Origin of the sequence: Saccharospirillum alexandrii, assembly GCF_043641555.1 — a bacterium.
In the GTDB taxonomy this organism is placed as follows: domain Bacteria; phylum Pseudomonadota; class Gammaproteobacteria; order Pseudomonadales; family Natronospirillaceae; genus Saccharospirillum; species Saccharospirillum alexandrii_A.
On sequence record NZ_JBHZRJ010000002.1, the window covers coordinates 230,687 to 344,874 of the forward strand.

The window sequence follows — 114,188 nt, forward strand, 5'->3', positions numbered from 1 at the left end:
TTTCAGAACCGACTTTTCGGACGCTCCGATGAGTTCCGCAAAGCCTATCGTGAGGCCTTGCTGGGCGTAACAGCGGCCGACGTGAAACGCGTTGCCGAGACGTACTTTGATGAGGGTAATGCCTCAAAAGCCGTGGTTACCGATCGCAAGCATGCGGATGAGCTGGCCGGAAAAGGTTTTGAAGTAGAATCGCTGAGTTAGGCGACGGCGAAACAGTGACGTCTTTAGGAAACAGAGCCGCCGTAAGGCGGCTTTTTCGTTTATACAATCACAGTGCCAGATGGCCCAGGGTCAAATCCAGATCCAGCCAGACCGGAGCATGATCTGAAGGCTTTTCCAGACCCCGGGTCTCGTAATCGATGCCAGCGCCTGTAATTAGTGGTACCAGCGGCTGGGAGACCATAATGTGGTCGATGCGCAGGCCGCGTTTGGGGTCATCTTCAAAGCCTCGTGAGCGGTAATCGAACCAGCTGAAGCGGTCGTTGGTGTCTGGATACAGGTGGCGGTAGCTGTCAGTCAGGCCCCAGGTGCGCAGCTTCTCGAACCACGCCCTTTCCTCCGGCTGGAAAGCCGATTTGCCTTCGCGCAGCCAGCGCTGGGCGTTTTTCTCACCAATGCCGATGTCTTCATCCACCGGTGCGATGTTGAAATCGCCCAGGATGACCAGCAGGTCGTCGGGCTTGGCTTCGGTTTCCAGCCATTGCGTCAGATCGGCATAAAACTTCCGTTTGGCGGGCCATTTGGTCTCGTGGCCGACGTTTTCGCCCTGAGGGAAATAACCGTTGATAACCGTCAGATGCCGGCCCTCTGTGAGTGGGTGATGGGTGATGATCAGGCGTTTCTGATCGTCTTCGGAATCGCCGGCAAACCCCCGTTGAACCGTTTGAGGCGGTTCTGCCGTCAGGGTGGCAACGCCATAGTGGCCTTTCTGGCCATGGGTCACCGACCCGAAGCCGGAAGCCGCTTCGACCGCCGGGTGCGGGTACATATCGTCGTGTACCTTGATCTCCTGCAGACAGAGGATATCCGGCTTTTGCCGGTCGCGCAGTGCTTCCAGTTGATGAAGTCTGGCACGTATGCCATTGATATTGAACGAAATGATGCGCATGGCTGCCCTGTTCCCGATGAGTTCCCGAATTCATGAAATCGCCCGTTTTACCTATAACGACGATCAATCGCACGCTATTATTCCCCCTCAACCGCTGTATTGAAACCCCGGATCAGGATGCCCCCATGGCTCAGCTCTATTTTTACTATTCAGCAATGAATGCTGGAAAATCCACCTCCTTGCTGCAATCGGAATACAACTACCGGGAACGTGGCATGACAACGCGTCTGCTGACGGCGCAAATTGATCAGCGCTATGGGGCAGGGCGCATCAGTTCGCGCATCGGCCTGGAAAAAGCCGCCGACACCTTTACCGAAACGACCGATCTGAAAGCCTGGTTTGCCGCATTTGAGGGTCATACCGATTGCATTCTGGTTGATGAGGCCCAGTTTCTGACCACCGAGCAGGTTAACCAGCTCTCCGATCTGGTGGATGAAGCCGGGGTGCCCGTGCTGTGTTACGGCATTCGTTCCGACTTTCTGGGCAACCTGTTCCCGGGTTCAGCCCGTTTGCTGGCACTGGCGGATAAACTGAATGAACTGAAAACGGTTTGCCACTGCGGGCGAAAAGCCATCATGGTGGCCAGGCTGGATGAACACGGCCAGGCAATCAGCGAGGGGGATCAGGTTGAGATTGGCGGAAACGACCGGTACGTGTCGATGTGCCGAAAACACTATAAAGAGGCCGTTAAACCTGCCTGGTCAGGTTCCATTTCATCTACACGGTAGTCAATTAAACCTGTGGAGCCCGCAGTATTAGAGGCTCTTCGGGAATCAAATCAAATTCCTGGTCATTAATAGCCTGTACTTCGACGTCGACCCGAACCTCGGTCTGCACAAACAGAGACTCGAATTGTTCGTGCCTGAGCCGGGGGTTCATCCAGTCCTCCAGCTCATCCGGTCGCAGAACCAGTGGGAACGACTTGGCGTGAACATCCAGAAACGCCGGGTGCGGGGGCAGGGTGATCACACCCACCGACACCTTGGGGTTACCTTCAGCGTCCAGCCAGTGTTTGCACAGGGCACCAAGCAGCATCAATTCCCCGGGCCTATGGATCCAGTGGCGTTGTTTGGATTGGGGCCTGGGCAGATGTTGTCGCTCTTCAGCCGACAAGTCGGAATAAAGCCGGCCACCGGAGTAGCGCGGTTGCCACTCATAGAATCCATCGGTAATAACGACCGCCCGGTAACTTTTAGGCGCCATCTGGTGCAGAGGGGATTTCAGAATCTGCCCAGAACGGCAGTTGAAGGTGTTCCAGCGCGTATCCGGCAACAAGGTATCGGGGTCCAGCTTCAGCCACCAGGTGGCCGCCATCAGCCGCGGCCCTTGCTTCGTTGGCACCAGGGCCAGCACGTCATCGGTTGGCCGGCATTCGCGTTTGTTGAGAACCGAGCGGATTTCCGCCTCCGAATAACCTGCCAGCCCCAGTAACGGGTCGAGCAGGGGGAAATCGGAGACGTTATTGATGGCGCCGCACATCGTGTCACCTCAGTCGTTGCAGGGGTGTCTGGTCTATTAGCGTCCCGGTGTCCGGTTAACCAGGGTTTGCAACACATCATAGCCCACCACTTCGGGAACATAACGGTACAGAGTGCCGTGTTCGGTTGGGTTGAGCATCAGAACGGTGTCGGCCAGGTTGGGCTTTTTGGGTTTGGGGGGGCGCACCCGGCCTTTCTGAATGGGGGCTCTAACCGGTGGTTTGACTTCGGACAGGAGCGCAAAGTCGAAGACCGAGCCATCGTTAAGCGTAATCCAGCAGTAGTAATTGGGGCGAGCGCCTGAATCTGCTGATTTATAGGCTTCGATGATCGCATTGGCCGCCACATTGCTAACCAGATGTTTGCCGCGACGCACCAGGTTGCCCAGGGTGACTTCATGTTCAAAGCCCGCTTCGGTCAGGGCGCTACTGGCGGCCAGGCAAATCTCGGGCGCGTTGCGCAACGGGTCTTTTGAAGTAAAGGTCAGGGCATTTCTGGCCGCGACACCCAACATCATGCAACGTTTCAGCTCGGCCGTCTGCAGCGGTTCTCCGTCGTATGACAACGCCTTGTGGGGGAGGTTGTTGTCAGTAGACTTTTGCTCTGCGTTCAGAATCAGCTCGCGGTAATTGATGGTCTTGTTCAAGCGGTCGTTCAAACAGTCACTCCTGGTTGGTCGGTCATCCCGGTGCGGGCTGGCGAGTATAGCAGTCCGGGCCGGGTTACCCTAAGCGTGTGTCATGGCAGGAAGACTTCGTTTTCTGGCAACAGAGCGTCAAACATGGACCGCTGACGGTTGAAATTGGTGCATCGACATGCACATGGGTAGTACCAGCCATACATGAGTGGGAGCACATTTTGGACATCAAAACGTTTGAAGATCTGATCGACTGGAGTCGTGAGTTACACCAGCACCTGAGCCGTTGCATGACAGACAGTGCCCGGTCTCAGCCTGACGATAGAGCCAGGGCCTTACTCGAATATCTGGCCGATCACGAAAAAGCGCTGGAACAGATGGTGGGTCGTTTTGAGCAGGAAACGGATCAAAAGGCATTGAAAACCCATGTTTATGATTATCTGTCGAATGGACCGGTCAAGTCGCACAGAACCTGCACCGTGCCGTATGCCGAGCTCGACTATGAAGCCATCTGTCGCGAGGTTTTCGATTATCACACGCAACTGATCAATCTGTATCACAGCCTGATTGGCAAGGCCGAAACGGCCACCTCGCGCGAGTTGATGATGTCGCTTCTCGAACTGGAAGAGCACGAAGCCATGCGGCTGGCCAAACAATTGGATACCGGCCGCGCACTTTAAAGCAAAAGCAGCATTCGTTCGTTATCAGGAGAATCCCGGGTTGCTGAAGCCAGATCAAAGGCGGTAAGACCGGGATGAAACCAGGGAAGGTAGTTGGGCTGGGTTATCCTAAGTAACTATTTCCTGTAATCTTTATTACAGGAAATAGTGATCAATTGAATATAACGCCCTTAAATAAGCTTTTTTACACCGACTATCCGTTAACCCCATTTTAATGCCACGTCTGTATCACGACGCGTAACATCGTCACCTGATCATTCACTAATGACCCAATGCGGCAAACCGATACTATTAAGGTACTCAGCTGCGGACGCACCTTGCAGCATGGCGAGGCTAGCAACGAGACCGCTTTGAATGCAACTGGGCGCAGCCACAGTGACGGATCTCGGGGCTTGTTCGATTGGCCAGCCAGTCTTGGGATCCAGTAAGTGGCTATAGCGTTTGCCATTTCGCAGCAGATACCGACGGCTATCGCCCGATGTTGCTAATCCTCCGCGCCACAATTCGAGCAATAGCGGCTGTTGGTCATCTTCATGTGGCGATTCCACGCCTACGCGCCAGGGTTGCTCCGGCGCTCGTGGTCCATTACAGGCCAGATCACCTCCCAGATTGATGAGCATACCAGACTGACGCCAGCGCGCCGGGATGGCTTTCATACACAAACCCAGGGCCCGGTCTGCGGCGTATTCCTTACCAATACCACCGAAATCCAGCTCCATGCCCTCAGGCAGCGTCAACGAACCGCCCGCGACTTCACCCGACGAATCCACTGTTCCGCTGAGCCAAGTGACTCTCTGCCAGCCGATTAGGGGCAAGAGCGCTTTAATGGCGTCATCGTCAGGCAGACGATCGCTGCCATCAAAGGTCCACACGCGTCGCAATAGCCCAGAGGTCACATCAAACCGGCCGCCTGAAAGCCGCCACGCCTGGTCGGCAAAGTTCAATAAACGGGCTGTTTCGGCATCGACCCGCTGAGCCTGCCCCGGCCGGCTGTGCAATGCCGCGAACAGGTTGTCCGGGCGGTAACGGCTGTATCGCTGTTCGATGCGCCAAACTTCAGCCGCAGCCAACCGGGCTAGGCGCCCTGCCAGCTCAGCCTGCTCAAATGGCAACGCCAGCAGGATCTCGCAGGAGCTGGCCATGGCATCAAAGTGCCCTGTCCATAGGTCGCCCTGCCATCTGACGCTTACCTGCCGCGAGATCATTAGAACGACACGCCAACCGTCAACATCAATGCTGTCATATCCGGCAAATCAGCCGCATCGGCAGGCGTGACATCGGACTCAACGTCGCGAGGCATTTGCCGATAGGCTGCCAGTCGGGTGTAGACCTCCCGATCGTCCGTAAAGCGATAGCCGTAGCGCAGGCCCAGTGTCCAGGCATCGAAATCACCCAGACGGTAGTCCGCGGTCAGGGCTTGCGGGTCTTCTGCCAACTGCGCCGTGGTGACGTACGGCTGGTAGGCGTCAACGGCGGACTGACGATACCAGCGTACCTGAGGCTCCAGATACTGGTTGGCAAAGCGCCATCGGTATTTCAGATCCAGGGTGTGCGAATCCAAGCCCCAATCGTCAAACAAATAGCGATAGCTGCCTTCGATGATGTCATCATTCGGCGCCTGGTACTTGGTCTGCCAGAATACGGCTTGCTTCAACCGGCTATCCGGTCGGGCTTCGTACCGGTAGCCTTGTACAGTGCCGCCAGCCTGGTCGTACACACTGACCAGTTTATAAGGATCGGTCTGGTAGCCATCACTTAAGCTCAGGCTGTAGTTGAACTGCATCAGGGTGCGTCGATCGATGATCTGGGTGACGCCAAGCACCAGATCAAGGATTTGCTTGTCGGCCGTAGACCCATCTCGACTGTTGGCAAAATCAGACGAAAAGGTAGGACTCCCCCACTCTGCGACTTCACTCAGCCCCACAGGCACACCACCTTCCGGGTTGACTGTGTCCAGTGACAGGTTGGAAGCGACGGTTAAGGTTGTGTTTTTCTGGTTAAAAAAGCGCGAAATGCTGGCATTAACCCCTCTGGATTGATAATCGTGCTCAGCTGAATACTGAAGCCCTCCTGAATAACTCCAGTCCCGCCCCAGCGGAGCAGACCATTGTGCGGCAACGGTTGTGCGCTCATCATGAAACGTATCATCGAGCGGCAGCTCGCCGCCGGCTACCGTATAACGCCCTTTACCGGATGGACGGGTAAAGGTCTGCGGCTGGTCATCGGTCATGGCACCGTTAGGTGACGCGCCGGTCAGCGAATCAAATGTCAGTTTGAGGTTCAGGCTGGTCTCGGTATCGAAGTTGCGTGTTGCACCGACCACAGCTTCGGTCGCCTGCACCCGATTATCGCTTTCAACATACTGCAACAGGGCAGCATCGAAGTCCCATTTCTCCAGTTCACCGGCTGCCGCCTGATTGGGTAGGCCATACAGGACGGCGCAACCGATGGCGGCCAGCATACTGGCCAGTTCAGCACCTTGCGCGGGGCGGGTGTTGGTGTGAGTCATTGATCGTCGCTCCTAGTTGCAACCACAGCCGCCGCCGCCAAAACCGCGACCTCCGCTGCTGCCTTCTTTACTGAAATACACGTGATCATCGAGTGATGCTTCGATTGGATCACTGACCAGCTGCATATCGGTCTGCGCCAACAGATCCCGCTCCCAGGGCTTAACCCCCAGACTCGAACAGCCGGCGAGCAGCAATATCAGCGTTAACATAATCAATGGCTTCATGGTGGTACTCCCCTACTCTGCCAATAGTTGTTGAATGCTGGCTTCATAGTCATCGGCCCGGCTTGCATGGAACCCAGTGTGGGTAGCCCGGATGCGCCCCTGACGATCAAGCAGATAACTGGAAGGCATGCCGATCAGGCCAAAGGCTTCCGGGAGACGAGCATCCGGGTCGCGCGCCAGGGTAAAATTAGCCGGCACTGTTTTTAGAAAGGATTCAGCTGCGGCGGCGTCCTGATCCAGGTTAATACCCAGCACTACCAGGCCATCGTCCTGATAACGTTGCTGAATCGTGTTCATCCACGGAAAGGACTCGCGGCAAGGGCCGCACCAGGAAGCCCAAAAATCAACCAATACCACCTGCCCCTGCAATTCGGCGAGACTAAGCTCACCACCGCCTATTTCAGTCAGATTGAAGTCACGCATTGGCGCTAATTCAGATTTATTGACCGGTGTAATATCAGCCGCCTGGGCCGACATCAGTGGGAGCAGGATCAGTGCCAGAGAAATGGCAGCTCGCCGCACAATAGAAGACGACGGGATTTGAACAGAGCGAAACATCATGGCTTACCTCGTCATGGGTTAGGCAGTCAGGATGAAGCCAATTGCTTAAGGCTTTCTTAAGAGCCGCTTAAGATTTGCTTAAGGTTGCGCAGTGATGATGGGGGAATCACCCAGTTGGAGATTCCGTTCATGACCTCAGCCTCTATTCGATGGGCAATCGTGCTGCTGATCACGTTAATGTCGTTTGCCATTGCCGAAGAGTTTCTCTCACCGGACCAGGCCTTCTCGCCTTCGATTACTCAAAGCGATGACCATCCCGGGCGCTTTGAAGCCCAGTGGGACATCGCCGATGGCTATTATTTGTATCAGTCGCGAATCGCGCTTTCGGTTAACGGAAAGGCGCTTACACCCACCTATATCACCCTCCCGGAGCTGAAGCAGGATCCCTACTTCGGGGAGGTGGATGTCTTTCATGAGCAGGCCGTTATGCAGGCGAACTTGCCGAACAACAACGCTCAGCCTCTCGAGTTGAGCGTGCAATACCAGGGGTGTGCTGAAGAGGGGTTGTGCTACACGCCACAAACCCGAACGTTCACAGTCATCGGTGGTAAGGCTCAACCGTCACAGGTTAACGTGATGACTGAGATGCCGGCAGTGACGGTCACAGGTGAACAGAATTCCGGCGCCCTTGCTACCTGGATGGCCTCGGCCAGTACACTCTGGATCATTGGAACCTTTTTTGTACTCGGTTTGGGCCTCACCTTTACGCCCTGTGTTTTACCCATGATCCCGATTCTGGCTGGCATCATTGCCGGTCAGGGCGAGCAAATCACCACCCGCAAAGGTCTGAGCTTGTCACTGGCCTATGTGCTCGGAATGGCCACCACCTACACACTGGCTGGTGTGTTGGTCGGGTTTTTCGGTGCTCGGCTCAATCTGCAAAGTGCGCTGCAGAATCCTGTCGCACTGAGTATCTTCGCCGGCGTATTCGTCATGCTGTCCCTGGCCATGTTTGGCTTTTATGAACTTCAGGTGCCGGCTTTTCTGCGCAATCGTCTCAGCCGGGTCAGTCAAACTGATTCGGCAGCATCCGGCGGTGCTGGCCGATATGCCAGTACAGCCTTAATGGGACTGGTATCTGCCCTGGTTGTCTCGCCCTGTGTCTCGGCACCACTGGCCGGTGCTCTCATCTATATCAGTACAACCGGCAACGCCTGGCTCGGCGGCGGTGCTCTGTTTGCGCTTAGCCTTGGCATGGGTGCTCCCCTGTTATTGGTTGGTGCGGGTGGTGGGCGGCTGTTACCAAAAGCAGGAATGTGGATGGTGGCCGTTAAGAACTTTTTCGGAGTGGTGCTGCTGGCCATTGCCATCAGCCTGGTGGCACGCTTTGTTCCCGGCCATCTCAGTCTGGCGCTGTGGGGCCTGCTGGCGCTGGTTTACGCCGCTCATGTCGGTTTAGGGGGCTCGGTGCAGACCGGTTGGCAGAAAACCCGGCGCGGGCTTGCGGCGGCTCTGGGCATCTATTCAACCAGCTTGTTGTTGGGCGCGATGGCCGGTCATACTGACCCGTTGCAACCTCTGGCGGGCATGAATTATACGGCTGGACAGACGGGCGACCGTGTCGAATCGGAAACTTTGTTTCAGCGCACGGCCAGTGTCGACACGCTAACCGCTCAACTGCTCACTGCGCAATCCAGAGGCCAGGTCGCGGTGTTGGATCTCTATGCTGACTGGTGCACCAGTTGCCAGGAAATGGAAGACAAGGTGTTTAGCCAGACCAGTGCCCAGCGTTACGCCGGCGACATCCGCTTTCTCCAGTTGGATATAACCCGCAACAATGCCGAACAAATTGAATTTCTGCAGCAACACGGACTCTTTGGCCCGCCCGCCCTGCTCTTTTTTGATAAAGCCGGGAATGAGCAGACCCAGCTGCGTACACTGGGCGAAATCGACCTTGAACAATGGCAGGTGCAATTGCAAACTCTGCAGAATGCAGGCACTCGCCCACTCTGAGTGATGATTTCATGCGGTTACTACTGATTGAAGACGATGCATCACTGCGGGAAGGCATTCGCACGGCACTCAAGTCTGAAGGGTACACCCTCGACTGCCTGTCAGACGGTCTTCAGGCAGTTCACGCCCTACAGCATGAGGTGTTCGATCTGGTGCTGCTTGATCTTGGCTTGCCCGGCCTGGACGGTTTGTCGGTCCTGAAGGCATTGCGTGCGGGAGGGAAAGCGACACCTGTGTTGATACTGACTGCTCGTGATGCCGTCACTGATCGTATCACAGGGTTGGACAGTGGCGCCGACGATTACCTGATAAAGCCGTTTGAGATAACCGAACTCAAAGCCCGCATTCGAGCCCTGCTTCGCCGCAGTGCTGGCCGGGCTAATAGCCAGCTGGACCTGGGCATTCTGCGGCTGGATTTAAACAGCCAGGCGGTGTTTTATCAGGATGCACCAGTCAGTCTGACACGACGCGAGTTCGCCCTGCTTCATGAGTTGGCCCATCAGCCAGGGCATGTCTTCACACGGGATCACCTTCAACAGCTTCTGTATGGGTGGGATGAAGACGTTGAGAGCAATGCGTTGGAGGTGCACATCCATCATTTACGCAAAAAGCTGTTCCCGGGGCTGATTCGTACATTACGCGGCGTGGGGTACGCACTTGATAAGGACGCGAGGCCATGAAACTGAGGTCCATCCGCACGCGAACCCTGGGTGCCGCACTCATTTTATTTCTCGGCGCCAGTGCGTTGATGGCCTGGACCAGCTTTAACGATGCCGCTCACGAAGTGGAAGAGCTGTACGACGCTCACCTGGCTCAGCAGGCTCGTATTTTGAGCAAGCTGATTACGGGCCTTAACGATACGCCGTTGAGTCAGGTCGAAAAGCTTCGTCTGCTCAGCACGCTGGAAGAATTGAATACGCTCGAGGAAAACCGCGGTGGTCACCCCTATGAGAGTAAAGTGGTCTTTCAGGTCTGGCAGGATGGCAACCTGATTTTAAGATCCTTTAATGCGCCGGCAGAACAACTGACCAACATCACCTCAGGCTACGCTGATGAACTGGCCAGTGGTGACCAGTGGCGAATCTTTGTGCTGCCAGGATTGAATGGCCAGAACCGGATCCTGTTTGCCGAGCGTCAGGATGTGCGGGGTGAACTGGTAACCAAAATCGCTCTGCGCAGCCTATTGCCAGAGCTGCTGGGGGCGCCTCTGCTGGCTTTGCTGCTATGGCTCGCCATAGGTTATGGGTTAAAGCCGCTGGAAAAACTGGCGGAGGACGTTCGTAACCGGGATCCTCGTTCATTGAACCCTCTGCCTGAAGCCAACTTGCCAGCTGAACTGGCGACCATTCAGCAATCGATCAATTTCCTCCTGGCACAAATAAAGGACATGCGTGAACGGGAGCAACATTTCATTGCGGATGCCGCTCACGAGCTGCGCACCCCCATGTCAATCCTGAGCTTGCACACCCAAAATGCACTGGCCAGCATCGATGAAACGGATCGCCAGGCATCTCTGGTGGCATTGAAAGCTGGCATCGAACGCACGACCCGGGTCGTTTCCCAGCTCTTGACGCTGGCTCGCCTCGAACCGGATAGCCCATCCGCTAAGACAGAGATCGACCCCCTGGCCGTTAGCCGACAGGTACTTGCCGGGCTGGCGCCACTTGCCTGGCACCAGAGCACCGAACTGCTTTTGCGAAACGAAGAAAGTACCGGATGGTCCCTGACTCTCGAGCCCGGCAGTCTGGATATTTTGCTGCAGAATCTGGTTGGTAACGCTCTGCAACATGCCGGGAGAGGAGGCAAAGTCGAAGTGCTTTGGCAACTGGGGACAGGAGGTCTGGAGTTAACGATTCAGGATAATGGACCCGGCGTGAGCGATGCTGACAAACACTTGCTGTTTCAACGCTTCTACCGGGGTGGCGGGGAACATTCAGGCGCTGGGCTGGGTTTGGCCATTGTTGCCCGCATTGTTGAGCGACACCAGGGAAAGTTGACACTGTCTGACACAGAAAATGGCGGATTGACCGTCACAGTCTTCTGGCCGGAGTTTCCAGACAAGGGCGTGTCAGTGATGTCGCTAGGGTGAGCCGGGCACGGTCTTACGACCCGTTGTCTATGGCGTTCTAAAAGAAGGCCATAAGCGGGTTATCCATGTTTTTTGGAACCCAGTTTCAAACCAATGGCCTGAATGGCATCGCCCTCCATTTGGCGAATGGTCAGACGCAAGCTTCCCAATCGAATCCTGTCCCCCTCAACAGCGTGTTTGCCAAGCCGCAACTGCAGAAGCTCGGCTACTGTCATCGACTGTTCTGTTGGCTCAGCTTCAATACCATAGGACTTCACCAGATCATCGACCAGTGCTTCAGGCCGGATCACGAATTCGCCGTAGAAATTCTGAGCCGTCAACATGCCTTGTTGTTTTTGACCGCTGAATTGTTTCGCCACGTCATCGACGTCTTCCGTGTGCAGCAGCATCCAGACCCGGTCTCCCACCGTGAACCGAATGGCACCGTCAACATCCATCGGGCGTTTGTCTCGAATCAGGGCAACACATTGAGGGTTGGCGCTGTCGTTTTGGTTGGCGTTAAAAAATGGCGACAAGACCGGTGCATTGGGCTGTACGACGAATTCATCGACTTCCAGGGACAGGTCGGCTTCGTTAAGCAAGGCGTGGCGGTTAACCGGGGCCGGTGGTGCGGGAATCAGGACATTCAGCAAACGCGCAACAAGAGGTACTGTCGTTCCCTGTATTAACAGGGATACCAGCACTACGGCAAAGGCAATGTCGAACAGTAACTGGGAGTTTTCCAGGCCAGACATCACCGGATAAACCGCCAGAATAATCGGCACGGCGCCGCGCAAGCCCACCCAGCTGATGTACCAGCGCTCCTGCCAGCGAAACCGGAACGGCAGCAGGCAGAGAACGACGGCCAGTGGCCTGGCGAACAGGATTAAAAAAGCAGCAATGGAAACAGCGGCCAGCGCGTTGTCGAGCATGTTGGCCGGGCTAACCAGCAGCCCAAGAATCAGGAACATCCCCGCCTGAGACAGCCAGGCAAGCCCGTCCATAATTTGTGAAACCGACTCCGGTGGCTTGGTTTTGGCATTACCGACGACCAATCCAAGGAGATATACGGCCAAAAAGCCGCTGCCGCCGAGGCGGTTGACGCCAGCGAAAACGACAAGACCAAAGGATACAATCAGGATTGCGTAAAGGCCCTCGGCCAGATGCAATCGTTTCAGCAAGGCGACCAGTAACCACCCGCCGAGCACGCCAATGGCACCACCCAGCAGGAATTGAAGCAGAACCAGTTGCAGCAGGGAGCCGACCGTAAACTGCGCGGAACCGGTCAGCAACTCAATCATGATCACCACCAGCAGAATGGCCATCGGGTCGTTGGCACCCGATTCGATCTCAAGCGTCCCCCCTACCCGTTCATTCAGCCGAATGCCGCTGTTGCGCAGCAGATTGAATACCGCAGCCGCATCGGTAGAACCGACAATGGCACCCAGCAAGAGGCCATAGCGCATATCAACCCCGAGCAACCAGGTGGCAAACAGCCCTACCCCGGTGGCCGTCAGGATTACCCCGGCCGTGGCCAGCGTAACCGAGGGCCAGAGTGCCGCCCGGAAGGTACTTCGCTTGGTGCGCATGCCGCCATCCAGCAAGATGACCGATAACGCCAGGTTGCCGACCAGAAAAGCCAGATCGAAGTTATCAAAGGGAATGCCGCCCAGGCCGTCTTCACCGGCGAGCATTCCGACACCCAGAAACAACAGCAGGAACGGCAACCCGAGCCGCACCGTCAGTGAGCTGGCAATGATGCCAATCAGCAGCAGCAAACCTGCTACTAACAAAAATGTATTGGTGTCGACCATCGTAGCCGTCGTTTCCTTGGCGTGTTAGTGAGGAGGCGGGCGCGAACCCTTTCTATAGCCGGGAATCGGCCGATTGTGCCTGTCGCTGGTTTAATCAGAGCTCATTATCAGGGATGCGTCCAGCCCCGACAGCATTCTGTGTAATCGGTTTGGCGGTTAAATAAGCCGTCGCTGGTTTGCCCAAATGAATTTGATTCCAGACCAGATCTTCAATAAAGCGTTCCTTCAGCATCTGAGCCTTGTGCCGGTCCGGGTCTCGCTGGTACCACTGGAAGGCAATTCGGCAAGCCGTCGCCAGGCTCCGGTCATTGCGTGCTGCGGTCAGGTACTGGTCTGCGTTGGCGATTAGATCAAGTTCGGTCCAACTGGCCAGCGTCTGCTCCAGGTCGGTCTTCAGGGTCTTCTGGGCATGGGCTTCAAGATCAGCGACCATGGCTGGCAATGCGTCTACCAGGGCGTCGCTTAACGTGGCAAAGCGCCCTGCCCGCGCCAGTTGTTTTAACCAGTGATGGGCCTGAGTAGTGAGCGTCAGGTTAACTGGAGATTGCGCCAGGCGTTTTTCTCGCCGGCGACGACGACGCGCAGACAACGTTTTTCGCAACCGGTCCCAGTCTGGGCGGTCGAGGTTTTGCTCAAGCAGGGTTTGCAATGCATCGCAGTCCGGGTGCGTCGGCGACTGAACATAGCGACACTGATGCAGGCGCTCGGTCAGATGGGCCAACCCCTGCTGATGAACGGGGTGTGCCTCGTCCAGCAACCAGCCAGGCTGGGAAAGCTGATATTCAAGCCAGTCGAGCGTATCGAACCAGTCGTCAGGCGTGATGTGAAAGCGTGGACGGGCCATATTGTCTACACGGTAGATTCTATTGCGTCAGTATCGCGACTTTCACCTGAGGGTACAACCCCCTGGTCTGCCGGCCTTGATTCAGATCAACCCCAGCTCCAATGCTTTCAATACAGCCCGGGTACGATCCCGGACATTCAACTTGGCGAGGATATTGGACACGTGATTCTTGATAGTGCCTTCGGATTTGAAGATGGCCCGTGAAATCTCCTTGTTGCTGTAGCCACCGGCCATCAGCCGGACAATTTCAATTTCCCGCTGCGTCAGCGGTTCCTGAATCGGATCTCGTTCTACCTTGCTTTGGGTTTGCAACTCGGTAAAGCCTTTGAGCACCCGTTCGGTGACAGCGGGCTGAATCAGCGTTTCACCACGATGCACGGCATCGATCGCCTCGACCAGGCTTTCCAGTGAGACATCCTTAAGCAGAAACCCGCGGGCGCCTGCCCGAATGGCACTGAGCACCAGTTCATGGTCATCGAAGGTGGTGAGGATGATGACCGGTATGGCACTGCCCTGCGCGGTCAGCGTTTTGAGCGTTTCAATGCCGTCCAGACGCGGCATTCGAATATCCATCAGAATCACATCGGGGGTGAGTGTGTTAAGGGCTTCCAGTGCTTCCACGCCGTCGCTGGCCTCGCCAAGAATCTCGATATGTCCGGCCAGCTGCAGCAGTGATTTGATGCCTTCACGCACCAGGGTCTGGTCATCAACCAGCATTACGTTAACTGACTCGCTCATAGCGACTCCATAACAGGGATGGTGATATTAAGTTTGAAGCCGGCACCGGAGGCGACATCCAACTTGCCCTTGAGCGCTTCAATGCGTTCGCGCATACCTCTGAGCCCGGCGCCTTCGCGCCAGTCGAGCTGGCAGCCGCCGTTGTCGGTAATGGTGAGCACAACGTCATTGACGCCATGTTGCAGGTCGATGTTCATCTCGCTGGCATTGCCGTGTTTCAGGGTATTGGTTACCGCTTCCTGGATACAGCGAAACAGGGCCTCCGCTACTTCGATGTCGGCAACACTGATGTTGTCGTCCAGGCGCAGGTTGATCTGCAACCGGGGAATCTGGGAGATCAGTGCTTCGAGCGCCTCTTTAAGGCGAATGCTGGAGTCGCCGCGCATTTCATGCACGGTATTGCGCACATCGGTCAGTAACAGGCGCGACAGCTGGTGGGTTTCCTCAATGCGGGTGCGAGTTTCCCCTTCTGTGGTATGCGTGAGGTACTGCAGCTTGAGAATCAGGGCGGTCAGATGGTGGCCGAGGCCATCGTGCAGATCCCGGGCGATGCGGATGCGCTCGGTCTGTTTGGCCGACTCTTCCAGCAAGGCCTGGGTAGCCAGTAACTCCCGGTTCAGAATGGTGATCTGATCGCGTGCTTCCTGCTCCTGAATCACCCGTTGGCTCATCAGCAGGGCGAATACGTGGAAGGCAGCGCCCAGCGCTGTCCAGATAATGGCATCGGGCTCACCCCAGATAAAGGCCAGATCGATCAACACCAGTACCAGTACCGTCAGGTAGGAGAACGTTCTGGACATCAGAAACGGCAGTTGCGCCGCCAGGGAAACGCTTAAAATGGCGATAACCCCGGATTCAGCAACAAAGCGAATGCCCAGCACCGCCAGGAACTGCACGGCAAAGGATAGCTGCCGGATACGGGTGTCCATGCGCTGGTATTGCTGCTCTCGGGTGGTGTAGAAGAAGCCAACGATAAAAAGCAGTAACAGGGCCACTATAACAAACAGCCGAATCTGCCCAGCCTCGGTATTGGCCGGCGCGTTGCTCAGCGTCAGATAGCAGACAATCGCCCAGGCGATATAGCCCATAACACCTTCCAGCGATTGCGTCAGCCGGTGCACCGGTAAGCCATGTCGGGATGTGAATCGATTCATGGGGCTAGTGTATCCTGTGTGCCGCGCAGCGCCCACATCCGAAGGTCACCTTGTCAGCTCCGGTGCGAGACGCGCATACTTTGATGATTGAAACCAAATTCTGGTCAGTTAACCGCGATGCCTGAGGAGAACCTCTGTTGAACGCCCCCTACCCGGCCCCCACACCGGTGTTTGATAACCTGTCTGAAATGGGCAATCCGTTTCGGGACCGGGTGGAGACCGGCGATGTTTTAGATAAAGCAGCCCGAATTGACGCTGCGCTGTTGCAAGCCGACTTGCAGCGATCGACCGAATTTCTGTACAGCTATCGTGGTAGCCCGGATACCTTTGCCAGCTACCGCCGGGAAATTGAGCGCTTTGTTCAATGGTGCTGGCTGATTCAGGGGCTGAGGCTGGCGGAGGTGCGGCGTCAGCACATCGAGCAGTTCATTGAGTTTTGCCAGAACCCGCCCCGCCACTGGATCGGCACCAAAAGCGTCGCGCGGTTCATCAATGCGGGCGGCGAGCGCGCCGTCAACCCGCAGTGGCGTCCTTTCGTGGCGAAGGTATCAAAGCGCGATCACAAACTGGGGGTTTCTGCAGACCCGAAAGCCTATGTTCTGAGTCAGGGGGCGCTTCAGGCAATTTTCTCGGTCTTGAGCACCTACTTTAATTATCTGATTCAGGAAGAACATGTTGAACTCAATCCTGTGGCCCAGATTCGCCAAAAGGGCAAGTTTCTGCGTAAACGCCAGGGGTCGCAGGCGATCCGCCGCCTGTCAGAGGCCCAGTGGCATGAAGTGCTGAATGCGATGGACCAGGCCATGCCGGAAGACCCGCCCCGCTTCGAGCGCGCACTGTTCATCATGAGCTGCCTGTTCGGTATGTATTTGCGCATATCGGAACTGGCCGAATCGGACCGCTGGCAGCCCAGCATGGGCGATTTCCGGCAGGACAGCCAGGGCAACTGGTGGTTTACCACCGTTGGTAAAGGCAACAAAGAGCGTGATATTTCGGTTTCCGACGCCATGCTGGATGCTTTGCGCCGGTTTCGGGGCTTTCTGGGAATGACGCCGTTGCCGTTACCGGGCGAATCGAGCCCGCTGATCCCGAAAATTCGCGGCAAGGGTGGTATCAGCAGCACCCGGCAGATCCGCTTTATTGTTCAGGACAGTTTCGACCGAGCGATCGAACGACTCAGATCCCAGGGCGAGCCCGAAGAAGCCGATGCGCTGCAGGCGGCCACCGTGCACTGGCTGCGGCACACCGGCATCTCAGAAGACGTAAAAATGCGTCCCAGGGAACATGTGCGAGATGACGCAGGCCATGGCTCCAGCGCCATCACAGATCGCTACATCGATGTCGAACGCCAGGCACGCCACAACTCAGCCCGGGGCAAGAAAATCAGCCCGGTTTAATCGTCTTCACTGTCTCTGCCGATGATTCTGGCCGGAGAACGCATGGTGACGAATTCTTCTGCGGCGGTTGGGTGAATCCCAATGGTGTGGTCGAAGTCATCCTTGGTAGCACCGGCGGTCATCGCTACCGCCAACCCCTGAATGATTTCACCGGCACTCTCGCCCACCATGTGAGCCCCTATCACCTTACGCGAGTCGCAATCGACCAGCAGCTTCATCAGCGTGCGTTCCGGGTTACCGGAGAGGGTGTTTTTCATGGCCTTGAAGTTGGCCTGGTAGACTTCGACACGCTCGTAGCGCTTTGCCGCCTGGGCTTCTGTCATGCCCACCGTACCAATCGGGGGCTGGCAAAAAACAGCGGTGGGTATGAGATCGTAGTCGACGGGTCGTGGCGTGGATTCGCCAAAGAGGTAATCTGCGACGTACATCCCTTCTGCCAGGGCCACTGGCGTCAGCTGGATACGGCCAATGACGTCACCCAGCGCGAAAATGTGCGGCACATTGGTCTGATAATGGTCGTTCACCTCCAGGTGTCCTTTAGGGGCGGCCTCAACTCCGGCCTTCTCGATGTCCATGCCGTCTAACAAGGGGCGGCGTCCGATGGCGCTGACGACCAGGTCGGTTTCACGGACGCTGCCGTCTGACATAGTGACTCTGAACCGGCCTGATTCCAGCGCTTCTACCTTGGCGATGTCGCGATTGTAGAGCAACTGAATGCCCGCCTGCTCCAATTCGCTGGAGACGAACTCGCGAATGTCGTCATCAAACCCGCGCAAGACCGGCTCGCCGCGATACAACAAGTGGGTTTTGGCACCGAGTCCATTGAAGATGCCGGCAAACTCGACCGCAATATAGCCCCCGCCGATGACGATCACGTCTTTGGGGAAGGTCTCCAGATAGAAGACTTCATTGGAACTGATAATGTGCTCGGCACCTTCGACATCCGGCATAACCGGCCAGCTGCCGGTTGCGATCAAAATATGAGCAGCGCTAATCTGGCGGTCATCGACCGCTACTCTGTGGTCATCGATAAAGCGACCATGGCCGTGGATGATGTCTACCCCGGCACGGCTTAACAAGCCATCATAAACCCCATTTAACCGTTTAATTTCATTGGTTTTATTATCTCTCAGGCGAGCCCATTCAAACTCAGGCTTTTTATCTACCGTGTAGCCAAAACCAGCGGAATCTTTAAATGCCTGAGAGAATTCAGAGGCATAGACAAAGAGTTTCTTCGGCACACAGCCGACGTTAACGCAGGTACCACCCAGGTAACGGGATTCGATGATGGCGACTCTCGCCCCTTTTGTGGCTGCCATGCGAGCCGCCCGCACACCGCCGGAGCCGGCGCCAATAACAACGAGGTCGTAATCGTAAGATGGATTGGTCATAGTCATTCCCGGTTAAAACGTGAAAAACCCCGGCTAAACCGGGGTTTTTAGAGTTATGAGCTGCAAGCGGCGAGCTGCAAGTTCCTAACTTAAAGCTCGCGGCTCGCAGCTAACAGCTCTAAAGCCTTCAGGCCGCTTGTTCTACGTAATTGGGGTTGGCTCTGAACAGTACAACCTCAGTGAGGTCGTTACCCATTTTGATGTCGGCGAAGCGCTCGTAGCCGAGGCTTTCATAGAATGTCAGGTAGCGGGTGTTGCCAGTATCGAGAAATACGCCGATAGACTGGGCATCGTCACTGACCTGTTGATGCACGGCTTCCATCAGCAGGCGCCCGAGGCCCTGCTTCTGAAATTCGGGGTGGATACCGATAAGGCTGACGGTGCGATGCGCCTTGTTGGGCAAGCTGCTTTGAACGTCGTTGAAATACTGGATATACCGGCGGGTTCCTTCAAACCCGGCGGTCAGGGTCATTTTCAGGCGCCACAGGAACTGACGGGATATGTCCATCTTCAGTTCAACGTCACTGACGAAGGCCACGCCAAGTACCCGTCGATCCTGCTTGTGAACCACGCCCAATACCGTTTCGCCCCGCTCGAAATGGAGGCGAATCAGCTCCCGTATGGTCGCTCGGATTCGTTGCTTGTAACCTGGGCGACTGCTGTCTAGCAGGTACTTGAAGGTGGGTTCGTCTTTGTAGGAATGGTATAACAGCGACCGAGCCTGGCGACTGCAGCGTTCATCCAGTGCCATGAGTTCAACGTCGTTTAGATCAATAGTCGCCATACGGAATCCATACCCTCTGAGTTATTATGCTTTTATTGTTGACCATTGTAATGGTTATCGTCAGGTATCTTGCCAGTATTTAGTCGACGATGAAATGATCCAGATCAGCGACTGAAGCTGGCCTGTACCGAGACCTGCCCTGCACGGTCAGTCGCCTCAAGTGTCAGTTGCGGTGTGCCAATGCCCCTGGCTTCCAGGGCGCCCAGCCAGCGCATCAGGTTGGTAAAGCGCACGCTGTCGACCCGAACCCGAATCTGTTCACCGTCCGGTTCAAAGCTCTGGATGACCACGCCGAAACGGTTCGCCTGGTTGCGCACCTCGGCATTCAGAGACCCCCCTGCTGCTGGCCCCTGAGCGCTGCTTCCCGCAGAGGCCATGGCCAGCGGTGCTCGCTCGACCAGTTGCCGGAAGGTCTCTTCAGCGGCTCTAAGGTCTGACCGGGTTGACTCGCGCCAGTTAAGGGTTGGACCGATGATCCCGAACCAGAGCACCAGTAAGGCGCCGGTGACCAGCAACACCGACAAGGCGCGGCGATCACGCGTGGGCAAGCCTTGCCAGCGCAGGGCCAGGGGTTCGAACAGTGTGGTTGCCTGAAGTGTCATGATTGTACCTCCCGGGTGGCCCGGTAGCGGCCACGAACGGCATCCCGATCCTGACTGGCTGAATATTCGACCCGATAACCGGCTTGCTCGAGGCGACGTTTCAACTGTTCAAATTCGCCAAAGGCGTCGGATTCAGCGTCGCCATTACGGATGACGGTAAACAGCATTTCCCGCCGACTGGCCTGATACCGAAAATCTTCCAGTAACAGACCGGAATCGAGTGTACCGAGGGCATCCATGGCGGCAAGTACCGAACCGCCGCTGGCGTCATCGGGCTGCTGCAAGGCTTGAATCCGGTTGTCCAGCTCACGCACCATCAGTGGTTGCTGGATGCGTTTGTTCTGCCCGAATACCTGTTTAAACACGGTTTCACTGGCGGTCCAGGTCGAAGCGGCCTCGGCTTTGTCCTGCCAGCCCTGGCTGATGGTCAGCCCGGTCCAGACGGCCAGGGCAAAACCGGCAGCAAGGGCCGTTGGTACCCAGTACGCAGTGTGACTGCTGGATTTACGCAGTGCGAATGGCCCAGTCATCAGGTTTCCCTGATAGCGGCTATCGGCAACGGTTTCATCCCACTCCGGCAAGTCGGTTTCTGGCTTAACCTGCCAGTTGACGTCATCGCCCGCGGCTTCGAGCTCTGTTTTCAAGGTGCGCCCTAGGTCGTCGGCACTGCGGCTGGTCAGGGTAATTTGCAAGGCAGTCTCGTCCAGCCCCTGGCTGCGCTTCCACAATTCGAACCACTGCGAGAACCCATTCGGGTGGATCTGGTGCAATTCCCAACCGGCGCGGCAAAGCACCCTGCCAGAGGTAACGTCGATGCTGACATCCTGGGTTTCCGGCTTGCTGACCTGGCAATAGCCGGCATCGAAGGCCTGTACCAGCGTGAAGCCGCCTTCTGCCAGCGTCTCTTGCAGCTCGCGCAGACGCTGGGTTTCAATCACCACTACCGGCAGGCTGCCCTGGTTGGGTCTGGCCAGTGGAACGATGTGCAAGCTGTCGATGTCCTGAGCCAGCTGTTCTTCGGCGGCGAAGCGCAACACGGCCTCGGGAATTCGCCGCGCGCCTCCAGGCACCGATACCTGCAGCGCGGTAAAGCCCTGATGCGGCAGATACACCCGGGTAGTGACCGCATCGAGGTTCAGATTCTGACGCTCCAGTTGCACGTCGTCCCAACGGCCTTCATGAACCTCGGTAGAATCAGACCAGCGCCAGCGCAGGCGGGTGGGGTCTTGCCAGAAAATCGAAATCTGCACGTTCATGAATACTCCTGCGCAATCATAGGGGGTCGTCCTTGGTGGTATCGCCCGGTGTCCGGTTCGCTTCAGTGCTGGCCTGGGATCGGAGCACAACACGCGCGGTGTCGTCGTCACGCAATAGTTGGCTGCTCTGGGTCAGGGTTCGGCCATCGAGCGTAACTTCAGCAAATAAGGTGAACCAGTCGGACGCCACGGTCAGTTGGTCGTTTAACAGGGGGACTGGCTGTTCGTCTTCCTCTACCTGAAACACGGCCTGATTCAACAGATCATCAACCGATTCATAGGGTTCTTCCGTTCGTTCCTGAACAAACGTATCGACATCGCCTTCACTGAGATAAGGGGCAATGGTCATCAGTACCTCGGCCGGCGCCGTGTTAATGTTCAACTCGGTCTGCGGTGGCAAGGCAGCCACAAAAGGCTGCAAAGCAGCCAGTACATCCCGGTCTACAGATTTTAGCAACAGCAGCTCACTGCTGTCCGCCATTGGCTGAAAAGAGGGTGTATAAGGTGGCTCCTGGTCGCTGTAGTTGAATTCGGCACCACTGTCCGAATCGAACCAGTCGCTCAGTTCGTCGGCAATGTTCTCGTCGAGCCCCAGGGTTAACAGCAGCCGCTTCAACCCCGTCTGCGCGCCTTCCGGGTTGGCGGCTCCGGGATGCAGTGAATTCAGGTTAAACCGGCCCTGCAAGTCGTTCATTTCGAGGGAGATCACCCCCTGTTCTACTGGAAACGAGACGGCTGGCTGGTTCCAGAGTTCGCCCAGATGATCGGTTTCATTGTCTTTCCGGTCCAGTGCCAGCCCGACCCGCGCAATGTCTTCCGCACTGTCGATATAAGCCTGAGCCTGGCTCAGAAACAATGACTGATAGGCCCGTTCAATCTGAATTTTTTGTTCATACTGCAGGCGCGCAACGATGATCGCCAGCATGGCGAACACCAGTAACACCTGAATCAGGGCAAATCCGCGCTCAGTCTTCATTGGCGGTCTCCGATACCCGGTAACTCTGGGGCACTCTGACCAGTCGACGGATGGCATCGTCCTGCCCAGTCTGCAGTTCAAACTGTACAGCCAGTAAACGGGGTACGGTATCCGGGTCGAGCAGGCCTTCAGGTGGCCAGGTATCCTGCCAGTTTTGTTCCCCGCCGATCTCAACCAGAAATTGCCATTGTAGCGATTGCACCGGCCGCATCAGCATCTGGTGTTGCCATTCAAGGCGACCGTCGTCATCCAAATGCTGGCGCTGGCTGCGAATCAGGCAATAGTGGCGTTCCCTGGGCTGAGGTTGCTGGTTGTCATCCATATCGGGGCACAACTCACTGCCCTGCTCCGCCAACTGATAGCTGATGCGCTGCAGCGTTGACCGCTCGGTTTCCACGAAACGGCTCAGTGCCCAGCCGTTGCGGGTTAGGTACAGTGCATCCAGATCCAGCAGCATGGCATCCTGGTAATCGCCAAATGGGTCCCGGACCGGACGATCCGGCGACCACTGGTGCAAGTCTGTCACCAGGGTGCGAACCACGCGGGTCAGTTGAGAATAGTATTCGTTCTGGACGACCAGGGTGTCCTGAGTCTGACGTGATGCCTGCACCAGATAAAAGGTGCCAACGGCAAGAATGGCTGAAATGGCCATGGCGATAATCAATTCAATCAGGGTAAAACCGGAATGCTGGTTTGGAGCCGTCACGGGGTCGCTCCCAGCACCGCAATCAGAGCATCTACGGATGCATCACTGTCCGGCGGAAAGGCGCGCAGTTCAACCCGCCGTAAAAAAGGACCCAGCAATTCCATTTCAACCGCGGTTACCGTTACTTCAACGCGCCAGGTTTGATCGTTGAAATTTACCTGCTCGGTTTGAGTACCGGGGTCGGGCAACCCGGTCATGCGTAATTGGCTGAGCACGGTGTCGTTTACCCAGCGTGCCTGGGTTTGTTCCTGAATCTGCCGGGCGGACATCAGGTTCTGGGTATTGGCCAGTGAAACGGCCCCGGCCATTACCGCAAAAATAGCCAGCGCGACCATGACTTCAATCAGTGTAAAACCGCGTTCAGCGTTCATCGCGTAACACCTCTGGCCGGTTAAACCCATCGGCCCGCACCCGAACCTCGTCGTTAATACTGCTGGTCAGGCTCAGCGTCAGATCATAGGCCGGGGTATAGTCTTCAGAAGGCAGCAGAATCACGTGCGGCTCCAGAGCAAACTGCTCGGTTGGTAGCGCCTGATTGAGTTCAACCCACTGGTTTTCGAGCGTCAGGCCTAATTGGATATCCTCTGAAACGCCCCAGACTTTCTCGTCTTCATACAGCGACCAGACAATCTCCGGTTCGCTGAGCATCTCGTCGCCTTCACGCCATTCCAGCTGATAAACACCATCCTGAACAAAGATCAGGCCGCGCTCGCGGTTACTCAGCAAAACCTGATCCTGAATACGTTCCATTCGGTAGGCGTACTGACCCGCAGCTTGTTCCAGTTCCTGAACCGGGTCGTTGCCGGTCACCGCCAGTCTAACCGCGCCCGCCGCTATGCCGATGATGACAATCACCACCATCAGTTCGAGCAGCGAGAAACCCCGGGTTCGCTGGCTGCTGTGTGAGCGACGGATGGGTTTCATTCCGTATCGTTGGACGAAATATCCTGGTTCAGCTCGTCGCCGCCTGGCTGTCCGTCAGCACCGTAGGAAATCACCTCGAAGTTATTGTTGTTGTCATTGATGTAGGCGTACTCACTGCCCCATGGGTCAGTGGGTGCCTGACGCAAGTAAGGGCCGCGCCAGTTACGGGGTTCCGGATTACCGGATGGCTTGGTGACCAGCGCATCGAGCCCCTGGTCGGTCGACGGATAGTGCGAATTGTGCAGGCGGTAGGTTTCAAGTGCGTTCTCGATGGTCTTGATGTCCGTTTTGGCACCGGTGACCCGGGCTTCATCACCCCGACCGGTTACGTTGGGGACGACCAGGCCAAACAGGACGCCAAGAATAACCAGCACCACCATCAGTTCGATCAGCGTAAAGCCCTGTTGGTTAACCGGGCCCTGTTTGTGTGTATTCGGTTTGCGTTTCATCATCGTGTCCTAACCTACAAAGCTGTTCATTTCCATTATGGGCAGTACGATCGCCAGTACAATGATCAGTACAATGCCCCCCATCAACAACACCATCAAGGGTTCGAAGAGACCCAGAATGGTGGCGATGAGTTCCTTGACCTGCTGGTCCTCGGCATCGGCTGTGCGCTGCAACATGCTGTCCAGCTCACCACTGGCTTCGCCACTGGCGATCATGTGCAACATCATTGGCCGAAAGTGTCCGGCGTCGGCCAGGGCCTTGCCCAGACTGCCACCTTCCGACACCCGTAAAGCGGCTTCCTTTACGCGTGCCTGAATTTCAAGATTGGTCACCACCTCGGATGAGATGCGCATGGCCTCAACCAGCGGTACCCCGGACCCGGAAAGAATGGCCACCGTGCTGATAAAACGGGCGGTATTGAAGCCGCGCGAGACCCGGCCAATCAGTGGCAGGCGCAGCAGCACTCTGTGGGTAATCCGGCGCCGGCGCGGAGCCCGGTTCCAGAGCATCAGCGCGATCACCATAGCCACGATGACCAGGCACGACACCAGCCACCAGCTCTGAATCCACTCACTGGCGGCGAGCAACGCCCGCGTCGGCCCGGGCAGCGCTTCACCGGTAGAGGAAAACACCCCAACGATGTCGGGCACCACAGAATTGAGCAGAAACACCACGATGCCAACAGCGACCAGTGTCAGAAAGGCCGGATAGATGGACGACATCTGAACCTGTTTGCGGGTTCGCTGCTGGTCTTCCATGTAGTCGGCCAGTCGCAACATGACCCGGTCGAGGTGACCACTGTGCTCGCCGGCATCGACCGTTGCCCGGTAAAGCGGCGGAAAAGCCCTCGGAAAATCTTCCAGCGCCTTTGCCAGACTGTACCCCTCCATGACCCGGGCGCGAACTCCAAGCATTAGACTGCGCACCCGGGCTCGTTCGGATTGCTCCGCGACAGCCCGGATGCATTCTTCCAATGGCATGCCAGAGGCGACCAGTGTCGACAATTGCCGGGTCAGCAAGGCCAGATCGGCTACGGACACCGACGGGCCACCAAAAAGGCCGGCAGACCGGGACTGACGCCGTTGGGTCATCTCGACATCGACCGGGAACCAGCCTTTGTCGCGCAATTGCTGGCGCACCTGTCGACTGCTGTCTGCTTCAATCACGCCTTTACGGCGTTTGCCCCTGGCATCGAGCGCCGCGTATTCGAAAGCCGCCATACTCAGTAGCTCCGATACACGCGCAGTACTTCCTCAACGGTGGTAAGACCCTTCAGTACCTTGTCTTTTCCGTCTTGCAATATGCTCGGCGACAGCGTCCGGGCGTGGCGCTCCAGATCAATATCACCGGCGCGGTCGTGGACCAGCTGGCGCAAGCCTTCGTCTACCCGAATAAACTCATACAGACCCAACCGGCCGCGATAGCCTGTGCTCTTACAGGCCGAACACCCGGCGGCATGGTAGATGGTCGGCTTGTCAGTGGTCGAAATGCCCAAAAATTCGCATTCCGCTTCATCGGGCTGGTAAGGCGTTTTGCAATCCGGACAGAGGGTACGAACCAGCCGCTGGGAGACCAGGCCAATCAGACTGGAGGCCAGCAAAAAGGGTTCGATGCCCATGTCTTGCAAGCGGGTGACGGCCCCGGTCGCACTGTTGGTGTGCAGGGTCGATAACACCAGGTGACCGGTCAGACTGGCCTGGACTGCAATATCAGCCGTTTCATAGTCGCGAATCTCGCCGATCATCACGACATCCGGGTCCTGACGCAGAATGGCGCGCAAGCCTCGGGCAAAGGTCATATCGACCTTGGTGTTTACCTGGGTTTGGCCAACCCCCGGCAGACTGTATTCAATGGGGTCTTCCACCGTCATGATATTGCGGCTGTGACTGTTCAGCGACTGCAAGGCCGCGTAGAGCGTCGTGGTTTTACCAGAGCCGGTCGGCCCGGTAACAAGGATAATGCCATGCGGGCGCTGAATCAGATCGGTGATGGTTTTCAAATCGCGCGGGTTTAACCCGAGCTGGTTGACGTCCAGACGGCCCGCTTGCTTGTCGAGCAGACGCAACACCACCCGTTCACCGTGGTTGGAGGGAATGGTCGACACCCGCAAGTCCACTTCCCGGCCCGCAACGCGCAGCGCAATGCGCCCATCCTGGGGGACGCGTTTCTCGGCGATGTCGAGGCGCGACATGACTTTTATACGAGAGACCAGTAAGGGCGCCAGTGCCCGCTTGGGCTGCACCACTTCACGCAACACACCATCGACCCGAAACCGGATCGACAGGCGTTTTTCATAGGTTTCGATGTGAATGTCCGACGCCTGCTCGCGAATGGCTTCAGACAGAATGGCGTTGATCAGGCGAATGATGGGGGCATCGTCTTCCTGCTCCATCAGATCTTCAGTTTCCGGCACAGAGTCGGCCAGAGAGCTGAGATCCATGGTGTCACCAAGCCCTTCCACCATCTGCATCGCATCGTCAGAATCGGTGTGGTAGGCACGGTTCAGGTAGTCGGAAAATTCCTGTTCGTTCACCTGCATGTGCGGGAAGACGCCCTGCATCAGGCGCTGAGCCTCCTGCAAGGCATTCAGATTCACATCCGGCCGGTACAGCAGGCGTGGGCCATCTGCGTGGTCGTAATCGATCACCACACCATGGCGTTTGGCGAATGTGAATGGCAGGCGTCGTTCCGTAACGCCCTGGGGTACCGCATTCATTGCTGTGTCCTGTACTGAAGTCCGTTGTGTGCCGGTATCTTCGCAAGCGTCTTGCCTGCCCGATGCGTGAGTCCTGCCTTAACGACGGACGGTAACCATTTGAATTTGCGGAAGAATATCATTCATTCCGGGGGTATCAACCTACCCATCGTTGAATCAATGTGATCAGGTTCTCATAGGTAACCGGTTTGGTCATAAAATCGTCCATTCCGGCGGCCAGACAGGCCCGTTCCTGTTCCGGCGTGTCTTCTCCGGTCAGCGCGATGATCGGCAAATGGGTTCCAGTGCCCATCTCCCGTTGCCGGATGATTCGGGTCGCTTCCAGCCCATCCATGCGCGGCATCAGACAATCCATAATCACCAGATTGTAGGGGGGATCCTGAATGGCCTGTTGCGACGCTTCGAGACCGTTCACGCAGGTATCGACCTGCGCGCCCATACGACCAAGCAACCGCACCACCACTTTCTGGTTAACCATGTTGTCTTCCGCCAGCAACACGCGCACCTGATCACACCGGTACTCTGCCGCCGTGTCGACCCGGGTTGCCTCATGGGATTGCCGCAACATTTGCAACAGCTCATCCCGGGCGGCCGGTTTCTCTATAAACCGGAAGCCAAGGTCCAGATCCGCCAGCAAGCCGCGCTGCAACTGAGACGCATAGAGGAATACAGTGGTCTGTGGTGCTTCGGTTTGCAACCGGCTTTTTAGTAGCTTTACCTGTTCCAGATAACTTTGGGCGCGGGCGTCCTCGACGGGCAGGTTGATCAGGATAAAGTCGGTCGGCTGAATCGAATCGCCTTCGAGCAGTCGCTCCAGCGTCCAGGTGGATACCGTCATTTCCCAGCTGTAAAACTCGGCACTGAGCGCACGCTCGGTGACCGGGCTCAGATCGACCAGCGTAATGGACCGGCCGGCCATGTATTTGGCCGGTCTGAAGGAGCTGGCCTGCTGGGAACTGGCTTGAATGGGCAGTGAGACCACGATCTTTCTCAGATCCTGTTTCGACGATACGGTCAGCTTGGCATTCATCGATTTGAACTGCGCCGCAGCAACCATCAGGGTCAACTGGTCGGAGACGTCTTCGTCTTCGGGCAGGGTGTTCATATTGCGGTTAATGGCGGCGCGCAAGTCCTCGTCACTGACCTCGGTATTGATGAAATAGAAAGACAGCAACAGGTTGTCTTCACCCTGCTCAGTATCCCCGTCCATGGCAATGCGAACCGTAATTTCACCCTCTTCCGCGCTGTCGAGCGTAAAGTCCAGCAGGCGGCGAAAGGCATTCGACAGCCACTGCGGGTCGAGCTCTATGCGTTCGGGTACCGAGGGGTGATACAAATAGGCCAGTTCCAGGCCGTGCTCATGCGCCTTGCTGCCCATATCGGACAGAGCGTGCTCCAGCGTCTTGCGCAGGTTGAATACGATTGACTGAGGCACCCGGGACTGGTCCCGCTGTTCGATAAAGGCCTCGAGATCAGTCACCAGATCCAAAATAGACCGGCCACTGCGACGGGCAATACTAAGCATGCCCTGGTGTTCTGTTGACTGTTCATCATGACTGAGCATGCCCAACACACCCAGCAACCCGCTTAGAGGCGTTTTAACCCGGTGCAGCAACTGATTGACAAAGCGCCGGTTGGTGGTGGCCTGCAATACATTCTCTTCACGGGCTTCTTCGAGCGCTTTGAGGCGCATCTTGAGCTCGTGGTTATGCGTCAGAAAACTCCAGACTAGTTCCGAGACCCGACCCGCCGTACTTACCAGGTAGAAATACACGGCGATAAAGGCGATCCCCACCCAGACATGACCCGACGATTCCGCTCGGATCAGGTAATAAAGACCGATAGGCAGCAATAACACCGCGAGATACACACGAACCGTGCGGCCATACAGGGAGTAGACAAAGGTGCCGCCCGCTGCGACAGACAGGGTGTACAGCAGACCCAGCAAGGCAATCGGATGCTCGGGCCCGTCCAGCCGGTAAACCAGATAGGCCGTCCAGACGGCAGCGTGCAGAAAACCCGAGAGAATAAAGGTATCGCGCCAGCGAGCCGGGCCACGGGCGTACCAGTCAGAGAACTGGGCGATCATGATAAAACGCCAGGCGGCCATAATGACCAGCGCCAGACCAAACACATAGCTGGCATTAGGCGTTGGTCCCACGGCAAGCCATTGCCATTCCAGCAACAGAAACACCACAAAATGCAGGACGGCACTGGGCAGTCCCTGTCGACTCAGGGTTTCATCGATTCGCTTGAGAATGGCGCGATCTTTCTGGGCTTTGTGCTGTGGCGTAAAAAACCAACTCATAGATAGTCATCCGACGCCGCTGCGTCCTGCAAAGACCGCCACTATACCCTCTGTTGGCCCGCCGCCCAACCGTGAGGAGTCCAATTACTGCCTGGAGTCCGTGTCAGGCACCGGGTATACCTATCTGGGGTCGGCATGAACCCATCCATGGGGCCTAGACTTCGGCATCCATGCCTCAGACTTCCCCAGATAGGTACACCCGGCACCTGACACTCAGTTGGTTGCCAACTCTGAAACTTGAAATAAAAAAAACCCGGCAGCGCCGGGTTTCTGAATCACAATCAAACAATGCCTCAGAGCGCTTTTTCGAACTCGGGCAAAGCATCAAACAAGTCGGCAACGAGGCCGTAATCGGCTACCTGGAAGATAGGCGCGTCTTCATCCTTGTTGATGGCGACAATCACCTTACTGTCTTTCATGCCGGCCAGGTGTTGAATCTGACCTGAAATGCCGACAGCGATGTAGAGTTCCGGCGCTACGATCTTACCAGTCTGGCCAACCTGCATGTCGTTCGGCACGAAACCGGCATCCACCGCGGCGCGCGAGGCACCAACGGCCGCGTCGAGTTTGTCGGCCAGGGTGTACAGCAGTTTGAAGTTGTCGCCGTTCTGCATGCCACGACCACCGGAGACCACGATGCGGGCAGCGGTCAGTTCAGGGCGATCCGACTTGGCCAGGTCTTCACCGACAAAGGCGCTGATGCCTTTGTCGTGACCGCCGGTTACCGCTTCAACGGATGCAGAGCCATCCAGTTCGCATGCGTCAAAGGCGGTACCGCGCACGGTGATCACCTTGATGCTGTCGCTCGATTGCACGGTGGCAATGGCGTTACCTGCATAGATGGGACGTTTGAAGGTATCGGCCGATTCCACGCTGAGAATGTCTGAAATCTGCTCAACATCGAGCAGAGCAGCCAGACGCGGCATCATGTTTTTGCCGTTGGTCGTTGCCGGGGCCAGTATGTGGCTGTAAGACTTGCCCAGTTCAGCCACCAGGTCGGCCAGGTTTTCGGCCAACTGGTGGCTGTATGCCGCATCGTCGGCAAATAGAACTTTGTTGACACCAGACAGTTTGGCGGCTTCATCAGCCACGGACTTGGCGCCGGAACCGGCAACCAGAACATCGATATCGCCACCGATTTTAGCGGCAGCCGTGACCACATGGGACGTTACCGGAGCCAGCGATGCATTATCGTGTTCAGCTATGATCAGAATACTCATGACAGCACCTTCGCTTCGTTTTTCAGTTTGTCGACCAACTCGGCCACCGAGCCAACGGTAATGCCACCTTTGCGTTCGGCAGGTGGCTCTACGCTGAGCACTTTAACGCTGTTGCTGAGCGTTACGCCGTAATCCGCTGCGGTTTTCTTGTCGAGCGGTTTGCGCTTGGCTTTCATGATGTCCGGCAACTTGGCATAGCGCGGCTCGTTCAGGCGCAGGTCAGTGGTGATGATAGCTGGCAAATTCAGAGACAGGGTCTGCAAACCGCCATCGATTTCACGGGTTACCTGAGCCTTGTCGCCATCTATCAACAGTTGGCTGGCAAAGGTGCCCTGGGCCATGCCGGTCAATGCTGCCAGCATCTGACCAGTCTGGTTGTTGTCGCTGTCGATAGACTGCTTGCCCAGCAACACCAGGCCCGGTTGCTCTTCATCGACAATCGCCTTGAGCAGCTTGGCCACGCCCAGAGAGCTGGGGGCTTCGTCGGTGGTGATCAGGATGCCGCGGTCAGCACCCAGCGCCATGGCCTTGCGGATTTGCTCTTCGGCTTTGGCTTCACCGATCGACACGACCACGATTTCGGTGGCGGTGCCCTGCTCTTTCAGTCGCACGGCTTCTTCGACGGCAATTTCGCAGAACGGATTCATATCCATTTTCACGTTGGCCAGATCCACATCGCTGTTGTCTGGCTTGACGCGGACTTTGACGTTGTAGTCCACAACACGCTTTACCGGAACCAGAATTTTCATAGTGGTCTCGTGTCCTCATGGTCAGATGACCGTCGAATTGGCGGTCGAAGTTTGGGGTTGGCGGCTCACCATCAGGGCATTGCCCTGGCAACCACGCACGGCGGACATTTAATCCGTTTTAAACGAAAATTTCAAACAGTTGTTTTAATTTTTCCGGTTGAGCAGGTAAACTCGGAGCCAAATCGAGGTGGCGCCGCAGTTCTGTCTTTACCCAGACGGTGACCTGTACGCTCTCTATGGCGCCAAACCCGGTCATTACAATCGTATGCGAGTCACAGGTTGCGCGGCCGAGTACCGGTTTCGCCATCCCGTTTCCGTAAAGCCCAGTTACCGGGCCGTTCGCCCCGGTAATTCGTTCAGGAGGTCCCTATGGAACGCGAATCCATGGAATTTGACGTAGTTGTTGTCGGCGCAGGCCCGGCCGGTCTGTCTGCAGCCATCCGGCTGATGCAAGGTGCGGCCGAGGCTGGTCAGGAATTATCCGTCTGTGTCGTGGAAAAGGGATCCGAAGTGGGAGCCCATATTCTCTCTGGCGCCGTCTTCGAGCCACGTGCCCTGAATGAACTGATTCCCGACTGGAAAGACAAGGATGCCCCGCTGAATACCGCCGTAACCGGCGATGACATCTATATGCTGCGTAATGAAAAAGCCGGCATTAAGGTGCCCAATGCCTTTGTGCCTGCAACCATGCACAACGAGGGCAACTACATCATTAGCCTGGGCAACCTTTGCCGCTGGCTGGCCGAACAGGCCGAAGGCCTGGGCGTTGAGATTTTCCCCGGCTTTGCGGCGGCTGACGTTTTGTACGGTGAGGATGGCTCGGTTCAGGGCATCATCACCGGTGACATGGGTGTGGGCGCTGACGGTTCGGAAAAAGACGGCTACATGCCGGGCATGGAATTGCGCGCCAAAACCACCCTGTTTGCCGAAGGCGCGCGCGGCCATCTGGGCAAAAACCTGATCCGCACCTTCAAGCTGGATGCCGGTAAAGACCCGCAGCACTATGGGCTGGGCATCAAGGAGCTGTGGGACGTCGACCCCTCGGTTCACCAGCCGGGCAAGGTAGTTCACACCGCAGGCTGGCCGCTCGCAGAGCATGGGGCTCATGGTGGTTCCTTCATGTACCACATCGAGAACAACCAGGTGGTACTGGGCCTGATCACCGATCTTGGCTACCAGAACCCTTACCTCAGCCCGTTCGATGAATTCCAGCGCATGAAGCACCATCCGCTGTTTGCCAACACCCTGAAAAACGGCAAACGCGTCTCCTACGGTGCCCGGGCCATTGCCAAAGGTGGCCTGCAAAGCCTGCCCAAAATGCACTTCCCCGGTGGCTTATTGATTGGCTGCGATGCAGGCACGCTGAACTTTGCCAAAATCAAGGGCAGCCACACCGCCATGAAGTCCGGCATGGTGGCTGCGGAGGTCATTCTGGAGCGCGCCAAGGGCGACTGGCAAGCCGGTCAGGACCTGGCGGAATACGCCACGGCGTTTAAACAATCCTGGGCTTACCAGGAACTGCATCAGCAACGCAATTTTGGCCCGGCGCAGCACAAGTTCGGTAATCTGCTCGGCTCGGCCTATGCCTTTATCGACATCAACCTGTTCCGCGGCAAACTGCCCTGGACAATGCAGGACACAACGCCGGATTATGCGCAGACGAAACTGGCCAGTGACTGCCCGCAACCGAGCTACCCCAAGCCGGATGGCGTGCTGAGTTTCGACAAGCTGAGCTCGGTGTTTCTGTCGAACACCAATCACGAGGAAGACCAGCCGGTACACCTGAAACTGGCCGATTCGTCCATCCCGATCGCCAGCAACCTGCCGAAATACGCGGAGCCCGCCCAGCGATACTGCCCAGCCGGTGTATACGAAGTGATTGAGGATGAAGCAGGCGAAAAACGGTTTCAGATTAATGCGCAGAATTGCGTGCATTGCAAAACCTGTGACATCAAAGACCCGGCCCAGAACATCAACTGGGTTACGCCAGAAGGTGCGGGTGGCCCCACCTACCCGAATATGTAAAGTAGGCTCTACCCGGGCACTGACTGACAGTTCAGAGGCTTGGGTAATTGTTCTTCCAACTCAAGTTTCGGAGTTGGCATCCATCTTAGTGCCAGGTTCCAGGTATAGCTATCTGGGGAAGTCTGAGGCATAGATGCCGAAGTCTAGGCCCCATGGACGGGTTCACGCCGGCCCCAGATAGGTATACCTGGTGCCTGGCACGGACGCCTGGCACAAAGTACAACTGAACTCCGAAACTTAACCTCCTAGCCTTCCAATTCAGCCAGTAAGAATCGTGTCCCACCACTGCTTAGCCAAAGCTTACCCTGATCGTCGGGCGCCGCTGTTTCCAGCGCGCTGGTCTGCCATTGGTACATCACATTCTGGTGAATGCGTGCGGGCAGGTTTCGCCGCCACTGCATGATCGGCTCACCGGATGGGTCGTTGATATCAAGCGGATGCGACGAGTCGAGTGGCTGCTGCTCGCCCAGGTTGTTGGTAACGATCCAGGTATCATCAACGCGCTCAGCCGACACGGCGACGAAGGGGGTTGCCTCGACTCTAATGCCGACCTTCTCGACCGGCGTCACTAGAAAGTAGTCGTCCCCTTCCCGTTTTATGATGGATGCAAATAATTTGACCATGGCAGGTCGGCCAATGGGGGAACCCTGGTACGACCACTGACCGGACCGGTGAATCACCATATCCAGATCGCCACAGAAGTCCGGGTTCCACTGGTCTACCGGTGGAAAGCGTTGGTCGCCTATCTGTTGCAGCAGGTCATCCAGTCTCATCAGGGCTCTCCTCGGGCTCCGGCCTGTTCGGCCAGGCGGGTCAAAAAGCGTTTAAAGCCGCGCCGGTCCTGAACCAGTTCCAAATACATGGGGTTGTTTCTCAGTGACACCATGCCATCGGCCAGCAACCAGACCAGGGTATAGAGGTAGCGCAGATCATCGTCGTCCTGATGGGACTCCACCTCCCATTGCTGGCGCGCCAGTTCGGTAAACTGCTCCACATGGTTACGACGCAGGCGCTGCCATTGCTGAAACCGCTCCAGGCAAGAGTCACTGGCGTTTAAATGACTTTCGAGACGAATAAAAAGTCCATAATTATCAATGGATTGCAGTCGATAATTAAGAAACTCTCTCATCAGATGCGCGATGCCCAGTTCCGGCGATTCACGGCACTGTTTGAACAGGGGGCTCAGCCCCAGCTCGTCATTCAACAGCAACGCAGCGTAGACATCGTCCTTGCCACTGAAATAGTGGTAGAAGACAGACCGGCTGATGGCGGCGGTTTGAATTAGGCGGGTGACGGACACCTGCTCTTCACCAACCAGCATAAAAAGGTTCAGCGCAGAGCTTAGAATGGCCACTTCGGTGGGGTGCTGGTCGGATACGCTGGCTATCGGCCTGAACATGGTCTAGCTCGTCAGTCGCGGAAAAGCAGGCTGCGCTGTTCCTAGCTTGAAGGTCAACAGCGCTGTCACCTTACATGGTATGAGTGGGCTTTTCGGAATTGAGTGCACCGGCCAGATAGGTTTCGATCTTATCTTTGGCCAGCTCGTTCTTCTTGCTGAACTGAACCCCAATGCCGGTCGCCCGGTTGCCCTGGGCGCCCCGGGGGGTGACCCAGATGACCTTACCGGCTACCGGTATCTTTTCCGGCTCTTCCATCAGGTTCAGCAACAAAAAGACATCGTCACCCAGGTTGAACTTCTTATTGGTTGCGATGAACAGACCACCGTTTTTCACAAAAGGCATATACGCCGCGTACAGCACTGCCTTGTCTTTCATCGTCAGCGACAAGATGCCATTGCGTGGGCCACCGAGTTTTGGATTCATGCGTTTCCTGTCATTTCCAGCCAGCGAGCAGACAATTGCTCGCTCCAAATCTGTTGATTCAGGTTCGCCTGCTGCTGCAGGCCCTGCTTTAACTGCACAATATAGTCTCTAAACCGAAAAAGCGACACCGCTGGCAGCCCCTGCAACGCCTGGACGAGATCTTCATCACGCTCCGGCACCGGCGCGGACTGCTGGTTCAACCGGCGAATGGCCGTGTCGACCCACAGCATAGCCTGGTTCAGCAGTGTCTCCGGATCCTGTTGCTGAATGAATGATGCCAGTGCTGTGAAGTTACGTTCCTGCAAAAAGCAACTGACTTGCCGGTCCCACTGCTCGATGGCTTCATCGGTGACTAGTGCGGCGGCCAGGGGCGCGCCGTCGGCCATGGCCAGGCGTTGTTCGGGGCGTTCTATGCCGTTATCCGTCAGCCATTGGCGGGCGTCTGAGGGGCCCGGTTGCTCAAGCTTGTACAGCCGGCAACGGGACCGAACAGTCGGCAGCATGCGCGACAGCGAGGTGCTTTCCAGAATCAGATAGGTATTGGGCGTCGGTTCTTCGAGCATTTTCAGCACGGCATTGGCCGCTGCCGTATTCATTTTTTCACTGTGCGTCAGCCTAATAACCTTGTTGCCGCCCTGCTGGGGGGTTTCATGCATAAAATCGGCGATTCCCCGAATCTGGTCCACCTTGATGGTAAGGCTCTTGCCTTCCGGCTCCAGGACCCGACTGTCAGGATGGGCCCCGGCCTTAACCAGCAGGCAAGACTTGCATTGACCGCAGGGCTCTATGCCGGGCTGCTTGCACAACAAACCGCACCGTAGATAGTCGCCCAGTAATGACAATCCATCCCCTACCCGGCCAACCAGCATCAGCGCATGGGGCAGTCGCTGCCCGGCAAAGCTCGCGTTAACCTGGCTAGCAATGTCCCGGGTCCAGACGGGCAGTTCGTTCATGAGTATCGGGCCTCCAGGGCCTGAATCAGTGCAGCGCTGACCGATTCGATGGAACCGGTAGCATCGAGCCTGACAAAGCGTTGCGGGTCTTCCTGGCAGCGGCGTTCATAGCCGGCCCGGCAGCGCTCAAAGAAGGCAATGTCTTCGGTTTCAATACGATCGAGTTCACCTCGCTGCCGGGCGCGGGCCAGCCCCACCTCGGCCGGGCAATCGAGCCACAAGGTCAGGTCAGGCCGGAACCCTTCGAGTACCCGGCGTTCCAGGTCCACGATATGATCCCAGGGGATGCCGCGACCGCCCCCCTGATAGGCATAGCTGGCGTCGGTGAAACGGTCGCTGACCACCCACTGGCCTCGGGACAACGCGGGCAAAATGGCAGCACTGAGGTGCTGACGCCGGGCAGCAAACACCAGCAACAGCTCGGTCCAGACATCGACGGGTTCTTCATGGTGGGCCAGCAAGACCTCACGAATCTGCTCGGCCATGACGGTACCGCCCGGCTCGCGCGTGACCATAGGCTGGCCAAAACGCTCAGTGACCCAGCTGGCGAGTACATCCCGCTGGGTAGACTTACCAGCGCCTTCCAGGCCTTCGATTGAAATGAATTGAGGGTTCACGACCCGCCTCCCTGTTCTTCGGCTGGCGGCGCAGAGCGGTAGTCGTCCCGCCGTTGAAAACGCTGATACTGACGCACCGCCTGGTTATGCTCTTCATAGGTGTCAGAAAACTGGTGGGTGCCATCGCCCCGGGCGACAAAGAACAGCGTTGTGCCTTCGGCCGGGTCAACCGCTGCCTCTAGCGCCCCGCGCCCGGGATTGGCAATTGGCGTGGGCGGCAGACCGCTGCGGGTGTAGGTATTGTAGGGCGTATCCTGACGCAGGTGGCTGCGTGTCAGGTTGCCGCTGAAGTCCTCACCCAGGCCATAAATCACCGTCGGGTCGGTTTGCAGCCGCATGTTTTGGGCCAGTCGCCGGGAGAAGACACCAGCTATCTCTGGCCGTTCAAAGGCGGCACCAGTTTCGCGTTCAATAATGGACGCCAGAATCAGCGCCTCATAGGGGGTGTCTACCTGGGTGGATTCGGCGCGGTTCTCCCAGGCCCGACTAAGCTCCTGTTGCATACGCTGGTGCGCCTGCCTGAGAATGTCCACATCGGCCGTGCCCCGTTCAAACAGGTACGTATCCGGGAAAAACCAGCCTTCGGGATGCTGCTGGTCGATGTCCAGCGCTTCAAGCACCGAGGCAGTATCGGTGTCTGTGAGTGTATGATTCACGGCCTCGTTAGCGGCCAGTGCAACCAGGAACTGCCGGAAGGTCCACCCTTCGATAAACTGCACGCTGTACTGGATTTTCCGCCCTTCGATCATCCGGTTTACCGCGTCGCTGCTGGTATCGTCGGGACTCACCCGGTATTCGCCACGCTGAATCGCGGTTTGCTCCTGATACCTCAGCCAAAGCTCATGTGCCCGGGCGTACTGAATCCAGCCTTTGGCTTCGAAATCATTCAACACCCGTCTGAGTGAAGCACCTGAGGGGACCGTATAGGTTTGCTCGGAGGTCAGCGCCATGGGGGAATCGATACGATCCTTGAGGTAGAACGCGGCGCCAAAACCCGCACCAACCATCAACAGTACCGCGATAACTATCAGTCGTTTAATCAAGATTCAATCCAATCCGGTGTTGTAGGGAGGCCAGTTCAGTCGGGTCTGCCAGGGGTAGCGGAACGTCATTGAAATGCGTAACCCGAACCAGCCCCATCAGGGCGTTGCCAATCAACAGCGCTTCACAACTGGCCAGGTCATCTGGCCTGATGTCTGCGATACCCAGCGCCTGTTGACCACTGTCTAGCCAGCGTCTGCGGATAATGCCATTCACACCCGCTCGTTTCAGCCCCGGCGTTAACCACTGTCCGCCGCGGCAATAAAAGACATTGCTCATGCTGCCTTCAACTACCCAGCCCTGGTCGTCGCACAGCAGCGCTTCATGTGCCTGAAGGCTTCGCGCTGTTTGCCGGGCCAGCACGGAATCCAGACGATTCAGGTGCTTGATGCCCGCCAGAGCGACGTTGACCGATGCCGGAATGGGCGAGGTCACTAACCGGGCTCCTGATTCATACCAGGAGGCCGGACGATACTCGAACAGCTGCAATAGCCGGTCGGTTTGCTGGGTTGCCGGATCGTAATCGTAGCCCCGGCCCGCCGCGTGCCTGCCCAGCGTGATTTTCAGCACCGCTGGCGCTTCAACCGTCTTTAACAGGGTATCGATATCCGACTGCAGGGTTCGCTGATCCTGCCCGGTCCAGGCAAGGTTCAAACGAGCTGCGCCTTCCTGCAGACGCTGCAGATGGTCGCTTGCAAACCGAAGCCCCTGCCGGGTTACCAGGCAGGTTTCAAACAAGCCATCACCAAACGCCAGCATCCGGCTGGGCAATGGGAGTTGGTCGGTCGGTTGGCTGTTTAACAGGCAGGCAAGCATGGGATTCAGGCGCATTGAATGAGCCCGTCAGTGTACCCGATCCCAGGCGAGGCGCCCAGTTCGACCAGGGATAAACAAGCAGCGGAACAAGGTGTGCTGACCGTCACGGCCAACGCACTCTGTTCCGCTTTTGGACCCTTAAACCTTGCTGAAGATCAGGGTGCCATTAGTACCGCCAAAGCCAAATGAATTCGACAAGGCGTGGTTTATTGGCATTTCACGGGCGGTGTGTGGCACGTAGTCCAAATCACAGCCGTCACTCGGCGTCTCCAGGTTGATGGTCGGCGGTGCCACCTGATCGCGGATGGCCAGTACCGAGAAAATCGCCTCAACCGCACCGGCGGCACCTAGGAGGTGACCGATCATCGACTTGGTTGAACTCATGACAATCTTGTCGGCATCAGCGCCATACAGTGTTTTGGCAGCCTGGCTTTCCGCTTTGTCGCCGGCCGGCGTCGAGGTGCCATGCGCATTGATGTAATTCACATCAATGGGGTTCAGCTTCGCATCCTGCACGGCATTGCGCATGGACGCGCAGGCCCCGGCACCGGTTTCAGGTGGTGACGTCATGTGATAGGCATCACCGCTCATGCCAAACCCAGTGAGTTCGGCATAAATGGTCGCGCCCCGGGCCTTAGCGTGCTCATACTCTTCAAGCACCATAACTCCGGCACCATCACCCAGTACAAAGCCATCGCGGTCTTTATCCCAGGGGCGACTCGCCCGGGTTGGATCATCGTTTCGGGTCGACAGCGCGCGGGCAGCACCAAAACCGGCAATACCCAGAGGCGTAGAGGCCATTTCGGCACCGCCGGCTACCATCACATCGGCATCGCCATAGGCAATGGTTCGCCCTGCATAACCGATGTTGTGCGTACCGGTGGTGCAGGCCGTGGTGATGGCAATGTTAGGCCCTTTGAAGCCGTAATCGATCGACAGATAACCGGCGATCATGTTGATGATGGCTGAGGGTACAAAGAACGGCGAAACCCGACGTGGCCCGGACTTATTCAGCGCATCGTGATTGCGTTCAATGGTATCGAGACCGCCGATCCCGGCGCCGATAGCCAGGCCAATGCGATGGGCATTGCTTTCGGTGGCTTCAATGCCCGAATCACGAATGGCTTCGATGGCGGCCGCATAGCCGTACTGAATGAAGCCATCCATTTTCTTGGTGTCTTTGGGGTTGATGTAGGCAGCCGGATCAAACCCCTTCACCATGCAGGCAAAATTCGTAGTGAACTTCTCGGTATCGAACTTTTCGATGGTGGAAGCCCCGCTCTTACCCGCCAAAATTCCGGTCCAGGTAGAGACAACATCGTTACCCAGCGGGCTGAGGCAACCCAGACCGGTCACAACGACTCTTCGACGTGACATAGTGTTCTCCAAATAAAAAGCCGTACTGTCTGACGACAATACGGCTTGAATCCAGAGCGGTATAGCCGGATGGCTACCGCACTTAGCCCAGGTGGGCGTTGATGTAGTCGATCGCGTCCTGAACAGTACCCAGCTTCTCAGACTCTTCGTCCGGAATCTCGGTTTCAAACTCTTCTTCCAGAGCCATCACCAGGTTTACGGTGTCCAGAGAGTCAGCACCCAGGTCGTCTACGAAAGACGCCTGTGCAGTTACGTCTTCTTCTTTCGCGCCCAGCTGTTCACAGACGATTTTCTTTACACGATCTTCAATGTTGCTCATTACGAACACTCCCTACTTGGAATTGCACTTCAAGGTGCGATTTAGTGTATTAAACGTTATTCGTTACCGGCAAGTCAAAACTGGCCGGTCAACCCATGTACATGCCACCGTTCACGTGCAATGTTTCACCCGTGATGTACGACGCCTGGTCACTGACCAGAAACGCTACGGCAGCGGCAATTTCGTTCGGATCACCCATACGACCCAGCGGGATTTGCTTGAGCAGTGTTTCCCGTGTGGCCTCTGGCAGCTCATGAGTCATATCGGTCTGAATAAAACCCGGTGCCACCGAATTCACGGTGATATTACGCGAACCGACCTCTCGCGCCAATGATCGGGTCAACCCTTCGAGCCCGGCTTTGGCCGCGCAATAGTTTGCCTGACCCGCGTTGCCCATGGAAGCGACCACCGACGAAACATTCACAATACGACCAAAACGGGCCCGCGTCATCGATTTGATCACTGCCTTGCTCATACGATAGGCCGAAGACAGGTTGGTGTCGATCACCGAGTCCCACTCTGCTTCTTTCATGCGCAGGAAGAGATTGTCTTTGGTGATACCGGCGTTATTGATGAGCACTTCGGGCGTGGCGTCGGCTGCTTTCAGGTCCGCCATCAGCTGGTCGATAGACTCCGGACTGGTCACGTCAAGCGTGTAGCCTCGTCCTTCGATACCAGCGGCTTGCAGTCGCTCGGAGATGGCCTGGGCACCCGATTCAGACGTTGCGGTTCCGGCAATACGATAGCCCTGACGGCCAAGTGTTTCGGCAATGGCAGCGCCAATGCCTCGGCTGGCGCCCGTAATCAAAACCCACTTGTGATCACTCATGCGTTACTCCCTATGCGTTCCTGAAAAGCTGCCAACGACCCAAGGGCCGACAAGGTCAGCGTTTTCTCAATGCGCTTGTTCAAACCGGATAATACCTTACCGGGACCGCACTCAACGGTCTCACTAACGCCAAGACGGACCAGTTCAGTGACCGATTGCGACCACAATACCGGACGAAACAGTTGTTCAACGAGGTTCTGCTTTAGAGCAGCGGCGTTGCTTTCGGCCGCGGCCGAGACGTTTTGAATGATTGGCAGCTCTGCGTTTTGCCAGTTGAGCGTATCCAGATGACTGGAAAGCTGTGCCGCAGCGTCTTTCATCAATGAGCAATGCGAGGGTACAGAGACCGGCAGCGGCATCGCCCGTTTGGCGCCTGCGGCTTTGAGCGTCTCTATGGCACGCTCTACGGCGGCAACAGAGCCGGCGATAACCACCTGACCCGGGGTGTTGAAATTAACCGCTTCAACGACGTCACCCTGAGCCGCTGCGGCACAGCCATCAATCACGGCCTGATCGTCGAGACCCAGAATGGCCGCCATGCTGCCCTGCCCTGCGGGTACGGCGGCTTGCATCAGCTGACCCCGTTTCTCGACCAGCACAGCAGCGTCCGCCAGCGGTAATACGCCAGCGGCGACCAGCGCGGAATATTCACCCAGGCTATGACCCGCCAGATAGTCAGGCCGGGCGCCACCCTCAGCTTGCCATAAACGCCACAAGGCGATGCTGGCCGTGAGCAGTGCCGGTTGCGTCTTTTCGGTCTTGTTCAATTCTTCGGCGGGCCCTTCACTGACCAGCGCCCAGAGGTCGTAACCCAAAGCGTTGGAGGCTTCTGCGAAAGTTTCCTGAATCAACGGATACTGCTCAGCCAGATCCGACAACATGCCGACCTGCTGGGATCCCTGACCCGGAAAAACGAAGGCGAGTTTTTGGCTCATGCAATACGTTCCTGTTGTTGTGGAGACTCAGCCTGGCGGCCCGACCCAAGGGGTCCGACTCACTGAATATCCCAGTGGCGTGCATTATGGTCGCAACAACCGCTCAGTAAAGGCGAACCCCGTTAAAACATTTATGAATTCCGGGAACAGCTAGAGCGGCATTATTGACGCACGAAATCAGATAAGGGCTGGCAACCCTTATGCCCCGGCGACCGAACGCTCCGGCAATGCATCGAGCTGTGCCTGAATCGTCGGGCACCAGGCACCTTCACTTGCCTCTATGGCCCGGTTTAACGCAGCCTGAAAAGCAGCCCCTGTGGCGTCGCCATGGCTTTTAATCAGAGTCATGTCAGTACCCGCGAGCAGCGCCCCATTGCTGCGCCTTGGATCGAGCTGCCGCATCACCGGCCTCAGCCGATGCCGCAACAAACGCCCCAGTATTTTTCCCGTCACATCCCGGCTTAACGCCTGCCGTATGGCGCCCAAAGTAAGATCCAGCGTACCTTCGGCCGCCTTGATAACCGCATTCCCGGTAAAGCCGTCGGTAATCACCAGATCCAGGTCTCCGCGAAAGACATCGCCAGCCTCAACAAAACCACGGTAGTCAACATCGGGCCAGCGCGCCAGTTGCTCCGCCGCCTGGCGAATGGAGTGCGGCCCCTTATTGGGCTCCACGCCGAGATTGAGCAGTGCCAGCCGAGGTTTTCGGCCCAGTTGCCCCGAGGCAATGGCCACACCTACGGCCGCAAAACCGAGCAATTGTTTCGCCGTGGCCGAAAACGAAGCGCCCAGATCAAGCATCAGCATCGCGTCTTTGGAAGTAGGCACCCAACTGACCAGAACTGGCCGATCCAGAGCCGTGTGAACACGGCCGTGACGATGCAGTAAGGCCATTAAAATGCCGGTGTGTTCCGATGAAACCACCGCATCGAACCGTTGCTGGCTCAACTGAGAAACCGCCTGCTCTATGCTGCTGCCGTAGTCGTTACGCAATAACCGGCCGGGGTTCAAATTGGAGGGCAAAGCACCGGTGCAGGATTCAAAGCGAAGATTCGCTGGCAGGGTTGGCATGGCAGTCTGGCGATTGGAGGTGCCGAATAGAATGCCGCTGTGTTGGGGGTGGTTCTGAAAAAAACGAATAGAGGCAGGAAGCAAATGGGAGGGGCCGAAATCCCCTCCCTCTAGATCAATGGCCAGAACAGCCATTGAGTGTTACTCAACTTCCGCTTCAGCGACGACCTTACGACCTTTGTAAAAGCCATCTGGCGAGACGTGATGACGACGGTGAGTTTCACCGCTGGTAGGATCAACCGACAAAGCGGTTGTCGTCAATGCATCGTGCGAGCGACGCATTCCGCGACGTGAACGGGTCTTCTTGCTTTTCTGAACTGCCATGGCCGGGGCCTCCTAAATAGGACACTTAAAATATCAGTAACGGGCGCTGTGCGCTTGGCCCGGTTGCAGGCCACCCATCACTGTGAAACTGTCAGGATCTCTTCAGAGATTCCAGTACCTTAAACGGATTATCTTTCACCGGCGTTTCTTCAACCCCGGCGTCATCCGGTTTAAATTCAGTCTGTATCTGACACTCGCCTTCGCCATGCATCGCATGCATTGGCAAGCACAGTAACAACTCGTCTTCGACCAGTTCCGCCACCACCAGAGGTTCGTCTGGCAGCAACATCAGCGGGTCGATATCTGCAGGCAACGCTTTTGCCATTTCATCGTTGTACACCACGGCCATCGTAAAGTGACCGTCGAGTGCCACCGATACTGGCTGCAAGCACCGCTGACATTCGAGTACAACCTTCCCAGACACATCGCCTGTGACCATGCGGCGCTGCTCGGCGTCACGATTAAAGTTTAAAGCGGCTTTAAACTCGGCATCCTGACTGAGCACCACATCCGCCAGACGTGACAACCGGGTTGACGGCACAACACCCTCAAGATTCTGGGGGCCCTGATCTGCCAACTTATAGGCATCAACGCGTTCTGGGAGCTCGGATTTCGACATAGGCGCGGTATGATACGGATGAGACTGTTCAAGTCAAAGGCTTTTTGGCTCAAATGGCTGATAAACAGTAGGCTGTGAGGCATTGGCTACCCAATTCACACAAACCACCCCGACCTTTAAGGAGAACAACCATGTTGCCACCGGTATTGCTGGCCTCAACTTCACCGTATCGGGCGGAACGACTAGCCAGCCTGAACGTGCCCTTCGAACAGGCCAAACCTGATATGGACGAGACGCCTCTGCCTGGTGAGTCGCCTTTTGATCTGGCGCTTCGCCTGGCTCGGGGCAAGGCCCGCAGCCTGGTAGATACCCACCCGGGCTATCTGATTATTGGCAGCGATCAAACCGCTGCCGATGACCGGGGCACCCTGCTGGGCAAACCAGGCAACCTGGCCCGCGCGGTCGATCAGCTGAGACGATGTTCAGGCACATCCCTGACGTTTTACAGTGGTGTCGCACTCGCCGGTCACTCCGACGATGCCTGGGTGGTCACCACTGACGTCGTTTTCCGGGATCTGACCCGGGCGGAAATTGACCGTTACCTCGACCGGGAGCGCCCGTTCGATTGTGCGGGCAGCTTCAAGGTTGAAGCACTGGGAATTACCCTGTTCCAGTCAGTCCGAAGCGACGACCCCAACGCCCTGATCGGGTTGCCGCTGATTTCACTGGCCGCCAAGCTTCGCGAGGCAGGGTTTGCCCTGCCCTGACCGTGTTGCTGGCCATTCAGCGCAGCTCTATGGACTCGGTGGCTCCTAGCTTGACCAGGGTTTCAGCGACCGAAACGCCAAGGTTTCGGGCGAACTGCTGCAGCGGTGAAGGTCGCAGTGTGAAATCAACGGTATTGGGGTAACCCAGTTCACGGGCCAGTTCAGAGGTTGATTTCAGTCCGTCAACAAGGCCAAGTTCCAGCGCCTGGGTGCCCGTCCAGACCAGTCCGGAGAACAACTTGTCGTTATCGGTGACCAGTCGGTCACCGCGCCCTTCTTTAACATCGCTGATGAACTGCTGGTGCACGTTATCGAGCAAGGCTTCGAACAAGGCCCGCTCTTCGGGATCGACCGGCTGAAACGGGTCCAGAAAGGTTTTGTGCTCACCAGAGGCGAAAGAGCGGCGTTCGATACCCACCTTTTCAATCAGTTCTTCAAAACCAAAACTTGCGGCTGTCACTCCAATGGAACCCACCAGGCTGGATCCGTTGGCATAGATGTTCTCAGTGGCCGAGGCAATGTAATAGGCTCCGCTGGCACCCGTATCGGCAATAACCGCATGTATCGGTATGTCTTCATGCAATGATCGCAGGCGCTGAATTTCGTCGTATACATAGGCCGACTGTACCGGGCTGCCACCACCACTGTTGATGCGGACAATCACGGCCCGGGTATCCTCATGATCCATGGCATTGCGCAACGACGTTACGATCGCATCTGCATTGGCCGGCTCACTCTGTGAGATCAAACCACGCACATCGACAATGGCCGTGTGCCCACCCGTTTTAGCCGGAACCCCGACACCAATGTCACTGTTGCTGATAAACAACCACAACAGCGCAAACAGGTAAATAAAGGTGAGCAACTTGAACACAATGCCCCAGCGCCGTTGCTTCTTGAGCTCGGCGGTATTGGCCATCACCACCTTTTCGATCAGCTGCCACTCTTTGCGGGAGCCAGCCCAGGAATCATCAGACGATTCCTGCTGCGGAGTTTTTCCAAACATTCAATCAGTTTCCTGTCAGTGACTGGGAGGTCTGTGTTAATTGAGATCGCGCGATTCATTGGCCAGAGCGCTCAGAAGCCGCTCCAGCGCTGGATCAAGTGGTGCCGTCATGGTCAGCAGTTCGCCAGTCACCGGGTGCGGCACGGTCAGTTGCGCAGCATGCAGAAACAGCCGGCCCAGCCCTATATCCCTGGCGACCGCTTCAGCCCGGCCGGACTGGTACTTGGTATCACCCAGGATCGGATGCCCCGCATACTGGGTATGCACTCGAATCTGATGCGTTCGACCCGTCACCGGCTGCGCTTCCACCCAGCTGCACCGCTCAAAGGCCTTCAGCAATCTGAATCGGGTTTGGGACGGCTTTCCATCTGGAGCAACGCTGACCATGCGCTCTCCGCCCTGAGCCTCATTCTTGCGCAAGGGTACATCAACAAAGCGCTGTTCTTCAGGCCAGTGCCCATGCACCAGACACCAATACACCTTTTTTACGTCGGTTTTGTGCCTGAAAACGGCTTGCAGCGCTTTCAGTGCCGAGCGTTTCTTGGCGATCAGCACCACACCCGAGGTATCCCGGTCGAGCCGGTGAACCAGCTCAACAAATTTCAATTCCGGCCGGATGATCCGATACGACTCAATCAATCCCAATGAAATACCCGACCCACCGTGAACGGCCAGGCCATGGGGTTTGTTGAGGGCAACCAGCACATCATCCTCATACAGTATGGCTTTATCAAGCTGGTGGCGCAGCGCCTGGCTCGGAACCGCCGTATTGACCGGCTTTTCGGCAATGCGGACTGGAGGAATGCGCACCGTATCACCGCCCTCAAGGCGATACTCGGGCTTCACCCGCTTGCCATTAACCCGGACCTCACCCTTGCGCAGCACCCGGTAAACCCGGCTCTTGGGCACTGACTTCCAATGACCGATCAAAAAGTTATCGATGCGCTGACCAGCCCGGTCTTCTTCAACTTCGTAGAGTTCGACGTTTGCCACAATGCCCTGCTTTGCCAATACCGGTACCCGGCTTAAATATCGCTACCGTTAATGCCTTATAGCAAGCAACCTGCTGTAACAGTGATAACGGTAATGAGGTGCTTGCTATGGAAAGGCACGTTACTGATGCCATTGTACCAGCAGTCGGTTCACGAAAGGAGGCTTCGCGACGCTACCGGGCGGACCATACCGCCCGCTCCGCATAGTGATTGTTCAACCGGGAGTCTACTGCTACAATGTTACTCGCTGGGATTCTGATCATCCTACCGCCCAGAGACCACACAGGCGGCAAGGGGCAGACCCCCCAACCTGTTGCGCCGACGTTACGTGCAACTCAAGAATCGGTTGGGCAGCAAGTACAGTTTGAAACAGCGTATGACGATGGGGTCATATGGAAGAAAGCACTTCACCACAAACGCGCAAGTGCTTCTAAATAGAGCAGGCATCCCCATAAGACTCTGTCCGTTTCCCCATTGTTAATGGAAAACACCGATCCACTGTGCTGGCGTTGTCGCCGGCACCGACCTGTGTGTTACCGATTTCTATCGGTGTTCGCCCGCCTGTATCCCTGCCCTTGCTGCTCTGTCACCCATGATTTATTACAGAGTATCGTTCCTCAATGAAAAGAATGTTAATCAATGCAACCCAGTCAGAAGAGCTGAGGGTTGCCCTGGTCGATGGCCAGAAACTCTATGACCTGGATATCGAAACCGGCTTTCGCGAGCAAAAGAAAGCCAACATCTACAAAGGCAAAATCACCCGCGTAGAACCCAGCCTTGAAGCAGCTTTTGTCGATTTTGGCGCCGAACGCCACGGTTTTCTCCCTCTGAAAGAAATCGCCCGCGAATACTTTGTCGATGCCAACATGTCCTCTCGTGCGAACATTCGCGAGCTGGTTAAAGAAGGCACCGAAGTCATTGTGCAGGTCGACAAGGAAGAGCGCGGCAATAAGGGCGCTGCTCTGACTACTATGGTCAGCCTGGCCGGTCGTTATCTGGTACTGATGCCCAACAACCCTCGCGCCGGTGGTATCTCGCGTCGCATTGAAGGTGATGAGCGCGCCCAGATTCGTGAAGCACTGCAGGGCGTGACCATTCCCGATGGCATGGGCTGCATTGTCCGTACTGCCGGTATTGGACGCAGTGCCGAAGAATTGCAATGGGACCTCGACTACCTGATCCAACTGTGGGATTCCATCAAACAAGCGTCCGAAGGCCGTTCTGCACCCTTCCTGATCCTTCAGGAAAGCAACGTCATTCTGCGTGCGATCCGCGATTATCTGCGTCAGGACATCGGCGAAGTATTGATCGACAGCAAAGATGCCTACCAGTACGCGCTGGATTTCGTGCAGAAAGTGATGCCGAATTATCAGAGCAAACTGAAGCTCTACGAAGACCCGGTACCGCTGTTCAACCGCTACCAGATTGAAGCGCAGATCGAAAGCGCCTTTCAGCGCGAAGTAAAACTGCCCAGTGGCGGTTCGATCGTTATCGACCCGACCGAAGCTCTGGTCTCGATCGACATCAACTCCAGTCGCTCGACCAAAGGCGTTGATATCGAAGAAACGGCTTTCCACACCAACCTGGAAGCGGCCGAAGAAATTGCCCGTCAGTTGCGTTTGCGTGACATGGGCGGCCTGGTGGTGATCGACTTCATCGATATGAACCAGTCCAAGCATCAGCGCGAAGTGGAAGCGCGCATCAAGGATGCTACCTCCCCCGACCGTGCCCGTGTTCAGGTAGGCCGGCTGTCCCGTTTTGGTCTGCTGGAAATGTCCCGGCAAAGACTGCGCCCTTCACTGGGTGAAACCAGCGGCATTGTGTGCCCCCGTTGTAATGGCCACGGCATCATTCGCGATGTGAAATCACTGTCACTGGCCATACTGCGACTGATCGAAGAAGAATCACTGAAAGAGCGCACCGCTCAGATTCGTGCCATTGTGCCGTTGACCGTGGCCACCTTCCTGTTGAATGAAAAACGGGAAGCCATCTTCGATGTTGAGCGTCGTCAGAAAGTTCATGTTCTGATTGTGCCCAACACGCAAATGGAAACTCCGCACTATGAAGTCGTGCGTCTGCGTGACGATGACGAAACTTTGGTCAATGCCGAGCCCAGCTACGCCCTGAAACTGGAAGAAAAGCCGTCTGAAACCGAAACGGTTCTGGAAGCACAAACCAAGCCCCAGGAAGCCGCTATTTCCAGTCTGCAGGTAACGCCGCGTGCGCCGGTACCACCGTCTGCACCGGAAGCCAGCAGCGAAGCTCCGGCCAAGCCAGCCCGCGCAGCCGCAGAAACGGCGGTGGAAAAGCGTCGTTCTGAGAGTAAAGGTCTGTTTTCCCGCCTGGGTGGCTGGGTAAGCCAGTTGCTGGGGTCTGACGACGAAGCCCAAAAACAGGAAAAGCCCGCGACCGATCGCAAACCGGACAACCGTTCGCGCCAGCGCGATGACAACCGCGGCAACCGTCGCAGCCCTAACCGGAATAACCGCAATCGCAACCGTGATAGCAGCCGGGAGTCGGGCCGTGATAGCGCTCGCGACACCAATCGCGACAGTGGCACCAGTAACCGTGATTCGAACCGTGACGGTGCCTCGCGGGGCAATGGCCGCAATGCGGGCCGTGGATCGCGCGACCGTGATGCGGTTGCAACACCCGACGCCAGCTCAAAAGAAACCAAGCAACCGGTGAAAGACTCCGCGCCATCTGCAGCAGGCAGCGCCGATTCCGCCGAGAGCCAGAATGATCGGCGGCCACGCCAGCCACAAATGAAGCGTCGTGAAGAACGAGACGACAGCACCGGACGCGTGCCTCTGGCCGAAGTCGGCAAGAACCGTCAGGTTCGGGGCATCAGCAAAAACGCCAGCAAGCGGCCCAACCCGGAAAAGCCCGGTGAAATCATCAGCGACATCCAAACCGTCATTGAGATGATCAGCACCAAGTCGGCTGATGATGCGCGTGCCGCAGCTAAGGTAAGAGCCGATGAAGCGGCTGCGTCGACTGAGACGACACCTACCACTGATGCACCGCAGACCGATGCCAAGCCCAGCACAGTCGAGTCAAATGACACGGCACACAGCGAGCCGTCCAAGCTGGAAGAGTCGCCCAACCCCCGGGTTGAGCACGAAGTGATCAACGCAGAAGATAACGCGGCAACCACGCAACCGGTTGATCAGGATGAGCCATCCGAATCTGCCCCTGCAACGTCGCCTTCAGCAGAGTCAGACGTTAAACCAGCCGTTGCCGAAGCCAGGGCTGTTGAAAACGTCGACACACCTGCGGAAAACACTGAGTCTGAAACACACAGCGATACCGTTGAAGCAAAGGCAACCACTGCGGCAACCGCGGAAGAAACGTCAGCCTCTGAGCCTGCTGAAACAACGACTGAAAGCGTGCCAGAAGTGCCTGAGCCCGTTAACCAGGTTGAATCAGACGAAACGCGTGCACCGGCACAAGCGGTTACGGAAGAGCCTCAACAGAGCGCTCCGGTTCAGCCAGCCGAGACCCCGGAAACTGAGCAACCCACCGCTCAGGATGGCGAAGAAGACGTCGCCAAGCCAGCTGGTCGGGCACCGAACGATCCTCGTGAAGTGCGTCGTCGCAAGATGGCTGAACAGCAAGACAAGTAACCCTTGTCTTAGCCATAAAAAAACCGGCCTCGGCCGGTTTTTTTATGGGTGTTTCCTGCAAACGACTCAGGTCCAAAAACGTGGTTCGGGTTCGAGCAGAACCTGGAATCGTTCAAACACGGCATCCTGTACATGGATTTGCCAATCCAGTATGGATGATGCTGCCGCCCGTTTTGGGTTGACCAGCACCAGGGCCTGACGTTCGTAACAGCCCACACCCTCCTCATTGCTTTGTCCGCGCAGCCCACACTGATCGATCAACCATCCAGCCGCCAGTTTCCAGCCTTCTGGTTGCTCATAAACCACCAGATCATCATGACGAACCAACAACGCCTGATACTGCTCGGTAGAAATAACCGGGTTCTTAAAAAAGCTGCCTGCATTCGGAAGGTGGTCGGGGTCTGGCAGGCGTGACTGCCGAATCTCTATGACCGTCTCCATCACATCTTGCGCAGTCAGATCAGGCTTCGCTGCCAATGCCTGCAACGGACCATAGGACAACTGCGGCATAAAGGTTCGATTCAACTCTAGCTCGACCGCCGTAATGATGAATCGATTTTCCAATTGTTTGAACACGCTGTCCCGATAACCAAACTGACAGGCCTCCCGGGTGAAATATCGCCAGCGCTCCTCGAGAATATCGTAGGCCTCAACCCGGTACAGACAGTCCGCCAGTTCAACACCATAAGCGCCAATATTCTGAACCGGCGCTGCACCAACGGTACCCGGAATCAGCGCCAGGTTTTCAATGCCGGAACCGCCCTGTGACACCAGATCTACGACGGTCTGATGCCAGGACTCCCCTGCCCCAAGACGCCAGCGCTGGCGTTCAGATTCAGTCTCAACCTGGGTCTTACCGCGAATGGCGACCTTGATCGTCAGTCCACTGACTTGCTCGTTCAGTACCAGGTTGCTTCCGCCACCCAGGGCTCGAATGGCCATGCCCCGGGCGCTTGCCCAGCGCACCAGCGCCGGTAAATCCCGGGGGTCGGTGAGTTCGGCGCACCAGGCAGCCGTTGACGGAACGCCAAGGGTATTGGCGGCGGAGAGGTCTACCTGAGGCAGTGGATCGATCGTCATCGTGTGGCAGTCTGCAGGTGCGTCAACAAGCCCTGGCTGGCTTGTTCACACAGATCCAGCACCGTTGCAAAACCCTCGTCGCCACCAAAATAGGGGTCGGGAACTTCCCGCAGTTCGGTAACCGCCGCAAAATCCAAAAATAATGCCACGGTTGCCCGGCTGGACTTGGGGGCGATTGCGTTCAGGTTGCTTAGATTGTCGGAATCCATCGCCAGAATGTAATCAAACCGATGAAAGTCTTCAGGGGTGACTTGTCGGGCTCTTAGATGATCCAGCTTGTAGCCTCGCTCGCGCGCCGCAGCCTGACTTCTCGGATCGGGTGCTTTGCCAAGGTGATAGGCCGCCGTGCCAGCTGAATCGACCTCGACTTCTGCCGCCATTGGCGAGTCAGCCAGCCGGGCTTCAAACACCGCCTGGGCCGTAGGAGAGCGGCAAATATTACCCAGACAAACGAATAAGACCGATGTCGATGTTGGCTGAGTGTCTGTCATGGGGTCTCCTTGCTAAACAGGGCGCGCACCGCTTCCAGGTCTTCCCGGGTGTCGACACCGGCTGGAACCGGTTGCGCAGCCGGCGCCGCAACAATACAGGCGCCATGCTCCATAAAACGCAGTTGCTCGAGTTTTTCCAGTTGCTCCAGCGGACTTTCTGGCCAGCCAATGAAGGCATCCAGCGCGCTTTTGCGATAGGCGTATAAACCAATGTGTCGTTTCCAGACGCCTTGCGGCGACGACTGGGTGTTGTCCCGATCAAACGGAATTCCGGCCCGACTGAAGTACATGACTTCACCGTCTTGCCGTTGCACCAGTTTTACCGCATTGGGATTGGTGACCATTGCCAGACTGGTGACCGGCTCATAGAGCGTAGCAACCTGGGCCCGGGGGTTCTTCTCCAGCAATTGGGCGACTTGCAAGACGTTATCAACGGGCATCAGCGGTTCATCGCCCTGCACATTGACGATGATATCATCGGGGTTCAACCTCAGTTGCTCAGCCGCCTCCTGCAACCGGTCAGTTCCTGAAGGATGATCGGCCCGGGTCATAACAACGCTGAACCCGGCCTGCGAGACGACATGCCGTATTTTCTCGTCATCGGTGGCGACCACGACCTGGTCGGCGCCACAGGCCTGCACCGCCATTGCCACTCGAACCACCATGGGCTGCCCGCCAATATCGAGCAGGGGTTTACCTGGTAATCGGCTGGAGCTGTAGCGGGCCGGTATCATGATTATGGTTGCCATCTTTAGGCGCTCCTGAGGGCAGATTCTATGGAGTCCAGCAAGTCAGCCGGTAATTCGGGTTCTAGCCTGACAACGTAACAATGGTCTGGCCAGGGTCTGGCCAGTTTAACAGCGTCTTTTTCCGTCAACACCAGGGGTAGCCGAGCATCAGCCAACCAGTCTGGCGGGACGGGTCTATGATCGCCGGGCGAATGAGTGGCCTGCAGACGAAACCCCTGCTCTGCCAATTGCTGATAAAAGCTTTGCGGGTAACCGATGCCGGCACAGGCACGGATTTCGGTGTTTTTGGCGAGTGAATGGCCCTGTGCGTTGACGGGCCATTGGGGATTGAGTGTCAGTACCGCATCAACGTCAAGGCCTGCTGGCCGCTGCCCCTTGGCTACCCGCCATTGAACCGTGGGTATTCGATCAGCCGGTTCGCGCAACGGCCCGGCTGGCAGCATTTGGCCGTTACCGAGGCCTCGAACACCATCGATCATGATCAGTTCAAGTTCGCGCCCCATCCGGTAATGCTGCAAACCATCGTCACTGATCACTGCATCCAGCGGGTACTGTTTCACCAGGTATCGCACCGCCCGGTCGCGGTCGGGGTCTACCACCACGGGGCAGCCCAATTGCTGTGCCAGGGCTTTGGGTTCATCACCACACTGGCGGGCATCGGTGTCAGTGGTTACGAGAAGCGGATAATGATGGCTGTGTCCGCCATAACCGCGCGACACGATACCACAACGCACCCCACGCTCCTGAAGTGAGGACACCAGAGCCTGAATGGCTGGCGACTTACCGGTGCCGCCAACCGTCAGGTTACCCACGACCAACACGGGCACTCCGTAACGGCCCTTATGGCGCTGACGAAACCGGCGCCGGGCAATCAACCCGGCCAGCCAGCTTAGAGGCAATAGCAGCCGGGCTACCAGCGTGAGTGGTTTAACGTACCAGAAGTTCATTCGCTACTTGCCGGCGCCATCGGTCAGGGGCTTTCCGGTACCTGGGTCGCGTAGCTGACCCGATAGAACCCCATTTGACCTACCGCATCCAGCACGTAGACCATCGCCTGGTGCGGTGCCTGGGCATCGCCGGTAATGATGACGGTGGTATCCCGGCTGCTGCCTGCCATTTCGGCCAGCGCCTGCTTGAGGGATTCGGTATCAGAGCGCAGCAAGGGCGTGTTATTCACCGCGTACTGGCCCTGGGCATCGACCTGAATTTCGATCGGTCGTTCATCACCGAGCACGGCCTCACTGCTGCTCTCAGGCAGATCGATCTGCAACTGAGTTTCACGAGTAAAGGTGGTCGATACCATAAAAAAAATCAGCAGGAGGAAAACGACATCAATCAGCGGCGTTAGATTGACCTGCGCTTCTTCCTGGCGGCTGCGTCTGAATCGCATGGGCGGCTCCCGTCAGCTCGACTTGGCATCGGAATGAATGGCATCAACCAGTTTGGCGCTGTCCTGTTCCATGATAACCAGCAGATCATCCACCCGGCGAGTCAGCGCACGGTGAAAAATAACCGCTGGTATGGCAACACTCAACCCGGCGGCGGTGGTAATCAGTGCCTGGGATATACCGCCGGCCAGCACGCCTGTGTTGCCACTGCCCTGAACCATGATGGCGGTAAATACTTCGATCATGCCCAATACCGTGCCCAGCAAACCCAACAGAGGTGCGATCGCGGCAATGGTGCCCAGGGTGCTCAGAAACTTTTCCATTTCGTGGGCAACATGATTGCCCGCTTCCTGAATGGCATCCTTCATGGCTTCACGGCCATGCTTGGACGCCGTCAATCCGGACGAAAGGATATAGCCAAAGAGGCTGCCGCTTTTCAGTTCCTTGATCTTAGCCGAATCCAGTTCGTGGTTCTTGATCCACATCCAGACTTTCGGCAACTGATCTTTGGGCATTACCTTGGCCAGGCGCAACGCCCAATAACGTTCGACCGTAATGGCAATGGCGACGATGGAACACAACACAATGGGGACCATCAACCACCCACCGGCTTTAATAATTTCAAACACTTAGCGTACCTCCATAGACTCGGGCGTAATCTACCATACTGTTTCCGTCAGAACATGGCTTTAAAACAGGTTGTGAAATAATTCTCATTTGAGCCAGCGTTTCCGAAAGGCCGAGCGGTAGTCGTTCAATTGCATGCGCCCGTCTCTGACGATCAGCCTGAAGGTCCCCAGGTCCGCCGTATTGTGCAGCGTTCGGTCGTGGCGTCGGGTATAAGCCACCAGATCGGCATTGGGCCAGCGTGGCAGGTGCCTGTCTCCTGAACTGACCAGCAGCAAAGCCTCAGGGCTGGCATCCAGAAAAGCAGAGGCACTGCTGGTGCGACTGCCATGATGACCAACAACAATGGCCGCGGCCGGAAACAACTCCGGGCGCGTCTGCAGTAACCAGTATTCTACCATTCGACTGGCGTCACCCGTGATCAGCACAGCCCCGGCAGGCGTCGGAATCCAGATTACGCAGGAGGTGTCGTTGCTACTGGTCTGCAGAGCAAGCGGGACCGGAATCATTTCAAACGGCAAGGCGTTGTGCCGGGCACCCGTACGATGGCAATTGCGCCAGCCAGGTCGGCCGCTCAACTGAGCCAATCGATCCGGATTACCGGACACCCGGCTGGCCCCGGGCCATTCCTGCACGGCCCAATGGGCACCCCCGGCATGGTCGGCATCGGCGTGACTGACCAGGAGCCCGGCGGGCTGAATGGACTCACGCCGATACCAGGGTGCCAGACGCTGCCTGGCAACGCTGCTGCCATCCTGCCACTGACCAGCCAGGTCATAAAGCCAGGTTTGGTCCGGCCACTGCAACACCATGGCCTGACCGTGGCCAACATCCAGCAGCGTCATTTGAAAGGTGTCGATTTCAGATCTGGAGGAAGCCATGGCCATGGCGACCACCGCCAGCAACGGCATGGCAATCCAGCGCACCGGTCGTTCCACGCTCTGGCTCAACAACCACCAGGACAACACGGTGACCAGGCCGATTTGCCACCAGGTCCAGGCCGGAGCCGACTGATACCAGGGTGACACCCGCTCAAGCACTGCCAGGGCAATGGCAACCACCCACTCATAACCACTGACCCAGGCGATGTCTGGCAACAACAGTATGAAAAGTGACCACGGCAGCAGGAGCAATGTCACCAGCGGTATCATCAGGGCATTGATGAGCAGCGACAAGGGATGCCAGACAAACCCCATCGCTGCGGTAATGGGGATCATGAGCAGCGTCAGTGTGGCTTGCAGCTTGAGTGCCAGCCAGACGGTTGAATGATCGTGTTGCGACCAGCGCTCGGCCAGACGGACGATGATCGCCACCAATAAAAAACTCAACCAGGCACCGGTACTGAGCCAGGCCTGGGGTCGAAACAGCGTAATGACGACTGCTGCACACGCCAACACATCGAGTGCATTGAAGCGTCGCCCAACACTCAGGGCGATCAGTGGAATAGCCAGCATGACCCAGGCCCGCAACGCGGGAAATCCAAATCCGGTCAGGCCGACAAAGGCACCGCACAGCAATGCCACCCAAGCCAGTTGCAGGTAAAAGCTCCGGTTCAGCGGTATGCCGGGCAGGAGCAACAAAGCGCGACCAAGCAGCACCCCCCAGGCGGCAACCATGCCCACATGCATACCACTGACGACCATCAGATGTTTCAACTGAGTCTGCTCGAACAGGTCGCCCAGATGAGCGGGTAAACTGGAAGACCACCCCAGACTGAGCGCAGACCAGATGGCCCGTGCATCTGCGCTCTGAAACTGCGGTGACGCCCGGTCGTGCAGTCGCACAGGTACACCCGGCTGTCGCGTTACGGTGTGGATCTCCAGCAAGCTGCCCAGGGCATCGATGCGTTCACTGAAATAGTAGCGCGTCGCATTAAACTGACCGGGTATCAGCGCGCCGACGGGTTTTCTGAGACGGAAATCGCCCCGAACGCAGTCACCCGCGTGCAGGATTCGCCCGGCATCGGCGGTGAACCGCAACTGACGCAACGCCAGTTCGGCAGGCTGATCGGTCACCGTGGCGACGGCGGATTGATAATCGTCGAATACCCGAGCCGGTTGAGACAGGCAAACGGCCAGTTCCGCAGTCTTGTGTTGCCACTGAGGGGGTAATAGAAAGCGCGCTTCATATTCCAGCCGCAACAACAAGGTGGCCGTAAAAACCAACAGCAGTAAAGCCAGGGAGGGCCGAAACCAGAGAGTGACCGACATGACCAGCGCGACCAATCCGCTGGCCCAGCCAACACCGGTGTAAAACCACAGTAAGGGCAGGCCTATACTCAGCACTGCCAGGCTGGTCATACCCTTGACCATATAGAGCTGGCTCCTTTAAACAGGCATACTGTCCGTCTACCTCAAGTGTTAATCGTTTATGCCCCGGCGTACCCTGCAAAAATGGCTGCCCCACCCAGATCACATTCGACAGTTGCCCGCCCTGCACCGGTTCGGGCACTGGTTGCATGAACCCGGGATCTGGCACCTCAACCGGCGCAGTGTCGCCCGGGCCTTCGCTATTGGTCTGTTCGTGGCGCTGTTGCCGATACCCGGCCAAATGCCACTGGCCGCCCTGGCTGCGATATTCTTTACCGCGAATTTGCCGATTGCACTGGCGTTGGTGTGGCTGAGTAATCCGTTCACCATGCCAGTGATATTTTATGGCACCTACTGGCTGGGCGCACAGTTATCCGGCCGATCTGTGATCGCGTTCGAAACAATTCAGCAAAACGGTTGGGGGTCGACCCTGCTGTTGGACCTCTACTGGCCAACTTTTCTGGGCGGGGTTCTGTGCGGGCTGGTACTGGCGCCACTCGGGTATTTTCTGATCAGCGGTCTCTACCACTGGCGAATGCGCTTGAACCGCCGTCGCCGCAACCGGTTACGGCAACAGCGACGGGGTGAATGACGGGTCGTTAGGCGGTCAACAACTCCAGGCGGCCGCGTTTCAGTACGTACTGTTTCGGCATTTGCCGGGCCCAATCCTGATTGTGGGTCACCACAATAAAACTGGAATCCATATCCCGGTTCAATTCCATGATCAACTCATGAACCTGCTCTGAGGTCGTGTCATCCAGGTTACCCGTAGGTTCGTCCATTAACACCACAGGCGGGTGATTGATCAGGGCACGGGCGATCGCTACGCGCTGGCGTTCACCACCTGACAGTTCAGCCGGGCGATGCCGCGCCCTGTCTTTCAGGCCAACCCGTTCCAGTAATTGCAACGCCCTCGGTTCACTCTCCGACGCCTTCATGCCCCCTATCACCTGTGGCAACAGGATATTCTCCAGCGCGGTAAACTCGGGCAACAGATGATGAAACTGAAAAACGAAGCCCATGTGCTGGTTGCGCAGCAGGGCCCGTCGGCGATCGCTCAGACTGGACATGGCCTGGTCGGCCATGTACACCTCACCGACACTCGGAGAATCGAGCCCGGCCAGCAAATTAAGCAAGGTCGTCTTCCCGGAACCGCTACTGCCAACGATACTGACCAGCTCTCCGGGGTCGATGGTGAAGTTGATGTCGTGCAACACCTCGACCTGCTCGGGGCCCATTTTAAAAAAACGACCGACGGATTCGCACCGCAACACATCACGATTCATATCGCAGGGCCTCCGCCGGTGAGATTCGAGACGCCCGCCAGGCTGGGTACAGCGTTGCCAGTACGCTGATTACGAAAGTCGCCCCCGCAATCAACCGTACGTCAGACCACTTCAATTCAGACGGTATATAGCTGATAAAATAAACCTCGGCATTGAGGAACTGGATGTTCAGCACTTGCTCGAACCAGGCAATGATGTCGGCCACAGACCAGGCACCCACGACCCCCAGAATAACCCCCAGGGAGATACCGATCAGCCCGATGGCCGTGCCCTGAACAATGAATATTCCCATGATCTGACCGGTGCGCGCCCCCAGCGTTCTGAGAATGGCAATTTCACCCTGTTTGTCCGTCACCATCATGACCAGGCTCGACACAATGTTAAACACGGCAACGGCTACGATCATGAACAGCAATAAACCGACCATGCGTTTTTCCATCTGAATCGCCTGGAACAGATTGCCCTGGGTTCGGCTCCAGTCACTGACCAGATAGCGGCCAGCAAGCTCACGCCCGGCCTCGACTCCGATCCGCCGGGCATCGAACAGGTCGTCCACTTTCAAGTGAACGCCATCGACGGCATCGCCATAGCGCAGTATCCGTCCCAGATCCGTCATGTGAACCACCGCCAGGTTAGCGTCCAGCTCCGCGCCTACGGAAAAAGTACCGACCACTTCAAAGCGTTTAAACCGGGGAGTGACACCAGCCAGGTTGACCGTTACTTCAGGCACCATCATGGTAACCCGGTCGCCAACGCCGACGCCGAGTGTGCGCGCCATAATGTCACCCAGCACGATGCCAAAGCCGCCTTCGACCAGCGGGTCAAGCGAGCCGGATACCATGTGATTAGGGAGAATGGACACGTCTGCCAGGGTAGACGGATCAACGCCATTGATCAGTGCGCCCTTGGTTTGGGAGCGCCCTACCAGCATGCCCTGACTTTCTGTATAAGGGCTGGCACCCAGTACTTGCGGATGTTCTGTGACCGTGTTCACGACGGATTGCCAGTCGGTCATTTCACCCGGTTGCGACAGGGTCGCGTGGGGTACCATGCCGAGAATGCGATTGCGCAATTCACGATCGAAGCCATTCATCACCGACAGCACGATGATCAATACCATAACCCCCAGGGTCAGGCCGATCATCGAGACGCCGGAAATGAAGGAAATAAAGTGGTTTCTGCGGCGGGCACGCAAATAACGCAAACCGACCAAAAGCGGGATATGATTCAGCATGGCGGGCATTAAACCACCCTGCCCTGAGCGTGCCAAGATCATTTTGGGTACACTCGGGCTGCAGACAGGTGCTTTTCGTCTTCGTTACACTCATTAACACAATGAGCGGCGGGCAACCTGCCACAAAACACCGCCTTCTCAAAGGAGCGCATTATGGACACTGATCGCCGGGAATTTTTTCGCGTCGCCGATACCGCCTACGTTACCGCTACGGCCTTTGATCCGGAGCGACCCGCCATTGCTGATTACTTTCCTCAACTGCATCAGGTCGCGGTGCTGAAAGAATTTGAGAACGTGGATGCCCAGTTCAGTGAGTTTCTGGAACGCATCAAAGACCCGGCCACGCGCAAATTGATGGACTTGTTCAACACCAAACTGACACTGATGACCCGCTATCTGCACATTCAGACCACTCAGACTGAACACCTCCAGGCACAGCCGATCGACATCAGCGAAGGCGGCTGCCAGTGCTGGCTTGAGGGTGCCCACCCGGTCGGGGAGGACCTCGCCCTGGCGTTAATATTCTCCCCCAGTTATTTATCGCTGTTCTGCCATGCCCGGGTGGCGGAGGCCATTACCGACGGCTCCGGTACACGGGTGCACCTCGAGTTCCAGGCGTTGAGCGAAACTCAGCGCCAGTCATTAACCCGACACTTATTCAAAGTTCAGGCCCAGAGCCGCGGCTCATGAGAGCCGCTTGCTGTAACGGAACGTTATTGGTTGCGTTACAGGCAAGCAAAACCCGCCAACTGCCTGTATACTGCCTGCCCTTTTTATTTCAGGCGTGACGAATAATCTATGAGCCAACGCTACCTGCCCGCTGAATGGAATCCGCAGGATGCCATTCTCATCACCTGGCCCCATCCCGACAGTGACTGGGCTGACGCTCTGTCTGATGCAGAAGACGTCTATCTGGACCTGCTGAGTTCACTCAGCCACACTCAGGATGTCGTGATTCAGGTACATGCCAGCATTGATACAGACCGGCTCAAGGTCATGTTCGAACGCGACGGCATCAACCAGGCCCGGTGCCATCTGGTATTGGTTGACGGCGATGACACCTGGGCCCGCGACCACGGCCCCATTACCGTGCTCGAAAACGAACAGCCACTGCTGCTGGATTTCACCTTCAACGGCTGGGGCGGAAAATTCGATGCCCGTAACGACAACGCCCTGAACCAGTCCATGGCCGACAAGGGTCTCTTTGCGGCGCCCATGCAGCCTGTCGACTGGGTACTGGAAGGTGGCAGCATCGAATCGGACGGCCAGGGCACCCTGCTTAGCACCACGGCCTGCCTGATGAACCCGAATCGAAACGGTGACCAGCCGCGATCGGCGGTAGAGACGAAGCTGAAAACCTGGTTTGGGGTACAGCAGATACTCTGGCTGGAAAACGGCGCGCTCGCCGGAGACGACACCGACGCTCACATCGACACCCTGGCCCGCTTTGCGCCTGAAGATACTCTGGTGTTTCAGGGGTGCCAGGATGAAACCGATGCGCATTTTGAGGCACTCAGTGCCATGAAACACGAACTGGCGGCGTTCACCAATGCGGACGGCAAGCCGTACCGGCTCATTGAACTGCCCTGGCCCGATGCTCAATTCAATCAGGATGGCCAGCGTCTGCCAGCAACCTACGCCAACTTTCTGGTTGCCAATCAGCTCTTGCTGGTACCCACCTACGGCGTTCCTCAGGATGGTGCGGCACTGGAACGCCTGGCTGATGCCTTCCCCGGGCACCGGGTTGTGGGTTTGCCCTGCCGGGCATTGATCGAACAGTTCGGCAGCCTGCACTGCATTACCATGCAGCTGCCCAAAGGCACTTTGTCGCAATCGTTGCTCGATTCACAGGATCTGTGAGCCGCGCCACCCACTAACGCGGCGCGGGGGGCTCCACTTCCCAGCGATAATCCGGCAGTGACTGACGAACCAGGCTGCCGTATCGCTTGTCGATCAGGCGGCGGTCCATAAACCAGAGCGTGCCACTGTCAGATTCGTTGCGAATCAATCGGCCACAGGCCTGAACCAGCCGGATAATGGCAGTCGGCAAGCTGACCTGGGCAAAGGGGTTCGAACCCCGCTGTTCCAGCCACAAAGACAGGGTTGAAAGAATCGGATCATCGGGTGTCGCAAACGGCAGTTTGGCAATCATCAGGTGCGTCAGGTAGTTCCCCGGCAAGTCCACTCCTTCGGCCAGACTGGCCAGCCCGAACAACGTAGAGCCCTGCCCGCTTTCAAGCCGCTCCCGGTGATGATTGATCAGAGCGTTTTTGGGTAATGCATCCTGCAACGTCACGCGTTCCTGCCAGTCGGCGCTGAGCCCCCGATACACCTCATTCATTTGCTGACGCGACGAAAACAACACCAGATTCCCGGTCGACGTTGGCAGGTATTCCTGCACCGCTTCAATCATCGCTGTGGTGTGCGCCTCGCGCAGGCCACCATCGCAGGCAATCGCCGGTACGCGCGCTATCACCCGCGACTGGTAATCAAAGGGGCTCGACACTTGTAAATACCCGGTGTGGTCTGGCAAGCCGGCCTGGAGGGCGAAGCGATTAAAATCACCCGCGATGGTCAACGTAGCTGAGGTCACAATGGCCCCGAAACACCGGTTCCAGATATGCTGTCGCAGTATTGACTGGGCGGAGACCGGACTGGCGTTCAACACCAGATCCTGATAATCCGGCAAGTCGATGTTGTCGAACCAGCGCGCCGTCGGCGGTGCCTCTGCCTTGTCTTCCTGAAGCCAGGAAACCACCAGATCACGCGCCGGCTCGGCACGCCCCATCCATCGACCCAGCAGCGGCAGGGTTTGTTCCAGTCGCCCCTTCTCATCCACATCCTGAGAGGCAGACAGGCGTTTGCGAACCGACTCGTCCAGGCGTAACAAAGCCGTGCACAGTTGCTTCAGCGGCTGCTCCAGCGGGGCCAGTAACGCCTGCGTCTGGGCCAGCCAGTCCGGATCATGAACCGTCAGGGTCGACAGATGCCCGTCGAGCCGCTGACGAACCGGCGCCAGCGCCCCCCAGGCATCGGTCAGGCACAGGTGGGCATCACCGATGGCGGCTTCCACCTGATCCAGCAGCGTCTCTTCCGTGTCACCGTAGGCCAGCTCCAGCCTGACCTTGGGCAGTTGCTTGCGCCAACCCTCGATTTGATTCAGCGTCTGTTTGAACGGCAGCTGACTGGCAAAGTGGGAAAGCCCCTTGTCCGGCAGGTGATGCCCTTCATCGAACACATAGATGGTCTGGGCCGGTGCCGGCAGAATCACACCCCCTCCCAGTGCCAGATCAGCCATCACCAGATCATGATTGGCAATGATAACGTCGGCGTCTTCCAGTTCCTTGCGGGTTTCATAGAAGGGGCAGTTCTGAAAATGCGGACAACGCCGGTTCAGGCACTCCCGGTGCGTGGAGGTCACCGGACGCCAGAGCTCATCGTCGAGGCGGTCGGGCCACTGGTCCCGGTCACCACTCCACTGCCCTCGCCCAAACTGGTCCAGCATGTCGGTATAAACCTGTAAGGCGGCCTCATCCTCTGCCATCGTCTCCTCAAACAGTGACAAAGCAGTCACCGCGCCTTCCTGCATCTGAATGCTTTGCTCCAGGCGTTGCAAACAGAGGTAGCGCCCGCGGCCCTTGGCCAGAACGGCATTAAAGCTCAAACCGCTGGAAGCCAGGATGTCGGGAATGTCTTTTTGAACCACCTGCTCCTGCAGGGCCACAGTGGCCGTGGCGATAACCAGCCGTTTATCGAAATGCTGTGCGATCGGGATGGCGCTGAGTGCATAGCCAATGGTTTTACCGGTACCGGTACCTGCCTCAACCACCGCTATGGGTGCTGCGCCCTGGCGCTCGCCATCAGCCGACAGCTCAACCTCCGACAAGGTGCGGGCAATGTGCGCCAGCATGTGCTTCTGACCGCTGCGTGCTTTGAGGTCACGGGCGGTGAGGTACTCGCTGTAGGCGGTCTGAATGGTGTTTTTCAGTTCAGGGGAGAGCATGGGCAGGTTTAGCTTCTCGCGGTCAACGGCTACAATGGCAGCCCAATTCAATAGGGACACTGTTATGCAACAGCGTGCTGTATCTGTTCAAGATCTGGCCGTCGGTAACGACCAGCCGTTTACTCTGTTTGGTGGCATCAACGTCATTGAAAGTCGCGACCTGGCGATGACCATGGCCGAACACTATGTCAGGATCACTGAAGATCTGGGCATTCCCTACGTGTTCAAGGCCAGCTTCGACAAAGCCAATCGCAGTTCAATTGCAGGGTTTCGGGGCCCGGGCCTGGACGAAGGGTTGAAGATACTGCAGGAGATCAAACAAACTTTCAACGTGCCGGTGATCACCGACGTCCACGAACCCTACCAGTGCCAGCCGGCTGCCGACGTGGCCGATGTTATTCAACTGCCTGCGTTTCTGTCCCGCCAGACTGATTTGGTCGTGGCGATGGCCAAAACCGGTGCCGTCATCAACATCAAGAAAGCCCAGTTTCTGGCCCCTCACGAAATGGCTCACATTCTGCGCAAGTGCGTAGAAGCGGGCAACGATCAACTGATACTCTGTGAGCGCGGCACCTCGTTTGGGTACAACAACCTGGTGGTCGATATGCTCGGTTTTGGCATCATGAAACAAACCGGTTACCCGGTCATTTTTGACGTCACCCACGCTCTGCAGAAACCCGGTGGCCGCTCCGACTCAGCCGACGGTCGCCGATCGCAGGTAACGGACCTGGCCCGGGCTGGCATGTCACAGAAAATTGCGGGGCTGTTTCTGGAATCTCACCCCGACCCGGACCAGGCCAAGTGCGACGGTCCCAGTGCCCTGCCGCTGGAACAATTAAAGCCTTTTCTGGCGCAAATGAAAGCGCTGGATGACTTCATCAAAGCTCAGCCCGACCTGGTGACCGGCTAACTTACCGATACGGTAGTCGGCTTTCAGCGATCTGAAGGGTCGCGCCGACGTTCAAAATGAGCGTCGGCCGCCAGGGTGTAGGCCTGCTGATAAAGCCCCTGGGCATTAAGCACCAGGTCCGCCACACATCGTGCTACTCCCTGCCCGCCCTTAACGGTCAATACCACATTGGCCCTCTCCAACACGAGGCTGTAAGCGTCTGCCGGCGCCAGGCTGCATCCGCACCAGGCCATCACCTCCAGATCCACCAGATCATCCCCGACAAAGGCGATCTCATTGGGCGCCAATCCCAATTCCCCAGCCAGCGCCTGCAAGCGCTGCAGTTTATCGTGACACCCGACAAAGGCATGTTTAACGCCAAGGTCGTTCAAACGGGCACGAAGCGCGGGACTGTCTTTGGCCGATACGACAGCGACGTCAATGCCAACATCGGGAAGCACCTTTAACGCCACCCCATCCCGGACGTGAAAAACCTTTTGGGATTCGCCATCGGGGCCATAGTACAAACGCCCGTCGGTTAGCACGCCGTCAACATCGAAGGCGACCAGGCGAGTGTTCTTTAGCAAGGCGGTATGTTCTTCATTCATGGACAGGTCCCCGGTTACCCAAACAGATCAAAACTCGGACCGGTGCCCCGGGTGGTCGCCGGGGAATCATCGAGCCAGTATGCGGGCTTGGAAAAGGTTTGCTCTATTTGCCGGGCCAACTTGGGCGTCAGTGCTTTTTTCCCTGTGCACAGCCGCTCGGCCTGTACCGGTTCGATGCCCAGGCAATAGGCAAAGTCTTCGGCTGTAATCGCATTTTCATCGAGTAGCTGGGTCAGTTTCTGATGCTGTGAATTCATCTCAGGCTCCCGCCATTAAAAAAGGCCGCTCAGGCGGCCTTTGCAATACTCAGTATAGCCGACCCAATGCTTCTGGCGCAGGGGTCGGACGCATGACTCCGTTACTGGGACAAGGCGCCACTGATGCGCACGTCGGCAGAGGTACGCAGAGCATTGAAGAAACTCTGATAGTCAGCCTGGCCGGTACGCTGCGCCAGGTAGTCACCAACCGACTGGCGAACATCCTCACTAACCTCACCTTCTGTTACCGACAACACAGCAACCAGATAGACGGTTTCACCAGCGGTAAACCGTTCGACGGTCAGACCATCGGCGGCCGGACGCGGCAACTCAAAGCTGAACTGCACGAGGTTCGAGGGCAGTTCGCTGTTATCGCGATCGATCACGGTAGATGAAGCCCAGCGCTCATCCGCAACCACACCTTCCGATCTCACCTGTTCCAGGTCATCAGTCGCAGCCTGCTCAGCCAACTCGGTTGCCTGCTCATTGGTTACAATGTCAACAATCCGGTCTCGTACTGCGTCCAGCGGTTGCACTTGCTCCGGTTCGTAAGCCTCCAGTTGCATGACCGCCAGGCCACCGTTTTCCAGACGAACAACATCGCTGATCAGATCGTTGTCTACCACGGGTTCAGAAAAGGCTGCCGTTACGAATGACGCAGAAGCCGCAATACCAGAGGTGCTGTTACGGTTAATCCAGTCGGAGGTTTGAACCGCCGTATTGAACGTTTCGGCAACCTCGTCAATGCGGTCACTCTGAAAAGCAATATCAGCCATTTCTGTTTCAAGCAAACCAAACTCTTCACGCGCCTTGCGCTCGCGTACGGCTTGCTCCAGGGCGTCACGAACGCTTTCCAGCGGCTCAACATCGGCCTGCTCAAGCGTTTCCAGCCGGATCAGATGCACACCGAACTCGGTTTGTACCGGATCGCTCACATCACCGACTGTCTGCAGTTGCTGACCCGCCTCAAAGAATTCATCGACATAGAGGCCTTCACTCAACTCGCCCAGATATCCGCCGTCGAGCGAGCTGCCCGGGTCATCAGACAACTCTTCGGCCAGATCAGCAAAGGACTCACCAGCGTCCAGACGCGCCTGGGCGGCTTCAGCTGCTGCCATGGGGTCATCACCCTCGGCAAAGAGGATATGTGACACTTCGCGTAGCGTTTCAGCTTCGGTTTCTGCGACATAGCGATTGTATTCGGACTCTATGTCCGACTCGGTCACCACCATGTCCGGAATCAAATCACTCTGGTTAAGAACAACGTAGCGAACCTGAACCTGCTCCGGGTTCAAAAACTGGTCACTGTTGGCCTCGTAGTATGTCTGAATGTCCTGTTCGGTAACGTCGACCTGATCCAGAAAGTCTTCGGCGTTGTAACGGCGATAAGTCACTTCCCGGCGTTGGCTTTCCAGCGCAGCAGAACGTTCGACATCCCGCTCCAGTTCAAAGGCAGAACGAACCAGGCCCGCTTGCATTTGCTCCAGCCGTATCTGGCTGCTCAACTGGGTGCGAAACGTTGTAGGAGTAAAGCCGTTGATTGCGATATACCGACGAAAGGCTTCTTCATCAAAGCGGCCATTCGACTGAAACGCACCAATGGTCAGAATATTCTGATTAACTTCTTCTTCGCTGACGGCCAGATCCAGATTAACACTCGCCTGTCGCTGAATTTCTTCATTGACCAGGGCGTTGACGACTGACTGACGGATAAACGACGAGTTCAACAATTCCGGGGTCGCATTTTCACCCAGTTGCTGAATCAGTTGCTGTTGGCGTTCCTGGACCAGTCGCTGTACCTGCACATCGCTGATGCCCTCACCATTGACTTCAATCGGGTCGGAATTGTTTACAATGCCGACGATGGACTCGGCACCAAAAAAAGCAAAGGCAACAACGATAACGGCGACGATGACCTTCCCCGTCACTCCCTTGGCTGCATTACGGAAAAACTGGAGCATTTAGCTTCCCACCCCGTCTGGACACTACGGATATTCAGATAAAAAAAAAGCGCATCAGGGCTGACACGCTGTCGGTTTAAACCGGGTTCTGGTGAGAGCCTGAGGCTCCCACCCGAGACCCATCAATCAGTTTACGGCGTCTTTCAGCGCTTTACCGGCCTTGAAGCTCGGCACTTTGGCCGCTTTGATTTCGATCGGCTGGCCAGTTTGAGGGTTACGACCGGTACGGGCCGCACGCTCTTTAACGCCAAAGGTACCGAAACCTACCAGCACGACCTGATCACCGCTTTTCAGCGTGTCAGTTACAGAGTCAATCATTGCATCCAGTGCACGGCCAGCAGCCGCTTTTGGAATGTCAGCCGCAGCCGCTACAGCATCAATCAGTTCAGACTTGTTCACACTTTTCCCCTTTAACTTCGTTGTGATGCAGTTTTATGTCCCTGGCAATGCCTGGGGTGTTAAACCCGGGGCATTGCGCTTACTAAAGCACCCTGCACCTGTTTTGTTATTTGTTTGTGCTTTTCAGCCCGTGCATTCGATTCTTGTCGAACCCACTTTATACCAGCCTCAAAATTCCACTGTCAAGCGGTTCTAGTGAGTGCTGAGGCTAGATGATGTCTGGTTCTCAGAGCGAGTCTTGGCCATTTCCGCTTCCACCTGGGCATCGGTCAGTGGCGTAGGATTGCGCTCCAAGGCTACATTTAACACATCATCTATCCATTCAACAGGACGAATATCCAGTTCTTTCTTGATATTGTCCGGTATCTCCTTCAAATCCCTGACATTTTCCTTGGGAATGATAACGGTTTTTATACCCCCTCGGCGAGCCGCCAGCAGCTTTTCTTTCAAGCCGCCAATGGGCAACACCTGCCCGCGCAGGGTAATTTCTCCGGTCATGGCGACATCGGCCCGAACCGGAATGCGAGTCAGCACTGAGACCAAAGCAGTAGCCATGCCAATACCTGCGGACGGTCCGTCCTTGGGGGTAGCCCCTTCCGGAACGTGCACATGGATGTCACGGTTCTCAATAAAGTTGGGCATGATGCCCAGGCTTTGTGCCCGGCTGCGAACCACCGTCATTGCCGCCTGGATGGATTCTTTCATCACATCCCCCAGCGAGCCGGTCTGTACAGTTCGGCCCTTGCCAGGCACCGAGGTGGCCTCGAGGTTCAGTAACTCACCACCCACTGATGTCCAGGCAAGACCGGTGACCATACCGACCTGATTTTCCTTGTCGGCCAATCCGAATTTGTATTTGTGGACACCGGAAAACTCTTCCAGATTATCTTGGTCGATGGTTGTCGTTCTGGTTTCTTTTTCCAGCACGTTGGCCATCACAACTTTGCGCGCTACCTTGGCGATTTCCCGCTCAAGCCCACGAACACCCGCTTCCCGGCTGTAATAGCGAATCAGGTCGCTGATCGCACCGGTGGTCAGGTTGAGTTCGTTTGCCTTCAGTCCGTTGGCCTTCAGTTGCTTGGGCAATAGATATTTTTCGGCAATCGCCACTTTTTCATCTTCGGTGTAACCCGGAATGCGGATGATCTCCATCCGATCCAGCAACGGACCGGGAATGTTCATCGAGTTGGCGGTACAGATGAACATCACATCCGACAGGTCATAATCCACTTCGAGATAATGGTCATTGAAGGTGTGGTTCTGTTCCGGGTCGAGAATCTCCAGCAAGGCAGATGCCGGGTCACCCCGGTGATCCATCCCCATCTTGTCGATCTCGTCGAGCAGGAAAAGTGGGTTACGCACCCCAACCTTGCTCAGTTTCTGAACTACCTTGCCAGGCATCGAGCCAATGTAAGTACGGCGGTGGCCACGCATTTCCGATTCATCCCGTACCCCGCCGAGCGCCATACGGACAAATTTGCGGTTTGTTGCGCGCGCGATGGACTGACCCAGGGAGGTTTTACCTACCCCCGGCGGCCCTACCAAACACAATACCGGCCCTTTAACTTTCTTCACGCGCTGCTGCACAGCCAGGTATTCGAGGATGCGTTTCTTAACCTCATCCAGACCATAGTGGTCTTCTTCCAGAACTTCCTGGGCGCGCTTCAGATCATGTCGAACGCGTGACTTTTTGGACCAGGGTACGCTGATCATCCAGTCGAGGTAATTGCGCACGACCGAGGATTCCGCCGACATCGGCGACATCATTTTCAGCTTGTTCAATTCAGCTTTGGCTTTTTCAAGCGCCTCTTTAGGCATGCCAGCGCTGTCGATCTTACCGCTTAGCTCTTCAATTTCATTGGGGTTGCTTTCATCCAGGTCGCCCAGTTCTTTTTGAATCGCTTTCATTTGTTCGTTCAGGTAATACTCGCGCTGGGATTTCTCCATCTGCTTTTTTACCCGACCGCGAATGCGCTTTTCGACTTGTAGCAGGTCGATTTCGGTTTCCAGAACCGACAACAGATGTTCGATACGGTCGCGATCAGCCGACAGTTCCAGCACTTGCTGCTTCTCATCTATCTTCAGCGACAGATGGGCGGCAATGGTATCCGCCAGGCGACCCGGCTCCTCAATACTGTTCAACGAGGTAATCACCTCTGAGGGTACTTTTTTGCTCAGCTGTACGTATTTGTCGAACTGGGACATCAACAGCCGAACCAGAGACTCGCTCTCGCGCTCACTGAGCTGTCCGCCGGTCATTAGCGTCGCGTGCCCTTTTATGTACTCCTCGCCCTCTTCAAGCTCGTCAATTCTGACACGATCAACGCCTTCAACGAGTACCTTTACCGTGCCATCTGGCAGTCGCAACAATTGCAGCACCGTCGCCAGGGTACCTACATGATAGAGATCGCCCTGATCGGGCTCATCATCAGAGGCATTGCGTTGGGCGACCAGCAGTATTTTCTTGCCATCGTCCATGGCAGCCTGAAGAGCCGCTATGGATTTCTCGCGACCAACAAACAACGGAATGACCATGTGCGGGTAAACAACCACATCACGCAATGGAAGCAATGGTAATACGATGGGATCGCCTGCCGGGGAGTCAGAATGCTCCATGGGAACCTCGAAAACTGTTCAGATTTGAATTGATAATGGCGCCTGGGCCCGCCAAATCAAGAGCTTAGGGCAATAAAACTTTCACCTGCCCGGTTGCGACACGGAGGCGCCAACAGCGTAATCGCAGAATAAAAAACGGGCCCTAAAGCCCGTTTTCAGATCAGTCGTGCTGACCACCCGCTGTTTTCTTGCTGTCTTGTGTTTCATAGATCAGCAGGGGTTCGGATTCCCCCTTGATAACACTCTCTTCAATAACCACTTTCGATACCCCGGTTTCCGAGGGAATCTGATACATGGTGTCGAGCAGCACGTTCTCCAGAATGGAGCGCAGGCCCCGGGCACCGGTTTTACGTTCCATAGCCTTGTGAGCAACGGCCTTGAGCGCACTGATGCGAAAATCCAGCTCGACACCTTCCATATCAAACAACTTCTGGTACTGCTTCACCAGGGAGTTCTTGGGCTCGGTCAGAATCTGAATCAGGGCGTCTTCATCCAGTTCGGTCAGGGTGGCAACCACGGGCAAACGACCAATAAATTCCGGGATCAGGCCGTACTTGACCAGATCTTCCGGCTCGACATCGGCAATGGTTTCACCCAGGTTCCGGTTCTCGTCCTTGGTCTTCATGGTGGCACTGAAACCAATACCACCCTTTTCAGAGCGATTACGAATCACTTTTTCCAGGCCTGCGAAAGCACCACCACAGATAAACAGGATGTTGCCGGTATCGACCTGCAAAAACTCCTGTTGGGGGTGTTTGCGTCCGCCCTGCGGCGGTACTGACGCCACGGTACCCTCAATCAGTTTCAATAAGGCTTGCTGCACACCCTCGCCGGAGACATCCCGGGTAATAGAGGGGTTGTCGGATTTTCGGGAGATCTTGTCGATCTCATCGATGTAGACAATGCCGCGCTGGGCCTTGTCGACGTCGTAATCACACTTTTGCAGCAGTTTTTGAATGATGTTCTCGACATCCTCACCCACATAACCCGCTTCAGTCAGGGTGGTGGCATCGGCAATGGTGAACGGTACGTTCAACATGCGGGCCAGTGTTTCGGCCAGCAGTGTTTTACCGCTGCCTGTCGGGCCGATCAGAAGAATATTGGACTTGCTCAGCTCAACGTCATCGTTGTGCTCACCGTACTGCAGGCGTTTGTAATGATTGTAAACGGCGACCGACAGCACCATTTTGGCGCGCGACTGGCCAATGACGTATTCGTCCAGCGTTTCTCGGATTTCCGCGGGAGTCGGCAGTTTACTGCTTTCGTGCTTGGGACCATTGTCCTGCAGCTCTTCGCGAATGATGTCGTTACACAGATCGACACACTCATCGCAAATGAACACCGAAGGCCCGGCAATCAGCTTACGGACTTCATGCTGGCTCTTTCCGCAGAAAGAGCAATACAGCAGCTTACCGTCTTCGCCTTTTCCGGTTCTATCGTCGGCCATTCAACTACTCCATTGGTAACGGTTGCTCGATTAAAGATGAAACCACAGCCCCGATAATGCAAGTTTTTTCAGGGAAACCACTGTGGTTGTTTGGTAAACATGATCAACCGATTGATTTTACAGGTATTTTAGCGATTTCATCACAATCAGCCAGTATTGCGGCTCTGCATGACCTTATCGACCAGGCCGTAGCTAACGGCGTCGTCCGCTTTCATGAAGTTATCACGATCAGTGTCTTTCTCGACAACTTCAAGCGGTTGACCGGTATGATACGCCATGATGTCGTTCAAACGCTGTTTCATTTCCAGAATTTCGCGCGCGTGGATCTCGATGTCTGACGCCTGACCCTGGAAACCGCCCAGCGGCTGGTGAATCATCATGCGCGAATTGGGCAGGCAGAAGCGTTTGCCTTTGGCACCGGCTGTCAGTAACAGCGCGCCCATGCTGGCCGCCTGACCAATGCACATGGTGCTCACATCGGGCTTGATGAACTGCATGGTATCGTAAATAGCCATGCCAGCGGTGACCGAGCCTCCCGGCGAATTGATGTACAGCGAAATGTCCTTGTCCGGATTCTCGCTTTCCAGAAACAGTAACTGCGCGACAATCAGGTTGGCCATATGGTCTTCAATCTGACCGACCAGGAAGATTACATTCTCTTTCAGCAGTCGCGAATAGATATCGTAAGACCGTTCACCCCGAGCCGACTGCTCAACGACCATAGGTACCAGACCGCTGGCGTTCATGATATCGGGTGCGGACCCGTTGGCATCAAACTTTGACATTGACTCGACTCCTGGTATTCAAAAAACAAAAAAGTTGGCACCCCCAAGGAAGCGCCAACTCTCATTGCTGCCTCATGCTGCCGACATCAGTGCCGGCACTGGCATTCAGCCTTGTGCCGCCGCCTTGTTCTTAACAGCGTCCTGGTAACTTACGGTGGATTCGTTCACCTTGGATTTACTCAGGATATAGTCGATTGCTGCGTTTTCAACAACCACAGCACGAACTTGGTTCAAAAGTTCACGATTGCTGTAGTAATAGTCAATGACCTGCTGCGGCTCCTGGTATACGGAAGCCTGGTCTTCGATGTAGGCGCGCACCTCGGCATCGTCTGCTTTCAGCTCGCCGCTGTTGATCACTTCGTTCATCAGCAGGCCGACTTTAACGCGACGCTCGGCTTGCTCCTGAAACAGCTCCTTAGGCAGGCTGGACGGGTCCATCTGGGCGCCACCACCGAACTGCTGAACGGCTTGCTGCTGCAAACGACCAATCTCTTCATCAACCAGCGCTGAAGGTACGTCTAGGCTGTTGTCTTCGACCAACTTCTCGATGACATCGTTCTTCAGCTTGGCCTGGAGTGCGTTGCGAGCTTCGCGTTCCATGTTCTGGCGAACTTCAACTTTGAAGCTTTCAAGGTCGGTACCCTTGGTGCCGAAGGCTTCAAAGAAGGCTTCATTCAACTCGGGCAGCTCGGCTTCAGCCACTTCGTTCAGCGTGATATCGAACACCGCTGCTTTACCAGCCAGTTCCTTGTTGCCGTATTCTTCCGGGAAGGTGACATCAACCGCCTTGGTTTCACCGGCTTTCATGCCGACGATGCCGTCTTCAAAGCCGGGAATCATCGACTTGGAGCCCAGAATCAGGGTCTGATCTTCGGCGCTGCCGCCATCAAACGCTTCACCGTCTACCTTGCCGACAAAATCGATCTTGACCTGGTCAGTATCGGCTGCGGCACGATCGACAACTTTATATTCAGCACGCTGCTTGCGCAGATTGGCCAGCATGTCATCAATATCGCTATCCGCTATTTCTGCGGACTGCTTGTCGAAATCATAACCGTCGAAAGCTGCCAGTTTTACTTCAGGGAAAACTTCAAAGGTGGCGACAAATTCAACGTCCTGGCCCGCTTTGTCCTGAGTGAATTCAATGCGCGGAGAACCGGCAGGCGTCAGCTTCTCTTCAGTCAGGGCTCTTGCGTAGTTGTTCTGTACTACTTCCTGCAGCACTTCGGCGCGAATACCATCACCAAAACGCTGTTTAACCACGGAAACAGGTACTTTACCCGGACGGAAACCGTCGATGCGCACGCGGCGAGCTGTTTGCTTCAGCTTTTCACTAACCGCATTATCCACTTCACTGGCGGGGACACCCACCTTCAGACGGCGTTCCAGACCGGTAGTCGCTTCGACAGACACTTGCATGAGGCTTCCTCTTGCTCTTTTATAAGGTAATGACCGGTAAACTAAGCCCGATCTGTACATTGGGTTAATTAGGGGGCGGTTAATGTAGGGGTGATGGGGGTACTATTCAAGCCCAGTCAACGGTATCCGGCCGCCCTGCTGACAAATAATGATTCAACCAACGATTGAATCCACCGGGAAGCAAGAAGCCGCCCAACTTTTTTAGCGCACATACAAAAAAAGCCGGAGACCGGCCTTTTCTGAAATAATAAGTGGGGTGGACGATGGGACTCGAACCCACGACGACTGGAATCACAATCCAGGGCTCTACCAACTGAGCTACGCCCACCACAAATTATCGTTACGAGACTGGTACGCCCGGCAGGACTTGAACCTGCAACCACTCGCTTAGAAGGCGAGTGCTCTATCCGGTTGAGCTACGGGCGCGTAATCCCAAAAGGTCACGCTACCAGAGCGGCGAAACCGCCTGCCCACCGAGACGACACCTTACTAAATTAATGGTCGGAGCAGAGGGATTCGAACCCCCGACCCTCTGGTCCCAAACCAGATGCGCTACCAGGCTGCGCTATGCTCCGATCAGTACGTCTCGTCAACGTGGGGCGCATATTACTGACGGGCTGGGGTGCCGTCAAACACTTTTTTAAAAAAATTCAGGAAAAACAAGACGATAGACCCTTTTCCGGTTAATTCGATCAATCCTTGAACTGAGTGTGTTTCCTTGCCCGACCCAGACGGGCATGCGAAAATCCGCAAAACTTCCAAGGAACCTCTCCATGCCCGCAAACATACTGGACGGTAAGGCGACGGCGAGCCGCGTACGCGCCCGTGTCGCCGAAGAAGTCACCGCCCTGACCAGCCAGGGGATTCGGCCACCTGGCCTGGCTGTTATACTGGTCGGCACTGACCCGGCCTCCGAAGTCTATGTTGGCAGCAAGCGCCGCGCCTGCGATGAAGTTGGCTTCAAATCAGTCAGTTACGATTTGCCATCATCTACCAAAGAAGCTCAGTTACTGGCGCTGATCGACGATCTCAACGACGACGCCTCCATTGATGGCATTCTGGTCCAACTACCACTGCCCGAGCATATTAATGCCGATACCGTGGTCGAGCGCATCCGCCCGGATAAAGACGTCGATGGCTTTCACCCGTTCAACGCAGGGCGGCTGGTTCAACGCCGGCCCATGCTCGAAAGCTGCACCCCAAAAGGCATCATGACCCTGCTGCGCGAAACCGGGGTGGATCTGCGTGGCCAGGAAGCACTGGTCGTTGGTGCCTCGAATCATGTCGGACGGCCCATGGTGCTGGAATTGCTGCTGGCCGGCTGCACAACAACCTGCGCCCATCGGTTCACGGTCGATCTTGAAAAACACGTACGTCGAGCCGATATCCTTGTGGCCGCTGTTGGCCGTCCCGGCCTGATCAGGGGCGACTGGATCAAAGAAGGCGCCATTGTGATCGATGTGGGCATCAGCCGCACCGACGATGGCAAACTGACCGGCGATGTGGATTTTGAACTGGCCTCTGAGAAAGCAGCCTGGATAACCCCCGTGCCTGGCGGTGTCGGTCCGATGACGGTAGCCACGCTGATGGAAAACACCTTGATAGCAACCAAGCGGTTGCACCTTAATCTCACGCAATAACCCGAGGACAACCTGTGAACGTATTGCTGACCACCAATCTGGGTGACATCACCCTGACCCTGAACACTGAAAAAGCGCCCAACACCAGCGCCAACTTCGCCGAGTACGTCAATGCCGGCTTTTACGATGGCCTGATCTTTCACCGGGTGATCAACGGCTTTATGGTTCAGGGCGGCGGCTTTGAGCCTGGCATGAAGCAGCGCTCCACCCGCGCACCTATCGACAATGAGGCCAACAACGGCCTTAAGAACACAGTTGGCACCATTGCCATGGCCCGTACCGCTGATCCGCACTCGGCCACGGCCCAGTTTTTCATCAACATTGCTGACAACAGCTTCCTGGATTTCAAATCGGAAAGCACCGATGGCTGGGGTTATGCCGTCTTTGGCGAGGTAACCGACGGCATGGACGTTGTTAACCGAATCAAAGCGGTACCGACAACCTTCAAGGCTGGCCATCAGGATGTGCCGACTGAAGACGTCATCATCGAAAAAGCCGTTATTCTGGAATGATCGGATGATACACCACCGCCGTGCTGTTCTGATTTCAGATCTGCACCTGAGCGAGTCCCGCCCGGACCTGGTCCGGGCCTTTTACGCCTTTCTGGATGACGTTGCCAGCCAGCACGAAGCCCTGTTCGTTCTGGGGGATTTCTTCGAATATTGGGTCGGTGACGACGCTACTACTCCCCTGCATGACGACATAGCAAGACGACTGCATCAACTGAGTGAGACCACTGCGGTCTATTTGATGGTCGGTAACCGAGATTTTGCCCTCGGCAACCACTACGCCAAACGCTGCAATGCGACCTTGCTTCCAGACCCGACCCCGGTTCAGTTTGACACTCAAACCTGGCTGCTAAGCCATGGCGATCGACTGTGCACCGACGACCGCGGTTATCAGCGTTACCGGGCCATCATTCAGTCTCCCGCCGTGCTGGGCACCCTGCGCCGACTGCCTCTGGCATGGCGGCTAACGTTGGCCGAACGCCTGCGCAAGGCCAGCAAAGACCGAAACAGAACGGATGCGCCCCGCTACATCGACGTGAATCAAAAAGCCGTGAAACGTGCGCTGAAAGGCACCCGGCACGCCGGGCTAATCCATGGCCATACCCATATGGCCGACTGGCATATGATCTCGGACGATAATGAACCGGAGCGGGAACGCCTGGTAATGGGTGATTGGGATAAACTGGGCTGGTATTTGCAATTCGAGCAGGATAGTAAAACGCTTAACCGGTTCAGCGTTGCCCAGTTAGCGTTCGGGCAAGACTGACCGTCATTCCTGCACAGGCACGCCACTGTGAAAGCGGAAGGTCTCATCCGGCAATTCAATCAAGCGGGCTTCCAGCTCCCGAAAAGCATCAACTCGATCCGTAATCTCTGTCTCTGAATACTGCCGTGCCAGCGTCAGATAGTCTTTGTAATGCCGCGCCTCGCTTTTTAACAACGAGAAATAGAAACGACCCAGCACCTCATCGCCCCGGCGGTACAATTCCGGCACCAGCGCTGCAAATCGCTCGCAGGACCGAGCTTCAACAAAAGCCCCCAGTATCAATCGATCAACCAGCTTTTCCGGCTCGCTCTTGCGAATCAGTTCGTGTAAGGCACCGGCATAGCGGCCCGCTGTAAGGTGCGTGTATTGAATTCCACGATCATCCATCAACTTGAGCACCTGATCGAAATGCACCAGCTCCTCACGTGCCAGCTTACTCATTTTCGACAGTAGTTCACGGCGATCGACGTATTTGTACATCATCGACATGGCCGCCGAAGCCGCTTTTTTTTCGCATTGGGCGTGATCGATCAGCAGCACCGTCAGGTTGTCCAGTGCCTTTTCAACCCAGGCTTGCGGAGTACGGTTGCCGAGAAAATCCGGGATATCCCCCAGTACGGTTTTCGGATCGGGGGCTTCTGTGGCCAATTCGGGACTAACAGCGTCTTGAATCACGCAAACTCCAACATGAATGATAAACGTCAGGCCAAACAGCCTGATTGAGGGCCCGGAATTATACTGATTCCCAGTGCACTCGACTATTGGCAAAATCAGCCAATGTAGATAACGGTATAAACTGGTTTGAGAGCCGGGAATAACTAGAATGGCGGCCCGAATCCTGAACTGGACTGGTCATGCCCTTCCCTTTTGCGCCCGAACAGTATGAAACACAGCTGACCGAGAAGGTTGAGCGCCTGAAAACGCTGTTTGACGGCATCACCCTGCCTGAACCCGAGGTGTTCCGGTCAGCCCCCAGCCACTACCGTATGCGGGCCGAATTCAAATTCTGGCACGAAGGAGACGACTCCTGGTACGCCATGTTTGACCCGGCCGACCCCAAAGTTCCGGTTCGGGTTGACCAGTTTCCGGTCGCCAGCAAACTGCTGAACCGCCTGATGGCAGAAGTACGTACCAGCGTGCTCGAAGACCCGCAGCTGCGGGAACGGTTATTTCAGGTCGAATTCATTACCACCCAGCAAGGCGACGCCCTCATCACCCTCATCTACCACAAGGCGCTGGACGATGCCTGGGAAGTTCGCGGGCGACACTGGCAGGAACAATGGGGGTTCCCGGTGATTGGCCGGGCACGCAAGCAGCGTCTGGTTCTGTCGCGCGACTATGTCAACGAAACCCTAACCATTCAGGGGCAGGATTATTATTTCAGGCAATACGAAAACTCCTTCACCCAGCCCAATGCTGGCGTTTGCGAACAGATGGTGGGCTGGGCCAAACACCACACAACCCACTGTGAAGCAGACTTGCTCGAACTGTATTGCGGCAATGGCAATTTCTCAATTCCGCTGGCTACCAACTTCAACCGCGCACTTGCCACGGAGATTTCACGGGTATCGGTACAGAGTGCCCAGCACAACATCAAGGCCAATGGGATCGAGAACCTGACCATTGCCCGGATGTCGAGTGAAGACTTCGCCAACGCCTGGCTCGGGCGGACCGAATCGCGTCGTCTGCGCGAATGGGCGGTATCGGACTACGATTTCAAAACCTTACTGGTCGACCCGCCCCGGGCTGGTCTCGATGACGACACCCTGGCCCTGGCGCGCCATTTCGAGCGTATCGTTTACATCTCCTGCAACCCGGACACCCTCGCTGCCAACGTGCGGGCGCTGGGCTCCGATTACCGCATTGAGGCCGCTGCCGTCTTTGACCAGTTCCCCTACACACACCACATGGAAGCGGGCCTGGTGCTGGTTAAAACCTGATGATTGGGGATCTGACTCAGTTAACGCTCAGCCGGGTACCACCGGCGCCGGACTTGCAAGCTTACAACGCGGCCGATGAGCTGGTATTGCAGCGGCTGCAGAGTTACGACGGCCCTGCTGGCCCGATGCTGCTGGTCAACGACGGTTTTGGCGCACTGGCGACGGCCCTGGCTTCGACCAGCCCGGACTGGTGGAGCGACAGCGCCATGGCCGGTGAAGCCTTGAAGCTGAACGTCAGCGCCAACCAGGCCAGTACACCCCGTCTTATTGAATCCAGTGCTGACCTGAAGGACCACTACGCGCTGGTGATTCTGCACGCCCCCAAATCGCTGACGCTTTTTGAGTGGCAATTGAGCCAGATCGCCGGGCGCATCGCCGAAGGCGGACAATGCTGGGTAGCCGGTATGGTCAAACACCTGAGCCGAGGTCACCAGAAGGTCATGCAGCGGTATTTTGGACAGATCAATCCGGGATTGGCGGTCAAAAAAGCCCGGTGCGTCACGCTGACGGACCCGCTCATTCAAGGCTCGCCAGAATTGGCTCATGACTATGTCGCCGGTCAGGTCAACCTGGTGTCCCTGCCCGGCTGTTTCAGCGAAGCCCGCCCCGACCCGGGCGCCCTGGCCTTTCTGGCTGTATTCGACCAGTTACCGGCGGTCGACCGGTTTGTGGACCTGGGCTGCGGCAATGGGGTTCTGGCGCTGAATTATCTGCACCGACATCCGCACAGCCTGGCCATTCTAATCGACGAGAGCCGCCAGGCCACTGCTTCAGCTACGGCCAGTGCAGCCGGTAACGGACGGCAGGTTCACCTCTATCACAACAATGGCCTGAGCGGCCTTGGCCTAACGGGTCTACCGCTCATTCTGTGCAATCCGCCGTTTCATCAGAGCACTACCCTCACCACCGATATAGCCCACAGCCTGTTCGAGCAGGCTGCAGGCGCCCTGGCGGACAACGGCGAATTTTGGGTGGTTGGAAACCGGCACCTCAACTATCACAAGACACTGACACGCTGGTTCAGCCAGGTCACCCCGGTGAGCCAGCACCCGAAGTTTGTCGTCTTCCGGTGCACGGGCCCCAAGCCATAACCTGGGAACTCTGTTCAATGCTTACCGGCCGCTGAAACTACCCTTTGTGGTGAAAGTGCCAGCACTGATGCGGCCGTGAGCGTTTGAAATCGAATGGAATCGACACCTGAGTCACGTCCTTTACGTCATACCGGGCCTGTAATTCCGGATCCAGCTTGAACTTGCGGAAGTTGTTGGAAAATATCAGCACCCCGTCGCTGGCCAGTGAGTTCATGGCCGCACGGATCAGGCCCGGGTGATCCCGCTGTATGTCCAGGGTATCCGTCATACGGGCCGAGTTGCTGAAGGTCGGCGGGTCCATAAAAATCAGATCAAACGTCTCGTTGTTTTCTTCAATCCAGGTCATGCAATCGGCCTGGATAAAGCGATGATGGCCAGAAACCTGACCGCCATTATGGCGTAAATTGTCTTTCGCCCAGTTCAGGTAAGTGCGCGACAGATCCACACTGGTTGTACTGGTGGCACCACCGACCAGGGCATGGGCCGTTGCCGCGCCGGTATAGCTGAACAAATTCAGGAAGCGTTTGCCCTGGGTATGCTGTTGAATCCAGAGCCGTGTCGGCCGGTGATCCAGAAAGACCCCGGTATCGAGATAATCCCTCAGGTTAATCTGCAAATTCACGCCGTGCTCGGCAATGGTGAAGACGTCACCCGCACTGTCTTTTCGTTCGTACTGCTGTTTGCCACGCTGACGCTGGCGCTGCTTGAGCACGGTACGCTCGGCGGGAATCCTGGTGACGTCGCCCAGTACCGCCAGGGCGTGCATCAGGCGTTGCCGGGCTTTTTCTTCGGGTATTTCCTTGGGCGGTGCGTATTCCTGAACATGCAGACTGTCGCCATAGCAGTCGATGGCGATGGCAAATTCGGGCAAATCAGCGTCGTACAAGCGGTACGCTTCTATGCTTTCCTTTTTGAGCCACTTTTGCCGCAATTTCAGGTTTTTTAACAACCGATTGCGCAAGGCGTCATCCTGCGCCACCTGCTGACTGGGCTGATGGGCGGTGCGGTCTCCGACCGAAAACACATAGAGGTGAGTTTCTATCGGGCCATTATAAAAACGCAGTTTCTCGGCCGCACGCAGCCCCGTTTCCCGCGCCAGAACGGTATCGGACGTCAGCAATGCCACCGTCCAGTCCGCCAACTCGGTCTGAGCCAGGTTACCCAGTTTACGGTATAGCGACAGCAACTCCGGTTTGTTACCCAGACGTTCGCCATAAGGCGGATTGGTCACTACCAGGCCAGGCTTGAGTGCCAGATGCGTGGGCCGCGACCATTCGGCCAGTGGCTTGTGATAACAGCGTGTCTGGCGACTGAGGCCAAGTCGCTCCAGGGTTTCATTGGCACGGGCAACAACACCTCCATCGGCATCGTATCCCAATACTGGCACCATGGCGGCTTCACCGTCCTGGCGCCTGGCGCGCGCTTCACCCAGCAAGGTGTTCCAGGCTGCCCGGTCATGCCCGAGCCAGCCTTCAAAGCCAAACCTGGGCCGCAACAACCCCGGAGCAAAGTCAGCGGCGATCATCGCCGCTTCGATTACCAGGGTGCCCGAACCACACAACGGATCGATAAAGCTTTCTCCGGCCCGTGCTCGCTCAGGCCAACCAGTGGCCAACAGCAATGCCGCCGCCAGGTTCTCCTTCAACGGGGCCGGACCGGTCGCCCGTCGGTAGCCACGCCGGTGCAGCGAATCCCCCGACAGATCAAGCGCCAGATCGATGCGTTTGCGCCCAATGAGCACCACAACGCTTATGTCCGGTGCATCCCGGTCCACATCCGGGCGGACGCCATGGCGTTCGCGCATCTGGTCGACAATAAAATCCTTAACCTTCTGTCCGCCATACCGTGAGTCATCTATACCCGGCAAGTGCCCCTGAAAATCCACCCTGAGCGTGCCCGAGGGCCGCACATGCTGATCCCAGTCGATGCTGTCAACCAATGCCTTGAGCCCGTCCATGCTCATCACGTCCGTCTGCCCCAGTGGCAAATAAATACGGTTGGCGAGCCGGCTCCAGAGACACAGGCGATAGGCTTCCAGCAACGGGGCGTCAAGCGCCATGCCCCGGGCCCAGTCGCGCGGGACCACGCCGGTAAGGTCGGTAATTTCCCGCTTGAGCAAGGCATGAAAACCGTTCGGACAGGTGATCCAGATTTCGTTGTGCGGCGTTTGAACAGCGTCTGAAGGCATGGTTAGACAAAATCTCTATAAAAAAACAAAAATGACTGCCGGGAGTTTATTAAAACCCGCGAACAGGGTTAGATGGCTCGCCTCACAACACCGATTCCAGAGCAGTGTTGCAATTACAACCACCATTTTATGACATCGAGCACTTAAAACGAGGTTTTTTAGACTGAATTGGTCATCGACACCGGTGGCCATCTTTCGATACAACAGTACCAGAAGGATAGTCGTAATAAGAGCTTCACAACGCTCGGCTCGGAAGGCCGGGTTTAATCCCATGGACTGAAAGAGAGGTCTATTTATGAAGCGACAAAAACGTGACCCGCTAGGACGTGCTTATCAAAAAGGCTACATGGCTGGTCTTGAGGGTAGATCCAAAAGTTTATGTCCCGACGGCAAACCCGAGGTCCATCAGGAGTGGATGAACGGGTGGCGCGAAGGACGATCCGATCAGTGGGATGGTTTCACAGGCGTACGCGGTGTACACCGTATCAACGAAGTACTGATGCCCCACTGACCCTTGTCATCCAACACTCACTACCCTTGACTCAAAAGCCGGCCATTCTGCCGGCTTTTTTGTACCCCTTTCCACCCCTGGGCCGACCCCCCTTTCACAACCAAACTCAGCTTTTTTTTGCCTGAGACAAAGAAGCCTGCACACAGTCCCGAATCAAGCCTGGCCCCTGGTAAATGAACCCACTGTAGATCTGAATCAGATCGGCGCCGGCATCCCACTTTTTCCGGGCATCAGTGGCAGAGCAGATGCCGCCAACGCCGATGATGGGCACCTGCGCTGGCAGCACCTCGCGCAGCAGTGTCAGCACCCGGGTCGACGACTCAAGCAAGGGGGCGCCACTCAAGCCGCCGCTTTCCTCTGCATGAGGGTGGCCCGCAACGGCTTCTCGAGCCAGGGTGGTGTTGGTCGCCACCACACCATCAATGCCGGACTCTGCCAGGGCCCGGGCCACACTCTGCACTTCATCGGCAGTCATGTCCGGGGCGATCTTGATCAGCAACGGCTTGAACCCATGAATCTCCGTCAAGTGTTGCTGTCGCTCCTTGAGCCCTGCCAGCAAACGGGTCAACGCCTCGCCAAACTGAAGATTGCGCAGCCCGGGGGTATTCGGTGACGACACATTGACCACCACGTAGTGCGCATGGGCGTAAACTTTGTCGAGACAGGTGAGGTAATCGCTCAGAGCGTCTTCTTCCGGGGTGTCCTTGTTCTTACCGATATTGATGCCGATAACACCGCGGTATTGGCTGCGTTTAACGCGCTCAACCAGGTAGTCGACACCTTTGTTGTTGAAGCCCATCCGGTTGATGATTGCCTGATGCTCGGGCAACCGAAACAGTCGCGGATGCGGATTGCCGGGTTGCGGCCGCGGTGTTACCGTGCCCACTTCAACAAAGCCAAAGCCGAGGGTCCCCAGCGCATCCAGATAATCGGCATTCTTGTCGAGCCCGGCGGCCAAACCGACCGGGTTCTCGAAATCGATGCCCCACAACGTTGTCCGCCGGCCTTCCGGTTTCTTGCTGAACGCGCCCAATACCCCCAGCCGCTGCAAAGCACCCAACCCATCGAGACTGAGATCGTGGGAGGTTTCCGGACTGAGGGCAAACAAGGCACGGCGGATCAGGTTATACATGGGCAGGCTCCGTTTTGGACGGCGCGCAGTATAGCACCGGCCCAGCCCAGACTTAAGAGCCGCCAGCAGGCTTCAATCAGGCAATACGTTTAACGGATACCAGTTTGTTGGCATCGTCAAATTCGATGCGAAAACTGCCGTGTATGCCGCTGCGGGTGACGAAGCGCTGCAGGATACTGGACGGGAAACGAACCCGCCGGCCATCACGCGCTTCGCACACCACCTGTGATACCTGTCCTTTGTAATGTCGCAGATAGTCATCTGCTGAAATGTACAAATCCACAATGAGGTGCTGCGCCATGCAGAACGGGTCTCCGGGGGGTGTCGGGATCGGTGAAGGGTGTCCAGACGTTGATTATGCTGACTTTCGATGCGCAAACAAGCTGACCATTACCAAAAAAGGCTCCCGGGGGAGCCTTTTTCAAACAGTCTTCTGCTTACGCTTGTTGCTTCAGAGTTCTGGCATCGTTGCCTGTGACAGATCCAGCAGTTCGCGAATCGCGACGCTGTACATGCTGAATTCGGGTTCATTGACAGCCCGAATTTCACTCATCATCCGTAACCAGCGCTCTACCAGAATGGTGTTGCGTTCCAGCCATTCAGAAACCACCGGTTCCAGCTCACTGCCCTTCTCCATTTGCGCAAACAGACCCTGGGTAATGCGTCGTTGTTGCCATTCCAGATCGTCCCGGAATGACTCCCGTGCCATAGCCTGCCAGTGCGTATTGACACTGAGGCTATTGACCTGGTCGGCAAAGTTATCCAGTTCCAGCGCATCGCCGACCCGGAAGTAACCCTGGGCAACCAGCATGGGGTCGCGCTCCTGGGTCTGAGCCACCGCGATGACCCCCAGGGTCGTGTACAGAATTTCGGAAGCACAGACACGGCGTGCCACGTCAGCCGGTATCCCCTGCTCTTCCAGTGCAGCCGCTTCTTTCAGCCAGTTCTCTTTTTGCTCTTCAGGCAACAGCGTTTCCAGCGCATCAATCATCCGTTCTACCGGCTCCCGATACAAACTGATGACGTTGCTGATGTCGATTCCGGTGCGGTAATTCTTCACCAGCCAGCGGCTGGCGCGCCGGACCATCCGGGCGGTGCGTAACATCAGCTGGCTTTGCAGCTCGCACGGAATCTGATGATCCAGAGCTTCGATCTGATCCCACAATCCATGCAATCCGAAGATATCCCGCGCTGCCACGTATGCTTTGGCCGCTTCAACGGGCGATGCGCCGGTGCTTTCCTGAAGCCGGTTGAAGTAGGCGATGCCCATGTAGTTGAAGATGTCGTTGGCAACCTGAGTGGCGACAATTTCCGACTTCAACCGGTGCTGGCGCATCGGCCCTTCGAACTTCTTGAGCATTTTTTCCGGAAATACGGTTGTTACCGCGTCTTCCAGGTAGGCATCTTCAGCGACATTTTCGCGAATCAGCTGCTCTTTCAGATCCCCTTTCACGTAGGAAATCAGCACAGACAACTCAGGCCGCGTCAGACCCAGGCTGCGGGTCTTGCGCTCTGTAATGTCTTCGTCCGAGGGCAAAAACTCGAGCGAGCGATTCAGCTTTCCAGCGGCTTCCATCGAATTGATCAGACGGCGGTATTCTTCCACACGCCGGCTCGACTCGGTGAACGCCAGGCCCAACGCCTGGGTTTGGCGATAGTTATTGCGCAAGACCAGACGGGATACATCCTCGGTCTGCTTGAACAACCATTCATTACGCTGCTTGACGGTCAGGTCACCATTGGCGACCAGGTCGTCCAACAGGATCTTCATGTTGACTTCGTGGTCAGAACAATCGACACCGCCGGCATTGTCGATAAAATCGGTAAAGCAGCGTCCGCCGTTCAGGTTGAACTCTACCCGTCCCAGCTGACTGAAGCCCAGGTTGCCCCCTTCACCAATCACCTTGCAGCGTAACTCGTTGCCATTGACCCGTAACGCATCGTTGGCCTTGTCGCCGATGTCGGTATGATTTTCATGGCTGGCTTTGACGTAAGTGCCGATACCGCCATTCCACAACAGATCCACCGGTGCTCTGAGCATGGCACTGATCAGGTCGTTCGGTGATATCTTCGACTTGCTGATGCCAAACACCGCTTTCATTTCCTTCGAAACCGGAATCGACTTGGCTGTACGGCTGAAAATGCCGCCCCCTTTGGAAATCAGCGACGCATCGTAGTCTTCCCAGCTCGAACGCGGCAGGTCAAACAACCGTTGCCGCTCGGCGAAACTCGCCGCGGCATCGGGTTCAGGGTCCACAAAAATATGCAGGTGGTTGAAGGCACCCACCAGTTTCAGCGTTTGCGAACGCAGCAGGCCGTTGCCAAAGACATCGCCGGCCATATCACCAATGCCAACCACGCTGATGGGGTCTTTCTGGACATCCAGCCCCAGCTCTCGAAAGTGACGTTGTACGCTGACCCAGGCGCCCCGGGCAGTGATGCCCATTTTCTTGTGGTCATACCCATTACTGCCGCCCGAGGCAAAGGCATCCCCCAGCCAGAAGTCGTATTCGTCGGCGACCGCATTGGCAATGTCAGAGAACGTTGCGGTGCCTTTGTCGGCGGCGACAACCAGATAGGGGTCGTCTTCATCGTAGCGCACGACGTTTTCGGGGGCGATCAACTCACCTTCTTTGAGGTTGTCGGTGACATCCAGCAACGCCCGAATAAAGGTTTTGTAGCAGGCAATGCCTTCGCGCATAAAGGCTTCGCGATCGCCGTCCAAAGGGAGTTGCTTGGCGACGAATCCGCCTTTGGCACCCACGGGTACAATAACCGCGTTCTTGACCTGCTGTGCCTTGACCAGCCCCAGCACTTCGGTACGGAAATCTTCAATCCGGTCGGACCAACGCAGCCCACCACGGGCCACCTTGCCACCGCGCAAGTGCACACCTTCGACGCGCGGTGAGTAGACAAAGATCTCAAACATCGGCCTTGGCAATGGAATACCGCTGATTTTGGCCGGGTTCAGTTTGAAACTGATGTAATCCTTGCGGCGACCGGGCTCATCTTCCTGATAGAAGTTGGTGCGCAAGGTCGCTTTCATCAGCTCAACGTAGCGCCGCATGATGCGGTCTTCGTTGATGTTATTGACGCTCTCCAGTGACTGTTCAATACCCTGCAACCACTTGTCGACCTGGGGTTTGCCTTTTTGTTTGGCCGGGCTGAACCGGGCCGAGAACAGCTCGGCCAGCATGTCAGTAATCTCGGTGTATTTGATCAGGGTGTCGGCGATGTATTCCTGTGACAGGCCAAAACGCAGTTGCTTCATGTAATGCGCATAGGCACGCAACATGGCGACTTCGCGCCAGGTTAAGCGGGCGCGCAGAATCAGCTGATTGTAGGCGTCGTTTTCAGCCCGGCCATTCCAGATATTGATAAAGGCCCGGGAGAACTCATCGCGGTATTTGGCCGGATCAAGGTCCGGATCGGGCTCGTAAAGCAGGGAGAAATCGTAGATCCAGATGCAGCTGTCTTCCCCGTAATTGATCTCATAGGGGTATTCGTCGATGACCTTTAGCCCCAGGTTCTCCAGAACCGGAATCAGGTCGGACAGCAGCAATGCCGAGCCTTTGTTGAAGATCTTCAGCTTCAGCTCACTGCCCGTCGGCTCCATCGAACGATAAAAGCTGAGCGTGATGGGGTCGGCATTGGTCGCGTTGAGCGATTCCATACGCTGAATATCAGCCACCGCTACCCGGGCGCTGTATTGCTCGCGATAGCTGGCCGGAAAGGCCTCAACATACCGCTGATGAAAACGCATGCCCTTTTCTTCACCGAACGACTCGATCAGCGCCTGTTGCAATTCATCCGTCCAGCGACGGGCGATCTGGACGATGCGTTTTTCCAAAAGTTCGGTCGGCAATTCTTCGTCGATCGGATGGCTCAGTTTGAACACAAACCGCGTTCGCGCCAGCACGGATTCACTGAAAAAGGTGGTGAAATCAGACCCTTCAACATCGAACTGATCAACCAGCAGGTCGTGCACCTGCTGGCGCAATTGCGAGTTGAAGATATCGCGCGGCATATAGACGATGGCGTTCAGGAACTTGCCATAGATATCCTTGCGCAGCAGCAACCGGATGCGCTTGCGTTCCTGAATGGCCAGCACGTCCAGCGTCATGTTCAACAGGGTATCGACCGACGCCTGGATCAGTTCATCGCGCGGGAAAGTAAAGAGAATGGAAGCCAGCTCCTTGTAATTGTGGCCACCCTCGGCAAACCCGCTCTTTTCCAGAACCAACTCAATTTTACGACGCACAACCGGTATATTGACCGGTGCCTCGTTGTAAACGGTCGAGGTGTAGAGCCCCAGAAAACGGCGCCCGCCAACCACCTCACCCTTGTCATTAAAGTGTTTGACCAGCACATAGTCCGAATAGGCCGGGCGGTGAACATTGGCCCGGTGACCGGATTTGGAGAAGATCAGCAGTTCTTTCTCAAAGACATGAGAACGGCGGTGCTCGGACATTCCCGCAATGGTCTCATCACGGCGTTTTGGGCTTTTCTTGAACAACCCAAGCGCACTGCCTTCAACCTGCTTAACCGTATCACCCTCGACAACGTATTCATCATAGGCCAGGAAGGTGAAGTGGTTATTGGCCAGCCACTTCATGAACACCTTGCCTTCATCGAGTTCCGAGGCGTCTACCGGGTATTTCAGGGTGTTGAAATCGCTGATGGCATCCCGGGTTTTCTGCAGAATGGCGGTGTAATCGTCAACAACCCGCTCAACATCCTGAACCACGGAGCGAATTTCGCTCTCGATACGATCGCGCTCACTGGCGATGGTTGTGCGGTCAACCTCGATCAGCAGCAGTAATTCCTGGGCACCTTTGCCCGAAAAGCCGTCAAATTGCCCGCTTTTGTTGCGCGATACAGCCAGGCTGGCGTGAAAAATTGTATGAATATTGGCACCCAGACGATTCAGGGTGAGGCGAACAGAGTCGATAATGAACGGCAAATCCGAATGCAAAATGGACACGATGGTATGCGGCGACTGCCACTCGTGCTCTTCGACATTGGGGTTAAATACATTGACCAGCCCATGCTGTGCTTTTCCGCCCTGCAAGGTGCGCCACATTGAAACTACCAGACCGGCCAAGTCGGTCATTTCATAGGAAAGCAGATCTTGCATTGATGCATGCTTGAACAGGGCATGAATCAGCGTCTTCAGGTTATCACTGTGCTCTTTCGGGAAGTGGGGCTGAAGGCGGGCATGCAAGCTTTCAAGCAACTCACTTCGCTGATGAGACATGGTTTGCGTCATTGTTGGCCTCTGTTTTTCTTTTTAATGTCCGGCAATGTCAGGCATTGCTCACTGTTGATTTGCAGGTAGTATGGATTGTGCTGTGTCTGATTGATGATGTCGGGTGCTTGTTTGATACTAGTTGAACCGGGCGTATTCTCTAGTAAACGACACCCCCTTTCACCCTGCCGGCCACCGTTTTGCGGGGCTTTGTCGCATTGCAGGATGCAGGGTCGCATTTATGAAATCTATTTGATAATACTGAAGTGAGAGACTGTATCATGTCCGGTAAGAGAGGTTCGACTGCTAATGACACCGAAAATCGTGCCAGCAAACCGCGATGGTCGAAGTTACTGATCAGCCTGCTGGCTGGGCTGGTGGGTGTGCAGAGCGACAAAAATCGCGTCAGCGATTTTTCATCAGGCAGTATCTGGCCCTTTATCATCGGTGGCATCCTGTTCACCGTGCTGTTTGTGTTCAGCCTGATTGGGCTGGTTACCTTGCTGGCACCCTAAGCAGACTGCCGGCATGCCACCTGCTAAAAAGGCCCTTTTCAGGGCCTCAGCGACGCTACCTTGTGCAGAGCAAAGTTGCTATTAGGTTGCGGTTGCAACCCAGTAAACCGCTGCAACCACAACGGTAGTGACGATTATAACTGCCGCGATGGCATCCGCCTGAGCATCCGTCATGCCTGATTTCTTGGTTGTTGCCATAATTAAACCCCCCTTTTTGTTCTTTTTGTGAGCATGTCTTTAGTGTGGCAGCATCCATTATTCTGGTATGCCGAAGATCGGGTTTTAACATCCTGTCGCGCTGTCTTTGCAGCCCATCGACCCTAGGCGACCGTTCCGGCAGATAGTCGTTCCCGGGCCGCAGCTAGCACGTTTGGACCAGAATGCTATTTACGCGAGCCATTTAATCGTCTATTGGACGCTGGTTCAAGCCGTCTCATATAACGGTATAGCATAAAATTATGAAATATAAATTGTTTATGGAATAAGAGGCTTTCTCTATAGTGTGAGCCAACACCCTCATTGGATAGGCGGACTGCATGTACCTGTACGATTCGTTCGATCAGAAAGTGGTCGATGAACGCGTTGCCCAGTTTAGAGAGCAAACTGAGCGCTACCTCGACGGCAAAATCGCCGATGACGAGTTCCTGCCGCTGCGCCTGCAAAATGGCCTGTATATCCAGCGCCATGCGCCTATGCTGCGCATCGCCATTCCCTATGGCTTGCTGTCTTCCAGGCAGCTCTATCGCCTGGCCGACCTGACCGAGCAGTACGATAAGGGTTATGCCCATTTCACGACGCGCCAGAACGTCCAGTTCAACTGGCCCGCCCTGGAAGACGTGCCTGACATACTGGCGGGCCTGGCCGAGGTGCAGATGCACGCCATTCAAACCTCGGGCAACTGCATTCGCAACACCACCACCGACCAGTTCGCCGGTGTGTTGCGGGATGAAATTGCCGACCCGCGCCCCTGGTGCGAGCTGATTCGCCAATGGTCCACCCTGCACCCCGAATTTGCCTTCCTGCCGCGCAAGTTCAAGATTGCCGTCAATGCCAGTCCGGACTCAGACCGGGCAGCCGTCCGGTTTCACGACATTGGCCTGGAACTGGTGCGAGACGAAGGCGGCGATATCGGGTTCCGCGTGTTTGTCGGTGGTGGCCTCGGCCGCACGCCGCTGGTGGGCCAGAACGTACGCGATTACCTGCCAGCCAGGCATCTGCTGACTTACCTCGATGCCATTCTGCGGGTCTACAACCTGAACGGCCGGCGTGACAATAAATTCAAGGCGCGGATCAAGATTCTGGTTAAAGCGCTGGGCGTAGATGCCTTCCGTGATCGGGTTGAGGCTGAATGGGCCCACCTGAAAGACGGCCCGGGCACACTGACCGACGCTGAAATCGAGCGCGTGGGCAAGCATTTCGTCGACCCGGCTTACGCCAAACTTCATAACGCCGACACGGTACTGGCCGAACAGAAAGACGCCCACCCGGGCTTTAGCCGCTGGCTGGAACGCAATGTTACTGGGCACAAAAAGCCGGGCTATGCGGCCGTTACCCTGTCACTCAAGAAAGTGGGCTATGCCCCGGGCGATTGCACCTCTGGCCAAATGCGCGCGGCCGCACAACTGGCCGATGCATTCTCACTGGGTGGATTGCGCGTCAGCCACGAACAAAACCTGATCCTGGCCGATGTGCGTCAGGATCAGCTGTTCGAACTCTGGGAAGCCGCCAAACAACATGGCTTCGCCACCCCAACCATTGGCACCCTGACCGACGTAATCTGCTGCCCCGGTGGAGACTACTGCGCCCTGGCCAATGCCAAGTCCATCCCGATTGCCGAGGCGATCCAGGCTCAGTTTGATGATCTGGATTATCTGTTTGATCTGGGCGACATCGATCTGAACATTTCTGGCTGCATGAACGCCTGTGGTCATCACCATATTGGCAATATCGGCATTCTCGGCGTGGATAAAAAAGGCGAAGAGTTCTACCAGGTATCGCTCGGTGGCGACTCCGGTCTAAATGCCCGGGTTGGCAAGATCCTCGGGCCGTCGTTCAAGGCCGACGAAGTGCCCGCCGTGGTCGACAAGGTTATACAGGTCTATGTTGACCACCGCCGGCCCGACGAAGCCTTTATCGATACCGTAGACCGAATTGGCATCGAGCCGTTCAAGGAGCGTGTTTATGCAAAATCTCATTAAAGACGGGCAGCGCCAGGACGACCTCTGGACACTCATTGACGACGACGCGCCCCTGCCAGCCGAAGGCCCGGTCATTCTGCCTTTGGCTCTCTATCAGGCTCAAAAGGCCGAATGGGACGCTTCCGACCGCGACCTCGGTGTCTGGTTGAACGATGAACAGATGGCAGAAGACGTGACTGACAGTCTGGACAACCTGGCACTGATTGCACTGCGCTTTCCCAAGTTTGCCGATGGCCGTGGTTTCTCCAAAGCCCGCCTGCTGCGTGAGCGCTATGGCTATTCCGGTGAGCTTCGCGCCATTGGCGACTTTTTGCCGGATCAGGTGTTTTATATGGGTCGCTGCGGCATCAACGCCTTTGCCTGCCGAACCGAGGACGAAGCATCGATCGCGCTGGCTCTGCTGGCGCCGTTCAGTGTTCGTTACCAGGGCGGAACTGACAGCACCCCTTTGTTCGAGCATCGCTGACGCGCTTTCCTGACGTCTTACCAGCTTCCCCGACCAGGCCCTCTCAGCAGGGCCTTTTTTTTACCTTGCCAGCCAGAAATTCAGCCCATGTCTGTCGCAAAGACACCAACTCGATCACAAAAAAAGTTGACGACACCCTGATCACTGTATATAACTACAGTTACTGTATATATGAACAGTAATCAGGAGGCCGTCATGTCCGCAACCGCACAGATCACTCAGACCGAAATCGACCGCAATACTCCCGTCTGGCGTAGCCGCGCAACGAGGCCACAGCCACAACACGGTCGGGCAGCCGCTGACGCGCTGACAATGAGCACGCTGACTGAAGTCTTCTGCCAGGCCGAAGGATTGCGGCAACTGCATCTGCTGGTCCCTGTGCTGGCCCAATTGAGCCAGAAAAAACAGTGGATTACCTTCATCGCCCCGCCCTGCCTGCCGAATGAACGCGCCCTGGCCCGTGCTGGCGTTGATACCCGCAAGGTTCAGATCATTCATACCCGCACCATCAGAGATTACTGGAAGACACTGGACGACGTACTGCACAACGGACAGAGCAGCGCCGTACTGTGCTGGCCCCCGCAGGGCGAATACAACGATGCCAGGCGCGCACAAATGAAACAGACGGGTGACAGCAGTGATACGCTGGTGTTCGTCTTTCGGCCGTTCGGCAAAACGCGCTCCGAGGCCGTTAACGACACCGACAAGGCAGCAACGCCCAACGATGAGCGCCAACTGGCCCTGGCATTCTGATACCACTGGCGAACTTAAAGCAGTTTATTAAGAAAGTGGATTGAAAAGGATGTACAGAAGGGCTGGCAAAAGCTGAAGGTTAGTAAGCGCTATGGCTGAAACTGGTGCCCGGAGCCGGAATCGAACCGGCACGGCCGCAATGGCCGAGGGATTTTAAGTCCCTTGTGTCTACCAATTTCACCATCCGGGCGAATCGAGGACTGTCTCGGTGCGGTCACGATGCCGCGGATACTGCAGAACCCTGACCAGGGCTATATAGCCACTTCCGAATGAGGAAATGGAGGCTGGAGTCGGAATCGAACCGGCGTACACGGAGTTGCAGTCCGCTGCATGACCACTCTGCCATCCAGCCTTTACAGGCTTGCTCTTTAGAAGAGCCTTTCTATTTGGAGCGGGAAACGAGATTCAACTGGCCGGCATCCCGGTCGTGACCCTCGGGTCGCGCTTCAATTGGAGCGGGAAACGAGATTCGAACTCGCGACCCCAACCTTGGCAAGGTTGTGCTCTACCACTGAGCTATTCCCGCTTTACTGCTCATTACCAATGGCAATGCATCAACACTGTCCGGTTAACTGAGGCTTCTGCGAACCCTGAACTCGCGAGACTGCGCGTCCCGCCCCAACCTCGGACAAGGTTGTGCTCTACCACTGAGCTATTTCCACTTTACTGTTTCGTTCAGCTGGTGCTGGAAGTACGGCCCCAACCCCAATCAACGAGCGCGCATTCTAAGCATTCGTTTATGGGGCGTCAATTATTTTTCTTTACAATTTAGGCACTTAGCTGACTTTTACGCCGCGACACCGCTTTGGCTCAGATGACCGCTCAGGTCTCGGGTCGTAATTCCGGCCAGGCGGCTCGCAAGTAGACGATCATTGACCAGAGGGTCAACACGGCAGATACCTGAAGTGCCAGCAGGCCAAGGTTGGCCAGCCATTCTGCCGACAGCGCAGTGCGCATGGCAGGATCCTGAGTCAGCAGGATAACGATGGCAACCATTTGCAACGTGGTTTTAACCTTGCCCAGCATGTTAACCGCAACACTGGCACGCTTGCCCAGCTCTGCCATCCACTCGCGCAATGCGGAAATAACGATTTCCCGGCCAATAATCACAACCGCCGGAACGGTCATCCAGATACTGCCGTGGCTTTCCACCAGCACCACCAAAGCCGCAGCGACGATAAGTTTATCGGCTACTGGATCGAGGAAGGCGCCGAAGGGGGTCATTTGGCCCAATTTGCGAGCCAGGTAGCCGTCCACCCAATCCGTTATGGCTGCCGCTGTGAAAATGACCGCGGCCAGCAGAAACGACCAGCTTTGCGGCAGGTAGTAGACGACAACGACGACAGGAATCATCAGAATCCTGAACAGCGTTAAAATATTCGGTATGTTCATAGCCTTCCTTTAATGGTGCGGACCAGCAAGGTCCGCTTTGCGTCCAACGGGCGGAAGGATTCCAGCTTTGTTCCATACTGTAAACCATTGCATGGCCCGGACGGGTACTTTTTCACAGTCGTTTCATGCTGCCCGATGCCGGGTCAACGGCTGTGCAGAAATTCATAGATCGATTCTGCCAGCGCCCGGGATACCCCTTTCACCCGGGCTATCTCCTCCTGACTGGCGGCTTTGACGCCCTGCGCACTGCCAAAATGGCGAATCAGCGCTTTGCGACGCCCCGGACCCACATTGGGAATTTCATCCAGTAGCGACCCGACTCGGGCCTTGCTACGCCGGGCCCGGTGGCTGGTAATAGCAAAGCGGTGCGCTTCATCCCGAATATGTTGAATGAGGTGCAGGGCCGGGGCATGGTTTGGTAACTGAATAACCTGGTCCGGTGTTTCAAAAAACAGAGTCTCCAGCCCTGGCTTTCGGGTTTCCCCCTTGGCCACACCCAGCAGGGGTATCGACACACCCAGCTCATCCATGACCTCTCTTGCCATTTTCATCTGGCCTTTGCCGCCATCAACAATCAACAGATCGGGCAGTTTGGCTTCTTCCTTTTGCAAGCGGCTGTAACGCCGCTCAATCGCCTGGGACATAGCGGCATAGTCGTCACCGGCAGTCACCCCTTCAATGTTGAATTTGCGATACAGGCTCTTGTTTGGGCCGTTTTGATCGAAAACAACGCAGGATGCTGTGGTGGCTTCACCGGAACTGTGAGAAATGTCAAAACACTCGATGCGCTCTGGCATCTCCTCCAGCTCCAGCGCCAACTGCAAGGCCTCGAAACGCTGCACAACCTGCTGGCGATGGCTGATGCGCTGCTGCAATTGTTCCCGGGCATTGGTCTGAGCCAGTTCCAGCCAGCGGGCATTGCGCCCGCGCACCGAACTGCTCAGCGTAATCTTGCGGCCAAAGTGTTCGCACAGCGCTGCTTCCAGCCAGCCTTTATCGGTCACCGGAACATTCAACACCACACTTTGCGGGCAATCATCGTGAGTACGGCCAAAATAATACTGACCCAAAAAACTGAGCATGATGGTGGCCGGCTCTTCTTCGATGCCGGGCTTGGGAAAATAGCTTTGGCTGCCGAGCAGACGGCCCTGACGAATCATCAGGTAGTGCACACAGAGGCCAAGGTCGCCGGATTCCAGCGCAAAGACATCGACATCACCCCGGTCGCTGGAGACGTACTGCTGCTCCTGAACTTTGCGTAACACCAGCAATTGGTCGCGCACTTCGGCGGCGTTTTCAAAGTCCAGCTCGGCGGCAGAGGTATCCATTTCCAGCTCCAGCGTCTGAATCAACGTTTGATTCTTACCCTGCAGGAAGGCCCGGGTTTTCTCCAGGTCGGCCTGATACTCTTCTTCATTGACAAACCCGACACAGGGCGCCTTGCAGCGTTTGATCTGGTATTGCAGACAGGGCCGTTGCCGATTGGTGAAGACACTGTCCTTGCACTGACGCACCTTGAATGCTTTCTGCAAAATCGCCAGAGATTCGCGCACCGCGCTGGCATTGGGGAAGGGGCCAAAATACTCAGACTTGCCGCGTCGGGCACCCCGATGTACATAGAGCCCGGGCGATTCATGCTCGGTCGTCAGACGGATATAGGGGTAGGATTTGTCGTCAATCAACAGAATGTTATAGGGCGGTTTGTGCTGCTTGATCAGGGTTTGCTCAAGCAGCAGTGCCTCGGTTTCGCTGTGGGTAACGGTGGTATCGATGCGCTGAATACGCGCCACAAGCGCCAGGGTCTTGTTGGTTAACCCGCGGCTGCGAAAATAGCTCGAAACCCGGTTTTTCAGGTTCTTGGCTTTGCCTACATAAAGCAGCTGGCCGTCGGTATCGTACATGCGATACACACCGGGCCGGGCTGTCAGATGTTTGAGGTAGGCTTTGTGGTCAAAGGGGTGCGTTGTCTCTGGCATAGCCAGGATTATACCATCTCGTTGGGTTCCAGGATGCCATGACGAATGGCCAGATGCGTCAGTTCCACATCACTGGAGATGCTGAGCTTGTCGAAAATCCGATAACGATAGGTGTTCACCGTCTTTGGGCTCAGGCATAACTTGTCGGAAATTTCCTGAACCTTCTTGCAGGAGCAGATCATCGTGGCAATCTGCATCTCCCGGTCAGACAGTTCCGAGAAAGGCGACCCCCCTGCCCCAACGTTTTGCAGCGCCAGTTTTTGAGCCACATTGGGTGCCAGATATTTCTGTCCCGCAACCACAGTGCGCACGGCCAGCACCATCTCTTCGGACGAGGCGCCTTTGGTCAGGTAGCCTGCCGCTCCGGCCTGCAACAGGCGCGCAGGAAACGGATCGTCGCCACAGGCGGTCACGGCAATAATGCGAATATCCGGAAACTGACGGTGAATCTTGCGGGTGGCTTCAATGCCCCCGATGCCGGGCATGCGCACATCCATCATAATGACATCCGGCTCATGTTCCTTGGCAAGACGAATGGCGTCTTCGCCGCTGGCGCCTTCTTTGATGACTTCAATGCCATCAGCGTCGCCCAGCAACCGGACCAGTCCCATCCGCACTAGATCATGATCGTCCACCACGATTACCTGGATCACGCACCCACCTCAATCGTTAACTGCACTTCTCATCCTGAGGTTTTGTCCGTCCTGGGAAAAAGATACTGTCGAATGGCTCTGAAGGCCTGTGACAGCATAGAGGAACCGGCTTTGACGCAGAATACAGACCACCGGAATGCCAGTTCACCCACAGTGGTCCATAATACGGCTCAACCCCATCAGAGAAAAGCACTATGTCACTTTTTCGTCAACCCACTGAACCGGGTTAACGACCTTTACACCGTACCCACTACAAATGCGATTCCGCGTACGCCGCCAGTCGACTGCGCGCAACTCCCTCAAGCGTAATGGAGCCACCGTGCTCGAACCCCTTGAACCGCTCACTCATGTAGGTCAGCCCTGAACTGGTTGGCCCAAGGTAAGGGGTATCGATCTGAGCGAGGTTCCCCAGGCACACTACCTTGGTACCCTGCCCAGCCCGGGTAATGATGGTCTTGATCTGGTGTGGGGTCAGATTCTGGGCTTCGTCGACAATCATGAAGCTTTGCTGGAAGCTGCGTCCACGGACAAAATTCAGGCTCTTGAATTGTATGGGCACCTTGGCGCCCACAAAATCCTGACTGCTGCCCGGATCAAAATCCTCCGCATGCAGCGCTTCGAGGTTATCGGTAAAGGCTCCCAGCCAGGGCTGCATTTTCTCAGTCTCGGTTCCCGGTAAGAAACCGATGTCTTCATCCAGCCCACGTGTACTGCGTGTCGCGATGATGCGCTTGTACTGCTTGGTCTCCATCGTCTGTTCAAGGGCACAGGCCAGCGCCAACATGGTTTTGCCACTACCGGCAGCCCCATTGAGCGCGACCAGATCGATTTCGGGATCGAACAACAGATACATGGCCATGGCCTGAAATAAATCACGCGGGACCATCCCCCAGGCTTTCTGACGCATCAGCACCCCGGTGTTGAGCATCTCTATCGACACCTGAGCGTCTTCCACCCGGTGAATACGGCCAACAAACTCTTTCTGATCATAAAAAAACTGATTGGCATAAAACGGTTCGTGCAGTACTTCCGCCAAAACCTTCTTATCGATCACATGGTAACGTTCACCTCGAATGTTTTGGGGAGCAACGGCTTCAATCTGCTCCCAGAAACTGCCCTCCAGGGCATGGTAGCCGGTGGTGAGGCTGTCTATATCGGAAATCAGCTGGTCGTTATGGTAGTCCTCCGATTGCAGGCCGCTGCCTCTGGCCTTGAGGCGCATATTGATGTCTTTGGTAACCAGCACCACCTCCGCTTCCTGATGCTGGGCTTGCAAAGCCAGTAAATCGTTAATGATGCGGTTGTCGTTGCTGTGTGCCGGCAGGATAGACGCCGAGGGATCCCTGGGCATCATGATACTGAGCGTACCCACACTTTGCTGGGTGTGCTGGCGTTCAATACCGACACCCTCCATGATTTGCTGGGGTGTGGCTCCCCCTAAAATGGCGTCGATGGTACGCACAGACTGGCGAGCATCGGCTGCCAGAGCCGTGCTGCCAACTTTGAGTTTATCGAGTTCTTCCAGCACCACCATGGGCACCAGAACCTGGTGTTCTTCAAAGTTGAAAACCGCATTGGGGTCGTGGATCAGGACGTTAGTATCAAGGGCGTAGATTTTCGGGTTGGAACCTTCACGAGCAGATGCGTGCATAACCTCTCCTGGTCGGGACAGCGGAGCAAGCAGGGTTGCTCCGGCGCGACAGCCATTCTGGTGACCTGGCTGCCCAGACGATATCTGACTGAACAAACGACTTCCCGGCGGGCCTGAACACCCGGCAACCAAGCCTGGCCTGGAGGCACCGGACCGGTTTGAGCGAGCAAGTTCTCCTTTCAGTTGGCACAGTTTCAGAATAGGTGACCCGAGTCTGCTTGTCTCCCCCTGTTTTACTCAACGAATGAAAAGATCGGGACGGCTAGCCGTCAAACTCATGATCTTCGGCGGCGAAAGCCACACAGATACTGCCCGGACCGACATTCAGCCCGCCAGTCAGTCCCATCACACAACTGAGCACTGTCACGCCCTTGCTGGCAGCCGTGCTTTGTAATGCCTTATAGCCTTCATGGTTTTCCAGACCAGAAAGGTCGCCGGCAATCGACACCACCACATAAGGTGTCAGCAAGCCGTGCTCTACCTGGCGAATGGTGTAGCGCAGTAACCGGTCGACGCTGGCATCAAATCCCCGCCCTTTGGCAACCGGAAACGTATCATCACCCCGCGCAGACAGTATCGGTACGATATCAAGCGATTTAGCCACCAGAGCCGTGAGCATGCCAACACTTTCATCGCCTTTTTTGCGTGCCCGCTCGCGAATGTAGTACACGTCCGGAGCGACCAGGTAGGCATAGATTCGCTGGCGCATGGCATCGGCTAGTTTGAGAATCTCGTTCTTCGCTTTGCCACGTTCGATCATGTCGCTGGTGAAAGCAGCCAGCACACCCTGCCCACAAAACAGGGTCCCCGAGTTCATGACCCTCATGCCAAAATTTCCGTCGCGTCCGGCCGCTTCACGAACATCGTGATAACTGCGCAAAATGGCGTGTGAAGCCTTGGTGGCATTGTCATATATCGGACTGCGTTTCCGACTCACGGTTTGCACCAGTGCAAAGTCGTACTCGGTCACCAGCTCATCCAGAAACAGCCGTTCAATTTGTTCACTGCTGTAGGGGATGGATTCGGCATCGTGGTTACGACCAAGCCTGTCCTGGGCATAGAAGTCGGTCAGTTTTTGAGCATCCTTGACATCCGTGTAAGTCTGATCGTCAACCCGAATGGCGATAGGCAACAATTTAATGTTGCGGTCATCGATAAAACCAGGCGGCAAATCGCAGGCCGCATCGATAACGAGAACGGTGCTCATGGTTCACTCCTGATGTGATTTTTATTATGAGTGCGTTGTACTGTCAACGAGTAAAGATGGTGCTCTCCTTATGTGAACCCGGTCAACTTTTAGTGTTCGGGGGGTGTCGAATCTGTCCCCTTTCTACCCGGTAACCGATTCATTACAGAAGAAATTTCACTAAACCTGGCCTATGGCAGGACTTTCAGCACAATATCGCTAGAATAGCGCCGGCTTATTTACCAAGAAGTGAACACCTTGCAGCGTCTGGAACTCCCCTACACAACGACCGCCCGCCCTTACTTTGCGACCCTGGCGAATGAAGTTGGGGCCATCTGGTTTCATTCCGGCAATCCCGCCCGGGAAGGCCACCGCTGGGAGTGGTGTTCGGCCTGGCCGGAAACCCGATACCGGATGCTCGACAATCAGCAGGTTGAGTGTGAGCAACAGGGTCAGACAACATTGATTGACACCCCTGATTTTTTGAGCTGGCTGGCTGCCCGCCAGCCCAACCCCGTCACCGGCTGTGACCTGCCCTTTTCGTCAGGCCTGGCCGGACATCTCAACTACGAGGCCGGGTATGGGCTGCATGGCCTGACCAGCCGCCACCCTAGCCCAACCTGCCTGGCCAGTATTGACCGCTATGAGTGGAGCCTGGTGTTAGATCATCAGCAACAGCGCGCGTTTCTGTGCGTGTCAGAGCACCTGTCCGATTCGCTGAGACAGCGGGTTATGGCCTGGTATGAGACCGTTCGAAGACGACCCCCAACCCCTGAAGTCCCGCCCCCTATTGAGTCCCTCGCCTGGCGCTCAGGCATGAGCCGAGAAACCTACCAGCAGCACTTCGCAGCACTAAAGGAATACATCCTCGCGGGCGACATTTACCAGGCCAACCTCACCCGACCCTGGTACGCAGACATAGAACCCGGGGTTTCCGACTGGTCGGTTTACAGTCACCTGATCGACCGGATTCAGGCCCCTTACGCCGTTTACCATCGCGCCGCTGATCACACGCTGATGAGTGTGTCACCAGAGCGATTTATCACCATCGACCAGGGGCACATCACAACGCAACCCATCAAAGGCACTCGTCCCAGAGGGGCATCGCCGGACGAAGATCAGCGTTTGTCGCAGGCACTGGAGCACAGCGAAAAAGACCGGGCTGAAAACCTGATGATTGTCGACTTGCTGCGCAACGACATTTCCCGCAATGCCCGGGTAGGCAGCGTGAAAGTACCGGAACTGTGCAAGCCGGTAGCATTCAGCAATGTGCATCATTTGGTCAGCACCATCACCGCAGACCTGGCAACTGGCTCGACCCCGCTGGACGTGCTGCGCGACGCTTTCCCTGGCGGTTCCATTACCGGCGCTCCAAAACGCCGGGCAATGGAGATCATCGATGAATTGGAGGTGTGCGCACGCGGGCCCTATTGCGGCACTGCATTCTGGCTCAGTGACAACGGGTCCTTTGACAGCAACATCCTGATCCGGTCGCTACTGAGAACACCTGGCCAATTGATGTGCTCAGGTGGTGGTGGCATCGTCGCCGACAGTATCGCCGACGATGAATACGAGGAAAGCGCCACCAAGGTGGCGCATATTCTTAATGCACTGGGGACGGTTTCAGGCGGGTAAAACCCGGTTGCTCGCCTGTAAAAAGGCAGCTTTCAGGTTGTCGTAGCCGGTCACTGCCGGAAACTGCGGGAACTCGGCAATCACATTAGCGGGTGCATTAAACAGAATGCCCGCATCGGCCTCGCCCAGCATGGTGGTGTCGTTGTAGGAGTCGCCTGCGGCAATACACCGGAAATTCAGTCCATGAAACGCCTTGATCGAGGCTCGCTTAGGATCAGGCTGACGTAAGACGTAGTCCAGCACCTTGCCCTGACCGTCTACTTCAAGCCGATGACAGAACAACGTCGGGTAACCCAATTGGCGCATCAGAGGGGCCGCGAATTCGTAAAAGGTGTCCGACAGAATAACAACCTGAAACCGCTCACGAAGCCAATCAACAAACTCCCTGGCTCCGGGCAGCGGCTCAAGCTCTGCGATCACCGCCTGAATCTCGTTCAGACCCAGATTATGATCGTCCAGTATCTGCAAGCGTTGCTTCATCAGTACATCGTAATCCGGAATATCCCGGGTAGTGGCCTTCAGGGCATCAATACCGGTTTTTTCCGCAAAGGCAATCCAGATTTCAGGGATCAGAACCCCTTCCAGGTCAAGGCAGGCTAATTCCACAGTTGGCTCATCCTAATGGTGGGAAACATTGCAGCGGTTAACGTTACTGGGCAGACAAAAAGAAGGCAACGCCATTAAGTGAATCGCAGTATTGCCAGATAGGCCACAGTAACTGAGCTTTTCTCCAAGCTGATCAAAAAGTGTTCCACAGCTAACGCTCCACGTGGAACCGTTCCACGGAAACTCACAGGCTTGCTAACGCCCTGTCCCGGCGCATAGATCCAACTACATAACCTTATGATATGCGGTTATTTAACGAAACCCGCGCAAGCTGGTAGAGTCGCCGCTTCACCGTGACTGCCGTGCCTTATCATGAATCTGACCGAACTGAATCTGGAACTTTCCGGGCTGTCGCCCCGCGACATCCTCAAACGTGCGCTCGACACGCACGAACACATCGCCTTGTCGTTCAGCGGCGCGGAAGACGTTGTGCTGGTTCACATGCTGAGCAAGCTGACCCAATCCCCACAGGTATTTACCCTGGATACCGGCCGTCTGCATCCGGAGACTTATCGGTTCATTGATCAGCTCCGCAATCACTACAACCTGCCGATTGAACTCTATTCACCGCAAGCAGAGCCACTGCAAACCCTGGTGCGTGAAAAGGGATTGTTCAGTTTCTATCAGGATGGGCACCAGGAGTGCTGCGGCATTCGGAAAATAGAGCCGCTGGAGCGCGCTCTAAGCGGTCTGGATGCCTGGATTACCGGACAACGCAAAGATCAGAGCCCCAGCACCCGGGCCGAAGTCCCCAATGTACAGCGCGACGACCGCTTTACCGGCCGTGCTGAGCATCTGTACAAATACAACCCACTGGCAAACTGGACGTCGGCGGAAGTCTGGAACTACATCAGAATGATGGAGATCCCCTTCAACAGCCTCCATGAACGCGGCTTTATCAGCATTGGCTGTGAACCCTGCACACGCCCGGTACTGCCAGGGCAGCACGAACGGGAAGGTCGCTGGTGGTGGGAAGAAGCCACCCAGAAAGAATGCGGGTTGCACGCTGGCGGAAAACCCGGCGCTCTGCCATTTACCGGTTGATTGACTGCGGCCGGTCGCTGAACCGGCTAGTAAGTTGGCAACTGAGTGTGTTGAAACAACTCATCCAGTTCATGTCGACTGGTCGTGGCCATCGCCTCGTCGACAACCGACTTGTTCAGGTGGGGTGCAAAGCGCTCGATGAACCGGTACATAAAGCCGCGAATAAAGGTGCCCTTGCGGATGCCTATTTTGGTGATGCTGGCCTCAAACAGGTGGCTGGCGTCCAGACTGACCAGGTCCCGGTCCTGCTCCGGATCGATGGCCATATGCGCCAGTATACCGACACCCAGCCCCAATCTGACGTACGTTTTGATCACATCTGCGTCGGCGGCGGTAAAGACGACTTTGGGTGTCAGGCCACGTTCCAGAAAGGCTTCATCCAGTTTTGACCGGCCGGTAAAACCAAAGACGTAAGTAACAATCGGAAAGGCCGCCACGTCTTCAAGCGTGATCTGGGTGCGCTTTGCCAGCGGGTGTTCCCGGGGGACGACGATAGAGCGATTCCAGCGGTAGCAAGGCATCATCACCAGGTCCGAGAAGTGTTCCATTCCCTCGGTCGCAATGGCCAGATCAACGGTTCCGTCGGCCGCCATCTCGGCTATCTGCACCGGCGTTCCCTGATGCATGTGCAACGATACATCGGGAAAGTCGCGAATAAAGCTGTCAATAACCTGCGGCAAGGCGTACCGAGCCTGTGTGTGGGTGGTGGCCAGGCTCAGACTGCCCTGGCGGTCGTCGCTGTGCTCCTGCGCGATCTGCTTGATCGAGTCGACCTTGCGCAGAATTTCACCGGCAACTTTCAACACCGCCTCTCCCGCTGGCGTAATGCGGGTCAGGTGCTTGCCGGAGCGGGCGAAAATTTCAATGCCGAGTTCGTCTTCAAGGAGCCTGATCTGCTTGCTGATGCCAGGCTGGGAGGTATAGAGAACCTGTGCCGTTGCCGATACGTTTAAATCGTGATGAGCTACTTCCCAGATGTATCTCAATTGCTGCAACTTCATAGTGCTCCCCTTTGCCTGTTCGGTGCAGTTCCGGAACGATCGCCCGGCACTTTTTTTGTTGTCGGTCTGTACTGGGCAGCGGCCGCCACCCGGCTCGCTGCGTTTCACTACACACACTGCACAATTTCTATCAGGTTATATAAAGATGATCAATTATTCATTTTTAGCATAAACTCTTTACCGGCCCTTTAGCAGGTCATCACCAGCACACTTGCCTACACCTCAACCCCAAAACATATTCCCGTAGTTCTGCAACCGATACTCCAGTATCAGGCGGTTAACCGCCGAAACATCGCACCGGGCATAAATGTCGTCGCGCTCCCGCCCCTCTAGGGTTAAATCCAGAAACACGGTGTGCACCTGCAATTCGGTGTTGTACCGGGAGGAGCGCTGATCGAAGCTCGACTGCAACAGCTCCCGGCCAAGTTGCCGCGCTACCCGTTGCCGGCAGAGCTCCACGGCCAACTGCACACTGACCTGCGCGCGCCCAACGGGCACCGCCGGCTTACCCGTCAGCCGATCCCAGACAGTTCGCCGATACTCACCTTCACCGGCTGCCATCTCTTCCAGTGCAATCCCCATTACAGCAGCAAACACAACAATGACGACGAAACCACCGAGCAATCCGGACCAGGGCTTTTGATTTTTCTTACTTTTTGAACGAGAGACCACCAAACTGTATCCTTTTCTTTACGGGTTGTATTTTATTCTTTACTTACTTATCATTCCTGCAGGTTCAGGCCAACCCCGACGGGGCTTACAACCGTTAGCGGCCTGGCGACACCCAATATGAATCGAGCCATTAACGAGAGCCCTAGCGTTATCATGCAAGCATTAGCGAACTTAAACGTAGAAAGCCAGGAAATTCTGCTCACGCCAGATGCCCTGAAAGCCGACATTCCGGTCACAGAAGAAGCCGCTGCCGTTATCAATGCCGGTCGCGATGCCGTACGCGCCATACTGGATAGAACCGATCCGCGCGTCATCGTAGTCATCGGCCCCTGCTCAATTCACGATCCGGTGCTGGCCATTGACTACGCCAAACGCCTCAAGGCGTTAAGCGAAGAAGTCAGCGAATCCATGCTGATTGTCATGCGGGTATACTTCGAAAAACCCCGCACAACCACTGGCTGGAAAGGCCTGATCAACGACCCTTACCTGAACGACTCCTTTAAAATTGAAGACGGTCTTCACATTGGTCGCAAGTTACTGATGGACATTGCCCACCTCGGTCTGCCGACGGCCACAGAAGCACTGGACCCGATTTCACCGCAGTACCTGCAAGACCTGATCAGCTGGTCTGCTGTGGGCGCGCGAACTACAGAAAGCCAGACACACCGTGAAATGGCCAGCGGCCTGTCTTCAGCCGTTGGTTTCAAGAACGGCACCGACGGCAGCCTTGATGTCGCCATCAATGCGCTCAAGTCCGTGTCGTCACCACACCGGTTCCTGGGAATCAACCAGGAGGGACAGGTTGCCATCATCCACACCAAGGGCAATGCCTACGGGCATGTTGTGCTGCGCGGCGGTAACGGCAAACCGAATTACGATTCAGTCAGTGTTGCCCAGTGTGAGGCCACGTTGCGCAAGGCGGGTGTTCCGACCAACATTATGGTCGACTGCTCGCACGCAAACTCCAATAAAGACCATGCGCTGCAACCCCTGGTTGCCGACAACGTTGCCAATCAGATACTTGAGGGTAATCAGTCGATCATCGGTTTAATGATTGAAAGCAATCTCGAAGAGGGAAACCAGAGCATTCCGGACGATCTGTCACAGCTCAAACCCGGTGTCTCCGTCACCGATGCCTGCATTGGCTGGTCTGCCACAGAGAATCTACTGCGATCCATGCATGCCAAGCTGAAGGATGTACTGCCGGGTCGAACAGGCGCCTGACGGAACCCATCACCGGCGTTCGGAATGATCGAATCCGGACGCCGGTTAGCACCCGGGCTAACGGGGCTGTTCCTGCACTAGCGGCTTGTGGGTCGGACTGATTGAAGCCATTAAGGTTAGCCAGTCCCGGGCACCAGCGCCGGTAATCACTCGTGACGGATCCAACCCCAGGCGCCTTAGACCGGAATCAGGTTTCTGTGACGAAAGAACCCAGTAAAGACGGGATTCCACGGCTTTTAACCGGGGCTTCATCAGTTCCCGATCGTAGCCGCGCCAGCGTCCAAACCAACCCTGACGACGGAGCATCTGCCGGAATAGCGTAGCGGGTTCGATTTCTTCCCGCCCTTCCTTTCGATGCCAGCGCCGTAAACCAAGCCTGATTCTGTACCAGGCTTTGACGCCTGGAATCCAGAACACCCGGCGCGGCCAGACCGGCGATGCATTCAACAATACAACATTGGCCTTGTACTGTATTACGGCTGCATGCTGCAACACCATCTCACAACCGTACCCCTGGCTAACCAGAGTAGGAAGCTGAGATGTTTTCTCTTCGATAAAACGGATAACAGGTGGCAAATCAAATTCAGCCATCGCATCAAGTGTATTGAGGGTTGGCCTTTGATTGCGGGAAGACAAACCATGTCCGCGCCAGTCCATAAGCCAGACATCATACCCCGCCCGCACCAACACACCGGCTACACCACCAACCCCGTAATCGAGCCATTGCCAGTGGTTGGAGAACGCATCATGCACCAGCAACACCGGGTGACCCCGCGATACCTGTTCCGAATGCAACCGAACCAGCGCAATCTCCACCGTATTGTCGGTACTGGTATTGGGTTTCAGCGAATAGACATCTTCATAAATGCCTTCTTTGTACTCCGCGCTCAACAGAGCAACCGGGAAGTATTGACTGCTACTTTTCAAACCAGAGAATCCTTTACAGCGATCACAGGCTGTATATAATCACAGCTACTGTATATAAAAACAGGGCGACATTATGTTTAAACTGACGGCTCGTCAACAACAAGTTCTCGACCTCGTAAAAGACCACATGCTGGAAACGGGCTACCCCCCTACCCGTGCGGAAATCGCCAGCCAACTGGGCTTCCGTTCTCCCAACGCCGCTGAAGAACACCTCAAGGCGCTGGCCCGCAAGGGCGCCATCGAGATCATCCCCGGCGCATCGCGCGGCATTCGCCTTCCCGAGGAACCCGAGTCCGGCCTGCCGGTTATCGGGCGGGTTGCAGCAGGCGAACCCATACTGGCACAGGAACAGATAGAAGAATTCCTGAGCCTTCCCTCTACCCTGTTCAGCCCCAAGGCAGATTTTTTATTGCAGGTTCAGGGCTTGAGCATGAAGAATATGGGCATTCTCGAAGACGATCTCATCGCGGTTCACAAAACCGATCAGGTACGCAATGGCGATGTTGTCGTGGCCCGCGTAGGCGATGAAGTCACCGTCAAACGCTATGAACGTGATGGGCAGACTGTCACGCTCTACCCGGAAAATGAAGACTTCGAACCTATCCGGGTTGATCTAACTCAGCAGGATTTCGCCATTGAAGGCCTCTACGTAGGCGTGATTCGGCGCTCTCTGCACTGAACACGCCCCCTAGGGCAACGAACTGGCCAACCCTTAGTCACCAGGGGTTGCCAGTTCAAGCCATAAGGGAGTCTTGCCCGCTGCTTTTTCTATAACTGCCATCATGTCGCGATGCGCATCCTGCTCTTCCGGTGTTGGTTGAACGCGCTTGAGAGGCTGGTTGGAGGCAATGACCGCACTGGCGTCAAAACTGACCTGCTCCGAACTTTTTTCTTCTTCGTCGTCCAGAATCAACGCAGTCTGACCGCCCGTCATCAGCAAATAGACGTCAGCCAGAATTTCCGAATCGAGCAAGGCGCCGTGCAAGGTACGGTGTGAATTGTCGATGCCATAGCGTTTGCATAACGCATCCAGTGATGCCTTGGCACCCGGGTGTTTTTCGCGTGCCAGCTTCAGCGTATCGAGTACGCCACACACGGCATTAAGTTGCCCAAACTGAGAGAAGCCTTCATCGGCAAGCCGGTTGAACTCCATCTGCAGAAAGCCCATGTCGAAGGCTGAATTGTGAATGACCAGCTCTGCACCGTGAACGTAGTCCCAAAACTCCTGGGCAATGTCACGAAATTTGGGGGCACCCTTTACTTTGTCGTTATCAATACCATGGACCGCAACCACCTCGTCGGGAATATCGCGCTCGGGGTTTATATAGTAATGAAAGTGACGACCGGTTAGCTTGCGATCCACCAGTTCGACACACCCGACTTCCACGATGCGATCGCCTTTATTGGGGCTTAAACCCGTGGTTTCCGTATCCAGTACAATCTGTCTCATGCTGTTAAAATTCTCATCGTGAAATAGGTTGAAACACACCATCCATCGCGTTGCAGCCTCACTCAGGCACGTACACTGCGATCGTCAATCCCCAGATTAGCCAATGCGTCGGCCCGCTCGTTACCCGGATGACCCGCATGCCCCTTTACCCAGTGCCAGTTCACCCGGTGGCGGGCGATACTGTCGTCCAGCCGTTGCCATAAATCCCGGTTCTTGACGTCTTTTTTAGCCGATGTTTTCCAGCCATTCTTTTTCCAGCCATGTATCCATTCGGTAATGCCTTTGCGCACATACTGGGAGTCGGTGTAAATGTCGACCTGGCAAGTGCGTTTCAGGGCTTCCAGGCCGGCAATGGCAGCCATCAGTTCCATACGGTTATTGGTTGTCTGATCTTCACCGCCATAGAGCTCCTTGCGTTTCTGTCCGTATTGCATCAATACCCCCCAGCCACCCGGGCCAGGGTTACCCCGGCAAGCACCGTCGGTGTAGAGCACGACGGCCTGGCCAGTTTGTTCACTATTGCTCATGTTGTTTCCTGATGGTTCGGCCGGCCAACCCGGATTCGAGTATGGGCTTAGCGCGCCAGCGGGCACGGCCGTTAATTCGTCCCGGTACCTGTTTGCACCCGACCAATAAATAGACCGAGCCAGTGACGGGCAACAGCGATTTTTGCAGCCGGCCAAAGAACCTCAGTTTCGAGAGCCAGGCCGGCCGGGAGAAGGGTGACATAAACCCGTGTTTTTCGGAGCGCTCCAGTTCAAAATTCAGCAACTGCATCCAGTCCGAAACCCGATTGCTGCTGATGAACCGACTGCGCCAGAGACCGGCACGAGCCCGGCTGAACAAGGCACGAAGGCCCCAGGTGGAATAAGGATTAAAGCCAACAATCACCAGTATGCCACCAGGCCTTAAGGTCTGAGCCGCTTCACGCACGGCCTGGTATGGGTTATCGCACTGATCCAGAGTGTGATGCATGATCAGTGCATCGAGACTCTCCGGTTCAAACGGCAAGGCTTCGGCATCGCCCCGAACACTCGGGCAAGGCGCCCGATTATCGAGTTGTGTCATTAATAGACCGCATCCGTACAGGCGGGGCTCAAACAGCGGCTTATGATAGCCGGAGTCAAGCTGCACCAAGTGCGTGCCAAAGCGGCCAGCCAGAGCCCGGGCGACCAGCTGTCGTTCGACTTCTATCAAACGACCACCCATGGGGGTGTTGTACCAGTCGTGCAGGGCTGATTCCTGGACGGCCACGGATGGTGGCCCCGCTCGAAGCCACTGTTTGAATCTGAAACCTATCCGTTTAGCCAAAATGCCCTCATTACAGTCAGCGCACGTCAGAATACGTCATAAAGCGCCGAAATAGGATCCCCTGACCGATGCTCAGTGTCACAAAGCGGCTTGATCACTTCACCCTTACTATGCCTTAACTTGCCCCTACACCCCATAGCAACATAGAATTATCGCTCAACTGGAATCCAGCATCAAAAAAGAAACGACTCATACATGGCATCCAAACGACTATTGATACCGCTGGCCGTCGCAGGCTTTGTCACCAGCGGATGCAGTACTTTGCCTGCACTCTCGTCTTTTTCCCAGACCACAGCAGAGCCGAATCCGGAGGCCAGCGCTGATGTCAGCGAGCAGGTTCTGGTTGAAAGCGAACTGGACACCGCCCTGGATGAAGCCGCTCAACCCGAACCCGAGACAGTTTTTGATCCACTGCTCGCCGATCTGACCGCAACCGAGTATCTGTTTGATGCAGAGCCGGACCTGAGCGCTGAAAACCTGCGCGCTCGCGCGGTTTACGATCCTTACGCCCAGTACCCGGAAGATCTGTATCAAACGTTGCGTCGTGGCTTTGAATTCGACCTGACACTGGAAGACCCCCGCATCACCTCGCAATTACGCTGGTATGCCAGCCACCAGAGCTATTTCAACCGTGTCAGTGAACGCGCGGGTCGCTATATGTTCCACATTGTTGCGGAACTGCAGGCTCGGGATATGCCGCTCGACCTGGCCCTGCTGCCCATTGTTGAAAGTGCCTTCGATCCTTTCGCCTACTCACATGGCAGCGCCGCTGGCATGTGGCAGTTCATACCCTCGACCGGGCGGATGTTCGGACTCAAGCAGGACTGGTGGTACGACGGCCGGCGCGATGTGGTCGAGTCGACCCGGGCCGCCATGGAGTACCTCGATCAGCTCAATGATATGTTTGATGGTGATTGGCTGTTGGCCCTGGCCGCCTACAATTCAGGCCCTGGCACGGTGATGCGCGCCATGCGTCGCAACCGGGCCGAAGGCAAGCCAACGGACTTCTGGAACCTGGATCTGCCCCGGGAAACCGAGGCCTATGTCCCTAAGATGTTCGCACTCGCAAAACTGATTCACTCGCCGGAAACCTATGGCATTGAACTGCCCCTGCTCGATACCGAGCCGTTCTTTGAGATCGTTGACGTCGGCAGCCAGATTGACCTTGCACAAGCCGCAACCATGGCCGATATGGACCTGAGCGACTTGTACTTGCTGAATCCGGGTTTCAACCAGTGGGCAACCAACCCTGAAGGGCCGCACCGGTTGCTGGTACATGCCGACAACGCCGCCGGTTTCCGGGAACGCCTGGCCGACCTGCCACTCGACTCACGCATGGCCTGGCAGCGCTACACCATCGAACCCGGTGATTCATTGCTGACCATTGCCCGTGACTTCGGGGTGACTGTAGCCATCATCCAGGAAGCGAACGATTTAAATGGCAGTATGATTCGTGCAGGCGACGCCCTGATGATCCCCACCGCTTCGGCCAGCAGCAATGCTTACTCGATGAGTGCAGATCAGCGACTCGAGCGGCGGCAAAATGCCTCAGGCAGTTCAGACACCCGGCGGGTCGATTACGTGGTTCAGCCAGGTGACAGTTTCTGGGATATTTCCAGAGAGTTTGACGTCACGGTTCAAAGCCTCGCCCGGTGGAACAACATGGCTCCGCGCGACGTTATTCGCCCCGGGCAAACACTGGCCGTGTGGGTCAGTAACGATGCTACGCCTTCAACCAATGCCTCAGTCAGCTCATCGGTCAGGAACGGACGTGAAGTCGTACGCAAAGTCGGTTATGTCGTGCGGGCGGGCGACTCGCTGTACCGGATTGCCAATCGCTTTAACGTGCGCATTGCCGATATTCAGAACTGGAACACCATCGGTCAGGAATATTTGCAGCCCGGACAGCGCCTGACGCTCTACGTTGACGTCACCCGGCTTCAATAACCGATAACGCTGGTGTTATCAGCCACCGGGGCAGAGCCAACCGGCTCTGCCCTCCCGCTTCACCGCCCAGGATCACCATCTGCCATTACTAGCTCAGGGAATATACCGCTGGGATAATGACTCGACAGCCCCCTGAAGAGACGAGGAAAACGCCTTTTTCAGACGCTGATCCACCCCCACCTGAGGCACCCAGGTAACCGAAACCACATCAGCGCTGTTCGCTTTTGCCAGCAGGTAGGCGTCGCTGGTTTCAAGCTGATCGACCAACCCCAGTTCGCGAGCATCTTCCGCCAACCAGAAGTCGCCTTCTGTTACCGCGGCCAGATCCAGCTGCGGACGGTAACGCCCGACCAGCTCTTTGAAGCGCTCATGAATCGCCTTGAGGTCATCCAGCAGTTTCTGACGGCCCTCTTCCGTTTTTTCACCCATCAGTGTCATCGGCGCCTTGTGTTTACCCGCCGTCAACACCTCCACGTCCACCTGATGTCGTTGCAACAGCTTATGAATATTGGGCACCTGCGCCAGCACACCTATGGAGCCGACCACCGCAAAGGGAGCCGCTATGATCCGGTCTGCGATACACGCCATCATATAACCGCCGCTGGCAGCCACTTTGTCAACACACACCGTCAGTGACAACCCGGCGTCTTTCAGCCGCACCAGCTGCGAAGCCGCCAGGCCGTAGCCAGATACGGCACCCCCTGGGCTCTCGAGCACCACCACCACCTCATCACTGGCACTGGCTACCTGAATAATCGCCGTGACTTCTCGGCGCAAACTGTCGACCTGAGACGCCTGCATATCGCCTTTGAAACGCAGCACCCAGACCTGATCGGTCGCCTTACCGGTAGCGGCCTTCTGGTCGGCCTTTTGAGCTTTTTGGTGTGCCTTGTAGGCTTTTTTTGACAAGACCACCTGTCGAACCCGATCGGCGCCTGTAGCCAGGCGGTCGTTGAGTTTTTCGACCTGCAACCGACCCCCGGATTTTTTGGATCCACCGCTGTTTCCCTGCGATGCGCGAGCTACCGCGATCAGCCCAATCACCAGAATAACGACCAGGGTGATGGTTTTTAATACAAATGCACCGTATTCAGCCCACACAATTCTCTCCTTTTCATCAGTTAAACTTACGTTTCAAACAATCGTTTGATTTTGAACCATCAGCTCTCTACAATCCAGGCACTGACTATTCAGCCACCCCTTAACGGAGAGCAGACCATGGCTTCGACCGCAGACATGTTCAACAACATCGAGTCCCAATTCAACGCTGACGCCGCCTCGGGCCTGGATGTTGTGTTTCAATTCAACATCGACGACAGCGAGACCTATCACCTGATCGTGAAAGACAGCCAGTGCAAGCTGGTATCCGGTGAGCATGAAGACCCATCGGTCACCCTGATCATGGATGAAGATACGTTGAAAGAAATCGTTTCAGGCGATTTGAATGGCATGCAGGCATTTATGGCAGGTCGGTTGCGTACCGAAGGCGACATGATGCTGGCAACCCGCCTGTCGGACCTGTTTTCTCTGTAATTCAGCGCAATACAGTGGTGCTCAGTCAGAAAACCACTCCCCCAGCGCGTCGCGAGCCGGTTCATTGACCGGTCTTGCGACCAGCCCCTGAGCACCCAGCACAACTTCAAACAAGCCGTTATCAACCATTGGCAGAAACACACTGCTGCCAAATCGTGCGTTGACCCAGGGCAACCAATCGCTGACCTCACTCGCCGACCAGAGTGGATCCGCACGCAAATCGATAACGGTTCTTGCCGCGTTCAACTCCCGTTCAACGGTCTGATAACGCCCGCTGATCCGGTCCAGCCGATACACCGGTTCCATACCCAGCACCACCAGCGGCCCTGACCAGGTAAGCACTCTGGCATCCAGCTGCCATTCATCGCCATTCAACACCAGGGTGCGTTGTTGCTGGTCCTGATTGGTCTCCAGATTGACCTCATAGATCTGCTCGCCCTGCTGACTGAACGACAGGGTTGCGATGATCATTTCCCGGGTAAAGGCGCGATAAGCCGCCAGATCAACAATAAACAGGCCGAGGATGACCAGGCCGACCAGACAGGCGACGCCCAGGGTGCCTCGAACAAAGCCCCGTACCCAGCCACGGCGCAGTAGCAGACGCAAGGCAATGTAAGCCAGTACCAGGCCGGGCAGCACCAGCACAGCAAACAGTGGCCATTGCGTCATCAGTTTCATGGTATTGGATTACACCGACAGCGCAGCCAGGCTGTGTTTGGCGAGCTTCAGGATATCTTCATTGGCCGAATCGCTGAGCAAGCCCTCGAGGAAGAACTCCAGACTCGACAAGGCATCAGCCAGTGACTCCAGCTGCCCCGGATCGACCATAGTGCCGGATTCTTCAAGATCCCGGCTGATGTAGTTAATGGCACGCTGAATCAGGTTGGCAGCGGTAGTGCTGTTCAGGAAGACAAAAGCCCCTTTTACGCCATGGAGCGTAGGCACCACATTCGACAAATGCAGTCGGTCACCCTGGGAGTCCATATACGCTGTAATGGCCCTTTTGGCCAGGGCCAGGCCGGCCTCTGCTTCATCGATCAGGACGACTCGGGCATCGTGCAACTGTGCCAGCGCGGCCTTGTTGTCGCCACTGCCTTCCAGCTGGCGCTGACCCTGCAAAATGCGTGACAAGGCGCTTTCCGCGTAC

Annotated in this window: 110 protein-coding genes and 6 tRNA genes (2 of these 116 running past the window's edge); 30 read left to right on the forward strand and 86 right to left on the reverse strand. The window is 56.2% G+C overall.

Annotation, left to right across the window (positions count from 1 at the left end):
* Positions 1–201: the final stretch of an insulinase family protein gene (locus ACHUE7_RS06880; RefSeq protein ID WP_394169326.1), read on the forward strand. The gene continues 2,715 nt to the left of window position 1, outside the view; the window shows 201 of its 2,916 coding nt (coding positions 2,716–2,916); its start codon lies beyond the left edge, outside the window; it ends in the stop codon at positions 199–201.
* 67 nt (positions 202–268) lie between these two features.
* On the opposite strand, the gene xthA is transcribed toward ACHUE7_RS06880, so the two are convergent.
* A complete protein-coding gene (xthA, locus tag ACHUE7_RS06885) occupies positions 269–1,108 on the reverse strand; it encodes an exodeoxyribonuclease III (protein ID WP_394169327.1) in 840 nt (279 codons plus the stop codon).
* A 125-nt stretch (positions 1,109–1,233) separates the two neighbouring features.
* On the opposite strand from xthA, the gene ACHUE7_RS06890 reads away from it, so the two are divergent.
* Positions 1,234–1,836, forward strand: coding sequence for a thymidine kinase (locus ACHUE7_RS06890; RefSeq protein WP_394169328.1), 603 nt, complete (start codon positions 1,234–1,236; stop codon positions 1,834–1,836).
* A gap of 4 nt (positions 1,837–1,840) precedes the next feature.
* Here ACHUE7_RS06890 and ACHUE7_RS06895 read toward each other — a convergent pair whose 3' ends face one another.
* Positions 1,841–2,587, reverse strand: coding sequence for an SOS response-associated peptidase family protein (locus ACHUE7_RS06895; protein ID WP_394169329.1), 747 nt, complete (start codon positions 2,585–2,587; stop codon positions 1,841–1,843).
* A gap of 36 nt (positions 2,588–2,623) precedes the next feature.
* Positions 2,624–3,244: a hypothetical protein gene (locus tag ACHUE7_RS06900; RefSeq protein WP_394169330.1), complete on the reverse strand. Its 621-nt coding sequence runs from the start codon at positions 3,242–3,244 to the stop codon at positions 2,624–2,626.
* A 200-nt stretch (positions 3,245–3,444) separates the two neighbouring features.
* On the opposite strand from ACHUE7_RS06900, the gene ACHUE7_RS06905 reads away from it, so the two are divergent.
* Positions 3,445–3,903, forward strand: a complete 459-nt coding sequence (locus tag ACHUE7_RS06905; RefSeq protein ID WP_394169331.1) for an ATPase — start codon at positions 3,445–3,447, stop codon at positions 3,901–3,903.
* A gap of 254 nt (positions 3,904–4,157) precedes the next feature.
* Here ACHUE7_RS06905 and ACHUE7_RS06910 read toward each other — a convergent pair whose 3' ends face one another.
* From ACHUE7_RS06910 to ACHUE7_RS06925, 4 genes are all read right to left on the reverse strand, one after another.
* Positions 4,158–5,045, reverse strand: a complete 888-nt coding sequence (locus ACHUE7_RS06910) for an FAD:protein FMN transferase (RefSeq protein ID WP_394169332.1) — start codon at positions 5,043–5,045, stop codon at positions 4,158–4,160.
* 62 nt (positions 5,046–5,107) lie between these two features.
* Entirely contained in the window at positions 5,108–6,412 is a 1,305-nt protein-coding gene (locus ACHUE7_RS06915) for a DUF3570 domain-containing protein (RefSeq protein WP_394169333.1), read from the reverse strand.
* Positions 6,413–6,424: 12 nt separating this feature from the next.
* Entirely contained in the window at positions 6,425–6,637 is a 213-nt protein-coding gene (locus tag ACHUE7_RS06920) for a DUF4266 domain-containing protein (protein ID WP_394169334.1), read from the reverse strand.
* A gap of 12 nt (positions 6,638–6,649) precedes the next feature.
* Complete coding sequence (locus tag ACHUE7_RS06925; RefSeq protein WP_394169335.1) at positions 6,650–7,198, reverse strand: TlpA disulfide reductase family protein; 549 nt, start codon at positions 7,196–7,198, stop codon at positions 6,650–6,652.
* Between the two features lie 129 nt (positions 7,199–7,327).
* Between ACHUE7_RS06925 and dsbD the strand changes: the two genes are divergently transcribed.
* The 3 genes from dsbD to ACHUE7_RS06940 are packed head-to-tail and all read left to right on the forward strand — an operon-like array spanning position 7,328 to position 11,240.
* Positions 7,328–9,151: a protein-disulfide reductase DsbD gene (gene dsbD / locus ACHUE7_RS06930; RefSeq protein ID WP_394169336.1), complete on the forward strand. Its 1,824-nt coding sequence runs from the start codon at positions 7,328–7,330 to the stop codon at positions 9,149–9,151.
* A gap of 11 nt (positions 9,152–9,162) precedes the next feature.
* Complete coding sequence (locus ACHUE7_RS06935; RefSeq protein WP_394169337.1) at positions 9,163–9,831, forward strand: response regulator; 669 nt, start codon at positions 9,163–9,165, stop codon at positions 9,829–9,831.
* Entirely contained in the window at positions 9,828–11,240 is a 1,413-nt protein-coding gene (locus ACHUE7_RS06940; protein WP_394169338.1) for an ATP-binding protein, read from the forward strand. Before ACHUE7_RS06935 ends, ACHUE7_RS06940 begins: the two co-directional genes overlap by 4 nt.
* 59 nt (positions 11,241–11,299) lie before the next feature.
* Here ACHUE7_RS06940 and ACHUE7_RS06945 read toward each other — a convergent pair whose 3' ends face one another.
* The 4 genes from ACHUE7_RS06945 to ACHUE7_RS06960 form a co-directional block, all read right to left on the reverse strand.
* Positions 11,300–13,033 carry a potassium/proton antiporter gene (locus ACHUE7_RS06945; protein ID WP_394169339.1) on the reverse strand — a complete coding sequence of 578 codons (1,734 nt, stop codon included), beginning with the start codon at positions 13,031–13,033 and terminating at the stop codon, positions 11,300–11,302.
* 94 nt (positions 13,034–13,127) lie between these two features.
* Positions 13,128–13,877 carry a hypothetical protein gene (locus tag ACHUE7_RS06950; RefSeq protein WP_394169340.1) on the reverse strand — a complete coding sequence of 250 codons (750 nt, stop codon included), beginning with the start codon at positions 13,875–13,877 and terminating at the stop codon, positions 13,128–13,130.
* Positions 13,878–13,958: 81 nt separating this feature from the next.
* On the reverse strand, positions 13,959–14,615 hold the full coding sequence (locus tag ACHUE7_RS06955) for a response regulator (protein ID WP_394169341.1): 657 nt from the start codon (positions 14,613–14,615) through the stop codon (positions 13,959–13,961).
* Positions 14,612–15,769 carry a sensor histidine kinase gene (locus ACHUE7_RS06960; RefSeq protein WP_348475294.1) on the reverse strand — a complete coding sequence of 386 codons (1,158 nt, stop codon included), beginning with the start codon at positions 15,767–15,769 and terminating at the stop codon, positions 14,612–14,614. The genes ACHUE7_RS06955 and ACHUE7_RS06960 overlap by 4 nt, the downstream gene beginning before the upstream one ends.
* A gap of 137 nt (positions 15,770–15,906) precedes the next feature.
* Between ACHUE7_RS06960 and ACHUE7_RS06965 the strand changes: the two genes are divergently transcribed.
* Positions 15,907–17,166 carry a tyrosine-type recombinase/integrase gene (locus ACHUE7_RS06965; RefSeq protein WP_394169342.1) on the forward strand — a complete coding sequence of 420 codons (1,260 nt, stop codon included), beginning with the start codon at positions 15,907–15,909 and terminating at the stop codon, positions 17,164–17,166.
* Here ACHUE7_RS06965 and gorA read toward each other — a convergent pair.
* From gorA to ACHUE7_RS07040, 15 genes are all read right to left on the reverse strand, one after another.
* Positions 17,163–18,557, reverse strand: coding sequence for a glutathione-disulfide reductase (gene gorA, locus ACHUE7_RS06970; protein WP_394169343.1), 1,395 nt, complete (start codon positions 18,555–18,557; stop codon positions 17,163–17,165). The two genes, ACHUE7_RS06965 and gorA, sit on opposite strands and share 4 nt — an antisense overlap.
* Positions 18,558–18,684: 127 nt before the next feature.
* On the reverse strand, positions 18,685–19,341 hold the full coding sequence (locus ACHUE7_RS06975; RefSeq protein WP_394169344.1) for a GNAT family N-acetyltransferase: 657 nt from the start codon (positions 19,339–19,341) through the stop codon (positions 18,685–18,687).
* 104 nt (positions 19,342–19,445) lie between these two features.
* On the reverse strand, positions 19,446–19,943 hold the full coding sequence (gspM, locus tag ACHUE7_RS06980) for a type II secretion system protein GspM (RefSeq protein WP_394169345.1): 498 nt from the start codon (positions 19,941–19,943) through the stop codon (positions 19,446–19,448).
* Entirely contained in the window at positions 19,940–21,199 is a 1,260-nt protein-coding gene (gene gspL, locus ACHUE7_RS06985; protein ID WP_394169346.1) for a type II secretion system protein GspL, read from the reverse strand. Before gspL ends, gspM begins: the two co-directional genes overlap by 4 nt.
* 16 nt (positions 21,200–21,215) lie before the next feature.
* Positions 21,216–22,175 (reverse strand): type II secretion system minor pseudopilin GspK, encoded by a 960-nt coding sequence (gene gspK, locus ACHUE7_RS06990; protein ID WP_394169347.1) that lies wholly within the window; start codon positions 22,173–22,175, stop codon positions 21,216–21,218.
* Entirely contained in the window at positions 22,165–22,881 is a 717-nt protein-coding gene (locus tag ACHUE7_RS06995) for a type II secretion system protein GspJ (RefSeq protein ID WP_394169348.1), read from the reverse strand. The genes gspK and ACHUE7_RS06995 overlap by 11 nt, the downstream gene beginning before the upstream one ends.
* Positions 22,878–23,252, reverse strand: a complete 375-nt coding sequence (gene gspI / locus ACHUE7_RS07000; protein ID WP_394169349.1) for a type II secretion system minor pseudopilin GspI — start codon at positions 23,250–23,252, stop codon at positions 22,878–22,880. The genes ACHUE7_RS06995 and gspI overlap by 4 nt, the downstream gene beginning before the upstream one ends.
* The gene (locus tag ACHUE7_RS07005; protein ID WP_394169350.1) at positions 23,242–23,805 is read right to left on the reverse strand and encodes a prepilin-type N-terminal cleavage/methylation domain-containing protein; all 564 of its coding nucleotides are present in this window, start codon (positions 23,803–23,805) and stop codon (positions 23,242–23,244) included. Before ACHUE7_RS07005 ends, gspI begins: the two co-directional genes overlap by 11 nt.
* Positions 23,802–24,257: a type II secretion system major pseudopilin GspG gene (gene gspG, locus ACHUE7_RS07010; RefSeq protein ID WP_394169351.1), complete on the reverse strand. Its 456-nt coding sequence runs from the start codon at positions 24,255–24,257 to the stop codon at positions 23,802–23,804. Before gspG ends, ACHUE7_RS07005 begins: the two co-directional genes overlap by 4 nt.
* A 6-nt stretch (positions 24,258–24,263) precedes the next feature.
* Positions 24,264–25,475, reverse strand: a complete 1,212-nt coding sequence (gspF, locus tag ACHUE7_RS07015; RefSeq protein WP_394169352.1) for a type II secretion system inner membrane protein GspF — start codon at positions 25,473–25,475, stop codon at positions 24,264–24,266.
* A 2-nt stretch (positions 25,476–25,477) separates the two neighbouring features.
* Positions 25,478–26,971, reverse strand: coding sequence for a type II secretion system ATPase GspE (gspE, locus tag ACHUE7_RS07020; RefSeq protein WP_127555359.1), 1,494 nt, complete (start codon positions 26,969–26,971; stop codon positions 25,478–25,480).
* A 136-nt stretch (positions 26,972–27,107) separates the two neighbouring features.
* The gene (locus ACHUE7_RS07025; protein ID WP_394169353.1) at positions 27,108–29,279 is read right to left on the reverse strand and encodes an ATP-binding response regulator; all 2,172 of its coding nucleotides are present in this window, start codon (positions 29,277–29,279) and stop codon (positions 27,108–27,110) included.
* 293 nt (positions 29,280–29,572) lie between these two features.
* Positions 29,573–30,499 (reverse strand): electron transfer flavoprotein subunit alpha/FixB family protein, encoded by a 927-nt coding sequence (locus tag ACHUE7_RS07030; RefSeq protein ID WP_394169354.1) that lies wholly within the window; start codon positions 30,497–30,499, stop codon positions 29,573–29,575.
* Positions 30,496–31,248, reverse strand: a complete 753-nt coding sequence (locus ACHUE7_RS07035; RefSeq protein WP_127555356.1) for an electron transfer flavoprotein subunit beta/FixA family protein — start codon at positions 31,246–31,248, stop codon at positions 30,496–30,498. Before ACHUE7_RS07035 ends, ACHUE7_RS07030 begins: the two co-directional genes overlap by 4 nt.
* A gap of 118 nt (positions 31,249–31,366) precedes the next feature.
* Positions 31,367–31,555, reverse strand: a complete 189-nt coding sequence (locus ACHUE7_RS07040) for a hypothetical protein (RefSeq protein WP_394169355.1) — start codon at positions 31,553–31,555, stop codon at positions 31,367–31,369.
* Between the two features lie 62 nt (positions 31,556–31,617).
* On the opposite strand from ACHUE7_RS07040, the gene ACHUE7_RS07045 reads away from it, so the two are divergent.
* Positions 31,618–33,273 carry an electron transfer flavoprotein-ubiquinone oxidoreductase gene (locus ACHUE7_RS07045; RefSeq protein WP_394169356.1) on the forward strand — a complete coding sequence of 552 codons (1,656 nt, stop codon included), beginning with the start codon at positions 31,618–31,620 and terminating at the stop codon, positions 33,271–33,273.
* Between the two features lie 245 nt (positions 33,274–33,518).
* Here ACHUE7_RS07045 and ACHUE7_RS07050 read toward each other — a convergent pair whose 3' ends face one another.
* The 14 genes from ACHUE7_RS07050 to ACHUE7_RS07115 form a co-directional block, all read right to left on the reverse strand.
* The gene (locus ACHUE7_RS07050; protein WP_394169357.1) at positions 33,519–34,046 is read right to left on the reverse strand and encodes a DUF1285 domain-containing protein; all 528 of its coding nucleotides are present in this window, start codon (positions 34,044–34,046) and stop codon (positions 33,519–33,521) included.
* Positions 34,046–34,672 (reverse strand): TetR/AcrR family transcriptional regulator, encoded by a 627-nt coding sequence (locus ACHUE7_RS07055; RefSeq protein WP_394169358.1) that lies wholly within the window; start codon positions 34,670–34,672, stop codon positions 34,046–34,048. Before ACHUE7_RS07055 ends, ACHUE7_RS07050 begins: the two co-directional genes overlap by 1 nt.
* 70 nt (positions 34,673–34,742) lie before the next feature.
* Positions 34,743–35,096, reverse strand: a complete 354-nt coding sequence (locus ACHUE7_RS07060; RefSeq protein WP_028669935.1) for a PilZ domain-containing protein — start codon at positions 35,094–35,096, stop codon at positions 34,743–34,745.
* Complete coding sequence (locus ACHUE7_RS07065) at positions 35,093–36,049, reverse strand: hypothetical protein (protein ID WP_394169359.1); 957 nt, start codon at positions 36,047–36,049, stop codon at positions 35,093–35,095. Before ACHUE7_RS07065 ends, ACHUE7_RS07060 begins: the two co-directional genes overlap by 4 nt.
* A complete protein-coding gene (tmk, locus tag ACHUE7_RS07070; protein ID WP_394169360.1) occupies positions 36,046–36,666 on the reverse strand; it encodes a dTMP kinase in 621 nt (206 codons plus the stop codon). Before tmk ends, ACHUE7_RS07065 begins: the two co-directional genes overlap by 4 nt.
* Positions 36,663–37,709 carry an endolytic transglycosylase MltG gene (mltG, locus tag ACHUE7_RS07075; RefSeq protein ID WP_394169361.1) on the reverse strand — a complete coding sequence of 349 codons (1,047 nt, stop codon included), beginning with the start codon at positions 37,707–37,709 and terminating at the stop codon, positions 36,663–36,665. The genes tmk and mltG overlap by 4 nt, the downstream gene beginning before the upstream one ends.
* Complete coding sequence (gene pabC, locus ACHUE7_RS07080) at positions 37,702–38,538, reverse strand: aminodeoxychorismate lyase (protein WP_394169362.1); 837 nt, start codon at positions 38,536–38,538, stop codon at positions 37,702–37,704. Before pabC ends, mltG begins: the two co-directional genes overlap by 8 nt.
* 123 nt (positions 38,539–38,661) lie before the next feature.
* Positions 38,662–39,900 carry a beta-ketoacyl-ACP synthase II gene (gene fabF / locus ACHUE7_RS07085; RefSeq protein ID WP_394169363.1) on the reverse strand — a complete coding sequence of 413 codons (1,239 nt, stop codon included), beginning with the start codon at positions 39,898–39,900 and terminating at the stop codon, positions 38,662–38,664.
* Positions 39,901–39,982: 82 nt separating this feature from the next.
* A complete protein-coding gene (gene acpP / locus ACHUE7_RS07090; protein ID WP_127555348.1) occupies positions 39,983–40,219 on the reverse strand; it encodes an acyl carrier protein in 237 nt (78 codons plus the stop codon).
* An 88-nt stretch (positions 40,220–40,307) separates the two neighbouring features.
* Positions 40,308–41,048, reverse strand: coding sequence for a 3-oxoacyl-ACP reductase FabG (gene fabG / locus ACHUE7_RS07095; protein ID WP_127555347.1), 741 nt, complete (start codon positions 41,046–41,048; stop codon positions 40,308–40,310).
* A complete protein-coding gene (gene fabD / locus ACHUE7_RS07100) occupies positions 41,045–41,983 on the reverse strand; it encodes an ACP S-malonyltransferase (protein ID WP_394169364.1) in 939 nt (312 codons plus the stop codon). Before fabD ends, fabG begins: the two co-directional genes overlap by 4 nt.
* A gap of 198 nt (positions 41,984–42,181) precedes the next feature.
* Positions 42,182–43,189, reverse strand: a complete 1,008-nt coding sequence (locus tag ACHUE7_RS07105; protein WP_394169365.1) for a hypothetical protein — start codon at positions 43,187–43,189, stop codon at positions 42,182–42,184.
* A 6-nt stretch (positions 43,190–43,195) separates the two neighbouring features.
* A complete protein-coding gene (gene rpmF, locus ACHUE7_RS07110) occupies positions 43,196–43,378 on the reverse strand; it encodes a 50S ribosomal protein L32 (RefSeq protein WP_348475323.1) in 183 nt (60 codons plus the stop codon).
* Between the two features lie 91 nt (positions 43,379–43,469).
* A complete protein-coding gene (locus ACHUE7_RS07115) occupies positions 43,470–43,997 on the reverse strand; it encodes a YceD family protein (RefSeq protein WP_394169366.1) in 528 nt (175 codons plus the stop codon).
* Between the two features lie 131 nt (positions 43,998–44,128).
* Between ACHUE7_RS07115 and ACHUE7_RS07120 the strand changes: the two genes are divergently transcribed.
* Entirely contained in the window at positions 44,129–44,704 is a 576-nt protein-coding gene (locus tag ACHUE7_RS07120; RefSeq protein ID WP_394169367.1) for a Maf family protein, read from the forward strand.
* A 16-nt stretch (positions 44,705–44,720) separates the two neighbouring features.
* Here the strand turns inward: ACHUE7_RS07120 and ACHUE7_RS07125 are convergent, their stop codons facing one another.
* Together ACHUE7_RS07125 and rluC are read right to left on the reverse strand one after the other, a co-directional pair.
* Entirely contained in the window at positions 44,721–45,710 is a 990-nt protein-coding gene (locus ACHUE7_RS07125; RefSeq protein ID WP_394169368.1) for a S49 family peptidase, read from the reverse strand.
* A 36-nt stretch (positions 45,711–45,746) separates the two neighbouring features.
* On the reverse strand, positions 45,747–46,703 hold the full coding sequence (gene rluC / locus ACHUE7_RS07130) for a 23S rRNA pseudouridine(955/2504/2580) synthase RluC (protein ID WP_394169369.1): 957 nt from the start codon (positions 46,701–46,703) through the stop codon (positions 45,747–45,749).
* A gap of 619 nt (positions 46,704–47,322) precedes the next feature.
* Here rluC and rne point away from each other — a divergent pair.
* Positions 47,323–50,328, forward strand: a complete 3,006-nt coding sequence (gene rne / locus ACHUE7_RS07135; RefSeq protein ID WP_394169370.1) for a ribonuclease E — start codon at positions 47,323–47,325, stop codon at positions 50,326–50,328.
* A 66-nt stretch (positions 50,329–50,394) separates the two neighbouring features.
* Here rne and murB read toward each other — a convergent pair whose 3' ends face one another.
* From murB to ACHUE7_RS07170, 7 genes are all read right to left on the reverse strand, one after another.
* On the reverse strand, positions 50,395–51,408 hold the full coding sequence (gene murB / locus ACHUE7_RS07140; RefSeq protein WP_394169371.1) for a UDP-N-acetylmuramate dehydrogenase: 1,014 nt from the start codon (positions 51,406–51,408) through the stop codon (positions 50,395–50,397).
* Positions 51,405–51,899, reverse strand: a complete 495-nt coding sequence (locus ACHUE7_RS07145) for a low molecular weight protein-tyrosine-phosphatase (RefSeq protein ID WP_394169372.1) — start codon at positions 51,897–51,899, stop codon at positions 51,405–51,407. Before ACHUE7_RS07145 ends, murB begins: the two co-directional genes overlap by 4 nt.
* The gene (gene kdsB / locus ACHUE7_RS07150) at positions 51,896–52,648 is read right to left on the reverse strand and encodes a 3-deoxy-manno-octulosonate cytidylyltransferase (protein WP_394169373.1); all 753 of its coding nucleotides are present in this window, start codon (positions 52,646–52,648) and stop codon (positions 51,896–51,898) included. The genes ACHUE7_RS07145 and kdsB overlap by 4 nt, the downstream gene beginning before the upstream one ends.
* Before the next feature lie 2 nt (positions 52,649–52,650).
* Positions 52,651–53,595, reverse strand: a complete 945-nt coding sequence (gene lpxK, locus ACHUE7_RS07155) for a tetraacyldisaccharide 4'-kinase (protein ID WP_394169374.1) — start codon at positions 53,593–53,595, stop codon at positions 52,651–52,653.
* A gap of 23 nt (positions 53,596–53,618) precedes the next feature.
* Positions 53,619–54,038, reverse strand: coding sequence for an ExbD/TolR family protein (locus ACHUE7_RS07160; RefSeq protein ID WP_127555336.1), 420 nt, complete (start codon positions 54,036–54,038; stop codon positions 53,619–53,621).
* Positions 54,039–54,050: 12 nt separating this feature from the next.
* Entirely contained in the window at positions 54,051–54,665 is a 615-nt protein-coding gene (locus ACHUE7_RS07165) for a MotA/TolQ/ExbB proton channel family protein (protein ID WP_213677955.1), read from the reverse strand.
* 84 nt (positions 54,666–54,749) lie between these two features.
* On the reverse strand, positions 54,750–56,975 hold the full coding sequence (locus ACHUE7_RS07170; RefSeq protein ID WP_394169375.1) for a DNA internalization-related competence protein ComEC/Rec2: 2,226 nt from the start codon (positions 56,973–56,975) through the stop codon (positions 54,750–54,752).
* A gap of 58 nt (positions 56,976–57,033) precedes the next feature.
* Between ACHUE7_RS07170 and ACHUE7_RS07175 the strand changes: the two genes are divergently transcribed.
* Positions 57,034–57,564, forward strand: coding sequence for a DUF2062 domain-containing protein (locus ACHUE7_RS07175; protein WP_394169376.1), 531 nt, complete (start codon positions 57,034–57,036; stop codon positions 57,562–57,564).
* A 7-nt stretch (positions 57,565–57,571) separates the two neighbouring features.
* On the opposite strand, the gene ACHUE7_RS07180 is transcribed toward ACHUE7_RS07175, so the two are convergent.
* Both ACHUE7_RS07180 and ACHUE7_RS07185 read right to left on the reverse strand, forming a co-directional pair.
* Positions 57,572–58,258 carry an ABC transporter ATP-binding protein gene (locus ACHUE7_RS07180; RefSeq protein ID WP_394169377.1) on the reverse strand — a complete coding sequence of 229 codons (687 nt, stop codon included), beginning with the start codon at positions 58,256–58,258 and terminating at the stop codon, positions 57,572–57,574.
* Positions 58,248–59,492 carry a lipoprotein-releasing ABC transporter permease subunit gene (locus ACHUE7_RS07185; protein ID WP_127556228.1) on the reverse strand — a complete coding sequence of 415 codons (1,245 nt, stop codon included), beginning with the start codon at positions 59,490–59,492 and terminating at the stop codon, positions 58,248–58,250. Before ACHUE7_RS07185 ends, ACHUE7_RS07180 begins: the two co-directional genes overlap by 11 nt.
* 153 nt (positions 59,493–59,645) lie before the next feature.
* On the opposite strand from ACHUE7_RS07185, the gene ACHUE7_RS07190 reads away from it, so the two are divergent.
* Together ACHUE7_RS07190 and ACHUE7_RS07195 are read left to right on the forward strand one after the other, a co-directional pair.
* Complete coding sequence (locus ACHUE7_RS07190; protein ID WP_394169378.1) at positions 59,646–60,182, forward strand: PilZ domain-containing protein; 537 nt, start codon at positions 59,646–59,648, stop codon at positions 60,180–60,182.
* Positions 60,183–60,290: 108 nt separating this feature from the next.
* Entirely contained in the window at positions 60,291–61,352 is a 1,062-nt protein-coding gene (locus ACHUE7_RS07195) for an agmatine deiminase family protein (RefSeq protein WP_394169379.1), read from the forward strand.
* Positions 61,353–61,365: 13 nt separating this feature from the next.
* Here ACHUE7_RS07195 and dinG read toward each other — a convergent pair whose 3' ends face one another.
* A complete protein-coding gene (dinG, locus tag ACHUE7_RS07200) occupies positions 61,366–63,555 on the reverse strand; it encodes an ATP-dependent DNA helicase DinG (protein WP_394169380.1) in 2,190 nt (729 codons plus the stop codon).
* 4 nt (positions 63,556–63,559) lie between these two features.
* Here dinG and kdsA point away from each other — a divergent pair, with 4 nt between their 5' ends.
* On the forward strand, positions 63,560–64,405 hold the full coding sequence (gene kdsA / locus ACHUE7_RS07205; RefSeq protein WP_394169381.1) for a 3-deoxy-8-phosphooctulonate synthase: 846 nt from the start codon (positions 63,560–63,562) through the stop codon (positions 64,403–64,405).
* 23 nt (positions 64,406–64,428) lie between these two features.
* Here the strand turns inward: kdsA and ACHUE7_RS07210 are convergent, their stop codons facing one another.
* The 11 genes from ACHUE7_RS07210 to ACHUE7_RS07260 all read right to left on the reverse strand — a co-directional run bounded on the left by ACHUE7_RS07210 (position 64,429) and on the right by ACHUE7_RS07260 (position 74,451).
* On the reverse strand, positions 64,429–64,992 hold the full coding sequence (locus ACHUE7_RS07210) for a KdsC family phosphatase (protein WP_394169382.1): 564 nt from the start codon (positions 64,990–64,992) through the stop codon (positions 64,429–64,431).
* Positions 64,993–65,006: 14 nt separating this feature from the next.
* Complete coding sequence (locus ACHUE7_RS07215; protein ID WP_394169383.1) at positions 65,007–65,249, reverse strand: helix-turn-helix transcriptional regulator; 243 nt, start codon at positions 65,247–65,249, stop codon at positions 65,007–65,009.
* Positions 65,250–65,350: 101 nt separating this feature from the next.
* The gene (locus ACHUE7_RS07220; RefSeq protein WP_394169384.1) at positions 65,351–67,210 is read right to left on the reverse strand and encodes a SurA N-terminal domain-containing protein; all 1,860 of its coding nucleotides are present in this window, start codon (positions 67,208–67,210) and stop codon (positions 65,351–65,353) included.
* A gap of 126 nt (positions 67,211–67,336) precedes the next feature.
* Positions 67,337–67,609, reverse strand: coding sequence for a nucleoid-associated protein HU-beta (gene hupB, locus ACHUE7_RS07225; RefSeq protein ID WP_028669965.1), 273 nt, complete (start codon positions 67,607–67,609; stop codon positions 67,337–67,339).
* Between the two features lie 192 nt (positions 67,610–67,801).
* Entirely contained in the window at positions 67,802–70,225 is a 2,424-nt protein-coding gene (lon, locus tag ACHUE7_RS07230) for an endopeptidase La (protein WP_394169385.1), read from the reverse strand.
* A 160-nt stretch (positions 70,226–70,385) separates the two neighbouring features.
* Complete coding sequence (clpX, locus tag ACHUE7_RS07235) at positions 70,386–71,672, reverse strand: ATP-dependent Clp protease ATP-binding subunit ClpX (RefSeq protein WP_213677967.1); 1,287 nt, start codon at positions 71,670–71,672, stop codon at positions 70,386–70,388.
* A gap of 146 nt (positions 71,673–71,818) precedes the next feature.
* Positions 71,819–72,457: an ATP-dependent Clp endopeptidase proteolytic subunit ClpP gene (gene clpP, locus ACHUE7_RS07240; RefSeq protein ID WP_127555324.1), complete on the reverse strand. Its 639-nt coding sequence runs from the start codon at positions 72,455–72,457 to the stop codon at positions 71,819–71,821.
* Positions 72,458–72,562: 105 nt separating this feature from the next.
* Positions 72,563–73,876, reverse strand: a complete 1,314-nt coding sequence (gene tig, locus ACHUE7_RS07245; RefSeq protein WP_394169386.1) for a trigger factor — start codon at positions 73,874–73,876, stop codon at positions 72,563–72,565.
* Between the two features lie 252 nt (positions 73,877–74,128).
* A tRNA-His gene (locus tag ACHUE7_RS07250) sits at positions 74,129–74,204 on the reverse strand.
* 21 nt (positions 74,205–74,225) lie between these two features.
* Positions 74,226–74,302 (reverse strand) — tRNA-Arg (locus ACHUE7_RS07255).
* 72 nt (positions 74,303–74,374) lie between these two features.
* A tRNA-Pro gene (locus ACHUE7_RS07260) sits at positions 74,375–74,451 on the reverse strand.
* A 198-nt stretch (positions 74,452–74,649) separates the two neighbouring features.
* Here ACHUE7_RS07260 and folD point away from each other — a divergent pair.
* The 3 genes from folD to ACHUE7_RS07275 are packed head-to-tail and all read left to right on the forward strand — an operon-like array spanning position 74,650 to position 76,791.
* A complete protein-coding gene (folD, locus tag ACHUE7_RS07265; RefSeq protein WP_394169387.1) occupies positions 74,650–75,516 on the forward strand; it encodes a bifunctional methylenetetrahydrofolate dehydrogenase/methenyltetrahydrofolate cyclohydrolase FolD in 867 nt (288 codons plus the stop codon).
* 14 nt (positions 75,517–75,530) lie between these two features.
* Complete coding sequence (locus tag ACHUE7_RS07270; protein WP_127555321.1) at positions 75,531–76,028, forward strand: peptidylprolyl isomerase; 498 nt, start codon at positions 75,531–75,533, stop codon at positions 76,026–76,028.
* Between the two features lie 4 nt (positions 76,029–76,032).
* Positions 76,033–76,791 carry a UDP-2,3-diacylglucosamine diphosphatase gene (locus ACHUE7_RS07275; RefSeq protein WP_394169388.1) on the forward strand — a complete coding sequence of 253 codons (759 nt, stop codon included), beginning with the start codon at positions 76,033–76,035 and terminating at the stop codon, positions 76,789–76,791.
* Positions 76,792–76,794: 3 nt separating this feature from the next.
* Here the strand turns inward: ACHUE7_RS07275 and ACHUE7_RS07280 are convergent, their stop codons facing one another.
* Positions 76,795–77,466 (reverse strand): MiaE family protein, encoded by a 672-nt coding sequence (locus ACHUE7_RS07280; protein ID WP_394169389.1) that lies wholly within the window; start codon positions 77,464–77,466, stop codon positions 76,795–76,797.
* Positions 77,467–77,645: 179 nt separating this feature from the next.
* Here ACHUE7_RS07280 and trmA point away from each other — a divergent pair, with 179 nt between their 5' ends.
* The gene (trmA, locus tag ACHUE7_RS07285; protein WP_394169390.1) at positions 77,646–78,731 is read left to right on the forward strand and encodes a tRNA (uridine(54)-C5)-methyltransferase TrmA; all 1,086 of its coding nucleotides are present in this window, start codon (positions 77,646–77,648) and stop codon (positions 78,729–78,731) included.
* Entirely contained in the window at positions 78,731–79,822 is a 1,092-nt protein-coding gene (locus tag ACHUE7_RS07290; protein WP_394169391.1) for a methyltransferase, read from the forward strand. Before trmA ends, ACHUE7_RS07290 begins: the two co-directional genes overlap by 1 nt.
* Positions 79,823–79,859: 37 nt before the next feature.
* On the opposite strand, the gene rlmKL is transcribed toward ACHUE7_RS07290, so the two are convergent.
* Complete coding sequence (rlmKL, locus tag ACHUE7_RS07295; protein WP_394169392.1) at positions 79,860–82,010, reverse strand: bifunctional 23S rRNA (guanine(2069)-N(7))-methyltransferase RlmK/23S rRNA (guanine(2445)-N(2))-methyltransferase RlmL; 2,151 nt, start codon at positions 82,008–82,010, stop codon at positions 79,860–79,862.
* 295 nt (positions 82,011–82,305) lie between these two features.
* Between rlmKL and rmf the strand changes: the two genes are divergently transcribed.
* Entirely contained in the window at positions 82,306–82,521 is a 216-nt protein-coding gene (gene rmf, locus ACHUE7_RS07300; protein ID WP_127555316.1) for a ribosome modulation factor, read from the forward strand.
* Positions 82,522–82,627: 106 nt separating this feature from the next.
* Here the strand turns inward: rmf and ACHUE7_RS07305 are convergent, their stop codons facing one another.
* The 3 genes from ACHUE7_RS07305 to ACHUE7_RS07315 all read right to left on the reverse strand — a co-directional run bounded on the left by ACHUE7_RS07305 (position 82,628) and on the right by ACHUE7_RS07315 (position 88,910).
* The gene (locus ACHUE7_RS07305) at positions 82,628–83,653 is read right to left on the reverse strand and encodes a quinone-dependent dihydroorotate dehydrogenase (protein ID WP_394169393.1); all 1,026 of its coding nucleotides are present in this window, start codon (positions 83,651–83,653) and stop codon (positions 82,628–82,630) included.
* Between the two features lie 76 nt (positions 83,654–83,729).
* On the reverse strand, positions 83,730–83,954 hold the full coding sequence (locus ACHUE7_RS07310) for a DUF2835 domain-containing protein (protein ID WP_127555314.1): 225 nt from the start codon (positions 83,952–83,954) through the stop codon (positions 83,730–83,732).
* A gap of 150 nt (positions 83,955–84,104) precedes the next feature.
* Positions 84,105–88,910: an NAD-glutamate dehydrogenase gene (locus ACHUE7_RS07315; RefSeq protein WP_394169394.1), complete on the reverse strand. Its 4,806-nt coding sequence runs from the start codon at positions 88,908–88,910 to the stop codon at positions 84,105–84,107.
* Positions 88,911–89,182: 272 nt separating this feature from the next.
* Between ACHUE7_RS07315 and ACHUE7_RS07320 the strand changes: the two genes are divergently transcribed.
* From ACHUE7_RS07320 to ACHUE7_RS07335, 4 genes are all read left to right on the forward strand, one after another.
* On the forward strand, positions 89,183–89,416 hold the full coding sequence (locus ACHUE7_RS07320; RefSeq protein WP_394169395.1) for a DUF2970 domain-containing protein: 234 nt from the start codon (positions 89,183–89,185) through the stop codon (positions 89,414–89,416).
* Positions 89,417–89,952: 536 nt separating this feature from the next.
* Positions 89,953–91,614, forward strand: a complete 1,662-nt coding sequence (locus ACHUE7_RS07325; protein WP_394169396.1) for a nitrite/sulfite reductase — start codon at positions 89,953–89,955, stop codon at positions 91,612–91,614.
* Positions 91,598–92,080: a DUF934 domain-containing protein gene (locus tag ACHUE7_RS07330; protein WP_394169397.1), complete on the forward strand. Its 483-nt coding sequence runs from the start codon at positions 91,598–91,600 to the stop codon at positions 92,078–92,080. The genes ACHUE7_RS07325 and ACHUE7_RS07330 overlap by 17 nt, the downstream gene beginning before the upstream one ends.
* Positions 92,081–92,275: 195 nt before the next feature.
* On the forward strand, positions 92,276–92,833 hold the full coding sequence (locus tag ACHUE7_RS07335) for a cell division inhibitor SulA (RefSeq protein WP_394169398.1): 558 nt from the start codon (positions 92,276–92,278) through the stop codon (positions 92,831–92,833).
* A 102-nt stretch (positions 92,834–92,935) separates the two neighbouring features.
* Here ACHUE7_RS07335 and ACHUE7_RS07340 read toward each other — a convergent pair.
* The 8 genes from ACHUE7_RS07340 to ACHUE7_RS07375 all read right to left on the reverse strand — a co-directional run bounded on the left by ACHUE7_RS07340 (position 92,936) and on the right by ACHUE7_RS07375 (position 99,712).
* Positions 92,936–93,023, reverse strand: a tRNA-Leu gene (locus ACHUE7_RS07340).
* A gap of 88 nt (positions 93,024–93,111) precedes the next feature.
* A tRNA-Cys gene (locus ACHUE7_RS07345) sits at positions 93,112–93,185 on the reverse strand.
* Positions 93,186–93,284: 99 nt separating this feature from the next.
* Positions 93,285–93,359, reverse strand: a tRNA-Gly gene (locus tag ACHUE7_RS07350).
* Between the two features lie 296 nt (positions 93,360–93,655).
* Complete coding sequence (gene pgsA, locus ACHUE7_RS07355) at positions 93,656–94,225, reverse strand: CDP-diacylglycerol--glycerol-3-phosphate 3-phosphatidyltransferase (RefSeq protein WP_394169399.1); 570 nt, start codon at positions 94,223–94,225, stop codon at positions 93,656–93,658.
* Positions 94,226–94,368: 143 nt separating this feature from the next.
* A complete protein-coding gene (uvrC, locus tag ACHUE7_RS07360) occupies positions 94,369–96,201 on the reverse strand; it encodes an excinuclease ABC subunit UvrC (protein WP_394169400.1) in 1,833 nt (610 codons plus the stop codon).
* A gap of 8 nt (positions 96,202–96,209) precedes the next feature.
* Positions 96,210–96,854 (reverse strand): UvrY/SirA/GacA family response regulator transcription factor, encoded by a 645-nt coding sequence (gene uvrY, locus ACHUE7_RS07365; protein WP_213677983.1) that lies wholly within the window; start codon positions 96,852–96,854, stop codon positions 96,210–96,212.
* 250 nt (positions 96,855–97,104) lie between these two features.
* Positions 97,105–98,505, reverse strand: coding sequence for a PhoH family protein (locus ACHUE7_RS07370; protein WP_394169401.1), 1,401 nt, complete (start codon positions 98,503–98,505; stop codon positions 97,105–97,107).
* 262 nt (positions 98,506–98,767) lie between these two features.
* Complete coding sequence (locus ACHUE7_RS07375) at positions 98,768–99,712, reverse strand: DegV family protein (RefSeq protein ID WP_394169402.1); 945 nt, start codon at positions 99,710–99,712, stop codon at positions 98,768–98,770.
* A gap of 237 nt (positions 99,713–99,949) precedes the next feature.
* On the opposite strand from ACHUE7_RS07375, the gene pabB reads away from it, so the two are divergent.
* Positions 99,950–101,326 (forward strand): aminodeoxychorismate synthase component I, encoded by a 1,377-nt coding sequence (gene pabB, locus ACHUE7_RS07380; RefSeq protein ID WP_394169403.1) that lies wholly within the window; start codon positions 99,950–99,952, stop codon positions 101,324–101,326.
* Here pabB and thrH read toward each other — a convergent pair.
* Positions 101,315–101,932 carry a bifunctional phosphoserine phosphatase/homoserine phosphotransferase ThrH gene (gene thrH / locus ACHUE7_RS07385; protein ID WP_213677987.1) on the reverse strand — a complete coding sequence of 206 codons (618 nt, stop codon included), beginning with the start codon at positions 101,930–101,932 and terminating at the stop codon, positions 101,315–101,317. The genes pabB and thrH overlap by 12 nt on opposite strands.
* A 312-nt stretch (positions 101,933–102,244) precedes the next feature.
* On the opposite strand from thrH, the gene ACHUE7_RS07390 reads away from it, so the two are divergent.
* Positions 102,245–102,976, forward strand: coding sequence for a phosphoadenylyl-sulfate reductase (locus tag ACHUE7_RS07390; protein WP_394169404.1), 732 nt, complete (start codon positions 102,245–102,247; stop codon positions 102,974–102,976).
* A 26-nt stretch (positions 102,977–103,002) separates the two neighbouring features.
* On the opposite strand, the gene cysB is transcribed toward ACHUE7_RS07390, so the two are convergent.
* The gene (gene cysB, locus ACHUE7_RS07395; protein ID WP_348475365.1) at positions 103,003–103,977 is read right to left on the reverse strand and encodes an HTH-type transcriptional regulator CysB; all 975 of its coding nucleotides are present in this window, start codon (positions 103,975–103,977) and stop codon (positions 103,003–103,005) included.
* Positions 103,978–104,199: 222 nt separating this feature from the next.
* The gene (locus ACHUE7_RS07400; protein WP_394169405.1) at positions 104,200–104,649 is read right to left on the reverse strand and encodes a hypothetical protein; all 450 of its coding nucleotides are present in this window, start codon (positions 104,647–104,649) and stop codon (positions 104,200–104,202) included.
* Positions 104,650–104,802: 153 nt separating this feature from the next.
* On the opposite strand from ACHUE7_RS07400, the gene ACHUE7_RS07405 reads away from it, so the two are divergent.
* Positions 104,803–105,873 (forward strand): 3-deoxy-7-phosphoheptulonate synthase, encoded by a 1,071-nt coding sequence (locus tag ACHUE7_RS07405; protein ID WP_394169406.1) that lies wholly within the window; start codon positions 104,803–104,805, stop codon positions 105,871–105,873.
* Between the two features lie 57 nt (positions 105,874–105,930).
* Here ACHUE7_RS07405 and ACHUE7_RS07410 read toward each other — a convergent pair whose 3' ends face one another.
* On the reverse strand, positions 105,931–106,800 hold the full coding sequence (locus tag ACHUE7_RS07410) for an alpha/beta fold hydrolase (protein ID WP_394169407.1): 870 nt from the start codon (positions 106,798–106,800) through the stop codon (positions 105,931–105,933).
* A gap of 73 nt (positions 106,801–106,873) precedes the next feature.
* On the opposite strand from ACHUE7_RS07410, the gene lexA reads away from it, so the two are divergent.
* Positions 106,874–107,479 (forward strand): transcriptional repressor LexA, encoded by a 606-nt coding sequence (gene lexA, locus ACHUE7_RS07415; protein WP_394169408.1) that lies wholly within the window; start codon positions 106,874–106,876, stop codon positions 107,477–107,479.
* 33 nt (positions 107,480–107,512) lie between these two features.
* Here the strand turns inward: lexA and dnaQ are convergent, their stop codons facing one another.
* The 3 genes from dnaQ to ACHUE7_RS07430 form a co-directional block, all read right to left on the reverse strand.
* Positions 107,513–108,250 (reverse strand): DNA polymerase III subunit epsilon, encoded by a 738-nt coding sequence (gene dnaQ / locus ACHUE7_RS07420; RefSeq protein ID WP_394169409.1) that lies wholly within the window; start codon positions 108,248–108,250, stop codon positions 107,513–107,515.
* Between the two features lie 62 nt (positions 108,251–108,312).
* A complete protein-coding gene (gene rnhA / locus ACHUE7_RS07425) occupies positions 108,313–108,777 on the reverse strand; it encodes a ribonuclease HI (protein WP_394169410.1) in 465 nt (154 codons plus the stop codon).
* Positions 108,767–109,504 (reverse strand): class I SAM-dependent methyltransferase, encoded by a 738-nt coding sequence (locus ACHUE7_RS07430; protein WP_394169411.1) that lies wholly within the window; start codon positions 109,502–109,504, stop codon positions 108,767–108,769. The genes rnhA and ACHUE7_RS07430 overlap by 11 nt, the downstream gene beginning before the upstream one ends.
* A 252-nt stretch (positions 109,505–109,756) precedes the next feature.
* Here ACHUE7_RS07430 and ACHUE7_RS07435 point away from each other — a divergent pair, with 252 nt between their 5' ends.
* A complete protein-coding gene (locus ACHUE7_RS07435) occupies positions 109,757–111,508 on the forward strand; it encodes a lytic transglycosylase (protein ID WP_394169412.1) in 1,752 nt (583 codons plus the stop codon).
* Between the two features lie 93 nt (positions 111,509–111,601).
* On the opposite strand, the gene sohB is transcribed toward ACHUE7_RS07435, so the two are convergent.
* Entirely contained in the window at positions 111,602–112,609 is a 1,008-nt protein-coding gene (gene sohB / locus ACHUE7_RS07440; RefSeq protein WP_394169413.1) for a protease SohB, read from the reverse strand.
* Between the two features lie 117 nt (positions 112,610–112,726).
* Between sohB and ACHUE7_RS07445 the strand changes: the two genes are divergently transcribed.
* The gene (locus tag ACHUE7_RS07445) at positions 112,727–113,041 is read left to right on the forward strand and encodes an SCP2 sterol-binding domain-containing protein (protein ID WP_348475375.1); all 315 of its coding nucleotides are present in this window, start codon (positions 112,727–112,729) and stop codon (positions 113,039–113,041) included.
* A 21-nt stretch (positions 113,042–113,062) separates the two neighbouring features.
* Here the strand turns inward: ACHUE7_RS07445 and ACHUE7_RS07450 are convergent, their stop codons facing one another.
* A complete protein-coding gene (locus ACHUE7_RS07450) occupies positions 113,063–113,719 on the reverse strand; it encodes an SAM domain-containing protein (RefSeq protein WP_394169414.1) in 657 nt (218 codons plus the stop codon).
* 9 nt (positions 113,720–113,728) lie between these two features.
* Positions 113,729–114,188 carry the final stretch of a hypothetical protein gene (locus ACHUE7_RS07455; RefSeq protein ID WP_394169415.1) on the reverse strand. The gene runs 1,196 nt beyond the window's last position, so 460 of the gene's 1,656 nt are visible here — the last part of the coding sequence; the start codon falls outside the window, past its right edge; it ends in the stop codon at positions 113,729–113,731.

Excerpts from the sequence above, each read along its gene's own strand:
- ACHUE7_RS07320 (WP_394169395.1), top strand. The coding sequence starts at position 89,183 with ATGTCCGGTAAGAGAGGTTCGACTGCTAATGACACCGAAAATCGTGCC.
- murB (WP_394169371.1), bottom strand. The coding sequence starts at position 51,408 with ATGACGATCGATCCACTGCCTCAGGTAGACCTCTCCGCCGCCAATACC.
- lpxK (WP_394169374.1), bottom strand. The coding sequence starts at position 53,595 with ATGAACTTCTGGTACGTTAAACCACTCACGCTGGTAGCCCGGCTGCTA.
- rne (WP_394169370.1), top strand. The coding sequence starts at position 47,323 with ATGAAAAGAATGTTAATCAATGCAACCCAGTCAGAAGAGCTGAGGGTT.
- gspI (WP_394169349.1), bottom strand. The coding sequence starts at position 23,252 with ATGAACGCTGAACGCGGTTTTACACTGATTGAAGTCATGGTCGCGCTG.
- acpP (WP_127555348.1), bottom strand. The coding sequence starts at position 40,219 with ATGAGCAACATTGAAGATCGTGTAAAGAAAATCGTCTGTGAACAGCTG.
- ACHUE7_RS06915 (WP_394169333.1), bottom strand. The coding sequence starts at position 6,412 with ATGACTCACACCAACACCCGCCCCGCGCAAGGTGCTGAACTGGCCAGT.
- rmf (WP_127555316.1), top strand. The coding sequence starts at position 82,306 with ATGAAGCGACAAAAACGTGACCCGCTAGGACGTGCTTATCAAAAAGGC.
- ACHUE7_RS07405 (WP_394169406.1), top strand. The coding sequence starts at position 104,803 with ATGCAAGCATTAGCGAACTTAAACGTAGAAAGCCAGGAAATTCTGCTC.
- gspE (WP_127555359.1), bottom strand. The coding sequence starts at position 26,971 with ATGAATGCGGTACCCCAGGGCGTTACGGAACGACGCCTGCCATTCACA.
- ACHUE7_RS07435 (WP_394169412.1), top strand. The coding sequence starts at position 109,757 with ATGGCATCCAAACGACTATTGATACCGCTGGCCGTCGCAGGCTTTGTC.
- ACHUE7_RS07215 (WP_394169383.1), bottom strand. The coding sequence starts at position 65,249 with ATGAATTCACAGCATCAGAAACTGACCCAGCTACTCGATGAAAATGCG.
- ACHUE7_RS07450 (WP_394169414.1), bottom strand. The coding sequence starts at position 113,719 with ATGAAACTGATGACGCAATGGCCACTGTTTGCTGTGCTGGTGCTGCCC.
- ACHUE7_RS06920 (WP_394169334.1), bottom strand. The coding sequence starts at position 6,637 with ATGAAGCCATTGATTATGTTAACGCTGATATTGCTGCTCGCCGGCTGT.
- rpmF (WP_348475323.1), bottom strand. The coding sequence starts at position 43,378 with ATGGCAGTTCAGAAAAGCAAGAAGACCCGTTCACGTCGCGGAATGCGT.
- ACHUE7_RS07115 (WP_394169366.1), bottom strand. The coding sequence starts at position 43,997 with ATGTCGAAATCCGAGCTCCCAGAACGCGTTGATGCCTATAAGTTGGCA.
- gspM (WP_394169345.1), bottom strand. The coding sequence starts at position 19,943 with ATGACACTTCAGGCAACCACACTGTTCGAACCCCTGGCCCTGCGCTGG.
- fabG (WP_127555347.1), bottom strand. The coding sequence starts at position 41,048 with ATGAGTGATCACAAGTGGGTTTTGATTACGGGCGCCAGCCGAGGCATT.
- gspF (WP_394169352.1), bottom strand. The coding sequence starts at position 25,475 with ATGGCGGCTTTCGAATACGCGGCGCTCGATGCCAGGGGCAAACGCCGT.
- ACHUE7_RS07050 (WP_394169357.1), bottom strand. The coding sequence starts at position 34,046 with ATGAGACTGGATGACCTGCTGCAACAGATAGGCGACCAACGCTTTCCA.
- ACHUE7_RS06940 (WP_394169338.1), top strand. The coding sequence starts at position 9,828 with ATGAAACTGAGGTCCATCCGCACGCGAACCCTGGGTGCCGCACTCATT.
- tig (WP_394169386.1), bottom strand. The coding sequence starts at position 73,876 with ATGCAAGTGTCTGTCGAAGCGACTACCGGTCTGGAACGCCGTCTGAAG.
- rlmKL (WP_394169392.1), bottom strand. The coding sequence starts at position 82,010 with ATGCCTTCAGACGCTGTTCAAACGCCGCACAACGAAATCTGGATCACC.
- ACHUE7_RS07160 (WP_127555336.1), bottom strand. The coding sequence starts at position 54,038 with ATGCGATTCAGACGCAGCCGCCAGGAAGAAGCGCAGGTCAATCTAACG.
- ACHUE7_RS07040 (WP_394169355.1), bottom strand. The coding sequence starts at position 31,555 with ATGGCGAAACCGGTACTCGGCCGCGCAACCTGTGACTCGCATACGATT.
- ACHUE7_RS07055 (WP_394169358.1), bottom strand. The coding sequence starts at position 34,672 with ATGTTCAGGCCGATAGCCAGCGTATCCGACCAGCACCCCACCGAAGTG.
- gspL (WP_394169346.1), bottom strand. The coding sequence starts at position 21,199 with ATGAACGTGCAGATTTCGATTTTCTGGCAAGACCCCACCCGCCTGCGC.
- ACHUE7_RS07390 (WP_394169404.1), top strand. The coding sequence starts at position 102,245 with ATGAATCTGACCGAACTGAATCTGGAACTTTCCGGGCTGTCGCCCCGC.
- ACHUE7_RS06890 (WP_394169328.1), top strand. The coding sequence starts at position 1,234 with ATGGCTCAGCTCTATTTTTACTATTCAGCAATGAATGCTGGAAAATCC.
- ACHUE7_RS07315 (WP_394169394.1), bottom strand. The coding sequence starts at position 88,910 with ATGTCTCATCAGCGAAGTGAGTTGCTTGAAAGCTTGCATGCCCGCCTT.
- ACHUE7_RS06910 (WP_394169332.1), bottom strand. The coding sequence starts at position 5,045 with ATGGCCAGCTCCTGCGAGATCCTGCTGGCGTTGCCATTTGAGCAGGCT.
- ACHUE7_RS07330 (WP_394169397.1), top strand. The coding sequence starts at position 91,598 with ATGCAAAATCTCATTAAAGACGGGCAGCGCCAGGACGACCTCTGGACA.
- ACHUE7_RS06955 (WP_394169341.1), bottom strand. The coding sequence starts at position 14,615 with ATGAGCGAGTCAGTTAACGTAATGCTGGTTGATGACCAGACCCTGGTG.
- lexA (WP_394169408.1), top strand. The coding sequence starts at position 106,874 with ATGTTTAAACTGACGGCTCGTCAACAACAAGTTCTCGACCTCGTAAAA.
- ACHUE7_RS07180 (WP_394169377.1), bottom strand. The coding sequence starts at position 58,258 with ATGAATCGTGATGTGTTGCGGTGCGAATCCGTCGGTCGTTTTTTTAAA.
- ACHUE7_RS07125 (WP_394169368.1), bottom strand. The coding sequence starts at position 45,710 with ATGTTTGGAAAAACTCCGCAGCAGGAATCGTCTGATGATTCCTGGGCT.
- ACHUE7_RS07185 (WP_127556228.1), bottom strand. The coding sequence starts at position 59,492 with ATGCTGAATCATATCCCGCTTTTGGTCGGTTTGCGTTATTTGCGTGCC.
- ACHUE7_RS07195 (WP_394169379.1), top strand. The coding sequence starts at position 60,291 with ATGAGCCAACGCTACCTGCCCGCTGAATGGAATCCGCAGGATGCCATT.
- ACHUE7_RS07290 (WP_394169391.1), top strand. The coding sequence starts at position 78,731 with ATGATTGGGGATCTGACTCAGTTAACGCTCAGCCGGGTACCACCGGCG.
- xthA (WP_394169327.1), bottom strand. The coding sequence starts at position 1,108 with ATGCGCATCATTTCGTTCAATATCAATGGCATACGTGCCAGACTTCAT.
- clpP (WP_127555324.1), bottom strand. The coding sequence starts at position 72,457 with ATGTCAAAGTTTGATGCCAACGGGTCCGCACCCGATATCATGAACGCC.
- ACHUE7_RS06935 (WP_394169337.1), top strand. The coding sequence starts at position 9,163 with ATGCGGTTACTACTGATTGAAGACGATGCATCACTGCGGGAAGGCATT.
- pgsA (WP_394169399.1), bottom strand. The coding sequence starts at position 94,225 with ATGAACATACCGAATATTTTAACGCTGTTCAGGATTCTGATGATTCCT.
- ACHUE7_RS07145 (WP_394169372.1), bottom strand. The coding sequence starts at position 51,899 with ATGACAGACACTCAGCCAACATCGACATCGGTCTTATTCGTTTGTCTG.
- ACHUE7_RS07335 (WP_394169398.1), top strand. The coding sequence starts at position 92,276 with ATGTCCGCAACCGCACAGATCACTCAGACCGAAATCGACCGCAATACT.
- ACHUE7_RS07375 (WP_394169402.1), bottom strand. The coding sequence starts at position 99,712 with ATGAGCACCGTTCTCGTTATCGATGCGGCCTGCGATTTGCCGCCTGGT.
- ACHUE7_RS07310 (WP_127555314.1), bottom strand. The coding sequence starts at position 83,954 with ATGGCGCAGCACCTCATTGTGGATTTGTACATTTCAGCAGATGACTAT.
- ACHUE7_RS07120 (WP_394169367.1), top strand. The coding sequence starts at position 44,129 with ATGTTGCCACCGGTATTGCTGGCCTCAACTTCACCGTATCGGGCGGAA.
- kdsB (WP_394169373.1), bottom strand. The coding sequence starts at position 52,648 with ATGGCAACCATAATCATGATACCGGCCCGCTACAGCTCCAGCCGATTA.
- ACHUE7_RS07220 (WP_394169384.1), bottom strand. The coding sequence starts at position 67,210 with ATGCTCCAGTTTTTCCGTAATGCAGCCAAGGGAGTGACGGGGAAGGTC.
- ACHUE7_RS07325 (WP_394169396.1), top strand. The coding sequence starts at position 89,953 with ATGTACCTGTACGATTCGTTCGATCAGAAAGTGGTCGATGAACGCGTT.
- folD (WP_394169387.1), top strand. The coding sequence starts at position 74,650 with ATGCCCGCAAACATACTGGACGGTAAGGCGACGGCGAGCCGCGTACGC.
- lon (WP_394169385.1), bottom strand. The coding sequence starts at position 70,225 with ATGGAGCATTCTGACTCCCCGGCAGGCGATCCCATCGTATTACCATTG.
- ACHUE7_RS07175 (WP_394169376.1), top strand. The coding sequence starts at position 57,034 with ATGCCCCGGCGTACCCTGCAAAAATGGCTGCCCCACCCAGATCACATT.
- ACHUE7_RS07030 (WP_394169354.1), bottom strand. The coding sequence starts at position 30,499 with ATGAGTATTCTGATCATAGCTGAACACGATAATGCATCGCTGGCTCCG.
- dnaQ (WP_394169409.1), bottom strand. The coding sequence starts at position 108,250 with ATGAGACAGATTGTACTGGATACGGAAACCACGGGTTTAAGCCCCAAT.
- ACHUE7_RS07065 (WP_394169359.1), bottom strand. The coding sequence starts at position 36,049 with ATGAACGAACTGCCCGTCTGGACCCGGGACATTGCTAGCCAGGTTAAC.
- fabD (WP_394169364.1), bottom strand. The coding sequence starts at position 41,983 with ATGAGCCAAAAACTCGCCTTCGTTTTTCCGGGTCAGGGATCCCAGCAG.
- ACHUE7_RS07210 (WP_394169382.1), bottom strand. The coding sequence starts at position 64,992 with ATGAATGAAGAACATACCGCCTTGCTAAAGAACACTCGCCTGGTCGCC.
- ACHUE7_RS07370 (WP_394169401.1), bottom strand. The coding sequence starts at position 98,505 with ATGCACGCATCTGCTCGTGAAGGTTCCAACCCGAAAATCTACGCCCTT.
- trmA (WP_394169390.1), top strand. The coding sequence starts at position 77,646 with ATGCCCTTCCCTTTTGCGCCCGAACAGTATGAAACACAGCTGACCGAG.
- ACHUE7_RS07060 (WP_028669935.1), bottom strand. The coding sequence starts at position 35,096 with ATGAATCCAAAACTCGGTGGCCCACGCAATGGCATCTTGTCGCTGACG.
- ACHUE7_RS07445 (WP_348475375.1), top strand. The coding sequence starts at position 112,727 with ATGGCTTCGACCGCAGACATGTTCAACAACATCGAGTCCCAATTCAAC.
- ACHUE7_RS06895 (WP_394169329.1), bottom strand. The coding sequence starts at position 2,587 with ATGTGCGGCGCCATCAATAACGTCTCCGATTTCCCCCTGCTCGACCCG.
- ACHUE7_RS07035 (WP_127555356.1), bottom strand. The coding sequence starts at position 31,248 with ATGAAAATTCTGGTTCCGGTAAAGCGTGTTGTGGACTACAACGTCAAA.
- kdsA (WP_394169381.1), top strand. The coding sequence starts at position 63,560 with ATGCAACAGCGTGCTGTATCTGTTCAAGATCTGGCCGTCGGTAACGAC.
- ACHUE7_RS07305 (WP_394169393.1), bottom strand. The coding sequence starts at position 83,653 with ATGTATAACCTGATCCGCCGTGCCTTGTTTGCCCTCAGTCCGGAAACC.
- cysB (WP_348475365.1), bottom strand. The coding sequence starts at position 103,977 with ATGAAGTTGCAGCAATTGAGATACATCTGGGAAGTAGCTCATCACGAT.
- ACHUE7_RS07105 (WP_394169365.1), bottom strand. The coding sequence starts at position 43,189 with ATGGCTGTTCTGGCCATTGATCTAGAGGGAGGGGATTTCGGCCCCTCC.
- ACHUE7_RS06945 (WP_394169339.1), bottom strand. The coding sequence starts at position 13,033 with ATGGTCGACACCAATACATTTTTGTTAGTAGCAGGTTTGCTGCTGCTG.
- ACHUE7_RS07025 (WP_394169353.1), bottom strand. The coding sequence starts at position 29,279 with ATGAGTTGGTTTTTTACGCCACAGCACAAAGCCCAGAAAGATCGCGCC.
- ACHUE7_RS07005 (WP_394169350.1), bottom strand. The coding sequence starts at position 23,805 with ATGAAACCCATCCGTCGCTCACACAGCAGCCAGCGAACCCGGGGTTTC.
- rnhA (WP_394169410.1), bottom strand. The coding sequence starts at position 108,777 with ATGAGCAATAGTGAACAAACTGGCCAGGCCGTCGTGCTCTACACCGAC.
- gspK (WP_394169347.1), bottom strand. The coding sequence starts at position 22,175 with ATGAAGACTGAGCGCGGATTTGCCCTGATTCAGGTGTTACTGGTGTTC.
- ACHUE7_RS07190 (WP_394169378.1), top strand. The coding sequence starts at position 59,646 with ATGGACACTGATCGCCGGGAATTTTTTCGCGTCGCCGATACCGCCTAC.
- gorA (WP_394169343.1), bottom strand. The coding sequence starts at position 18,557 with ATGACCAATCCATCTTACGATTACGACCTCGTTGTTATTGGCGCCGGC.
- ACHUE7_RS07275 (WP_394169388.1), top strand. The coding sequence starts at position 76,033 with ATGATACACCACCGCCGTGCTGTTCTGATTTCAGATCTGCACCTGAGC.
- ACHUE7_RS06960 (WP_348475294.1), bottom strand. The coding sequence starts at position 15,769 with ATGAATCGATTCACATCCCGACATGGCTTACCGGTGCACCGGCTGACG.
- gspG (WP_394169351.1), bottom strand. The coding sequence starts at position 24,257 with ATGATGAAACGCAAACCGAATACACACAAACAGGGCCCGGTTAACCAA.
- dsbD (WP_394169336.1), top strand. The coding sequence starts at position 7,328 with ATGACCTCAGCCTCTATTCGATGGGCAATCGTGCTGCTGATCACGTTA.
- ACHUE7_RS06975 (WP_394169344.1), bottom strand. The coding sequence starts at position 19,341 with ATGGCGACTATTGATCTAAACGACGTTGAACTCATGGCACTGGATGAA.
- ACHUE7_RS06925 (WP_394169335.1), bottom strand. The coding sequence starts at position 7,198 with ATGATGTTTCGCTCTGTTCAAATCCCGTCGTCTTCTATTGTGCGGCGA.
- ACHUE7_RS06950 (WP_394169340.1), bottom strand. The coding sequence starts at position 13,877 with ATGGCCCGTCCACGCTTTCACATCACGCCTGACGACTGGTTCGATACG.
- fabF (WP_394169363.1), bottom strand. The coding sequence starts at position 39,900 with ATGTCACGTCGAAGAGTCGTTGTGACCGGTCTGGGTTGCCTCAGCCCG.
- ACHUE7_RS07045 (WP_394169356.1), top strand. The coding sequence starts at position 31,618 with ATGGAACGCGAATCCATGGAATTTGACGTAGTTGTTGTCGGCGCAGGC.
- pabC (WP_394169362.1), bottom strand. The coding sequence starts at position 38,538 with ATGCGCCTGAATCCCATGCTTGCCTGCCTGTTAAACAGCCAACCGACC.
- uvrC (WP_394169400.1), bottom strand. The coding sequence starts at position 96,201 with ATGCCAGAGACAACGCACCCCTTTGACCACAAAGCCTACCTCAAACAT.
- ACHUE7_RS07170 (WP_394169375.1), bottom strand. The coding sequence starts at position 56,975 with ATGGTCAAGGGTATGACCAGCCTGGCAGTGCTGAGTATAGGCCTGCCC.
- clpX (WP_213677967.1), bottom strand. The coding sequence starts at position 71,672 with ATGGCCGACGATAGAACCGGAAAAGGCGAAGACGGTAAGCTGCTGTAT.